Consider the following 114611-nt stretch of genomic DNA (forward strand, 5'->3'; position numbering starts at 1 on the left):
GAGATCCCCGCCGATGCGGCCGAGCACGGCATTGAGGACACCGCCCCCGAGGGCGACGGTGACACCCCGGGCGCGGGGCAGGTGAGCATCCCCGGACTCGCGACCCCCGCCCCGGCGCAGTTCAGCCCGGTCGGCAAGCTGCACGTGATCATCCCGCTGGCCGCGTTGCCGAAGGAGATGGGCGGGAGCGAGTCGCGGAGCCTGGGGGAGATCCCGGGGCACGGGCCGATCCTGGCAGAAGCCGCCCGGGACCTGGCCAAGGGCGCCACCTCGAAGGCCACCCGCTGGTGCTACACGGTGGTCGATGAGGACGGAAACCCGGTGGCCGATGGCACCACCGCCTACCGGCCGCCACCACTACTGCGCTCGCACATCGATTCCCGGGACCGGACCTGCCGGTTCCCCCACTGCAACCGCCCCGCGGTCGAGTGCGATGCCGACCACACCATGCCCCACCACCTGGGCGGGTCTACCAGCGCGGGCAACTTGGCCGCGTTGTGCAGGCGGCACCACCGGTTGAAGCAAACCCCTGGGTGGAACCTGTCCCAGCCCTCCCCGGGCACCCTGGTCTGGCGCACCCCCCACAACCGCACCCACACCACCACCCGCGACCCCTACCCCAGCCAATAGCCACCGGAAGCCGGAGAGGGACCGGGGAGCCAGGGGGGAAGGGAAGAGCCCGACCCCCCGGAGATCCCGAGGAAGCCGGGACACCAGGAACCGAGCCGAAGGCGAATCCATCGCCCGGGGCGGCCCCACTCCGGGAACGGAGAGAGGCCGCCCTGGACCGGGGCCCCACCACAGGAAACCCGGGACCCGACCGCAAACCCTCCCCCCACCGCCGACCGTCGCTGCCCGCCGTAACCCCAGCCCCGCGACCACACGAACCCTCCCCGCCACCCCGGCCCCCACCCGCCGTCGCTGCCCGCTCGGACCGAAGCCACCGCACAAGCCGGATCGTCACCGCGGCCCCCAGGCCCCACACGCCGTCGCTGCCCGCCGTAACCGCAACCACCGACCGCCCTAACGCCGAGACCCCGCCATTCAGCTTCATGGCGGGGCCTCGATGTGATGGTGGATCAAAGTGCGTCGGATCTGACCACCCGCACGAACGCCACGAATTCCACCGGCGCCACACCGAGCACGACCTCCGCAGGGAACTTCGTGTCCCGCACGAAAACTGAAGCCGGAGTCGCGGCGACCTCCACGCACTCCCCGCCCACCTTGCTGAAGCTCGACTTATGCCACACCGGTTCCATCATCCACCCTCTCTGATATCCCAGGAACGGAATCTCCGCGCTCCCACAATTCTTCCGCGTGTTCGGTGAATCGGTCGAATGCGCCAGCATCCTGATTGCGACGCAAGTGCATCATCGGAGAATCGTGCCCGACTGCACTCGCCAGGTGAGGGGTGACGAATGCGTCGCTGTCGAAGCGGAATACCGACAGGGAGACGTGGTTAACGGCGTCCACGGGATGGCTGAAGCGCGATTCGATACCCGGCACATCATCGAGTCTCGCCAGCTCTTCCAGGGTGAGCGGATACGGGTGGAGACGGCGAGGGCCACGTCTTCGAGTTCTTCTCGCTGCCGGGCGACCTCGGAATCGGGATTACCCAGCAGAAAACGAACCCGGCAGCCGCTCGCCGCCTTCTCGCGCAGAGTCGCGTGAAAAGCGGACTGCTGGAGCCAGAGGAAGTAGTTCGTGAATCCGGCGAAGAACAGATCCCGCCGCGTTCCGGCGATCAGCTGTGCCCATGTCGAGGTCGGGCAGGCGGAACGGTAGGGGTAGACCGCGACGACCTCACGATCCGGCCCTGTCTTGACCACCGAACGTACGGACTCGGGCCACAGCATGGCCTCACTCACCCCTAGCGCATCGCTTACGTCCACCCGATTCCGCGCATGGGGAACAAGTGCGGAATCGGGCAACCATCGTTCCACCGTTTTGGGGGTCACCCCCACTCGGGTCGCCAGCTGACGCACGGAAATATTCGCGTCCGCCATAGCGCGACGCAGCGCCGTATGCAAGAGAACCACCTCGGACGTTCGGGCCTTCTTGAACGCTACCGCCGTAACGGCCCTCCTGTCCTGCACTTGGGCGCTGCAATGTCCTATCCGGCCGCGAAGGATAGCCGTGCAGATCCGCCCGGAACCGGATCCGCGTCTCTGCACCGCACACGCATTTCTACCCGGTCGATAACCCCACCTCACCGCGACCGGCGACACGAGGAAGCCGATGATCATGAATTCCCACGCCCATATTAATGTGAAATGTCGAAATTCAACACCCACGTCCAGGACGAGGTGATGGCGGTGGCGTACACACGGACCTTCCCGGGATGGGAGGACCAGATCCGGCAGGCGCGCCACTGGACCGAACGCGTGCTGGCCACGCACAGCGCGTTCGGTATCCCCGATGACACCGTCGCCGCCGCCGTGCTGCTCGTCTCCGAAGCCACCACCAACGCCGTCCGTCACACCGCGAGCGGGCGCGGCGGGGTGTTCACCCTGCGGCTGGAGGTCGGGCGCGGGCGCATCGCGGGGCCGCGTTTGACGGCGGGGGATGAAGAGGACCCTGGCTCTTTCGGAGGAAAGCACGAGGCCCGCCCTCGCTTCGCGCGCGGGCGGGCCTCGTTCGGACCGCGGGGACGTGGCGTCCCGTTGCTTCCTACGGGCGGATGGCCGAGTGGAAGTTGGTCCGGTAGTAGTCGTTGAGCGGAACCTCGGCAACCGGCTTGGACGGGTTGGAGGCGTGGACCATGTTCCCGTTGCCGACGTACATGCCCACGTGGTCGGGACCGTCGTAGAAGAAGATCAGGTCGCCGGGCTGCAAGTCGTCCCAGGCGACCGATGTGCCGGCGTTGACCTGGTCGTAGGTGACCCGCGGCAGGCTCACGCCGGCTTCGCGCCAGGCGGCCTGCACCAGGCTGGAGCAGTCCCACACGTCGGGGCCGTTGGCGCCGAGGCTGTAGGAGTCGCCGATCTGGGCGTAGATGAAGTCCAGCGCCACCTTGGCATCGCCCGAGGCGTCCCCCGTGTAGGAGGAACCCGACGAGCCGTTGCCGACGGGCGAGACACCTGAGGTGGCGTCGGCCTGCTCCTCGGCGGTCAGGTCGTCGAGGACCGTCTGCTGCTCGTCGATCTTGTCCTCGGCGTCGGCCTTGGCCTGCTCGGCTTCGTCGAGCTTGTCGGCCGCGTCCTGCTCGGTCGCCTCGGCCTCGCTGGTGAGTTCGTCGAGGGTGTCCTGCTGGTCGACGTAGTTCGCCAGCGTGTTCTGCTGATTCTGCGACAGGTAGCCGAGGTCGGCCGCCTGGAGCAGCACTTCCTCGGGACCCGACGAGCTGAACAGGTAGGCCGGCGAGCTGTAGTCGGAGCCGGTGTAGGCGGCGTGGGCCAGCTGGGCGATGTCGCCCTGCATCTCACCGAGGGCGTCCTCGATGTCCTGCTGGTCGGCCTCCAGGTCGTCGAGCTTCTCCTGGGCGGCGTCGTGGTCCTGCTTGGCCTGGTTGTAGGCCTCGGCGAGCTCGGCGTACTCCTGCTCGAGCTGCTCGATTTCGTCGCGGACCTCGTCGGCGGTGGGGTCCGCGCTGGCGACGCCGGTGGACATCACAAGTGCGCCGAGGGCAACGAAGCCAACGGTCGCGATATGCCGGCGGTACGAGCCACGTTCATGGCGTTCATCCACGATGGTGGCACACCTTTCTGCCATGGTCCGCCTACCGGATGCGGGTGCGGGCGGGGCAGGGCCCCGTGGCCAGGCGCCGAGATGCGCGTGGCGGCTGCTCACCCGGAAACCTTCCGAACAGGCGGACCGGGGGGCCGCCCGGGGGTTTTCCGGTCTCCGCGCTGCCGGACAGGGGATGTGCGGCGCGGAGTTCGGCGGGAGCGGGACGCCGCCATCTGGTGATGGCGAGTTCGACGACCGCGCTCGGCGACGAACACTAGTGCATCCCGGGTCCCACACTCAACCGTTTCGTTACCATATTCCGGGGTTTACGGATTTGTCCCGATCCAGGTTTCGGTCCGTCCCCACGTGACCGCGCACGAAAAAGCCCGCGCCGCCCGGCCTCCGGCGTTGGCCGGAGGGGGCGGCGCGGGCACGCCGTGACCGGCGCGTGTGACGTTGGACTCCGCGGCACGACGCCGCGGGCGGGTCGGCGGACCGCTACGGACGGACGCCGTACATGAACTGTCCGTCCCAGTACCCCGCCAGCGGAACGACCTCGACGTTCTTGCCGGTGCGCGGCGCGTGGATCATCTGGCCGTTGCCGACGTAGAGGCCGTCGTGGCCCAGGTCGCTGAAGAAGAGGATGTCGCCGGGCTGGAGGGCGTCGCGGCTGATCTGCGGCCCGGCCTCGGCCTGGCCGTAGGTGGTGCGGGGCAGGCTCACGCCCGCGGCTTCCCAGGCGCGCATGACCAGGCCCGAGCAGTCGTAGCCGTCGGGGCCGGCCGCGCCGTAGACGTAGGGGGTGCCGAGCTTGGAGTAGGCGAAGTCGAGCGCCGCCGCGGCGCTGCCGGACGCGGAGCCGGTGTAGGAGCCGCCGACGTCGCTGCCCGCGGTCGCGGGGTCGGCGTCGGGGAACTGGGCGAGCAGCTCTTCCTGCTCGGCGATGGCCTCCTCGACCTCGTCCTTCTTCTCCTCGGCCTCGTCGAACACGTCTTGCGCGTCGGCGAGCGCCTGGTCGGCCTCGTCCTTGAGCTGGAAGAGCCGCTCGGAGGAGTCGCCGAACTCGTCGAGCCTGGCCTTCTGGCTGTCGGAGAGGTAGGAGATGTCGGCCGACTGGTCGAGCAGGTCCTCGGGGTTCTCGACGGTCAGCACGGTGCTGGGGGCGTTGAGGTCGTTGCCCTTGTAGGCGGCGCTGGCGAACCCGGCGACCTCCTCGCGGAGCCCGTCGTACCTGTCCTGCTCGTCGCCGACCTCGGCCTCGAGCTCGTCGGCCTTCTCTTCGGCGGCCTCGTACTGCTCCTTGGCGTCGTTGTACTCGTCGACGATCTGGCCGGCCTCTTGGTTGAGCTCGTCGAGACGGTCCTCGACCTCATCCTGAGTCGGCTCGGCGTAGGCGACCCCGGAGGGCAGGATCAAGCCGCCGGCCGCGACGACCCCGAGACCGGTCGCAATCCGGTGGGCCGTGCGCCGACCACCTCTACTCGCCATGGCGGTCCACGCTCCTTTTACGTCAGTGCACATACGGGGATGGGGGGATCGGGGGTCGGCACCCACGGCGCAGCAGCACACACGGACCGGGGAGCGGGGACCGCGGTCGCGGTGCGTCACCGGGAACCGTGTGACGCGGCAGCACGACCGCGTCGCCCCTGAGGTCAGGGGACTTCCCGCGTACCGGCCGAGGGCCGGCGGCCGGGGGGTGCGCCGTGGTTCGGACGCAATTCGGCCTTATAGCGGGAAGCCGATCAAGCTCCGGATAGAACCTAGCGGACCGGTCCCGGCTCCTCAACCGGGGCAGCGGATCCCCTTCGCCACTCGGCGAGATCACACGGGCATCGCCGCTGCCCCGGGACAGGCCGCACATCTCATCACGAATCGGTCACATCGGCCCCGTGGGGCTCAGGCGCGGTCGCTGGACCGTTCCCGGAGTGCTATCCGGGAGCCTCCGGTCGGCGCGGTGCCAACGTGAAGAGGTGCCGATGTGAGGACCGGACGCCGGCCCGGTGCCGCTACCCCGGCGCCTCCAACCGGCGCAGCAGCAGCGCCGACGCGACCGTGCGGGCGCCCTCGCGGCGCACCGCCGCGATGATCTCCTTGTCGGAGGTGACCACGGCCAGCGGGCGCCCCCGCGGCTCCGCCCGCACCAGGCGGACGATCAGCTCGTCGGCGGTCTCGCCGGGGTCGCTGAACAGCAGCCGGACGCGCCGCGTCGCCGCGAGGACCGGCGGGGTGTCGACATCGGCGCCGTCGAACACGCAAGTGATCTCGGCTTTGGTGCGGCTGGCCAGCCCTTCAAGGGAGGCCAGCAGCCTGCTGCGCTGGTCGGCCAGCGGCAGCGTGCCGTACCCGGTCTTGGTGACGTTGTAGCCGTCGACGAGGATGTGGATCCGCGGCAGCATGAGCAGCTGGTCGACCAGTCCGGGGTCGTCGTCGGGCAGCCCGCCGCCGGGCGTTCCGGCGCGCACCCGGCGGCCGTCGGTGACCAGGTCGGCCGGGTTCTCGATCGACGTGGGCAGGGCCAGCTCGCGGCGCAGGCCGTGCGAGGCGTCCAGCAGCACGTCGAGCAGGACCCGCACGCGCGCCTCCTCCACGCTGCGCCCGGCGCGGGCCGCCCGGCGCGCGTTCTCGACCTGCGCCTCGGCCGCGGCAAGGCGGTTGCGCAACCGGCGGTTCTCCGCCTCCACGGAACTGACCTGGTTGGTCGTCGTGGCACTGCGGTCCGCCGCCTCCGCGATCGCCTGCTCGGCCCCCTCGACGGCCTCCTTGGCGCGCTGACGCTCACTGTGGATCCTGCGGCGCAGGTCGGCGATGGTGCCGCGCTGCTCGCGCAGCTGCCCGCGCAGCCGCAGGACCTCCTCGCGGTGGCCGGCCACCGCCTCGTCGAGCCGCCGCCGCAGGTCGGCGATCGCCTCGGCCGCCTCGTCGGCCTCCTTCACCTCCTCGCGGCGGTCGAGCTCGTCGTGGACGCGCTCGACGATCTCCTGCCAGCCCGGCGGGCGGATCAGGTAGCCCGCGGCGGCGACGGCGATCGGGTCGGCCGCCGGCGGCACCACCCCGTTGCGCAGCCCTTCGGCGAGCTCAGGCCACACCTGCTCGACCCGCTCGGCCACGCGGGCGCGGAACGCCGGGTCGGTCTCGAGCTGGGCGGCGATCTGCGGCCCGGCGAGCCGGGCACGCCGACGCGGCTCGAACCTGGCCACTCTGCGCAGCGCCGGCGGGAGGTCGGTGACGCGCAGGCCGCCGAGCACATCGGACCCGTAGTCGATGACCCGGGCGCGGACGGCCTCGGGCAGCGGGCGGCGCAGCGGCTCCTCGTCCGGAGGGGGTGTCGTATCGGAGCCGGAACTCATGCCCGCTCCGCGCCGCTTCCGGCCGCGCCGTCCTGCTCGGCCGCGGGCCGGTCGATGACCTCGACGGCGTCCACGGCATTGCACCAGCGGCAGCGCACCTGCTCGACCGTTTCGGAGAGGACTTCGCTCTCCTCCACCCGGCTCGCGCCGGAGAGGTCGACGTGCAGGTAATCCCGCGACCGCACGCTGCGCGTGACGTCGAACCGGGTGAGGTTCCCGCACTGGGTGCACCGCCACCGCTGGGTATCGGACGGCACCGAAATACTCACTGTCCGGTCCTCCTTCGTCTTTCCATCAAAACTAGTGCTGAGCACGGCGAACGGCCCGGGTAACACGGCTGCGGCCCGCGCCGCCCCCGGGCCCGGTCCAGCCCCGTGAGGTGGGAGCCATCTTTCCATGCGGAGGGGCGGCCGGACCGGTCGTGGGGTATCGGAGCTGGTGAGCACGGGGATAGGCCCGCGACCTGGACCGTCGGCACCCCCGTTTACCCTTGCGGGGTGGTAGAGCAGCAGATTCCGGTGCAGGGGACCCTCGATGATCTGGGGACCCCGTTGTCGCAGGCCACGTTCGTGGTCGTCGACCTCGAGACCACCGGGGCGCGCGGCGACGGCGCGGGTATCACCGAGGTCGGCGCCGTGAAGGTCCGCGGCGGGGAGGTCGTCGGCGAATTCGCCACCCTGGTCAACCCGGGGGTGGCCATCCCGCCCTTCATCACCCTGCTGACCGGCATCACCCAGGCGATGGTGGCCCCCGCTCCCCGGATCGAGTCCGTCCTCCCGGCGTTCCTGGAATTCGCGCAGCTGGAGGCCGGAACGGTTCTGGTCGCCCACAACGCCCCCTTCGACATCGGGTTCCTCAAGAACGCCTGCGCACAGCACGGCTTCGACTGGCCCGCGGTTCACGTGGTCGACACCGTTCCGCTGGCCCGCCGGCTGGTCACCCGCGACGAGGTCCCCAACCACAAGCTCGGGACCCTCGCCGGCTACTTCGGCGTCCCCGACCAGCCCACCCACCGGGCCCTCGACGACGCCCGCGCCACCGTGGGCGTGCTGCACCACTTATTCGAGCGCCTCGGCTCATTCGGCATCGACACGGTCGAGGAGCTCCGCGGCTTCCGCTCGGCCCCCACCGCCGCCCAGCGCGGCAAGCGCCGCCTGGCCGACGGCGTACCCGAGGCGCCCGGGGTCTACGTCTTCACCGACGCCAAGGGCGACACCCTCTACGTCGGCAAGAGCCGCAACCTGCGCCGCCGGGTCCGCTCCTACTTCACCGCCGGCGAGACCCGGGGGCGCATCCGCGAGATGATCGCCCTGGTCGAAGGGGTCACCCCGATCGTCTGCGCGACCGAGCTGGAGGCGGAGGTCCGCGAGCTGCGCATGATCGGCGAGCGCAAGCCCCCCTACAACCGCCGCTCCCGCAACCCCGAGCGCGTCACCTGGCTCAAACTCACCCGCGAGGCCTACCCCCGGCTGTCGGTCGTACGCGTCGTGCGCGACGACGACGCCCCCTACATCGGTCCCTTCCGCTCCGCCCGCGACGCCGAGCTGGCGCGCGAAGCCCTGCACCAGGCCTTCCCCCTGCGCCAGTGCACGCACCGCTTCTCCCCCGCCCGCCCGATCTCCGCCTGCGTGCTGGCCCAGCTCGGCCGGTGCGGCGCCCCGTGCGATGGCCGCGAGACACCCGAGGAGTACGCGGCGCACGCCGACGCCGCCCACACCGCCATGACTCTCGACGCCTCGCCCGTGGTGGCGGCCGTCGGCGCGCACATCGCCGGGCTCTCCGCGGAGCTGCGCTATGAGGAGGCCGCCGCCCACCGCGACCGGCTCGCGGCGTTCCTCACCGCCGCCGCCCGCTCCCAGCGCCTCACCGCACTGGCGCGGCTGCCCCAGCTGGTGGCCGCCCGGCGCGCGGGCGCCGGGTGGGAGGTGCACGTGGTCCGCTACGGGCGGCTGGCCGGCAGCGCGGTCATGGCGCAGTCGGCCGACCCGGTGGCCTTCGTCGACGCGCTGACCCGCACCGCCGAGTCGGTGGAGCCCGGCCCCGGGCCCGCGCCGCGCGCGGGAGCGGGGGAGATGGAATGCGTGCTGCGCTGGCTGGAATCCCCTGGTGTCCGGCTGGTGGAAGCCGGATCACCGTGGACATGTCCCGTCAATGGTGCAGAAAAGCACCGCGACCTGACAGACTGGGGCCGCGCATCCAGGTAGAAGGAGAGACATGGCGGGCATGCCGCTCAGCGACGACTACCCGGTCCGTCGTGTCCCGGTGGTCACCTACCTGCTGATCACGGCCAACGTCATCGTCTACCTGATGTCCCCCATGTCGGCACTGGCCGTGTGGTACGGCGGCGACATCATGTCGCGCATGTGCCCGGTCGAGCTGTACCTGCTGCACTGGGCGGCGATCCCCGCGGAACTGCTCACCGGCGACCAGATCTCGGGCACGTCGGCCTGCGGCGGGGGCGACTTCACCAAGCTGCCGTGGCTGTCGTCGGTCACCTCGATGTTCCTGCACGGCGACGGCTTCCACCTGCTGAGCAACATGGTGTACCTGTTCGTGTTCGGCCCGGTGGTCGAGGACCGGCTGGGGCGCTACCGCTACCTCGGGCTCTACGCCGTATCGGGCATCGCCGCGACCTACGCCTTCGCGCTGAGCGTCGGGGTCGACGACGTCCCGCTGGTGGGGGCGTCGGGGGCGATCTCCGGCGTCCTGGGCGCCTACCTGGCCGTCCAGTCGCGCAGCAAGGTCACCACCCTGGTGTTCTTCGTCCTGCCCGTGCGGCTGCCGGGGTGGGCGCTCGTGGGAACCTACTTCGTGCTTCAGTATTACCTCTACATCAGCATCTCGCTGTTCCCCGGCGGCACCGACGCCGGCGTCGCCTATGCCGCCCACGTCTACGGGTTCATCGCCGGCGTGATCGGCGGGCTGCTCATGTACCGCATCCGCTGGCGCGCCGGAACGCGCCTCTCGGACGTCTACTAGGCAAGTACCAGGCAAGAAGGACGGGCACCCGTGATCACCGCGATCGTCATGATCAAGGCCGACATCGACCGCATCCCGGAGGTCGCCGCGGCCACCGCCGAGATCGACGAGGTCAGCGAGGTCTACTCGGTCACCGGCGGGGTCGACCTGATCGCGATGGTGCGGGTCCGCCGGCACGAGGAGCTGGCCGACGTCATCCCCGGCCGCATCAACAAGATCGCGGGCGTGCGCTCCTCCGACACCCACATCGCGTTCAGCGCCCACTCCCGGCACGACCTGGAATCGGCGTTCTCACTCGGGATGGAGTGAGCCGGGGCGTGCCCGGGTCCGCGGACCCGGGCACGGCAGCGCTGTGCGCCGCCCTGCTACGCGCGCTTGGCGTAGGACTGGCTGGTCTCGATCCAGGTGTCGAGCAGGGTCGCCGCCGCGCCGCTGTCGACCGCGGCCGCCGCGCGTGCGTAGGCGGCGCGCAGCGCGTCGACGAGCCCGGCTCCCCCGCCCTCCTCGGCCGCGACGATGGCGGCGGCGGCGTTCAGCAGGACGGCGTCGCGCACCGGGCCCGTGCGCCCGCCCACCAGCTCGCGCACCACCCGGGCGTTGAACTCCACGTCGCCGCCGCGCAGCGCCTCGGGGGCGGAGCGCTCGATCCCGAGGTCGGCGGGGTCGATCCGGGTGTGGGTGACGACGCCGTCGCGCGCCTCCCAGACCTGGGAGGTGGTGGTCGTGGTCAGCTCGTCGAGGCCGTCGTCGCCGCGGAAGACCAGCGCCGTGGTGCCGCGGCCGGCGAACACGCCGGCGATGACCTCGCACATGTCGGCGTCGAAGACGCCGAGGGCGCCGGCGCCGGGCCGCGCCGGGTTGGTCAACGGGCCCAGGAAGTTGAAGACGGTCGGCACCGCCAGCTCGCGCCGCGGCTTGGCCAGGTACCGGAACGCCGGGTGGAACAGCGACGCGAAGCAGAAGGTGATGCCCGCCTCCTCGGCGACGCGGGCCGTGTGCTCGGGCGGCAGGTCGATGACGACCCCCAGCCGCTCCAGCACATCGGCGGTCCCGCACGAGGAGGACGCGGCGCGGTTGCCGTGCTTGACGACCTTCAGCCCCGCTGCGGCGGCCACGATGGCGGCCATGGTCGAGACGTTGACGGTGTGGGCGCGGTCGCCGCCGGTGCCGACGATGTCGACGGTGCGGCCGGGCACCGTGATCTCCACGGCGTTGTCGAGCATCCCCGCCGCCAGGCCGGTGACCTCCTCGACGGTGACGCCCTTGGCGCGCAGCGCGATGGCGAACCCGGCGACCTGGACGTCGGTGGCCGAGCCCGACATGATCTCGTTCATCGCCCAGCCGGTCTCAGCGGCCGACAGGGAATGGCCCTCCAGCAGGGCGGTGATCAGCTCGGGCCAGGTGCGTTCACGGGTACTCACGGGCGGGTCCTCCAGTACTGCGGGCGTGCGGACGGGGCATCGGGCGGTGGCGGGTCAGCGCCGCCATCGCGCGATGTCGGCCCCGTGGTGGGCCGCGCCGTTGAAGGACCGGGGGAACCCGCGGAAGAAGCCGCGAGAGGACCCGGGATGGTGCGCCATGCTCGTGATTTCCGTTCGTGGCGGGCGGGATGCCGTGCCGGGGGTCTGAACGGAGCCTACCCGAGCGCGGCGGCCTTGGCCTGCTGCTCGCGCATCAGCTCGGCCAGCGACTCCGCCAGGGCGACGGGGTCGATGGGGTGGCTGACGACACGGTCGGCGCGCGACCACGCGGCCAGCCAGCCGTCGTCGCGGCGCCCGATGATCAGCAGCACCGGCGGCGCCTGGTAGATCTCGTCCTTGATCTGGCGGCACACGCCCATGCCGCCCGCAGGCGCGGACTCGCCGTCGAAGACGGCGACGTCGATGTGCTCGTTCTCCAGCCGCTTGATCACGCCCGGGGCGGTCGCGCACTCGACGAACTCGACCTTGGGCACGTCGGCGGCGGGCCGGCGGCCGATGGCCAGCCGCACCCGCTCGCGCGTCCCGCCGTTGTCGCTGTAGATGAGGATGCGCATTCGGGCACCGCTGTCCGCGGCCCCGGAGCCGTTGTCCGCCATGGTCGACCGTCACCGTCCCTTGCCATCTGGCGGCGCGGGCGCACATGTGCGCGCCACCGCTTCCGCGCCTGTCCGAAGCCTATTGCCTTGAGACCTTCGCCACGACAGCATGCCACCTGCGCCACACCCGGGGCCACGCCGCCCCTCCGCGGCCGCGCCGGCGCCCCTCCCGCCTTCCGGCGTCCGGGACGCCCCGTTCATCACGGGCCGATACCGTTGCCACCGCAGATCGGGTGGCTTTCGGGGGGTCGTGCACCAACCCCCGCGAGATGCCGCAATAATGCAACCGTGGCGACAGCAACCGCGAACCAAGAAACAGCACCGACACCGGTACATGGTGCGGCTAAGCGACCTGACCTGGTGAGCGTTGGCACCATCGTGTGGTTGGCCAACGAGCTCATGTTCTTCGCAGCGCTGTTCGCGATGTACTTCACCATCCGATCGGTGACCGTGGGCAACCCCGACCTCGGTGAGTGGCCGGCCGCTCACCTGAACGTCCCGTGGGCCCTCGGCATCACCGTCATCCTGGTGGCCTCCAGCTTCACCGCACAGGCCGGCGTCTGGGCCGCCGAACGCGGTGATGTGCGGAAGCTCCGTATGTGGTTCTTCATCTCGTTCTTCATGGGCCTGGTCTTCGTGCTCGGCCAGGCGTACGAGTACTACGAACTCATCGTTCACGAAGGGCTGACCCTCCAGTCCAGCGCCTACGGCTCGATGTTCTACCTCACCACGGGGTTCCACGGTCTCCACGTCATCGGTGGTCTGATCGCGTTCCTGATCATGCTGGGACGCACGTACGCCGCGAAGCGCTTCACCCACCAGCAGGCGACCAGCGCCATCGTCGTGTCCTACTACTGGCACTTCGTTGACGTCGTCTGGATCGCTTTGTTCGCAACCATCTACTTCATTCAGTAACCCGAAACGGGGAAACCGTGAAATGGATTACCGCGCGGCGACGGCATCCCCTTGCGGGGTATGTCGTCGTCATACTCGCGCTCGCGCTCGTCGGCGTGGGCTATGCCTATGTGGCGCCCAGCGCCGACCGGGCCGAGGCGCAAACCGTCGCAGCCGATGCGGCGGCCGATGACCAGACCGATGTGGCGCAGGGCAAGGACATCTTCGTCAGGAGCTGCGCGAGCTGTCACGGGCTGACCGGCACCGGCTCCGACAACGCCCCTGACATCACCACTGCCGGTGGCGCCGCCATCGACTTCCAGGTGAGCACGGGCCGCATGCCGTCCATGAACCCCGACGCGCAGATGCCCCGCAAGCCGCCGGCGTTCACCCAGGACGAGATCGACGACCTGGTCGCCTACTACGAGCAGGAGATCGGCGAGGGCCCCGGGGTCCCCGAGGGCATCCCCGCCGACGCCCCGGTGCGCGCCGACTTCGAGGACGAGGACTCCTACCTCGCCGCCGAGGCCGAGTACGAGGAGGCCTACGAGGCCTACATCTCCGGCGCCCAGGACACCGAGGCCGGCATGAAGCTGTACCTCACCAACTGTGCGCACTGCCACAGCTGGTCGGGTGCGGGCGGCGCGCTGACCGACGGCAAGTGGGCCCCCGAGATCCACGACGCCACGCCGCGCCAGATCTACGAGGCCATGCTCTCCGGTCCGGGCCAGATGCCGGTGTTCAACGACATGACCGTCACCCCGGACGAGAAGCAGGACCTGATCGCCTACGTGAAGGACCTCCAGGCCGAGCCCGATGCCGGCGGCATCTTCGCCCTGAACCGCATCGGCCAGGTCGCCGAGGGCTTCATCGGCTGGGTGGTCGGCCTCAGCCTGATCGTGGCGTGCGCGATCTGGATCACCGCGAAGCAGCGAGCCCATGACTGATACCCCTGACACCAACACCAACGCCGGTGGCGAAGGCCCCGACCGGGTCATCGGCACCCCCTCCGCCGCCGAGGGCGTCATCGCCGCCCCCGCGGACCCGCACAGCGAGCACGAGGGCCCCTACCCGGGCGAGGAGACCCACTCCCAGCCCGAAGAGGTCCAGCGCAAGGGCGAGCGCACCGCCGCCGCCTGGTTCACGATCGCGTTCGTCGCGGGCATCCTCTTCTTCGTGGCCTACTTCTGGTGGGGCCCGAACGCCGAGGGTGAGCAGGCCATCTCCGACCCGCGGATCGCGCAGTACTCCAACATGGCGCTGGGCGGCTCGCTCGCCCTGGCCCTGTTCGCGATCGGCGCGGGCATGACCGTGTGGGCACGCAAGGTGATGCCCCACTACGAGGTGTCCTCGCCCTACGACGAGCTGCCCTCCTCCCCCGAGGAGAAGGGCTCCTTCGGCGAGTTCTTCATGAAGAGCGCCGACGAGAGCGGCTTCACCAAGCGACCGTTGCTGCGCCGCACGCTGCTGCTGGCCATGGCCCCGCTGGGGCTGGCCCCGATCGTGCTGCTGCGCGACACCGGGCCGCTGCCGGGCGACGTGCTGCACCACACGCCGTGGCACCCCGGGCGGCGCATGGTGGTCGAGGGGTCGGACCGCGAGGGCCCCGGCACCTGGATCCGCGCCGAGGACCTGGAGAACGAGCCCGGCGGCATGATCAGCGCGCTGCCCTACCAGGAGCACGACGAGGACCACCCGCACGGCCTCAGCCTGAACGACCAGGCGAAGGCCGTCATCCTGCTGATCAAGGTCCCGGACGGCGACTTCAAGCCGACCATGACCGAAGAGCAGATGAGCTGGACGCACAACGGGATCATCGCGTACTCCAAGATCTGCACCCACGTGGGCTGCCCGGCGGCGCTCTACGAGCAGGGGACGCACCGCATCCTGTGCCCCTGCCACCAGTCGACGTTCGACGCCACCGACGGCGCCAAGGTCGTCTTCGGCCCGGCACACCGCCCGCTGCCGCAGCTGCCGATCACAGTGGATGACGAGGGCTATCTCGTGGCCGATGGGGACTTCTCCAGCGCCGTGGGCCCGACCTTCTGGGACGCGGAGAGGGGTGCGTAGCCGATGACCAGGGCAACTCAGGCGCCCAAGGCGCTCAGGGGCGCGGGCAACTGGATCGACGACCGGTTCCACCTGGCCAAGACCGGTGAGAAGAACCTGCGCAAGGTCTTCCCGAACCACTGGTCGTTCATGCTGGGCGAGATCGCGCTGTACTCGTTCATCATCCTGCTGCTCACCGGTGTCTTCCTGACACTGTGGTTCAAGCCGAGCATGGCCGAGATCGTGTACGACGGCTCCTACGAGCGCCTGCACGGTGTCACCATGAGCGAGGCCTACGCCTCCACGCTCTACATCGACTTCGATGTCCGCGGCGGCTTCCTGGTGCGCCAGATCCACCACTGGGCGGCGCTGATCTTCGCGGCGTCGATGCTGGTGCACATGCTCCGGGTGTTCTTCACCGGCGCGTTCCGCAAGCCGCGCGAGATCAACTGGCTCATCGGTGTCGCGATCGTCACCCTGACCATGCTGGAGGGGCTGTTCGGCTACTCGCTGCCCGACGACCTTCCGTCGGGCATGGGCGTGCGCATCCTCCAGGGCGTGATGCTGTCGCTGCCGGTCGTGGGAACCTACATCTCGATGTTCCTGTTCGGCGGGGAGTTCCCCGGCGAGGACATCATCCCGCGCCTGTACATGCTGCACATCCTGCTGATCCCGGGTCTGCTGCTCGCGCTCATCGCGGCGCACTTCATGATCCTGTGGCACCAGAAGCACACGCAGTACCCGGGCACGGGTCACACGAACAAGAAGGTCGTCGGCACGCCGATGTTCCCCGGGTTCGCCGTGAAGGCGGGCGGGTTCTTCTTCTTCGTGTTCGCCGTGACCGTGGGCCTCAGCGCGTTCGTGCAGATCAACCCGGTGCACCTGTTCGGGCCGTTCACCCCGACGTCCATCACCTCCGGGCTCCAGCCCGACTGGTACATGGGCTTCATGGAGGGGGCGCTGCGGCTCTTCCCGAACTACTTCGACATCAACATCGCCGGGTATGCCATCCCGACCGGTGTGCTGGTGCCGGGGCTGGTCATCCCGGGGTTGATCTTCGGAGCCATGGCCGTCTGGCCGTTCTTCGAAGCGTGGGTCACCAACGACAAGCGCCACCACAACATGGCCGACCGGCCGCGCAACGCCCCGGTCCGCACTGGCATGGGCGTCGCGGGGATCACGTTCTACGGCCTGCTGTGGCTCGCCGGATCCAACGACATCCTCTCGGAGACGTTCTCGATCAGCCTGTACTCGCTGAGCTGGTTCTTCCGTGTCGCGGTGATCGCGGGGCCGATCCTGGGCTTCATCATCACCAAGCGGATCTGCCTGGGCCTCCAGCGCCGCGACCGCGAGACGCTGGAGCACGGCTACGAGAGCGGCCACGTCAAGCAGCTGCCCAGCGGTGAGTTCATCGAGGTCCACAAGGAGTCCTCGGACGACACCGTGCACATCCTCCAGAGCAAGGAGGAGGTGCCCCGCATCGACGTCGACGAGGCCGTCGACGCCAACGGTGTGGAGTCGCCCCAGGCCCGCGGCCTCATGGGCCGGCTCCGTGTGCGGCTGGCCGACTGGTACACGCGCGACAACGTGTCCTTCGAAGGTGTCGAGCCGCACACCGGCCACCACCTGCACCACGGAGGCGACTCCGCCGACCGCGCCCACCACGAGGCCGCGGTCGACACCACGGAGCCCGCCAACACGCACTGAGTACCTGAGCACCGGCTCAGTGCCATGGAAAGGCCCGGCCGCCCCTGTTCGTTCTCAGGGGGCGGCCGGGCCTTCGGCTTTGGTGCTCTCCGGGCTCCAGCCGCGCCTACGCCGCCCCGTGGACGCTGCCGGGGGTCCCGGCCTCGGTGGTGGCGTCGGGCTCCCCCGTAGGGCTGTTTGCGAGCCAGTCGTCCCAGGAGCGCTGCCAGAAGCCCCACCCGTTGTCGACCTCGAGCTCGCGCTCGGTGCCCTCGACGATGTAGGGGTCGCCCATCAGCGTCTCGTCGTGGAACCACTTGGCGTCCTCGGTGGACATGTTCGTGCAGCCGTGGCTGGTGTTGGCCGAGCCCACGTTGCCGTTCCAGGGCGCCGCGTGGGCGAACTCGCCGCTGTTGGAGAACCGGACCGCCCAGCTGACGTCGAGCCGGTAGGCCTCCGCGCTGCCCGCGGGGACGCCCACCGTGGACGAGTCCATGACCATGTCCTCGTACTTCTCCATGGTCAGGTGGATGCCGTTGGTGGTGGTGTAGCGCTCGGTGTCGCCTCGACCGTTGCTGATCGGGAACGTCTTGACGGTCTCGCCGTCGCGCCGGACGGTCATCTCGTGTGCGTCGTCGTCGACCGTGGTGATCTGCTCGCGGCCCACCTGGAAGTCGAGCCTGCGGTTCTGGGTGCCGACCACGCCCGGGGACGCCTCGACGCCGGCGAGGCGCATGTCCACCGACACCTTCTGGTCGGGCTCCCAGTACTTCTCCGGCCGGAACACCGCCATCGTGTCGCCGAACCAGTTCCAGGCGCCCTGTGCGGGCTTCTCCGAGGTGACCTCGATGGAGTTCTCGACCTGCTCCTTGTTCTCCACCGGCAGGTCGAAGTTGACGATGACCGGCATCCCCACCCCGACGGTCTGCCCGCCGGCGGGGAAGTTGGACTCCAGGTCCAGGCCCTTGCCCTTGGCGGTCGGCTCCGTGGAGAACCTGCTGACGACCTCGGTCTCGGCGCCGTCATCGTTCACCCCCGTGGCGGTGACCGTGACATCGGCGCCGGGGACGAGGTTCCAGTCGCTGACCCATTCGGTCCTGGCCTTGTTGAGGACGCCGGTCATGGCGTACCGGTCGCCGTCGGCCCCTTCGGGCTCGACGCCGAGCCGCGCGGGGATGTCCCCGTCGGGGCCGCCGCCCGCCTGCTCGACCCGGACATCGGTGATGGTGCCGTTGGCGGCACCGACTGTGATCGGGACGTTGGACCGGGCATCGCCCGTGCCGTCGGCCGGCGTGATCTCGATCGCCACCGGGTCGCCCCCGTCACCGGTCCCGGTGGCGCCGGCCCACAGGCTCGTGCAGGCCGCCGTGAGGATGATCGCGGACCCCGCCGCTCCGGCACCGACGCTGCGGTACCCCGCTGTAGATGTGCTGCCCTTCACCGTGCAACCTCCACGTCGATTGGAACCCCTGAGGCCCATCACTCCGTGGGACACGTGGCATCGCGGGAAAGGTGCGTCTCCCCCTCGATCCCCGGAAAACCGGCCACGGTCGGCTTTCTACGGCCGCTTACCGACAGTGGGTATCTGCCCCCTGAAAAACGATACCCCGGCCGGTCCCGATTTCAGCGGAAATCAGGGACCGACCGGGGACGGACCAGGGCATAAGGCATTTCGCGCACACTGCCCGGCGTGTCGCGGCGGCGCGGAGGGGCCGCCGCGACGGTCACTCCTAGTGCTGGAACTCCTTGCGGTAGTACTCGAAGACCCAGCCGATCGCGGTGAGGAGGACGGCGAACGCGCCGACCGCCACCATCCACCAGCCGATCGCCACGCCGACCGCCATGAACGCGACCGACAGGGCGACGAACAGCGGCCACCAGCTGTGCGGGCTGAAGAACCCGTACTCGCCGGCGTTCTCGGCGATCTCGCCGTCGAGGCGCTCCTCGGGGGCGAGCCCGTGGAAGCGCTCACTGCGGCGGGCGGACTGCCAGAGCCAGAACCCGATCATCCAGCCGAACCCGACCGAGACCACCAGCGCGACCGTTCCGGTCCACTCGATGTAGCCCTCGGCGGCGTAGGACCAGTAGGCGTACAACCCCGCGACCAGGCCGAAGAAGGTCGAGACGCCCATAAACAGATAGGCCTGCATCTTCATGGTGAACTCGCCCTACCCCTCGCTGCTGACCGGTCGGGCGGCCGCACCCGGGGCGGCCGCGTGCGGGTGGTGCAGGTCGAACGCGGGGCGCTCGGACCTGATGCGCGGCAGCGACGTGAAGTTGTGCCGCGGCGGCGGGCAGGAGGTGGCCCATTCGAGGGAGCAGCCGTAGCCCCAGGGGTCGTCGACCTCGACCTTGGGTGCGTTCTTGTGGGTGACCCACATGTTCCAGAAGAACACCAGCGTGGACGCGCCCAGGACGAACGAGCTGATCGACGAGAACTGGTTGAGGGCGGTGAAGCCGTCGGTGGGCAGGTAGTCGGCGTAGCGGCGCGGGAAGCCCTCGGCACCCAGCCAGTGCTGGACGAGGAACGTGCCGTGGAAGCCGAAGAACAGCAGCCAGAAGTGGATCTTGCCCAGGCGCTCGTTGAGCATCTTCCCGGTGAACTTGGGCCACCAGAAGTAGAAGCCCGCGAACATCGCGAAGACCACGGTGCCGAACACCACGTAGTGGAAGTGCGCCACGACGAAGTAGGAGTCGGTGACGTGGAAGTCGATCGGCGGCGACGCCAGCAGCACGCCGGTCAGGCCGCCGAACAGGAAGGTCACCAGGAAGCCCACGGTGAACAGCATCGGGGTGGCGAAGACCAGCTGGCCGCGCCACATGGTGCCGATCCAGTTGAAGAACTTCACACCGGTGGGCACCGCGATGACGAACGACATGAACGAGAAGAACGGCAGCAGCACCGCGCCGGTCGGGAACATGTGGTGCGCCCACACGGTGACCGACAGGCCGGCGATGGCGATGGTCGCGCCCACGAGGCTCTTGTAGCCGAAGATCGGCTTGCGGCTGAACACCGGCAGGATCTCGGTCGCGATGCCGAAGAACGGCAGCGCGATGATGTACACCTCGGGGTGGCCGAAGAACCAGAACAGGTGCTGCCAGAGGATCGCCCCGCCGTGCGCGGGGTCGAAGACGTGCGTCCCGACCATGCGGTCGGCGCCAAGGGCGATCAGGGCGGCGGTCAGCACCGGGAAGGCGATCAGCACCAGCACGCTGGTGAGCACGGTGTTCCAGGAGAAGATCGACATCCGGAACATCGTCATGCCCGGCGCGCGCATGCACAGGGCGGTGGTGATGAAGTTGACCGCACCGAGGATGGTGCCCAGACCGCTGACGGCCAGGCCCAGGATCCACAGGTCGCCGCCCAGGCCCGGCGAGCGGACCGCGTCGGACAGCGGGGTGTAGGCGAACCAGCCGAAGCTGGCCGCGCCGCCCGGGGTGAGGAACCCGCCGACGGCGATGAGGCTGCCGAACAGGTACAGGTAGTACCCGAAGAGGTTGATCCTCGGGAACGCCACATCGGGTGCGCCGATGTGCAGCGGCAGGATGATGTTGGAGAACCCGACGAACAGCGGGGTCGCGAACATCAGCAGCATGATCGTGCCGTGCATGGTGAACAGCTGGTTGAACTGTTCGGCGGTCACGACCTGCATGCCCGGCAGGAACAGCTCGGCGCGGATGATCAGCGCCAGGATGCCGCCGAAGATGAAGAACGCGAACGAGGTGATGAGGTACATGTACCCGATCACCTTGTGGTCGGTCGACGTCAGCCAGCCGACGATGATCGAGCCTTTGGGGGTGGCCGGGGCGGGGCCCGCGGAGCCCGTGGGGGCCGCCACTGTGGTCGCCATCAGTTGCCACCCTCCTCTTCCGTGGCCGTCTCGGCCGTCTGCGGCTCGGGAGCGCCCTCGGTGGCGGGGGTGTCCTCGGTCGCGGTGCCGCCCTCGGCGTCGCCGGTGGCGGGCTGGTTCTCGGGACGCGGGTCCTCGACGATCTGCTGCTCCTCGTCGCGCGCCGCCTGCTGCTCGGCCTCGGTCGCGGCGTTCTGGAGCTGCTCGGCGTACCAGGCGTCGTAGGCCTCGGGGGTCATGACCTCAAGGTTGAAGAGCATCCGGGCGTGGTCGACACCGCACAGCTCGGCGCAGCGGCCGGCGAAGGTGGCGGAGTCCTGGCCCTCGGGGATGACGTCGTCCTTGATCTGGACCTGGAACTCGTTGGGGTGTCCGGGGATGACGTCCATCTTGAACGCGAACGACGGGATCCAGAACGAGTGGATGACGTCGGGCGAGACGAGGTCGAAGTGGACGACGTCGCCCTCGCGCACCACCAGGGTGGGGACGTCATCGGGGGTGCCCTCGACGGAGAACTCCCGCTGCGACTCGGGGTTGGCCTCGCCGTCGGGGTTGGGCTCCGTCAGGTAGTTGAACTGCCAGCTCCACTGGAAGCCGACGACCTCGATGTTGGTGTCGGCCGGTTCGTCGGTCTCCAGCAGGTAGGTCTGGTCGCGCGCGGTGAAGTAGAAGAGGACCGCGATGACCACGATCGGCAGAACGGTGTAGAGGGCCTCGATGGGCAGGTTGTAGCGCACCTGCGGCGGAAGCTGCTCGGACCGCTTGCGGTGGAAGATGACCGACCAGATGATCAGCCCCCACACGAGGATGCCGACCGCGAAGGCCGCCACCCACGAACCCTGCCAGAGCATGAGGACGCGCTCGGCCTGTTCGGTGATCGGCTCCGGGATGCCCAGTCGAGTGAACTCGTTCTGCTCCCACGCGCAGCCGGTCGCGGCTATGCCCAACGCGGCGAGCGCGGCGCCACGTGGTGCCCATCGGCGCAGCGCGGGGCGCCGATTCCTATGGCGGGTCGGACTCACGGAATGCCTTCCCAGCGGTGATGCCCGCGACGCACGCGCGGGCGGTCGTATGTCCAAAGCTTGTCAAGGGGCAACATTAGCGCGATCCACCTGCTGCGCCGATCAGGGGCCGAAAGGGACGCGTGTTGGGGTGCGCGCGCCCCGCGGAGCGTGTTCGGACACCCATCAGCGTTCCCCTTCCGGACTCGTCGCGCGGTGCGGGTGGGCCGCCGGCCACGGCGGTTCGCGCCGGATCGCCCTCGAGAACGGTCAGGCCGAGCGTATCGCTGGTTTTATCGGACGCTTAACCGGGTGCCGGTTAGCCGTCAACGTGGGTAAAGAATGGGATACGGGCGCAGCAGGACACGCAAAGGAGAGCGTCAGTGTCGGACCAGCCGTTGGTGACCGTGGAGGCGATCGGCCGCAAGTGCCCGATCCCGATCATCATGCTCGCCGGGCGCATCCGGGAGGTGCCGATCGGTTCGGTCATCGCGGTCACCGCCGACGACCCCGCCGCCCGGACCGACATCCCCTCGTGGTGCCGGCTGAAGATGCAGCAGTTCGTGGGCGAGGTCCCGCTCACGCAGGGCCACGCCTTCCACATCCGGCGGATGTACTGACGGGCTCTGTGGAAACCGCGGAGGCAGCGCGCAGACGGCCGCGGGCCGTGTGCCCGTTGGACACACGGCCCGCGGCGGCGCGGTGGAGCCTGCGGCTCTAGCGCGCGTAGTACTCGACGACGAGCTGCTCGTCGAAGGGCACCGGGACCTGCTCGCGCTTGGGGCGGTCGACGACCGCGACGCGCAGGTCCTTGTGGCTGACCGCGAGGTAGCCGGCGATCTTGTCGTCGGCGTGGACGCCCTCGGAGGCCTCGACGAACGGGACGGTCTGCTTGGACTTGTCCCGCACGCTGATGATCTGGCCCGGCTTCACCTGGTACGACTGGATGTCGACCTTGCGCCCGTCCACGGTGATGTGACCGTGGGTGATGTACTGGCGGGCGGCGTAGATCGAGGGGGCGAGCCCGGAGCGCAGGACCACCGTCACGAGCCGGAGCTCCAGTTCGGCGATCATCTCCTCACCGGTACGGCCCGGGCGCTTCTTGGCGTTCTCGTAGATGCGCGCGAGCTGCTTCTCCGAGAGGTCGTAGTACCAGCGAAGCTTCTGCTTCTCGGCCTGCCGGACGGCGTAGTCGCTGGTGGAGCGACGCACGCGGCGGCCGTGCTCACCCGGGGGGTACGGACGCTTCTCGAAGTAGCTGACCGCCTTACGGGTCAGCGGGGTACCGGCGCGCCGGGACAACCGCACCTTCGGTCCGGTGTAGCGCATTCGTGTTCCTCCGTCTATGTGGATCTTGCAAAAACGGGAATCCTAGGTAAGGCTTGCCTAAGTCTAGGAGGTGTCAATGCGACCACCCTGCCCGTCCGTCGTCGAACGGGTCCGTTCCCTCGCCGCCACGGCGACCCCCACCATGGCGACGTCGGCTGACTATCCCGGCACGCATTTCAGCGTGCGCGGAGCGGTCGATCACGCCGGTCGCACGATCCTGTGGATCGACGCCCGACACCCGCTGCACGAAGCGCTGCGGGCACGGCGGCACGGACGCGCCGACCTTGCGGTCGGCGTCGATCTCTGCGCGATGCGGCATGTGGGTCGGACACCTACTGTACGCGCCCGCCTGTGGTGCGAGGGCTGGGTGTCGGTCATCCCCGCAGGCGAGCGCCGCGAGGCCGCCCTCGCCGTGGCCGAAAGCCACCCGGACGAAGAGCTGCTCGCCGCAGTAGACGATGATCCCACGCCGGACACCCCCCTGCTCGCCCGGGTAGAGCCCGCGACCGTGATTTACCACACATACGACGCAGCGGGGGTCATCGACGGCGAAGCATTCCGCGATGCCCGGCCCGACCCCCTGACCGGCGCGGCCGAGCACATCCTGCGCCACGTCAACGACCGGCACCGCGACGAGCTGAGCGCCGCGCTGCGCCATCTGCCCGAGGCTCCCGAAGGCGCGGCGTGGCTGTGGGAGCTGGACTCTGCCGGCGCCACGCTGTGGGTGAACCCCACCGGGGCCCAGCACCCCGTGCTCATCCGCATCCCGTGGAGCGCCCCGGTGACCGCGCCCTGCCAGCTCGAACGGGCCCTCTACGACCTGCTGGCCCGCAACCAGGCCCCCGCCGGTCCGGGCGGCGGGGTCCGGGAATAGCCGGGAACAGCCGGGACCAGCCGAGATCAAAAGGGTCCCCGCGGCGCGCACCGCGGGGACCGGGAGCGTCGGTCCGGTCCGCGGACCGACGCGGGGTGTCAGGCCACGTGCTCGGCGACGTCGCGCGCGGCGTCCTCGCCGTAGGACCGGGTCACCTTCTCCAGCAGGGTCGCGCCGGTCAGGTGGTACTCCTGCGGCCCGTTGACCTCCAGCGAGTGCACGGCCACGGCGTTGCCCACCTGCGCGCAGCGCTCCAGGGACAGGCCCCAGGCCAGCCCGGCGAGGAACCCCGCGCGGAACGCGTCGCCGACACCCGTGGGGTCGACCTTCGCGCCGACCGCGGCCGCGGGGACGTCCAGCGGCGGCTGGTCGCGGCGGTCGATGCGCACGCCCTTGGCGCCCAGGGTGGTGATCCGGGTGCCGACCCGCTCCAGGATCTCGTCCTCGCTCCACCCGGTCTTCTGCTCGGCGAGCGCCTTCTCGTACTCGTTGGTGAACAGGTAGGTCGCGCCCTCGATGAGGCGGCGGACCTCGGGGCCCTCCATGCGCGCGAGCTGCTGCGAGGGGTCGGCGGCGAAGGGCAGCCCGCGGTCGCGGCACTCGTCGCTGTGGCGCAGCATGCCCTCGGGGTCGTCGGCGCCCACCAGCACGAGGTCGAGCCCGCCCACACGCTCCGACAGCGGGGCGAGCTCGATGTTGCGCGCCTCGGCCATGGCACCGGCGTAGAACGAGGCGATCTGGTTGTGGTCGCGGTCGGTGGTGCACACGAAGCGGGCGGTGTGGCGCAGCTCCGAGACGTGCACCGCGGAGGTGTCGACGCCGTGGCGCTCCAGCCAGGCCCGGTACTCGTCGAAGTCGGCGCCCACCGCGCCGACGAGATGGGGGCTCAGGCCGAGGCGGCCCATGCCGAAACAGATGTTGGCGGCGACGCCTCCGCGGCGCACCTCCAACTCGTCGACCAGGAAGGACAGGGAAACCTGCTCGAGCTGGTCGGCGATGAGCTGCTCGGCGAACCGGCCCTCGAAGGTCATCAGGTGGTCGGTGGCGATCGATCCGGTAACCGCGATGCGCACTGCTGAGGGCTCCTTGGGTCGGGAGACGGAACAAAGCCCAAGACTACCCAGGGGCCCCGGGCCGGAGTCGAGACCCCGAGAACCCATGAGCGCGAGCGATGCCGCCGCCGGAGACGGCGAAGGCCCGCGCGCACATTGCGTGCGCGCGGGCCCGAGAGCCGCGGTGCGGCCTGACAGCGGCCTGACAGGGGCGGGGACAACGGTGCCGACGCGGCGCGCTGGCGCGCCGGCCGGGCCGGTGCCGCTCCCCTCCCGCTCCTTCGTTAGTTGAAGGAGTCGCCGCAGGCGCAGGAGCCGGTGGCGTTGGGGTTGTCGATGGTGAAGCCCTGCTTCTCGATGGTGTCGACGAAGTCGATCGTGGCGCCCATGAGGTAGGGGGCGCTCATGCGGTCGGTCACGACCCCGACGCCGCCGAAGTCGGCGACGACGTCGCCGTCGAGTTCACGCTCGTCGAAGAACAACTGGTACCGCAGCCCCGAGCAGCCACCCGGCTGCACGGCGACGCGAAGCCGGAGGTCGTCGCGGCCCTCCTGCTCCAGCAGGGCCCTCACCTTGCCCGACGCTTCGTCGGTCAGGATGATGCCCGCCGTCGTGGCCTCGCTCTGAACCGTCATCTGCCAACTCCTCCGAAAATGCGGTGTGGCCGCCACTGCGACCCGGTTGCCCCTCGGACGTGGTCAACGCCGGGGCCGCGTGGTGCATTCCTGCCAGTGGCGGGGAAGCGTCCCACTTGCTTGAGCCAGGTTAGGTCTCCCCCCAGGTTAGGTCGTATAGGGCGATGCCGCCATCACGGGTTGGGAGGCTGGGGATGGATGGGGCCTTGGATGGCGCCCTACGACGTCCAGCGGCGGGCCACCTGGGCGGCGAGGCCGCGCAGCTCCTCGGCCGAGCGGGTCAGCGCCGCCTCGGTCGATCCCGCCGACTCCACCAGGGAATACGTCTCGGTGATCCCGGCCGCAGCGGCCTCGGCCCGGCCCACCGACACCACCCCGGCGGTGACCACGCACGGCACCCCGTGGGCGGCCGCCGCGCGCGCGACCCCGTGCGGCAGCTTGCCGCGCAGCGACTGGAAATCGAAGGAGCCCTCACCGGTGATGACCAGGTCGGCGCCTGCCGCGAGCCGGTCCAGGTCCACCGCCTCAAGGACCCGCGCCACACCGGACTCCACGGTGCCGCCCAGCAGGAGCAGCGCGTAGCCGAGCCCGCCCGCCGCGCCCGCTCCGGGGGCGTCGCGCAGAGCCCCGTCGGGGTCGGTGGCGTCGGCGAACACGGTCAGCGCGGCGTCGAGGCGCTGCACCTCGTTGTCGTCGGCGCCCTTTTGCGGACCGAACACCGCGCTGGCGCCGTGCAGCCCGAGCAGCGGGTTGTCGACGTCGGTGGCGGCGATGAGCGTGACGCCCTCGGTCGCGGCGCGCGCCGGGGCGAGGTCGACGGTCGCCGTGAGTCCGGCGAGCGCGCCGCCGCCGCGGGTCAGCGCGTCGCGCGGCCCCGCGCCGAGGGCGGCGAGCATGCCGGCGCCCCCGTCGTTGGTGGAGCTGCCGCCCAGGCCGACGACGAGCGTGCGGGCCCCGGCGGCGATCGCGTGGGCGATGAGTTCCCCGACGCCCAGGGTGGTGGTGTTCCCGGCGTCGCGGGCGTCGGGCGCCACCAGGTGCAGGCCGCAGGCCTGCGCGCTCTCGATGTAGGCGGTGTCGCCGGCGAGGAGGTAGACGGCCTGGACGGGCTCGCCCAAGGGGCCGGTGACGGTGGCCTGGGCGAGGGTGCCGCCCAGGGCGGTGTGCAGGACTTCGACGAACCCGGGGCCGCCGTCGGACAGCGGGACCAGCTCGGCGTCGACGGTCGGATCAGCGCTGCGCCAGCCGTCGGCCACGGCCTGCGCGGCTTCGAGGGCGGTGAGCGTCCCGGCGAACTTGTCTGGAGCGATGATGATGCGCACCAGGTCAGTGTGCCGTCCCGGGGTGGTCCAGACCACACTCGGGGTGGTCCGTCACCGCGGGTCACCGCGCATATGCGTCAGAGGCCGGGGCGCCGGATGTGCGTCAGAGCCCGGGCGCCCCGTAAACCGGGAACCAGCGGGCCTTGTCCTTCTCCACGGCGAGGTCGTTGCCGATGGCCGCCTCGGTCTGAAGTTCGAGGGCGTTGTCGCGGCGCTGCCCGCCCAGTGGGGCGAACGGGTAGAAGGTGCCGCGCTTGTAGAGGTAGACCAGGGCGACCCGGCGTCCCTTGGGGTCGGCGAAGGTGACCAGGGAGCACAGCAGCGAGGGGCCGTAGCCTGCGCTCTCCAGTGAGGAGTTCACCGCGTGGATGTCGGTGACCAGGGAGGAGACGTCGGACTCCTGGCCTTCGGGCGAGCGCAGGACCAGCCAGGTGTAGCCGTAGTCGTCGGCGACGGGCTCGACCGCGGGGCCGTTGTCGGCGTTGAGCAGGTCGGTGATGTCGCGCTCCAGGGTGGCGAACGCCTGCCCCTCGCTGGCGCGGAAGGCCACCGACCCGGTCCCGGTGGGCTGGAAGCCCGCCGTGGCCTGGAGGGTGACGGCCGCCGACGGCAGCCCGAAGAGGGCGTCGAGGTCGGGCTTCGCGGGCTTGGAGCGGCCCAGCAGGGCCCGGAGGAAACTCATGGCGCTGGTCGTGCCTTTCGGGGTCGGGCGAACAGGGACCGCGCGCTCCTCAGGCCCCGGTGCCGAGCTGCCGGGAGATGTCGGCGAGCTGGGAGAGGCGCTGCTCGATCGGCGGGTGGGTGGCGAAGAGGGTGCTGAGGCTGAACCCCTTCGGGGCGGCCGCCGGGGTGAAGAAGAACGCGTTGAACGGCTCGGCCTTGCGCAGGTCGTCCGTTGGGATGCGGGCCATGTCGCCGGTGATCCTGGTGAGCGCGCTGCCCAGGGCGGAGGGGCGGCCGGTGAGGTAGGCGGCGGCGCGGTCGGCGGAAAGCTCGCGGTAGCGCGAGAGGACGCGGGTGAGCAGGAAGCTGAGCGCCCACACGATCGCGCTCACCGCCACCACGGCCAGCGCCACGATCGCCGGGTTGTTCTGGCCCCGACCCCGCCCGCCGCCGGAGAACAGCGCGAACCGCAGGCCCATCTGGGTGAGGAAGCCGGCGACGATGCCGAGGAACCCGGCGATGGTCATGACCATGACGTCGCGGTGGGCGACGTGCGACAGCTCGTGGGCGAGCACCGCCTCCAGTTCGGCGGTTTCCAGGCGGCGCATGATGCCGGTGGTCACGCACACGACCGCGGTCTTGCTGTTGTGGCCGGTGGCGAAGGCGTTGGGCACATCGGTCCGGGCGATGGCGACCTTGGGCTTGGGCATGTCGGCCATGGCGCACAGCCGGTCGACGACGGCGTGCAGCTCGGGGGCCTGTTCGGGCGAGACCTCGCGGGCGCCCATGGAAAACATCGCGATCTTGTCGGAGGAGAAGTACTGGAAGAGCCCGAAGCCGACGACGATCGCCACGACGAGCCAGATGTTCAGGCCGACCAGCACCAGAGCGATGATGAACGCCACGTACAGGATGCCCAGCAGAGACATCGTCAGGACCATGCGGGTGGTCAGCCCGCGGTCGGGAATGAACTTGGATCCTGCCACAGCGGCGGCCTTTCACCGGGTGCATCCGTGCCGGCCCGGCGGCTCCCGCCGCCCCGGCCTTGATCGCAGTCTAGCCACGCGGGGCGTGAATTCCGTTAGGCCCGGTTGTGAGTCGGCCGACCCGGCGGCGGCCGGAGCGAACGGGGAACGAACAGGGAACAGGCAACAAGGAGCAAGGGGCAAGGTGCGGATACGCGTGCGGCCGCCGCGGCACGTCGTGTGCCGGGCGGCCGCAGGCGCAGCAGCCGAATACCGGGAGGCCGTGGGACGCTCAGGTGGGGTCGGGGATGAGCCCTTCGTCGCCGAGCATGGCCCGGACCTCGTCCATGGACGCATCAGCGGGCGGCAGGATGAACTGCGACGGCGCCAGCGAGTCGGCGGGCACCGGCTTGCCGTCCTCGCGGACCTTGGCCAGCAGGTCGGTCAGCGCCTGCCGGAACTCGTCCTCGTTGCCGAGGGCGATCGCCTGCTCCAGGGTGTGGTCGAACCCGTTGAGCAGGTCAAGGTCGGCGTCGGAGAGGTCGAGTTGCCCCTCGCCCATGATGCGGACGATCATGCGCCCTCCCCCTGGCGGTAGGGCTGCACCTGGTTGCCGTTGCCCGACGCCTGGCCGTTTCCGCCTTCGATCTGGGGGGCGGAGCCGCCACCGTTGCCGCCGGTGCCGAGCTCCTGCTTCATCCGCTCCAGTTCGAGTTCGACGCCGCTGGTGCTGGCCATGCGGTCGAGCTCGGCCTGGATGTCGTCCTTGGAGGTGCCGGTGACGTCGTCGAGCGCACCCGAGGCGAGGAGTTCGTCGACGGCGCCGGCGCGGGCCTGCATCTCGGCGGTCTTGTCCTCGGCGCGCTGCACGGCCATGCCGACGTCGCCCATCTCCTCGGAGATGCCGGAGAACGCCTCGCTGATCTGGGTCTGGGCCTGCGCCGCGGTGTAGGTGGCCTTGATGGTCTCCTTGCGCGTGCGGAACGCGTCGACCTTGGCCTGGAGGCGCTGCGCGGCCAGGGTGAGCTTCTGCTCCTCGCCCTGCAACTGCTCGTGCTGCTGCTTGAGGGACTCGATCTGCTGCTGGAGCCCCGAGCGGCGGGTGAGCGCCTCGCGCGCGAGGTCTTCACGGCCCTGGCCGAGCGCCGCGCGGCTCTGGTTCTCGAGCTTGCCGGACTGCTGTTCGAGCTGCTGGACCTGCAACTCGACCCGCTTGCGCGACGTGGCGACGTCGGCCACCCCGCGCCGGACCTTCTGCAAGAGTTCCAGCTGCCTCTGATAAGAGTAGTCGAGGGTCTCGCGGGGGTCCTCGACGGAGTCCAGGGCCTTGTTGGCCTTGGACTTGAAGATCATGGAAAGTCGCTGAAACACGCTCATCGGCGTGGCCGTCCCCTTCTCGGTCCGTACATCGGCTGTTCCCGGCGGGCGCTGCATCCAACCCTACGCGCTCTGGCGAGCGGTCGCCATGAAGCTCGGACCGGCTACCCTGGGGGCTGTGTTCCGACGTCGCTCCGCTTCCGCATCCGAAGAGCCGGCCGTGACCGGCTCTGCCAGTACTGAGGCTACTGAGGCCACCCAACCTAAGGGATATACCCCGAAAAAAGGTGCGCCGACCCCAAAGCGCAGCGAGGCAGAAAAGACCCTGCGTCGCCCCCTCAATGCGCCCCAAACCCGTAAAGAGGCGTACAAGCAGTACCGCGAGCGCCAGGCGCGCGAAGCCACGCGGTCGGCCCAGCGCGGCGGCGCCGCCCGCGGTGAGGAGCGCTACTTCCGGCCCCAGGACCACGGCCCGCTGCGCGCCTATGCGCGCGACGTCGTCGACTCCCGGCGCAGCGTCAGCGAGTTCTTCCTCTACTTCTCGCTGGCCATCATCGTGCTGCTGTTCCTGCCGTTCCCCGAGTTCCAGCTCGGCGTCACCTATGTGATCTGGCCGCTGATGATGGTCACGATCGTCGCCGAGGGCCTCTACATCGGCAACCGCATCAAGAAGGAAGCCCGCAAGCTGTTCCCCGGCGACGACACCCTCCGCGGCGTGGGCATGTACGCGGCGATGCGCCAGTTGCAGATCCGCCGGCTGCGGCTGCCCAAGCCGCGCGTCAAGGTGGGCGACCCCGTCCCCACGCCCGGCGCCTGACCCAGGCGGGCCGTCACCCGGCCCGCCGCCGCGGGGCCGCAACGGACACGGAGTTAAGGTGCGGACCATGGAATTCCGTCATCTTGGCAGCAGCGGCCTCGTCGTCAGCGAAATCTCCTACGGCAACTGGATCACCCACGGCTCGCAGGTCGAGGAGGACGCGGCCGTCGCGTGCGTGCGCGCCGCGCTCGACGAGGGCATCACCACCTTCGACACCGCCGACGCCTACGCCCAAGGCGCGGCCGAAGAGGTCCTGGGCCGCGCGCTCAAGGGCGAGCGCCGCGACGGACTGGAGATCTTCTCCAAGGTGTTCTGGCCGGTCGGCCCCGGCAAGAACGACCGCGGCCTGTCCCGCAAGCACATCGTCCGCGGGGTGGAGAACTCGCTCCGCCGCCTGGGCACCGACTACCTCGACCTGTACCAGGCCCACCGCTACGACTATGCGACCCCGCTGGAGGAGACCATGCGGGCGTTCGACGACCTCGTCCGCCAGGGCAAGGTCCTCTACATCGGCGTATCGGAGTGGCGCGCCGAGGAGATCGAGAACGCGCAGCGGATCGCCACGGAGCTCGGGCTGACCCGGCTCATCTCCAACCAGCCGCGGTACAACATGATGTGGCGGGTCATCGAGTCGGAGGTCGTGCCCGTCTCCGAGCGCGAAGGGCTGGGCCAGATCGTGTGGTCGCCCGTCGAGCAGGGCGTCCTCACCGGCAAGTACCTGCCGGGCCAGGCCCCGCCCGAGGGGTCGCGGGCCACCGACGAGAAGAGCGGCGCCCGGTTCATCCAGCGCTGGGCCGAGGACGAGGTCCTCTTGCAGCGCGTGCAGGAACTGCGCCCGATCGCCGAGGAGGCCGGGCTCGACCTCGCCCAGCTGGCGATCGCGTGGGTCCTCCAGAACCCCAACGTCTCCACGGCCATCATCGGCGCCTCGCGCCCGGAGCAGGTGCGCGGCAACGTCCGCGCCGCGGGCGTGAAGCTCGACGCGGAGCTGCTGAGCCGGATCGACGGCGTCCTGGGCGACAAGATCATCACCGACCCGGCCCTCACGGTGAGCCCGGAAACCCGGCCGTAGGGGCGCGGGGAGTAGGGCCGTAGGCCGCTGGGAAACGGGAACGGGGAACCAGGGAGTACGGAGCGCAGTGGCGGGGCCGCCCGGATGGGCGGCCCCGCCACTTGCTTCTCGGCCGGACGCTCCGCCGGGGCCCTCGCGCACCGGGGCCCATGAGGCGGTGCGACTCGGTCGCCGAGCGGTACCGCAGGTTTCGATTCGATTTCCGAACCGGCGGCGATATCCCCGCAGGCGCCCGAGACCCGACCCCTGTGCCCGCCACCTCCGCCGCACGGCCCGGAATCGGTGCGCGCACGGGTCCGGCGGCGCGGAAACGGGTGCGGAAGGGCCGCCGGGCGGCCCGTTCTCAGGCGGGCTCGGTGGGCTCGGCGAGGCTCATCGAGTAGACCGGCCGCTCGTCCTCGAGCAGCGTGACCTGCGACGCACCCGCATCGGTGAGGCTGCGCCAGCTCTCGCCGAGCCAGCTCTCCGCGTCGCCCCGGGAAGAGAACAGCTCACCGGGCAGCGCACTGTCTTCGAGCACCCGTCCATCGGCCGCCTCGTACCGCCAGCTCCACGCCATGGGTCACCTTTCTCCTGGGCCCGCCGTCCCGCACGGCCGGTCATCCCAGCAGAGCCTAGCCGCGCCGCCCTTCGACATGCTGTTAACTGGCCAACGTGCGAATCCGACTCTCGGGCACCTCCGGCCCCGCTGGATGGCCCGCGCCCCGCTGTCGATGCGCGTCGTGCAACCGGGCGGTCGAGAACCGGCGGTTACCGGTGCGCCTCACGGTGGACCAGGCGTTCACCCTCCGAGAACCGGGCGCGCGCGACACGGCGCCCCCGGCACCCGACGGCTACACCGTCACCGCCACGCCGTACGGCACCCGGGTGGACGGTCCGGATGGCGGACGCCTCCTCTACGCATGCTCCGAAGCCCCCGCCGACCCTCCGGCCGGCGGCTCCCCGGAGGGGGAGCCGTTCCCGTCGCAGCAGGTGGACGTCGTGATCGTGGATGTGGTCGAGGCCCCAGAGGCCATCGGGGCGCTGCGCCGGGCGGGCGTGGTCGGCAGGACGACGGTGGTCGTGGCGGTCGGCGGCGACCACCGGGTGCGCTCCCCCGCCGAGTTCGACCGCCGGGCCCGCCTGTGGGGGGCGTCCGCGCCCTCCGACGGCCACGAGCTGTCGTGCCCGCCGGCGGCCTGGCCGCCCGACCGCGTGGGCGGGCCGCACCGGGTGCTGATCACCGGCGGCGCCCGCTCCGGCAAGTCGGCGGAGGCGGAGCTGCGGCTCCTCGCCGAGCCCGAGGTCACCTACCTGGCCACGGGGCCGCAGCCGGGCGACGACCACGCCTGGGCCGAGCGCGTCGCGGCCCACCGCTCGCGCCGCCCCACGTGGTGGAAGACCCAGGAGACCCTGGACGCCGCGGCGGTCCTGCGGGACGCGACGGGCGCGGTGCTCTTCGACTGCGTCGGCACCTGGCTGGCCGGGGTGATGGACGCCTGCGGCCTGTGGTCGGACGACCCGCCCGCCGACTCCCTGGAGACCCTGGCGGCGCGCGAGGCCGAGCTGATCGACGCCTGGCGTCAGTGCCCGGCCCTCCTCGTCGCCGTCACAAATGAGGTGGGCTCGGGGGTCGTCCCGGCAACGGCGAGCGGGAACCTCTTCCGCGACCGTCTGGGCCGGCTGAACCAGCTCCTCGCCGCGGAATCGGAACAGGTCCTGCTGGCAGCGGCGGGGCGCATCGTGGACCTCCCGTGACCGAGCCCGGCACGGGGTCGGGGGGGCGGTGGGGGCGATGGGGGTCGCTGGGACGGATCCGCTGGGCCTGGTCAGCGCGCGATGCTGCCGATGGCGGGCGGCTGGCGCTGGGGACGCTCACCGTGTTCCCCGTTCGGGTGCAACGCGTCAACCGCACGGCGGCGGGCTGGGCGATGACGCTGTCCCCGGCAGCGGGGCTGCTCCTGGGCGCGGTGGCGGGCGCGGTGCTGTTCCTCGCAGGGCTGACGTCGATGTCCCCCCTCCTGGGGGCGGCGCTGGCGATCGGCGCGCTGGCGCTGCTCACCCGCGGCCTCCACCTGGACGGTCTGGCCGATCTCGCCGACGGCTTGGGCAGCGCCCGCCCGGCGGGCGAGGCACTGGACATCATGAAGAGGTCCGACATCGGCCCCTTCGGCGTTGTCACCCTGGTGATGGTGCTGCTGGTGCAGGTGCTGGCCTTGGGCGACATCGCGGCGACCTCGTCGGTGGCCGCGGTGGGTGCGGTCGTAGTGGCGACGATGTCGGGCCGCTTGGCGATCACCTGGTCCTGCACTCCCAGGACCCGACCGGCCAGGGAGGAGGGCCTGGGGGCATTGGTGGTGGGGAGCGTGCCGGTTGGGGCGGCGATCACGACAACGGGCGCGGTCGCTCTGCTCGCCGGGCTGACGGGGCTGCCCCATAGCGCTGCCTTTGCCCTGTCGTGCGTGGCGGCGGTGGCCGGGGGACAACTCGCGGCGACGGCCCTGCGCTGGCACGCAAAACGCCGACTGGGAGGTATTACGGGCGACGTCTTGGGAGCCCTTTGCGAGACCGCCACTACGACGCCGCTGGTGATCCTCGCGGCCTTGACGGCCTGAGTATCACGCCCATCCCCGCACGTGCGGGGAGCAATGTTCGTTGCGTAGTGGTGCGATGCGGCATCCGGGTCCATCCCCGCGTCCGCGGGGCGCAGGCTTGTTGGGCTGGGATGTTACCGGGCCGGAGGGTGGGTTGTTGCAACTTCTTGTTGGCCCGCCGCTGAGGTAGCTTCGCTGCCAGGGCGTAAGGCGGGTTGTTCGTACTGTTGGGCGGCGCTCACAGAGCGGACGCCATGGCTCCGAATCGGACGATCGTGTCAGGATCATCACATTTCTTCACACGGCCCATCAGCTCACCACCGCGCGGCCCGCATCCGCCCGGACCGCGCGGGAACTCGCGGCCGTTCCCGGCCAGCGGGGCGTTCGCGGCCCACAGCGAATCGGCTAACCGCGGCCCCACACCCCCGCCTGTACCGGCGAACGGGCAGGTGAGGGCGCCCCGGTGATCACACACCCCTCCCCGCCTCCCCTACCGCCCATCCCGCAAATAAGCGACGTTCTTCGCGGTCAGGACATTTCACCCAGCCCCGGTGTGACCCCGGGGTACGGCGCATGCCACGTGCCCGGCGGCACGTCATAAGGACTAGCATCGGGTTCGTGAGCACGTCGTTGTCAGTCATTACGGAATCCCCCTCTTCGCTCGACGTCGACGCGGTAGTCGTCGGCTACCACTCCGGGGCCGATGGCCCGGAGCCCGCGTCGGGCGCTCACGAAGTCGATGCCGCTTTCAGCGGCGGCCTCGGCAAGACACTGTCGCTCTTGGGAGCGAGCGGCGCCGCCGAGGAGGTGTACAGCGTTCCCTCACTCGGTGCCGTCACCGCACCCGTCGTGATCGCGGTCGGCCTCGGGCCGGCCCCCGCCGACGGCGACGCGCTCGATTCCGAGACCCTCTCCCGCGCGGCCGGTTCCGCGCTGCGTGCGCGCAGCGGCCAGGCCGCCGTCGCACTGGCGCTGCCCGCCTCGGGCCCCGGCGAGGCCGGGGCCGTGGCCCTGGGCGCCCTGCTGGGCGACTACTCCTTCACCCGCTACCGCACCGACACCGGGCCCGACGAGCCCCTGGAGCGGCTGCTCGTCGTGAGCGCGGCCGGCTCCGCCGCCGCCGAGGTCGAGCGCGCCGAGGTCCTGGCCGGGTCGGTCGGCCTGGCCCGCGACCTCGTCAACACCTCCCCCGCCGACCTGGTCCCCGAAGACCTCGCCGGCATCGCCGAGGAGGTCGCCCGCGAGAACGGCCTGAGCATCGAGACCCTCGACGAGCACGCGCTCGCCGAAGGCGGCTACGGCGGCATCCTCGGTGTCGGCCAGGGCTCGTCCAACGCCCCGCGCCTGGTGCGCCTGGGCTACACCCACCCCGACGCCACCTCCACCGTGGTGTTCGTGGGCAAGGGCATCACGTTCGACTCCGGCGGCCTGTCCCTGAAGCCCGCCGCCGGCATGGACGCCATGAAGTCCGACATGGGCGGTGCCGCCGCGGTCCTCGCGGCGTTGCAGGCCATCGCCGTGCTGAAGCCCGCGGTGAACGTGATCGGCTACCTGGCGATCGCCGAGAACATGCCCAGCGGCACCGCGCAGCGGCCCTCTGATGTCCTGACCGTCTACGGCGGCCGGACCGTCGAGGTCCTCAACACCGACGCCGAGGGCCGGCTCGTCATGGCCGACGCCCTGGTGCGCGCCCACGAGGACGAGCCCGACCTCATCGTCGACATCGCCACCCTCACGGGCGCGCAGAAGGTCGCCCTGGGCAACCGGGTCTTCGCCGTCATGGCCAACGGCGACTCCGTCCGCGAGAGCGTCACCGACGCCGCCGCTGCCGCAGGCGAGTCCGCCTGGCCCATGCCGCTCCCCGCTGAGCTGCGCAAGGGCCTGGACTCCGCGGTCGCCGACATCGCCAACGTCGCCGGGGAGCGCTGGGGCGGCATGCTCAGCGCGGGCGTGTTCCTCAAGGAGTTCATCGCCGACGGCGTCGACTGGGCCCACCTTGACATCGCAGGCCCCGCGTTCAATGAGGGCGGCCCCTACGGCTACACCCCCAAGGGCGGGACCGGGGCGGGCGCCCGCACGCTGGTGCGGATCGCCGAAGCCCACTCCAATGACCGGGGCTGACCGGCGCCGGGCCCGCGCGGGACACGCGCTCGGGCCCGGCGCGGTCGGAACCCTCGAGACAACCAGACGCACACCAACATCCACAGCAAGGAGTGTCCTTCCGTGAGCGAGAGCGGCGGCACCTTCGACCTCATCGTCCTGGGCGGCGGCAGCGGCGGCTACGCGGCGGCGCTGCGCGCGGCCGAGCTGGACATGAGCGTCGCCCTGATCGAGAAAGACAAGCTGGGCGGCACCTGCCTGCACTACGGCTGCATCCCCACCAAGGCGCTGCTGCACTCCGCCGAGGTCGCCGACGCCGCCAAGGACAGCGAGACCTTCGGTGTCAAGGCGTCCTTCGAGGGCATCGACATCGACGGCGTCCACAAGTACAAGGACAAGGTGATCACCGGCCTGCACCGCGGGCTGACGGGCCTGATCAAGTCCCGCAAGATCACCGTCATCGAGGGCGAGGGCAAGCTCACGGGGGCCGACGAGGTCACCGTCGACGGCACCGCCTACAAGGGCACCAACATCCTGCTGGCCACCGGCTCCAAGCCCAAGACACTGGGCCTGGAGATCGACGGCGACAAGGTCATCACCAGCAACGAGGCCCTGCGGATGAACCGCGTGCCGGAGTCCGTGGTGGTCCTGGGCGGCGGCGTCATCGGCGTGGAGTTCGCCAGCGTGTGGCGGTCCTACGGCGCCGAGGTCACCATCGTCGAGGCGCTGCCGCACCTGGTACCGGTCGAGGAGGAGTCCAGCTCCAAGCTGCTGGAGCGCGCGTTCCGCAAGCGGGGCATCAAGTACGAGCTGGGCACCCCGTTCGAGAGCGTCAAGACCACCGACTCCGGCGTCAACGTCACCCTCAAGGGCGGCAAGACGCTGGAGGCCGAGGTCCTGCTCGTGGCCATCGGCCGCGGCCCGGTCTCGGAGGGGCTGGGCTACGAGGAGGCGGGGATCCGCCTGGACCGCGGGTTCGTCCAGGTCGACGAGAACCTGCACACCGGCGTCGGCAACATCTACGCCGTGGGCGACCTCATCCCCACCCTCCAGCTCGCGCACGTGGGCTTCGCCGAGGGCATCTTCGTGGCCGAGCGCATCGCGGGCCTCAACCCGCCGGCGATCGACTACGACGGTGTGCCGCGCGTGACCTACTCCGAGCCCGAGGTCGCCTCGGTGGGCATCACCTCGGCCGTCGCCAAGGAGCGGGGCTACGACACCGTCGAGATGAACTACAACCTCGGCGGCAACGGCAAGAGCCAGATCCTGCAGACCCAGGGCGCCGTGAAGGTCATCGCGCAGAAGGACGGCCCGGTCCTGGGCGTGCACATGGTGGGCAGCCGCGTCGGCGAACTCGTCGCCGAGGGGCAGCTCATCTACAACTGGGAGGCGCTGCCCTCGGAGGTCGCGCAGCTCATCCACCCGCACCCGACCCAGTCCGAAGCGCTGGGCGAGGCGCACCTCGCCCTCGCGGGCAAGCCGCTGCACGTCCACGACTGACGCACCGACGGGGCGGGCTGGTGCCCGCCCCGTTCTCGTCGCGTTCTCGCACGTCCATCTAAGAGGAACCCATGCCGACTTCCGTTTCCATGCCCGCCCTGGGTGAGAGCGTCACCGAGGGCACCGTCACGCAGTGGCTCAAGAAGCAGGGCGACACCGTCGAGGTCGACGAGCCGCTGCTCGAAGTCTCGACCGACAAGGTCGACACCGAGATCCCGTCGCCGGTCGCGGGGGTGCTGACCCGGATCCTCGTCGACGAGGACGAGACGGTCGAGGTCGGCGCCGAGATCGCGGTGATCGGTGAGGCCGGCGAGGCCCCCGCCGAGGAGGGCGCGCCCAGCGCCGAGGAGGCCGCCCCGGAGCCCGAACCCGAGGCCGCCGCCCCCGAGCCGGAGCCGGAGCCCGCCCCGGAGCCCGAGCCCGCGAAGGCCGAGGCCCCCGCTCCCGCCCCGGCCCCTGAGCCCGCGGCGCGCCCCAGCCGCGAGGAGTCCACGCCGCGCGTCGACGTCGAGACCCTGAGCGGCACCGGCCGCTCCAGCGGGACCGACGCCGTCACCGAGGCCTACGTCACCCCGCTGGTGCGCAAGCTCGCCGCCGAGGAGGGCGTCGACCTGAGCACGGTGCGCGGCACCGGTGTGGGCGGGCGCATCCGCAAGCAGGACGTGCAGGAGGCCGCCCGCGCCCGCCGCGAGGCGCCCGCCGCCGCTCCGGCCGCCGCTGCCGCCCCCGCCCGGGCGGCGCGCACGGTGGTCGCCGACACCAAGCTGCGCGGCCGCACCGAGCAGATGTCGCGCCTGCGGCAGTCGATCGCCGACCAGATGGCGGAGTCGCAGCGGATCTCGGCCGACCTCACTCAGGTCATCGAGGTCGACGTCACCGACATCGCGCGCCTGCGCGGCAAGGCCGCCGCCGACTTCGAGGCCCGCGAGGGCGTGGAGCTGGGGTTCTTCCCGTTCTTCGCGCTGGCGGCCACCGAGGCGCTGAAGGTCCACCCCAAGCTGAACGCCGTCATCGACAGCTCCAGCTACGAGGTGACCTACCACAGCATCGAGAACGTCGGGGTCTCGGTCGACACCGAGCGCGGCCTGCTCGTGCCGGTCGTCAAGGACGCCGGGGACCTCAACCTCGGCGGGCTCGCGCGCAAGATCGCCGACCTGACCGAGCGCGCCCACACCGGCGGGCTCACCCCCGACGAGCTGAGCGGGGGCACGTTCACGCTGACCGACACCGGGCAGGTCGGCGCGCTGTTCGAGACCCCGATCATCAACCAGCCGCAGGTGGCGATCCTGAGCACCGGCGCGGTCGTGAAGCGGCCCGTGGTGGTCGACGACCCCGAGCTGGGCGAGGTCATCGCGGTCCGCTCGATGGCCTACCTGGCGCTCACCCACGACCACCGGCTGATCGACAGCGCCGACGCCGCGCGGTTCCTCCAGAGCGTGCGGGAGCGCCTGGAAGAGGGCGCGTTCGAGGCAGAGCTCGGCCTGGCCTGATCCGGATCCGCCCTGGCCTGGCCATCGGGCGGCGGCAACGGCAGCGGGGCGGCATCCGGTCGGATGCCGCCCCGCCTCTTACCCCACCATTCACCATCCCCTGGTGATCCCCATCACCAAAGGTCTGTGGCCGGGGACGGCGCGTGCGCCGCCCCCGAGGACCCCTGTTCGTCACAGGGAGTCCCGTGTCCCATACAGAAAGGTAGGCCCCCGAGGTGCTTTCGCGCAGCCTTTTGGCGCAATCGGGCCGACTTTTCGCGAGCCGGACCGGCACCGGTCGCCTGGCGGTCACGGCGCGGTCGGCGCGTGACCCGGGGGCCCGGGGGTAGGCACAGGGGCATGCGCATCGCGATCACGGGGGCATCGGGCCTGGTCGGAACCGCTCTGTCCCGCTCACTGACCGAGGACGGCCACGAGGTGCTGCGGCTGGTCCGCCGCGCGCCGCGGGACCTGGCCGAGGTCCGCTGGGACCCCGCCGGCGGGGGCGTGGACACCGATCGGCTGGCGGGCACCGACGCGGTCGTGCACCTGGCGGGTGCCCCGCTGGGCCCGGCGCGCTGGACCCCGCGCTACAAGCACCGGATCCGCGAGAGCCGGGTCATGGGGACCCGTGTCCTCGCCGTCGCGCTGGCGGGGATGGCGCGGCCGCCGCGGCGGCTGGTGTCGGCCTCGGCCGTGGGCTACTACGGCGACACCGGGCACACCGTGACCGATGAGGACTCGCCGCGCGGCATGGGGTTCCTCGCCGATCTGGTGGTCGACTGGGAGGGCGCCACGGCGCCCGCCTCCGACGCCGGGATCTCGGTGGCGCACGTGCGCTCCGGTGTGGTCCTGGCGCGCCGGGGCGGCCTGCTCGGCGCGGTCCTGCCGCTGTTCCGGCTGGGGCTGGGCGCGCGCCTGGGCTCGGGCCGCCAGTACATGAGCTGGATCTCGCTGGCCGACGAGGTGGGCGCCATCCGCTTCCTGCTGGAGCGCCCGGAGCTGACGGGCCCCTTCGACCTCACCGCCCCCGAGCCGGTGACCAACGCCGACTACACCGCGGCGCTGGCCCGGGCGGTGCACCGGCCGGCCCCGCTGGCGGTGCCCGGTGTGCTGATGCGGGCGGCGCTGGGGGGGTTCGCCGACGAGGCCGCTCTGGTCGACCAGCGGGTGGTCCCCAAACGGCTGCTGGAGGCGGGGTATTCCTTCCGCCACCCGGATATCCCCAGTGCCCTATCCGACATCGCCTGACCGGCGCCGCACGGCATAAGGTGGGATGTATGAGTGAGCTCGTCTTCGCCTGGCTCGGCGCCGCGCCCGTCCCCTATCACGAGGGATGGGACCTGCAAAGGCGGCTGCACGAGCACCGGGTGGCCGACCGTGTTCCCGACACCGTCCTGCTCCTTGAGCACGAGCCCGTGTACACGGCGGGCAAGCGCACCGGCAAGGGCGACCGCCCGCTGGCCGATCCCGGCGCCCCGGTCGTCGACATCGACCGCGGCGGCAAGATCACCTGGCACGGGCCCGGGCAGCTGACCGCCTACCCGATCGTCCGGCTCACCGACCCCATCGACGTCATCGCCTACGTCCGCATGCTCGAGGAGGCCATCATCCGCACCATTGCGGAGTTCGGGCTCACCGGCCTGCGGGTCGAGGGGCGCACCGGCGTCTGGCTGGCGGCCGATCCCGAGCGCGGCCTGATCGAGCGCAAGGTCGCGGCCATCGGCTGCCGGATCGCCCGTGGGGTCGGCATGCACGGGCTGGCGATCAACTGCAACCCCGACCTGTCGTGGTTCGACCGCATCGTCCCGTGCGGGATCAGCGACGCCGGCGTCACCTCGCTCACCCGTGAACTCGGCCGCGACATCACGGTGGCCGATGTGCTGCCGCTGGTCGAACGGCACCTGGCCGCGGTGCTCGATGCCCCCCGCTACAGCCACCGCGATACCGTCCCCGAGCCCGCCGGGCTCGTCGGCGCCTGAGAGCATCGAGCCACCAGCCGCACATGACGTCCCCACAAGGGATGAGGAAAGGAAGGGCCCGCGTTGTCCATCGCTCCTGAAGGGCGCAAGCTGCTGCGGATCGAGGCGCGCAACAGCCAGACCCCCATCGAGAAGAAGCCGCCGTGGATCAAGATCAAGGCGAAGATGGGGCCGGAGTACACCGAGCTGCACTCCCTGGTCAAGCGCGAGGGCCTGCACACCGTGTGCCAAGAGGCCGGGTGCCCCAACATCTACGAGTGCTGGGAGGACCGCGAGGCCACGTTCCTCATCGGCGGCGACCAGTGCACGCGGCGCTGCGACTTCTGCCAGATCGCCACGGGCAAGCCCTCCGCTCTGGACCGCCGTGAGCCGCTCAAGGTCGCCGAATCCGTCAAGACCATGGAGCTGCGCTACGCCACGGTCACCGGGGTGGCGCGCGACGACCTCGACGACGGCGGCGCCTGGCTCTACGCCGAGACCGTCCGCAAGATCCACGAGCTCAACCCCGGCACCGGCGTCGAGCTGCTCATCCCCGACTTCAACGCCGACCCCGGCCAGCTCGCCGAGGTCTTCGGCTCGCGCCCCGAGGTGCTGGCGCACAACATCGAGACCGTGCCGCGGATCTTCAAGCGCATCCGCCCCGGGTTCCGCTACGAGCGCTCCCTCGATGTCATCACCCGGGCCCGCGAGGACGGCCTCGTCACCAAGTCCAACCTGATCCTGGGCATGGGCGAGGAGCGCCACGAGATCAGCCAGGCCATGCGCGACCTCCACGAGGCCGGCTGCGACCTGCTGACCATCACCCAGTACCTGCGCCCGTCCAAGCTGCACCACCCCATCGACCGCTGGGTCAAGCCCCAGGAGTTCGTCGAGCTCGCCGCCGAGGCCGAGGAGATCGGCTTCTCCGGGGTCATGTCGGGGCCGCTGGTGCGCTCCTCCTACCGCGCCGGTCGCCTGTACCAGCAGGCGCTCGACAAGCGCGCGCAGGTGGTCGGCGCCTGATCAGGACCTCTCCGGCCCTCCGGTCGAACCGGACAAAGTAATCAAGCTGAAACGGCGGCCACCGGCCGCCGTTTCACGTCTCGTCCCCCGCGCCCCATATCCTTGGGTTATGGCGAAGAAGCCCAAGGACACCCAGGCACCCCAGGCCGCCGACGCCAAGGGGAAGAGCGGCGCCGAGAAGCCGCCCGGCCGGTTCAAGCAGGTCGGCATGGTCGCCAAGGTCGTCCACAAGCAGAGCCCGCGCAGTATCCCCATCGCCGTGGCGATCTTCGTCGCCCTGGTCGCGCTGTCCGTGGTGGGGGCGCTGCTCACCGGCGGCTGGCTGTACTGGATGACCTTGGGCATCCCGGTGGCGTTCCTGGCGGGGTTCATCTTCTTCACGCGCTCCGCGCAGCAGATCCAGTACAAGATGCTCGACGGCCAGCTGGGCGCGGGCATGGCGGTGCTGGAGAACATGCGCGGCGACTGGAGCGTGGAGCCCGGCGTGGCCGCCAACCGGCAGATGGACATCGTGCACCGCGCGGTGGGCCGCCCCGGTGTGGTCCTCGTCGGCGAGGGCGAGCCCGGGCGCCTCAAGGGCCTGATCGCCGCCGAGAAGAAGCGCGTGTCGCGCGTCGCCTACAACACGCCCATCTACGACCTCCGGGTGGGCAACGGCGACGACCAGGTGCCCATCGCCAACCTCCAGCGGCAGCTGCTGAAGCTGCCCCGCAACCTCGACAAGGCCGAGGTCGCCGAGCTCCGGTACCGCCTCAAGGCGCTGCCGCCGGCCATGCAGATGCCCAAGGGCCCGATCCCGCGCGGCGTGAAGATGCCGAAGGGGCCGAAGGCCCAGGGCTGACCCGGCCGCGGTTCCACGACGCCATCACGGGCCCCGCCGCACAGCGGCGGGGTCCGTTCGCGTCGCAGGGGCCGCGCGTCAGTAGCGGCGGCTGATGGTGCCGGCGAAGCGGTCGTGCAGGCCCCGCTGGTCGCGGTCGTAGACCACCGCGGGGACCACCAGGCACAGCAGGACGGTGCGCACCACCATGGCCACCGGCCAGGGCAGCGCGCGCTCCCCTGTGGCCGCGACGCCCACGCCCACCAACCGCTTGCCCACCGTGGTGCCGATGAGCGACAGCAGCACGATGGTGTAGACGGCGAAGACGGCGAGGGCGGGGCCGGAGACCGCGTTCGCGGCGGCAGGGTCGCCCGGCGTGGAGCCGGTGATCAGGTAGGCGAGGGCCAGGCAGAGCAGCCAGTCCAGTACGATCGCGGCGAGCCGCCGGCCGACCCCGGGGACCGACCCCGGGCCCTCCTCGGGCATCCCCAGCCGGTTGCCCCGGTACTGGAACGCGGTGTCGTCCGCTCCTGCTGTGTTCGCCATGGCCCCCACGGTATCGGCCGTCCCGGGGCGCCCCGATCCGGTGCCCGCGCGACACGGGTTTCATCCCCTTCAGGCAGGGGAAACGCGGGGCTCCGTAACATGCAAGAAACATTGGAGACATGGGTCCGAAACCGCCCCCTCCTAGCGTCGAGGGCGTAGCCGGGAGGCGGCGGGGTATCCGAGCGACATCAGCGACGATGTGGAGACCGGGCCACGTGGTCTCCGTCACCTGCACGGAGGTTGAGTCTTGTTCAGCAGCGCCGAAGAGCTTTTGGCCTTCACCCGCAACGAGGACGTGAAGTTCCTCGATGTCCGCTTTACGGACCTTTTCGGGGCGACGCACCACTTCACGCTCCCCATCGAGCACGTCGACGCGGGCACCTTCGACGAAGGCCTGATGTTCGACGGCTCCTCGATCCGCGGCTTCCAGGCCATCCACGAGTCCGACATGCTGCTGCTGCCGGACGTCTCCTCGGCCGTGCTGGACCGCTTCCGCGAGCACAAGACGCTGAACGTGACGTTCTTCGTCCACGACCCGTTCACCCGCGAGTCCTACAGCCGCGACCCCCGCAACATCGCGCGCAAGGCCGAGGCGTTCCTCAAGAGCACCGGCATCGCCGACACCGCGTTCTTCGGCCCCGAGGCCGAGTTCTACATCTTCGACGACGTCCGCTTCCAGACGCAGGAAAACGCGAGCTTCTACTACATCGACTCCGTCGAGGGCGCCTGGAACACGGGCACCGAGAAGGACGGCGCCAACCTCGGCTACCGCCCGCGCTACAAGGGCGGCTACTTCCCGGTCGAGCCGGTCGACCACTACAGCGACCTGCGCTCGACCATGGTGCGCAACCTCATCGACGCCGGCATCGACGTCGAGATCCAGCACCACGAGGTCGGCACGGCCGGCCAGGCGGAGATCGACTTCAAGTTCGGCACGCTGCTGAAGACCGCCGACAACGTCCAGCTCTACAAGTACATCGTGAAGAACACGGCGTACTCCGCGGGCAAGTCGGTCACGTTCATGCCCAAGCCGGTCTTCGGTGACAACGGCTCCGGCATGCACGTCCACCAGAGCCTCTGGAAGGACGGCTCGCCGCTGTTCTTCGACGAGTCCGGCTACGCCCAGCTGTCGGACCTCGCCCGCTACTACATCGGCGGTCTGCTCAAGCACGCCCCGGCGCTGCTCGCCCTGACCAACCCGACGGTGAACTCCTACCACCGCCTGGTCCCCGGCTACGAGGCCCCGATCAACCTCGTGTACTCGCAGCGCAACCGCTCCGCGTGCATCCGCATCCCGCTGACCGGCTCCAACCCCAAGGCCAAGCGCCTGGAGTTCCGGGTCCCCGACCCGTCGGCCAACCCCTACCTGGCGTTCTCGGCGCTGCTGCTCGCCGGCATCGACGGCATCAAGAACAAGATCGAGCCGCCGGAGCCGGTCGACAAGGACCTCTACGAGCTCCCGCCGGCCGAGGCCAACGCCATCCAGAAGGTCCCGGCCTCGCTCGACGCGTCGCTGGAGGCCCTGGAGGCCGACCACGAGTTCCTCCTCGAGGGCGGCGTCTTCACCCCCGACCTCATCGAGACCTACGTGGACTACAAGCGCACGGAGGAGATCGACTCCGTCCGCCTGCGCCCGCACCCGCGCGAGTTCGAGCTGTACTACGACGTCTGATCCCGCAAGGCCGGGTTCGGACACCCGGTCCTCGTGCGTATTCGGGCCGCCGGTCGCCACAATGGCACCGGCGGCCCGCCGCTGTTTTCCCCCGCGCACGAGACGGAGACCGGTGACCTCAGCTCCCCCCGACCACGGACCGCCGCGGCGGCGGTTCGCGCTCCCGGCCGTCCTCACCGCCGCCGCGGTGGCGGCTGGCGCCACCGGTGTCCTCGCGGCGACGGGGCACCTCCCTTGGAGCGGCCCGCAGTCCGCCGACTGCGATGACGCGGGCCCGCTCCCTGTGACCCGCACCGCCGACGGCGGGCTCAACGTGGTCACCGCCGCCGACGCCGACCACGTCTGGGCCTTCGGCCGGTTCGAGGAGCCCGCCGGCGCAGGCCCCTCCTCCGACCACCGCGCCGAGCCCGTCCCCCGCGCCTACCAGTGGGACGAAGGCGCGTGGGCGGAGATGGAGCTGCCCGCCGTCTGGCAGGGGACGCCGGTGTTCGCGGAAGCCGCCGGGCCGGCGGACCTCTGGGTCCTCATCAGCGAGAGCCGCGACCCGACCGGTACGCCACCGGAGTCGACGGCCACCATCGGCCTGTACCAGTACGCGGCCATGCACTTCGACGGGCGGCGGTGGCACCGCTACGACCTCGCGGACCTCCCCGTCCCGGTCGCCGACCACGCCGACGAGCCCCGCCTGCGCACCGCGACCGACCTCGAAGTCGCCGGTCCGAGCGATGTGTGGGTGATGGCCGTCGGCTCCGGCGACCCCGCCCGCGACCGCCGAGCGCTGCGCTTCGACGGCGAACAGTGGGGCGAGGCGCCAGAACCGGAGACAGGGCGGGAGCTGGCCGCCATCGGGCCCGACGACATCATCGCCGTCGGCGCCGACGGCCCCCGGCTCACCGCCGAGCGCTGGGACGGTGAGCGCTGGGCCGCCATGGACGTGCCGCAGCCTCCCGGTCCCGAGCCCGGTCCCGAGCCCGGTCCGGGGCCCGCCCACGGCTTCGAAGAGACCGCGTTCACCGACGTCCATGCCGTCGCGGCGGACGACGTGTGGGCGGTGGGACGGCAGGCGGACACCGCCGGGACCACGGCCGGCCCCGCCGGGCCCAGCGCCGTCCTGGCGCACTGGGACGGCGCGGAGTGGTCGGTCACCCGTGATGACGACTACAGCGGCTTCGACTACGTCCACGGAGACGGTGACGGCGGTCTGTGGCTGCGGACCGAGCAAGGGGCGATCCTGCACCGCGACGCAACGGGCGACTTCACCGCCCACGACCCCGCCCCGGACCTCCCGCACGACGGCGACACGCACGGCCGGCACCAGACGAGGGCGGACGTTCCCGCCACCGCCCTTGCTCCCATCCCCGGTACCCGCACCCTCGCCGCGGGCGGCTCGCTCGTCGAGACCACCGACGGCGACATCACCCGCCAGGAGCCCGCGGCCCGCATCTGCCGGAACTGACCGCCACTGCGCCCGCCACGGGACCGCTACGCCGCGGTGGTGGCCTCGTGGCGTGTGCGTGTGGGCTCAGTGGGCCGCACCGAGTTCGAGGGCCATGACCCCCGCGATGACCAGGCCGATCCCGCCGACCTGGATCCAGGTGAGGCCGTCGCCGAGGAAGAGCGCGCCGATCAGCGCCACCAGGCTCACCCCCACCGCCGCCCACACACCGTAGGCGACGCCGATGTTCATGCCGGTCTTGAGGGTCTGGGCGAGGAGCCAGAACGCGGTTCCATAGCCGACCACGGTGATGGCCGACGGGACGAGCCTGGTGAAGCCCTCGGAGTAGCGGAGCGAGATCGTGCCCGTGACCTCCGCGATGATCGCTCCGACGAGCAGCAGCCACGGCATGACGGTGAACCTCCGATGAGTGGGGACGAACCGCCATGACAAGGGCGGCCCTTGGCAACCTACCCGCGCGCCTCCGCCCGCCGTCACTGTGACGCTCCCCACCGCCAGTCCCGCCCACCGGCCCGCCCCCGGCGCGCCCACCGTCGTCCACAGGTCCGGGTACGGGCTCCCCGTCCGAGGCCGGACGGGCTACGGTGATCTGCGTGGGGACTCAGGACGGATTCACGGTGACACCCGGCGCGCTCGCGCGGCGCGGGTTCGGCGACGGCGCCCGCGCGGTGCGCCTGGTCGAGGACGCGGGCCTGGACCCGCACTCGCACGGCGCCATCATCCAGGACCTCAGCGGGGCGGCCGACCCCGATCAGGCGCTCCTGGGCCTGGTCCGGCTCCTGGAGTGCTGCGACGACCCCAAGGAACTCCTCGACGCCCTGTGCGACGACCCCGACCTCCGGGTCCGGCTCACCCGGGTGCTCGGCGCCAGCGCCGCCCTCACCGACCACCTGGTGCGCCACCCCGGCGACTGGCGCGAGCTGCGCGGCGCCGACGCCGCTCGCGTCCCCGGCCCCGACGAAGTGCGCGCCGGCCTGCTGCACACCGTGGGTGCCGACCCCAACGCCGGCGCCCCCATCGCCGACACCGACGGCGGCGACCCCGAAGGCCCCGCCCACGCCCTCCGGGTCGCCTACCACCGCCGCGTGCTGCGCCTGGCCGGGCGCGACCTCACCGGCGCCTCGGACCTCGAGACCACGTCGGCCGAACTCGCCGACCTGGCCGCGGCCACCCTCGACGCCGCACTGGCCATCGCGCGTGCCGAGTCCCCCGATGAGGCGGCCCTATGCCGGATCGCGGTGATCGGCATGGGCAAGTGCGGCGGCCGGGAGCTGAACTACGTCAGCGACGTCGACGTCGTCTTCATCGCCGAGCCCGCCGACGGCGTCGAGGACGAACCGGCCGCGATGCGCGCCGCCACCCGCCTGGCGGCGGCCATGATGCGCATCCCCAGCGAGACCGACCGCGAGGGCACACTGTGGCAGGTCGACGCCGCGCTGCGCCCCGAGGGCAAGAACGGCCCGCTGGTGCGCAACCTGGCCGGGCACATCGCCTACTACCGGCGCTGGGCCAAGACGTGGGAGTTCCAGGCGCTGCTGAAGGCCCGGCCCATCGCGGGCGACACCGCCCTGGGCGCGGCCTACGTCGAGTCGATCACCCCGCTGGTGTGGGAGGCGGCCGGCCGCAAGAACTTCGTGGACGACGTGCAGGCCATGCGCCGCCGCGTCATCGCCCACATCCCGCCCGCGGAGAAGGACAGGGAGATCAAGCTCGGCCGCGGCGGGCTGCGCGACATCGAGTTCTCGGTGCAGCTCCTCCAGCTCGTCCACGGGCGCACCGACCCGGCGCTGCGGTCGGGCAACACGCTCATCGCCCTCGACGCCCTGTCCAAGGGCGGGTACGTGGGCCGCGAGGACGCGTCGGGCCTGGCCGACGCCTACCGGTTCCTGCGGCGGGTGGAGCACCTGCTCCAGCTGCACCGGCTCCGCCGCACCCACCTGCTGCCCGACCCCGCCTCGCCCGACGGCCCCGATCAGCTGCGCCGGCTGGGCCGGGCGCTCGGCTACGCCGCCAACCCCGTCACCGAGCTGACGGCGTCGTGGCGGCAGGTCGCCGGCGAGGTGCGGCGGCTGCACGAGAAGCTGTTCTACCGCCCGCTGCTGCACGCGGTGGCCCGGCTGCCCGGCAGCGAAGCGCGCCTCACCCTGGAGCAGGCGGGCGACCGCCTTGAGGCCCTGGGGTTCGTCGACCCCACCGGGGCACTGCGCCACCTGGAGACGCTGACATCAGGGGTCACCCGGCGCGCGGCCATCCAGCGCACGCTGCTGCCGGTCATGCTGGAGTGGTTCTCCGACGCCCCCGATCCCGACGCCGGCCTGCTGGGCTTCCGCAACGTCAGCGACCAGCTGGGCGCCACCCCGTGGTACCTGCGGCTGCTGCGCGACGACGTCCGGGTGGCCGAGCGCATGGCGTGGCTGCTGGGCACCAGCCGCTACGTCACCGAGCTGCTGCTGCGCGCCCCCGAGGCGGTGGCGATCCTCGCCGACGACGCCGACCTGGTGCGGCGGCCCGCCTCGGCCCTGACAGCGGAGGCGGCCTCGGCCCTGCGCAGGCACGACACCGCCGAGAACGGGGTGGGGGCGGTGCGGGCGCTGCGCCGCCGCGAGCTGCTGCGCACGGCGGCGGCCGACCTGCTGGAGGTAGCAGGGGTCGACGAGGTGGGCGGCGCGCTCACCACGATCTCCGCGGTGACCATCGAGGCGGCGCTCCAGGCGGCGCGCACCATCGTGTCCGGGCAGGGCGGCGAGCAGCGGACCCGGCTAGCGGTCATCGCCATGGGCCGCTTCGGCGGCGGTGAGCTGACCTACGCCAGCGACGCCGACGTGATGTTCGTGCACGACCCGCTGCCCGGAGCCGACGTCGAGCAGGCCACGCGGGAAGCGAACGCGCTCGTGCGCGAGCTGCGGCGGCTACTGGAGATCCCCGCGGCCGAGCCCCCGCTGCACGTGGACGCCGACCTGCGGCCCGAGGGCAAGAGCGGCCCCCTGGTGCGCACCTTGGACTCCTATGCGGCCTACTACCGGCGCTGGTCGTCGACGTGGGAGAGCCAGGCGCTCCTGCGCGCCGAGCCGATCGCGGGCGACCGGGAGCTGGGCGAGCGCTTCGTGGAGCTCATCGACCCGCTGCGCTACCCGGCGGGTGGTGTCGGTGAGGACGCGGTGCGCGAGATCCGGCGGCTGAAGGCACGCATGGAGGCCGAACGCCTGCCGCGCGGCGCCGACCCCACGCTCCACACCAAGCTGGGGCGGGGCGGCCTGTCGGACGTGGAGTGGGTCGCACAGCTCCTCCAGCTGCGCCACGCACACCGCATCGAGGGGCTACGGACGCGGAGCACCCTGAGGGCCTTGGACGTGGCAGTGGCCCACGACCTCCTCGACAGCGAGGACGGCGGCACCTTGGAAGTAGCGTGGCGCCTCGCAGCCCGGGTCCGCGGAGCGATCATGCTCGTCAGGGGGCGGGCGGGTGACTCCATCCCAACGGGGTTGCGCGACCTGTCGGCCATCGCGGGTGCGCTGGGGTACCGCAGCGAGGACGACGGGGAGGGGGCGTCGGGGCAGCTTCTTCAGGACTACCGGCAGGCGACGCGGCGGGCCCGGGCGGTGATGGAAAGGGTGTTTTATGATGACTGATCGGGGCTGGCGACACGTGGTTGCAGGGCCCGATACACCGGTACGTTCGTGTGCGAAGAACTGAATCAACTCGCCGCGAGGCCCACGCAAGACCCCAGGTCGCGAAGCCTGCGCCCCGCGCATGCGGGGATGGACCTGGTTCCGGGACCTCATCCAGCAGGGACAGCGGCTGCGCCCCGCGCATGCGGGGATGGACCGGCCGCGTGGTGCTCCGCGATGATCGCCCGGCCCTGCGCCCCGCGCATGCGGGGATGGACCCTCCACGAGCCCGACCCCGGCCACCGAGGCCACCTGCGCCCCGCGCACGCGGGGAAGTGGTCCCCCGCGGAAAGCCCTTCAGGCCGCCTACCGGCCCTTGGGCGTTCGCCGCCCCCGCGGGGCGCGACCCGCCATCGTTACAACCAACGCACCCACGGCAAGCGCTCCCCCCAGCCACATCACCGATGGTGGGCCCGCGGCGTCCACGACCCGGCCGCCGATTAAGGCCCCGATGGCGATAGAACCGTTGAAGACCCCCACGAACAGTGCCGACGCAGCCTCTCTGGCCTCGGGGGCCGATGACATGAGCCAGGTTTGGGCGCCCACCGACACCCCTCCGTAGGCGGCGCCCCACACCACTAGGAGGCCCGCTGCGGCCGCCGCCGTGCCGCCGATGACCGGGATCAGCAGGACTGATGCGGCGATCAGCGCGCTGGTGACCGCAAGGGTGGCCCGCGGGGCGGCGGGGGCCGTGGTCCCGGCTGCGAAGTTTCCGGCGATGCCCGCTATCCCGTAGCAGAGGAGCAGGGTGCCGACCTGCGTCGCGTCCGCGCCGGCAGTGTCCTCCAGGACGGGGCGGATGTAGGTGTAGGCCGCGAAGTGCCCGGCCACCAGGAGTGCCACGAGCGTCAGCCCCGTGGTGATCCGCGGGTTGCGGAACAGGCCGGCCACTCCCCCGGCGCGGGTTCCCCGCTCCGCGGGCAGCCGGGGCAGCAGCACGGCCATCGCGACCGCGACCAGCAGCGCCACCGCCCCCGTTACGGCGAACGCGGACCGCCAGCCGCCCAAGTCGCCGATGTAGGTGCCGGCGGGCACCCCCAGCACCGATGCGATCGCGATGCCGCTGAAGATCAGCGACGTGGCGGTGCCGACGGACCGTTCCGGCACCAACCGGACGGCGAGCCCCGCCGCCAAGGACCACACGCCGCCCATTGCGAGGCCGACGAGGACCCGCGCCACGACCATGACGGCGAAGTGCGGCGCCCACGCCGACACCAGGTTCGCGATCGCGAGCACGGCCATGAGCAGGCACAGCAGCAGGCGGCGGTCGAAATGCCCGGCAACAAGGGGCACCAGCGGGGCGGACAGCGCGGCGACCAGGCCGGTGATCGTGAGCGTCAGCCCGGCGGCCCCCTCGCTGACGCGCAGGGAGCCCGCCATGGGGGTGAGCAGGCCCACGGGGAGCATCTCGGCGGTCACGACCGTGAAGGTCGCGGCCGCCACGACCGCGACGGCGGCCCACTGCCGCGCCGGCCGCTGACGCGGCGCCGACGGCGGCGCCTCGGTGTCCGCGGTGGGCGTGAGGGGCGGCGACCCGGTGTCCGCGGTGGGAGTGGACGTGGGAGAAGGGGTGGGATCGGATGTGTTCTGCACGACCTCCAGCCAACCGGCGCCGCTGACCGGGAACAACGGCGAAGTTCTCATCCTTCGATGAGGTGGGCTCATCGATCGCCGCGGGGAACACGGCGAACGCGGCGGACACGAATGGGGAGGGACATGGGTGGCCTGGAGGTCAGGGAGCTGGAGTGCTTCCTCGTTCTCGCCGACGAACTGCACTTCGGGCGGGCGGCCGACCGCCTGTACGTGTCGCAGAGCCGCGTCAGCCAGCTCCTGCGCGCGCTCGAACGGCGCGTCGGCGCCCGTCTCGTGGAGCGTACGAGCCGCCGTGTCCGGCTGACCCCGCTCGGGGAGGCGTTCCTCCGCGACCTGCGCCCCGCCTATGACGGCCTGGCGGCGACGGTGGAGCGGGCGCGCATGGCCGCCTTGGGCGTGCACGGCCGGCTCCGGGTCGGCTTCCAGGGGGCCGTGCACGAGGGCGTCCTGAGCGCGATCACCGATCTTCAGGAAGGCTCCGGGGAGGGTATCCGGATCGACATCGTCGAGATCCCGCTCTGCGACCCGTTCGGCGCGCTGCGCAGGGGCGAGGTCGACGCGGCCGGGGTGCTGCTTCCCGTGGAGGAGCCCGGACTCGTGCTGGGCCCGGTGTTCTCGCGGCGCCCGCAGACCCTGGCGGTGGCGGCCTGCCACCCCTTCGCGGAGCGGGCCTCCGTGACGGCCGAGGAGCTGGCCGGTACGCCTCTGGTGTCCGTCGGCGAGCCCGCACCCGCCTACTGGAGCCGCGCCCACGCACCCGGGCGGACTCCGGGCGGGCGCCCGATCCCGCCCGGCGTGGCCGTGCGCACCCTTCAGGAGGGCTTGACGGCGATCGCATCGGGGCGGGGCGCCATGCTGCTGTGCTTGCCGACGGCGGAGTACAACCGCCGCGGCGACATCGCGTTCGTGCCTGTGACCGGTATGCCCGATTCCTCGCTGGGCCTGGTGTGGCGGCAGGGGCACGAGACGCCCGCCATCCGCTCGCTGGCGGAGGCGCTCGCCCTGACCGCGTGATCCGCCGGGGGCTCGGGCGTCAGGGCGTCGGATCCCGTTCACCCCGGATGGCAGTGGGACGGCGGGTGTCCGGGGAGGGGGTGGACACCCGCCGTCGTAGAGGCTGGCTCAGGAGCCGGGGGCGTTCACGTGCAGGGCGACGGCTCCCTCGGGCGGGACCTGCACGGTGAGCGATCCGCCCGACACCGTGTAGCGGTTCGGGGAGTCGCAGGCGCCGCCGGTGAAGGTGCCGTTGGCGACGTCGCAGTACTCGCCGTCGGGCAGGGCGGTGTCCACGGTGGCGCTCCACTCGCTGTCGGTGGCGTTGAACGCCGCGAACCCGGCGGTGCCGCGGTCGAAGGCGATGCGGGCGTTTCCGTCGCCGTCCTTCCAGTCGACGCCGGTCCCGTCGGTGGCGTTGGCGAAAGTCGCCATGCCGTTGAGGGCGCGGTGCTCGCAGACCCAGCCGTCCTGGCCGCACACGGTCGCCCGGGTGGTGCCGTCGGACTCGCTGGGCGGCCCGGTGTCGTTGCTGCCGGTCCAGTCGTAGCTGGACATGACCTGGGCGGTGCCGTAGTCGTAGGCCAGCATGAACGCCTGGGCGAGGTCGTAGCGGTCGCGGTCGGTGCGGTGGGTGAGGGTGGGGTCGCTGCGCTGGGTGTCGTGGTTGACGACGAAGGCGATGGCGTCGTCGCCGTTGATCAGCCCGTCGCCGATGGTGCGCAGCCCCTGGAGGTTCGCTTCGGCGAACCGGGCGCTGACCCTGCGGTGGTACTCGAACTCGGTGACGTCGCCGGCGCCGGTGTACTCCCCCGCGCCGATGGTGCCGTCGCCGATGACCTCCTGGAAGATGTAGGGCGGCTGGTCCCAACCGGGCACGGTGGTGCGCAGCCGGGAGTTGACCGCCTCGACGTCGGCGAGCGGCATGTGCTTCGCGGCGTCGTAGCGGAACCCGGCCACACCCATGTCGATCAGCCCGTTGAGGTACTGGGCGAGGCGGTCGCGGACGTAGTCGTTGCCGGTCGCCAGGTCGGACAGGCCGACCAGCTCGCAGTTCTGCACCTCCCACCGGTCGTTCCAGTTGGAGATGTCGCGGCCGCAGGCGTTGAAGTCCTGCCTGCTGTAGCCGTGGGTGCCGTCGCCGTAGAGGTCGGGGTACTCGTACTTGCCGTACTCGGTGCCGTCGCTGCCGGGGCCGGCGCCGACGGACCCGGAGCCGGACATGTGGTTGAGGATGGCGTCGACGTAGATCTTGACGCCGGAGTCGCGGCAGCGGTCGACCATGTCCTGGAAGTCGGCCGCGGTGCCTCGGCGGGTGTTGTCGATCTTGTAGGAGACCGGCTGGTAATCCTGCCACCAGGGGAAGCCCTGGGCGGAGAGGACCACGTGCTCTTGGGGCGGGGAGACCTGGACGGCGCCGAAGCCGTTGGGGCCGAGGAAGTCCTCGCACTCCTGGGCGACGGACTCCCACCGCCACTGGAACAGGTGGACGATCGCGTTGCCGTTCGCCTCGGCCGCGGCGGGGGCGTCGTCGGCGGGCACGGGTGCAGCCGGGGCGCTCTGCGCCGGTGCGGGGGCTGTGAGGGCGAACAGGGCGCCGGCCGCCATGGCGAGTGCGGCGGTTGCGGGGGCGAGCCTTCGTATCTTCATCACGCCTCCTGGGCGGATGTGTCTGACGGGGGTTGGGGGGTCGGGGACAGGGGATGTGTTGTGCTTTCAAATCCTGCAAGAAATTTCGCGCCGTGATGAAGATAACAAGCGAGCGCCGAGTTGTGAATACACGATTTCCCTGGAACGACGGCGGTGTTGCACATCCGGACACCGACCATTCGACCTGCACGAACGAGCGGTCGACCACCATGAGCGATCGGCTTGCCACGTTTCGTGGGGACGGGATCCGTGCCCGACCAGCGCCGATGACGGACCGGACTACGCCTGGACAACGGAACAGGTGTGCAAATTACCGCAAGTGCTTGCGGACCTTACGGGGGCCTCCCTCAGCGCCCCGCCTCCGCAGACGCCGAGTGCCGGCCCACCTGTCGGGTGGGCCGGCACTCGGCGGCACGGATGTGGTGGCGCCGCGATCACCAGAAGACGGCGACGGCGATGTTGATGATGGTGAGCACGCCGGCGGCGACCGCGAGGCGGGTCGCGGGCTTGCGCAGGTTCAGGAAGGCGAGCACGGTGACGGCCAGGGCGACGACGAGCTTGACGCCGATCTTGACGTGGTCGACATCGCCGTCCCCCATTTCGGCCACCCCGACCAGCAGGAGGCCGGTGACCAGCTGTAGCAGCGAGCTGTGCAGCAGCACCTTGGGAGCCTTGGCGTTGCCGGTCATGACCTGCATCAGGAACCCGCTCAGGATTCCGGCCATACCCAGGAAGTGCAGGAAGACGAGGGCCGAGTTGAGGATCTCCATGGCCCAAATCTACTACGCCGTGTAGTTTGTGCGCGCCGCCCCTCACGACGCGGAGCCGTAACGATCGGACGTCCGGTCTCCGGGCCTCTCCGATGCCCCCTCTCCGGTGCCCCCGGTTCAGCGCGGGCCGGGCTTGAGCACCACGAACTCCGCGCCCGAAGGGTCGGTGCCGACCGCCAGCCGCCCCACGCCCTCCACGTCCTCGGGGCCCATCTGCACGTTGCCGCCCGACGACGTGATCCGGGCGACCGTGGCATCGGTGTCGGCGACGTCGAACACGGGGTGCCAGTAGGGCCCCTCCGGCAGGTACTCATCGGGCAGCTGCACGAACCCGCCCTGCATGAGGTCCTCGCCCTGCCCCGACGGCGTGATCAGCGTGTAGGTCCCCTCTTGGCCGCCCGGCATGGGGACGTCGCTGGTCTGCCAGCCGAAGAGGGCCCCGTAGAACGCTTTGGCCCCCGCCACGTCGCTGGTGCACAGCTCGGTCCAGCTCAGGGCCCCCGGCTGCGAGACCGCGTCCAGCCCGCGGATCCGGCCGGGCTGCCAGATGGCGAAGTCGGCCCCCTGCGGGTCGCTGAGCTGGGCGAGCCGCCCCTCCTCGCCGACCTCCATGGGCTCGGCGCGCACCTTTCCGCCCGACCGCTCCGCCGAGCGGACCGTGGAATCGGCGTCGGAGGTGCTGAAGTAGAGCGTCCACGCCGACCGCGCCCCCTCCTCGGTGAGGGGGCCGACCGCGGCGACGGTGCGCCCGCCCACCTGGAAGAAGCCGTAGCCGCCCATGTCGGGTCCGGCGGACTTGTGTTCCCAGTCGAACACCGCCCCGTAGAAGGCCGCGGCGGCGTCGACATCGGGCGCTCCGAGGTCGAGCCAGCATGGGGAACCGAAGACGAAGTCGGTCGTAAGCATACGCATTCTCCCTTGTCCGTCCCACACACCCTGTGACCAGCATCTGACACACCGCCGCGGCATTCGACAGATGGCCGCCCACCTGCGCCTCAAATCCCCGCAAAAGGCTGTGGCACCGGTGGACGGGCCCGCCCGCGGTGCCTTAGCCCCGCGCACTCCGCCCCGGCCGTCCGGGGGCGGGACTACGGCATTCGCCCGATGTGGGGGCGGGGGTCTTAGGCGGAGTCTCGGATCAGCGGCCGGGCCTCCGGCCGCCGGGAACGTGGGAGGACGACATGATGCACCCCGACATCCTGAGCGCGGTGGCGCGCGACCGGATCGCCGAGCAGGAGCGGCGGGCGGCCGCGGCACAGCGACGGGCGGAACGGGATCGCGCACCGGAGCGCTCCGGCCGCGAGGGCGCCGACGGCGACGCCGCTCCCGCCGTTCCGGCGGATCGGCGCGCGGCGGGCTGACGGCTCAGGGGGTCCAGCGGTTGGTGATGGGCAGCCGGCGGTCGCGGCTGAGGTTGCGCGAGGAGATCTTGGGCCCCGGCGGGTACTGCCGGCGCTTGTACTCGGCGCGGTCGACCAGGCCGATCACCCGCTCGACCAGATCCGGCGCGTAGCCGTCGCTGGTCAGCTCCGCCAGGCCCTTGTCGGTGCCGATGTAGGCGTCCAGGAGCGAGTCGAGCACGGCGTAGTCGGGCAGGGAGTCGGTGTCGAGCTGGCCGGGGCGCAGCTCGGCGCTGGGCGGCTTGCTGATCGAGTTCTCCGGGATCGGCGGGGTCTCGCCCGCCCGCTCGGCCTGGGCGTTGCGCCAGCGCGCGAGGTCCCACACCACGGTCTTCCAGCAGTCCTTGATGGGCGCGTAGGCGCCCACGGCGTCGCCGTAGAGGGTGGAGTAGCCGGTGGCGAGCTCGCTCTTGTTGCCGGTGGCCAACACGAGGTGGCCCTCCTGGTTGGACAGCGCCATGACCGTGGTGCCGCGCACGCGCGCCTGGAGGTTCTCGGCGGCGACGCCGTCGACCGGGTTGGCGGCCTGGAACGCGTCGACGACCGGGGCGATGGGGATGGTGCGCCCGGTGATGCCCTGGCGCTTGACCAGCTCCTCGGCGTCGGCGATGGAGTGCTCGCTGGAGTAGGAGCTCGGCAGCAGGATGCCGTGCACGTTGTCGGCGCCGATGGCGTCGACCGCGATGGTGGCGGTCAGGGCGGAGTCGATGCCGCCGGACAGCGCCACCAGGACCGACCCGAACCGGTTCTTGAGGACGTAGTCGCGCAGCCCGACGACGAGCGCCCGGTAGACCTCGCCGATGTCGGAGACGGGGTCGGGGCGCGGGGTGACCTCGGGCGGGCGCGGCTCGTAGCGGTCGACGGGCTCGGTGGAGACCGTGTAGCGGACGACGCGGATGCCGTCGACGGGGCCGCCGGGCGGGTCTCCGGGGTCGGCGCGGGGCAGGTCGAGGTCGGTGATGAGCAGGTGGTCCTCGAACTGGGGGGCGCGGGAGACCAGTTCGCCGTCGGAGTCGACGATGAGCGAGTCGCCCTCGAAGATCAGCTCGTCCTGGGCCCCGCTCATGTTGACGTAGCCCACGGCGGCGTTGATCTCGCGGGCGCGGCGCTGGCACAGCTCCAGGCGGACGTTGTCCTTGTCGCGCTCGTAGGGCGAGCCGTTGAGGGTGATGAGCAGGCCGGCGCGGGCCGCGCGCACGGCGGTGACGGGACCGCCCTCCTGCCACAGGTCCTCGCAGACGGCGAAGGCGATGTCGGCGCCGTGCAGCCGGACCACGGCGAGGGAGTCGCCGGGGACGAAGTTGCGGAACTCGTCGAACACGCCGTAGTTGGGCAGGTGGTGCTTTGCCGAGGTCAGCCGGACGCGGCCGCGGTGCAGGAGGGCGGTGGAGTTCTGCGGCGCCCCGGCGGGCTGGCCGAACTTGGCGCCGACGCCGTCGCGCCGGTCGAGGAAGCCCACGACGACGGGCAGCCCGCCCAGCCCCGCGGCGTCGAGGCGCTCGGCGAGGGCGTGCGTGGCCTTGACCGACGCGGAGACGAAGGAGTTGCGCACGGCCAGGTCTTCGACCGGGTAGCCGGTGACCACCATCTCGGGGAACACCACGAGATGGGCGTTCTGGGCGGCGGCGCGGCGGACGTAGTCGACGACGATCCGGGAGTTGCCCTCGAGGTCGCCGACGGTCGGGTTCACCTGCGCCATCGCGATTCTGATCTGCACCACGCCCCCGACATTAGGGCCTCGCAGGGTGGGGCCGGTCACGCGGGTCCGGGTGTTGTGTTGTGATAATGCGTACATCCGATTCACCATTGTGGCCTCAACCTGCGTTAATGCGTCGGAAACCTCGAGAGGGCACACTGTTGGGTAGGGCTCCGTACGACACGATGGATGCGCCCGCGCCCGCGCGCGACCACGACGAGGAAGGTGAACCCGTTGAATCGACAGCAGGAATTCGTGCTCCGGACGCTGGAGGAGCGCGATATCCGGTTCGTCCGGCTGTGGTTCACCGATGTGCTCGGTTACCTCAAGTCGGTGGCGGTGGCCCCGGCCGAGCTGGAGGCCGCGTTCTCCGAGGGCATCGGGTTCGACGGCTCGGCGATCGAGGGGTTCGCCCGGGTGCACGAGGCCGACATGCTGGCCCAGCCCGACCCGTCGACCTTCCAGGTGCTGCCGTGGCGCAACGAGCCGCACGGCACCGCGCGCATGTACTGCGACATCCTGCTGCCCGACGGCACGCCGAGCTACGCCGACCCGCGCCACGTGCTCAAGCGGCAGCTGAGCAAGGCCTCGGACCTGGGGTTCACGTTCTACACCCACCCCGAGATCGAGTTCTACCTGCTGAAGAAGATGCCGGGCTACGGCGAGTTCCCCGAGCCCAACGACTCCGGCGGCTACTTCGACCACACCCCGCACAACAGCGCGCACGACTTCCGGCGCAACGCGATCAACATGCTCGAGGCCATGGGGATCTCGGTGGAGTTCAGCCACCACGAGGGCGGCCCGGGCCAGCAGGAGATCGACCTCCGCTACGCCGACGCGCTCACCACGGCCGACAACATCATGACGTTCCGCCTGGTGATGAAGGAGGTGGCGATGGAGCAGGACGTCTACGCCACCTTCATGCCCAAGCCGTTCACGGAGTACCCGGGCTCGGGCATGCACACGCACATGTCGCTGTTCGAGGGCGACCGCAACGCGTTCCACGAGCCGGGCGCGGAGTTCCAGCTGTCGAAGGTGGGGCGCGGGTTCATCGCGGGCCTGCTGCGCCACGCCGGAGAGATCACGGCGGTGTGCAACCAGTACGTGAACTCCTACAAGCGGCTGTGGGACAACGCGTCGGCGGCGGCCGGCATGGGCGGCGAGGCGCCGGCGTATGTGTGCTGGGGGCACAACAACCGCTCCGCGCTGGTGCGGGTGCCGATGTACAAGCCCACCAAGAGCAACTCCAGCCGGATCGAGTTCCGTGCGCTGGACGCCGCCTGCAACCCCTACCTGGCCTACGCGGTGATCCTGGCGGCGGGCCTCAAGGGGATCGAGGAGGGCTACGACCTCCCGCCGGGCGCCGACGACGACGTGTGGCAGCTGACCGATTCAGAGCGCCGCGCGCTGGGGATCGCCCCGCTGCCGCAGAGCCTCGACGAGGCGATCCGGGTGATGGAGGCCAGCGAGCTGGTGGCCGAGACCCTGGGCGAGCACGTGTTCGACTACTTCCTGCGCAACAAGAAGTCGGAGTGGGAGTCCTACCGCCGCCAGGTGACGCCCTACGAGCTCCAGCGGTACCTGCCGACGCTCTGAGCCCGGCGCTCTGAGCCTGGCGCATCGCCGCCCGGCGGCTCCGGCCGCCGGTCGGCCTTCGCCGATCAGCCGTCGACCAGCTTCTCCCGGACCGCGAACACGGCCGCCTCGGTCCGGGAGTGCAGCTGGAGCTTCTCCAGGATGTTGCGCACGTGGTTCTTCACGGTGTGCTCGGAGATGAACAGCTCGTCGGCGATCTCCTTGTTGTTCAGGCAGCGGGCGACCAGCCGCAGCACCTCGGTCTCGCGTTCGGTGAGGCTGGGGACGGGGACCTTGCGCGTGGCGGTGCCGCCGCCGCGCCGGGCCAGCCCGGTGAACTCGCCGATGAGCTTGGTGGCCATGGACGGGTTGATGAAGGACTGGCCCTCGGCGATGGCCCGGACCGCATCGGGCAGTTCGTCGACCGCGATCTCCTTGAGCAGGTAGCCGGTCGCCCCGGCCTTCAGCGCCTCGAAGAGGTCATCTTCCTCATCGCTCATGGTGAGCATGACGATCTTGGTCTCGGGGACGGTGTTCTTGATCCCCGCGCAGGCGTCGATGCCGGTGATGCGGGGCATCCACACGTCCATCAGGACGACATCGGGGCGCAGGCGGGTGGCTTGGTTCAGGGCGTCCTCGCCGTCGCCGCATTCGCCGACGACGTCGATATCGGCCTCGTCGGCGAGGAAGGACACGAGCCCGCGGCGGAAGAAGGCGTGGTCGTCGACCGCGAGGACCGTGATGGGACGCGCGGAGACCGCGGTGGGGGCGGCGACGGTCGAGGTGGTGACGGGGGCGGGGGCATGCCCACTCACAACGGAATTCCTTCCTGGCGCGAGGCGGCCGGATATCGAGTTATTCGTGTGCGGGTCCGACGAATCCCGGGGGGCCGACGGGGAAGAGGCCATGACCTGCCGCAATGCGCATCGGAGGCCGTTGTTCGGCACAGTTTATGCCATTGATCCGGCCATGGACAGCCACGGATCCCCCGCCTGTGCACAAGATTCCCGGCCCGCGCGCATCCTATCGGGACCTTCCACACGGACAAAAACATACGGTTTCAAACGGCAGATTCGAACATTACCCCCAATTCGCCGTGTTTTCGCTGCCTTCACGCAAATTCATTCGAGCCCTTCAGCCCGCGCCATCGCAGCAGCGGCATTGCGATTGGACACGCCGAGCTTGCCCAGCACGTTGGACACGTGCACACTCACCGTCTTCACCGAGATCACCAGCTCGGCCCCGATCTCCCGGTTGCTGCACCCGCGCGCGACCAGGCGGAGCACCTCGGTCTCGCGGGGTGTGAGGGAGTCGAGCGGGCCGGGACCCGACGGCGCGGCGGGCGCGGCCGGGACGTCGTCGGCGGGCTCCGAGGCGGTGGGGTGGGCGACCCCGTGGGCGTCACAGATGCGCGCGATATCGCCCAGCAGCAGGCCGGCTCCGCAGTCGCGGGCGATCCCGGCGGCCTCGTCCAGGCGCGGCCGGGCGCCATCGGTGTCTCCGGCATCGAGCAGCGACTCCGCGGCGCCGATGAGGGCCTGCGCGAGCTGGATCCGGAAGCCGCTGCGCCGGGCCGCCCCGGCCGCCGCCTCCCAGTGCCCCAGCGCCTCAACGGGGTCGGCGGCGGAGAGAGCGCGCACCGCGCCCGCGGCCAGCTCCTCCCACGCCACTCTCGGCGGTGCTGTGTGCACGGCCAGCAGGCCGTTGATCAGGGTGTCCAGTTCGGCCGAGAGCCCGGCGAGCCCGGCGTCGGAGCGTGCATCGCGGCGCAGCCGCGCGGCGGCCTCGGCCGCCGGCAGAAGGACCACCGACCACCGGACGCCGCCGGACCACAACGGGCGCGGCGACAGGTACTCCAGTGCCACCGCACCCGCATCACGCGACCGGCCCTCGGCCAGCGCCAGCCGGATCCGCACCGCGCGCACGCCGTAGAGCTCGATCGAGGCCGAGGAGCGCTCCGGCACGATGCGGGGGACCTCATCGGCCGCCGACCGTGCGGCCGACAGCCCGCCTTGGAGCAGTGTGGCCTCGGCCACCCCGACCAGGAGCTGTGCCCGGTTGAGCGGGTTCTCCGGCACCGGGGCGCTGCGCAGCAGCACGACCGCCTCACGCAGGCGGCCCGCAACGCAGAGCGCGTCGGCAATGCCGAGGAGGAAGACGGTGCCCTTGCTGCGCTGGAGGCCCAGTTCGGCGGCGCGCTCCAGCCCTGCGCGCCACAGCCGCAGCGCCGCATCGACGTCTCCGCGCCACAGGTGCTGGCTGCCGAGGTCGGCCTGGCCGCGGAACTCCACCAGAGGGCGGCCGACTTCGCGGGCCAGCCGGATGCCCTCCTCCAGCGCTTCCTGGGCCTGGCCGGAGCCGGTTCCCCGCCATGTCGCCGTGCCCAGGGTGATGAGCGCGTCGGCCTCCGTGCGTCGGTCGCCCTCCGACCGGGCGCGGTCCAGGGCGCGCCGGGCGATGCGCGCGGCATCGGCGTCGTTGCCGCGCATCAGGAAGGTGCCGGCCACGGTGGCGATCGTCTTTGCGCGCCCGCCGCCCCTGGCGGGCATGGCGCGCACCGCCTCGCCCAAGTCCTCCAGTGCGCCGTCGCGCCCCATCTCCTTGCGCGCCTCGCCGCGGGCGTGCCAGAGGTCGGCGATGATCAGCCGCTCCTCGTCGCCGAACCCGCCGTACTCGTGCTCGGCGCGCGGGTCGAGGGCATCGGGGCCGAGCATGCGGGACAGCCCCTCGGTCGCGTACTCCACGCTGCGCCGCGGTCGGCCCGAGGCCAGCGCGCCGGTGGCGCAGAACCACAGCACGTCGGCGTAGCCGGTGCCGATGCGGGTGGTGGCGTCGGGGACCTGGTCCCACAGTTCCAGGACGCGTTCGAGGTGCGCGAGGTGTTCGGGGTAGGCGAGCGCGTCGCGGGCGGCGCCGGCCGCCCGCCAGGACGCGGCGAGCGCTCTCGGCAGGTCGTGGGCGGCATAGGCGTGCCGGGCGAGCTGGGTGACGGTTTCGCGGGCCGCCATGCCGGGGACGCCGGCCTCCAGGGCATCGGCGTAGCGGCGGTGCAGCCGGACGCGCTCGCCGGGCAGCAGGTCGGCGGCGACCGCCTCGGCGAGCAGGGAGTGCCGGAAAGCGTAGCCGTCGTCCGCGGCGCGCAGCGCGTTGCGGTCGACCGCGGCCCGCAGCGCGGCGGTGAGGGCGTCGCCGGGCAGCCCGGCCACGGCTGCCAGCAGCGCGTGGTGGACCCGGTCGCCGGCCACGGAGGCCGCCTCCAGCACCCGGCGGGCGGTGTCGTCGAGCCCGATGAGGCCGCCCAGGAGCAGTTCACGGGGGCCGTCGGGGACCGGCGCCCCCGCGGGGTCGGGATGGCCGAGGAAGGACTCGACGAACAGCGGGTTGCCGCCGCTGCGCTCGTAGACCAGGTCGAGGTCCCGAGCGGGGAGAGCGGTGCCGCGGATGCCTTCGGCCTGCTGGGCGACCTCGCCGCGGGAGAGCGGGGCGAGGTCGATCCGGTCGACGGTGGGCAGCCGCTCCAGTTCGGGCAGCAGGCGGCGCAACGGGTGGGAGCGGTGCAGGTCGTCGGTGCGCAGGCTGGCGAGCAGCTGGACGCGCGCGGGGCCGAGGTTGCGGAGTAGGAAGACGAGCAGGTCGCGGGTCGATGCGTCGGCCCAGTGCAGATCCTCGATGATCACCGCGAGCCCGCCGGAGCCGGCGGTGCGTTCCAGGAGGGTCAGCACCTCCTCGAAGAGGCGCGCCCTGCCCTCGTCTCGTGAGTCGGGATGCGGGCCCAGCTCCGGGAGGAGGCGGGCGAGCTCGCGCGGGCGGGCGTCGGCACCGGTGTCCGCCGCGCGGACCAGCTGCCGCAGGGCACCGACGAACGGGGCGAACGGAAGGCCGTCCACGCCCAGTTCCGGGCAGCCTCCGGTGACGACGCGCCGCAGGGGCGAGGCGTGGGCGTATTCGCGCAGCAGGCGGGTCTTTCCCACCCCGGCCTCTCCGGCGACGAGCACGGCACGGGCCCCGTCGGAGCGGACGCGCTCGCCTACGTCGCGCAGTCGCTCCAACTCCGCTCTGCGCCCGGCGAACACGGGGCTGCCGTCCTGCCATCCCATATCCGCCAGTATGTCGGCCCTCGGCGGCCCTGTGGCGGCGGTCCGGTTCACGCGGCGGGGCCGTACCTCTCGGGGTCGCGCACGCCCGTTCGGGTGCGGCGCTGCTCGCGTTCGCGTTCCCGGCGCACGCGCAGTGCCTGCCGCTCGGCCTCGGCGGCGGCCCGGATGCGCTCCCGATGCTGGCGGGCCAGTTCGGCGGCGTGATCGTGGTGCATGGTCTCTCCCCGGTGCCGTGGTTGGGCCGGGGAGGGGGATCGCCCCGGCCCCACCACTCTCCGGCCGAGACGCGCCGGGCGGCATCGGGAGAACACCCTAAAACGAGCGGACCGGCCGCCCTAAGGCGGGGCGGCCCCGTCCCGGGCATCCCTAGGGAATCGCGGCACGCGGCCGGGGCCTTCAGGTGTCCGTGGTGTCTTCGCCTCGGCGGTGGCGTTGGCGTTCGTGGCGGTCGATGCGGCCGGAGTTGGGCATCCAGACCAGGACGATGACCAGGGTCAGCAGGCCGATCGCGGTGGAGCAGAGGGAGGCGAGGTGCATGCCGTGCAGGAACGCCTGTTTGGCCGGGGCGATGAGGGCCGTGCCCTGAGGGCCCAGGCTGTGGGCGAAGACGAGGGTGGCCTCGATGGAGGCCGTTGCGCTCTCGGGGGCCTTCTCGGGCAATCTGGCCAGGTGGGGGGCCATGTCGCTGCGGTAGACGGTGGACACCAGGGCGCCGAGCACGGCGACGCCCATCGCGACGCCCACCTGGCGGGCGATGTTCTGCACCGACGAGGCCGAGCCCGCCTTGGCGGGCGACACCGAGGCCATGATCGCCCCGGTGGAGGGGGTCATGACCATGGCCATGCCGCCGCCCTGGACGAAGAACGCCACCGCGACGAGCCACACGGGCGTGTTCTCCGCGAGCGTCGCGTAGAAGCCCAGCGCGCCCGACGTCAGCAGCACCCCGGCGGCGCACACGAGCTTGCGGCCGAAGCGCTCCACCAGCAGCGGGCTGGCCGGCGACACCATCACCTGGGCGGCGGCGATCGGCAGCACGAGCAGGCCCGCGTGCAGTGGGGTGAACCCGCGCACGCTCTGCCAGTAGAACGTGATGAAGAAGAGCACCCCGGCCATGGCGAAGAACATCAGCATGATCGCCACGACCGCGACCGACATGCGGGCGTCGCGGAACAGCCGCACGTCCAGGGCCGGGTGGTCCGACCGCGCCTCGTGGCGGACGAAGAACGCGATCACCACGACCCCGGCGATGAGCGAGACGAAGACATCGGGGTCGGCCAGCGAGCTGCGCTCGCCCGCGCTGATGATGCCGTAGACGATCAGGACCAGCCCGACGATGGAGAGCACCACCCCCACGGGGTCGACCTTCCCCGGGTGCTCGTTGCGCGACTCGGGCACCAGGAAGAGCATCAGCAGGATGCCGACGATGACCACCGGCACGTTGACCAGGAAGACCGAGCCCCACCAGAAGTGCTCCAGCAGCAGCCCGCCCAGCGGCGGTCCGATGCCCATGGCCAGGCCGACCGCGCCCGCCCAGATGCCGATCGCCCGGCTGCGCTCCTCGGAGGGGAAGACGTTGCTGATGATCGACAGGGTCTGGGGCATGACGGCCGCACCGCCCACCCCCATGAGCGCCCGCGCCGCGATGAGCTGCTCCGGGGCCTGGGAGTAGGCCGACAGCAGTGAGCCGACGCCGAACACGGCCAGGCCGATGAGCAGGATCCGCTTGCGGCCCACCCGGTCGCCGATCACCCCCCAGGTGAACAGCAGCCCCGCGAACACCAGCGTGTAGGAGTTGATCGCCCAGGCCAGCTCCGCCTGGCTGGCGCCGATACCGCGCCGGGGGTCGGAGATGACGCGCAGGGCGACGTTGAGGATCGTGTTGTCGAGCACGACGACGAGCAGGCTGATGACCAGCACGCCGAGGATGGCCCACCTGCGCCGGTAGATCGTCTCCGGGTCCACTCCTGCTCCTCACGTCGCGGCGTGGCGTACCTGCCCGCCGAACGAGCCCACTACCCCTGAACGGCGGAACCCTGCGGGCACGATCGACCGTCCCCCACCAGGGATGATCCGGCGCCTCCGGGGAGTTGAACCTCAGAGGAATCAGCGATTCCGGGTCATGCGATGATGACGTGACCGGCGGCGGCCGCACCGTCGCCACCACCGTTACCTACACCGTCCGGGGACGCCACGAAGGTGCTTCGAGACATCGGAGGAACGCACATGAGCACCACCACCCCTCCCCCCGCCCTCTACGGGGGGACCGCCAACCGGCGCGTCAGCGTCCGCGATATCGCCCTCGCCAAAGAGCGCGGCGAACGCTGGCCCATGCTCACCGCCTACGACGCCCTCACGGCGCGGGTCTTCGACGAGGCGGGCATCCCCGTCCTGCTCGTCGGCGACTCCGCGGCGATGGTCGTCTACGGCTACGACTCCACCATCCCCGTCACCATCGACGACCTGCTCCCCCTGACCGCCGCCGTCGCCCGCTCCACGAAGCGCGCGATGGTCGTCGCCGACCTGCCGTTCGGCTCCTACCAGGGCTCCCCGGAGCAGGCCCTTGCCGCGGCGGCCCGGTTCATGAAAGAGGGCAACGCCCAAGCCGTGAAGCTGGAGGGCGGCCACCGGGTGGCCCACCAGGTCGAGACGCTCGTGGCGGCCGGCATCCCGGTCATGGGCCACGTCGGGCTGACCCCGCAGTCGGTCAACACCCTGGGCGGCTACCGCGTCCAGGGGCGGGGCGAGGCCGGCGCCGCGCTGCTGGCCGACGCCAAGGAGCTGGAGCGCGCCGGGGCGTTCTCCGTGGTCCTGGAGTGCGTGCCGGCCGACCTGGCGGCCGACATCACCGAGCAGCTGACCATCCCCACCATCGGGATCGGTGCCGGGGCGGGCACCGACGCCCAGGTGCTCGTCTGGCAGGACATGGCCGGGCTGAGCCCGCGCGTCGCGAAGTTCGTCAAGACCTACACCAACCTCACGGAGTCGCTGTCGCAGGCGGCCAAGAGCTACGCCGAGGACGTGGTCGGCGGCGTCTTCCCGGACAAAGAGCACTCCTACTCCTGATCCGTCACCGGGTGGTCCCGGCCCGGGCGGGCCGGGGCGCCCACCTCAGCGGTACCGCGTCCGCGCCGCCTCGTGCGACGCGGACGCGCGGCGTGGCCCCTCCGGGGGGACTCGAAACCGAACGCTACTCGGCGGTAGAGTTTCGCGAACCCTGTCGCGAACCCCGGTGCGAGGACCAACGGAGGCACGATGCGCATCTCCATGCCGCTGCAATACGCCGGCGATCCGAAGGACGCCGCCGACCGGCTCGCCGGCCTGGAGAAGGCCGGCCTGGACACGGTGTGGGTGGCCGAGGCGTACGGCTACGACAGCCCCACGCTGATGGGCTACATCGCGGCGCGCACCGAGCGGGTGCGCATCGGGTCGGCCATCCTCCCGCTGTACAGCCGCACGCCGGCGCTGATCGCGCAGACCGCCGCCGGGCTCGACCACCTCTCCGACGGCCGCGCCGTCCTGGGCCTGGGCGCGAGCGGCCCGCAGGTCATCGAGGGGTGGCACGGGGTCCCCTACACCAAGCCGCTGGCGCGCACCCGCGAGGTCGTGGAGATCTGCCGCAAGGTGTGGGCCCGGCAGGAGCCGGTGACCCACGACGGCGCCGTCTTCACCCTCCCCCTGCCCCCTGACCAGGGCACCGGGCTTGGCAAGCCGCTCAAGCTCATCAACCACCCCGTGCGCGCATCGATCCCGGTGTACGTGGCCTCCCTGGGTGAGAAGAACGTGGAGCTGACGGCGGAGATCGCCGACGGCTGGCTGCCGCACCTGTTCATCCCCGAGAAGGCACAGGAGATCTGGGGCGGCGCCCTCGAACGGGGAGCCGCCAAGCGCACCCCCGGGCTGGGCCCCCTGGAGATCTCGGCGGGCGGGATGCTCGCCATCGGCGAGGACGAGGACACCCGGAAGCTGGCCGACTTCTCCCGCCCGATGATCGCCCTGTACGTGGGCGGAATGGGGGCGAAGGGCAAGAACTTCTACAACACCCTCATGCGCCGCTACGGCTACGAGGAGGCGGCCGACAAGATCCAGGACCTCTACCTTGCGGGCCGCAAGGACGAGGCCGCCGCCGCGGTACCCGCGGAGGTCGTGGAACTGACCAACCTCGTGGGCCCCGAATCCCACGTCCGGGAGAGAGTGGCGGCGTTCCGCGCCGCGGGCGTCACCCACCTCAACGTGATCCCGGTCGGGGACGATCCGGTGAAGCTCATCGAGAAGCTGCGCGGGTGGCTCTGAGTGCGTGTTCGAGAAAGGTCTTGTCAGGTGTATTCGAGGCGGCGTCGGTGCTGACGGACGGAGAACGTCCGCCACGGGCGAGGCGGCGGGTCATGAGGCCGATGGCGGCCCAGCGGATCATGGCTTCGGATTCTGTCGTATGACTTCGCCTCCGCGCTCATACGGTTTCACCGGAAGGCGACCGGCCGCGGTCGAGATCGCGTTCTGGATCGCGGTCGTGGTGCCGCCGCTGGCGACCGTGCTCAGCGTGGCCGCCTTCGTGGTCGTGAAGAGGGCTGTGGACGACGTGTTCGGCACGACGGGCGGGGACGCTCAGGCGTCGATGTACGAACTCCATGACAAGGTGAACGGCCCCCTGCTCGGCTTGTTCATCTTCTTCACGATCGTCCACCTGCTCCTGAGCGGCCTCTGGATACTGCTCGGCCTCGAGATGCGCAGCGGCCGGAACCGGGCGCGGGTCACGCTGACCGTGTTCGCCTCCCTGTGGGCGCTGTCCAGCCTCGTCGCGCTGATCCGGGGCGACACCCAGGGCTTCACGACCGCGGACATACCCCCATTCTTCGAGTTCCCGAGCTCGTACCTCGTACTGGACTACGCGCGAAGCGCCCTGGATCTGCTCGCGATGGCCGCATTCATCCTGCTGGTCTCCCTGAGGCGGTCCAACCGGTATTTCACGGCCCGGCTCACCGGCCCTCCTCCAGGTGGCCCCTGATCCGGTCGCGCATCCGGGTGGCGATCGGATCGTCGAACTCGGCGAGGGCCGTTGCGGCTTCGGCCCAGTGCCGCAGCGCCTCTTCGGATTCCTCAGCGTCGAGAAGCGCGGAGGCGAGACCGTCGAGGGCGACCGCCAGGTTCCACCGGTCGCCCGCCTCGCGATGGGCCTTCGCGGCGACCCGATGAAACTTTGCGGCCTCATCGGCCCGCCCGAGCTCCCGATACACCTCCCCGGTGCCGTTCAGCGCCACGGCCTCCTGGTTCCGATCGCCCAGTTGCCGCAGGATCACCGCGGAACGCTGATAGGGCTCCAACACGTCAGCAGGCTTGCCCATGGCCCGCTGTACCCGGCCCAGCTCCGGCAGCCAGGCGGCTTCCATCGCGACGAGGCCGTTGTCGCGCGCCAGTCCGAGGGCGCGCTCGACCGATGCCAGGGCGCCTTCCGTCCTCCCGAGTCCTCGCTGCGCCGCAGCGAGGTTGAACAGGGCATTGCCCTCGTACATGGGATCCTCCAGCTCCCGGCAGACCCTGGCGGCCTCACTCAGCACCGCCAAGCCCTCCTCGTGGCGCCCGAGGTCGTTATAGACCGTGCCGAGATTGCTGAGGGATACCCGAATATCCCTGGACCGAAAACCAGGTAGGCCCCCACTCCGAGGGGAGAGCGAGGGCCCGGGCCGTGGTCGCACGGGAGGCTACAGGGAGTCGATGTCGGCGAGGAAGGCGACCCATTCCGAGGAGGGGACGGCGAGGTGGCCGAGGTGGCGGTTCTTGGTGTCCCGGACCTTGATGTTCTCGGGCGTCTCGCAGACCTCGACGCAGTTGCCACCGTTGCCCTGGCTGTAGCTGCTCTTAATCCACGTTTCCATAGCGCTCTCCGTTGATTCTGCGTATCAGGTCGATGGACGAGAGAACCGGGCGGGCTTCCGCCTGCAACATACCGAACAGGGTGGTCAGGGCGTTCACGGGCTCAGGCTTGTCGATGACCTCACCCCCCAACGCGTGTTCCACGTAAACGGCGGGTGGCGCGGACCCGAGCGCCATGACCCGAAACGAGCTACCCGGCTCGGCGCTCGCCGGAGAATCGGGCAGGACCTGGATGCGAATCACGCCGTCCGTCACCAACTTGGCGATATGTTCGAGTTGCTCCCTCATGATGCTCTCATCCCCCACCGTGCGCGAGAACACCCCCTCCTTGACGATGAACCACAGCAGCGGGCGTCCCCCCTTCAAGATCGTGGGAAGGCGGGCGGTCCGCGTCCGCACCATCTCCTCGACCTCTTCAGGGGTCGCCGTGGGACACCGGGCCTTGATCAGGGTGCGCGAGTACGCGGGCGTTTGCAGCAACCCGGGTATGACGCCGGGTTCGTACTCGCGGATCTCGGACGCATGCAGCTCTAGCACGAGCACGTCCCTGAACCATTCAGGCACGTGGCGCTGCTCGGCCAGTTGCTGCCAGAGCCGCCGCGGGACGCCCCCTGTTTCCAGAACGGTGTCGAACGCGTCCGATTGATCCGCCTGCGGCCGTCTTGTGGACCTTTCGATCGCCCCGATCATTCCGTGCGATAAGCCCACTTTCCCGGCCAGCTGCCGCTGTGTCATCCCAGCGAGCTCGCGCAGTCGCCGAAGTTCACGTCCGAATTGACGCCATTTGTTCCTGTCGACCTTTTGCATGGAGGCACGATCCCATTAACCGGACACCGATGGAAACGGATACGCCAATAGAGAAACAGAAGAGTATCCCCCATGGAAGGTTGCAGCCCTCCGTGGCAGGGTCGATCTCGAGCACCCCATTTCGGCCGCGGGGAAATCCCGAAATACGCCCTGGAGTGCGATACGAAAACGGCCCTGTCCAACGGCGACAGCGCTGGACAGGGCCTCAGCCCTCGACCTGACAAAACCAGGGAGGACTCAATGAAGAAGTCTATGGTGATGCAATCCCGATATGGGAATTTCCGTCGACAGCGGGGGCGCCGTGTTCGCCCCTATCTGTTCCGGGTCGGGGGGCGGTGATGGCCGTCGTGTATTACGCGCGATTCCCGGGGTGGGCCGAGCAGGTGAAGCGGGCGCGGGACTGGTGTGAGGACCTGCTGACCGTCCACTCCGCCTTCGACATCCCCGGCGAGACGGTCGCCTCCGCGGTCCTCCTGCTCTCGGAGGCGGTGACCAACGCGGTCCGCTATACCGCCTCGGGCCGGGGCGGGACGTTCGACGCGACCCTGATGGTGGAGCAGCGGAAGATCACTATCGAGGTCGAGGACGAAGGGTGTCCCGCCGGCGGGACACTTCCCTTCATCCGGCCCCTCACGCCGATGGCGCAGCACGGGCGCGGCATGACCCTGGTCGACTACCTGGCCGACACCTGGGACCCCCTGCCCAAACCCCGCCACGGCGTCGGCTTCACCCTCACCTGGGCCGACCGCCCCCGGCCCCGCTCCGCGGCCGCCTCGGCCTGAATGTCGGTGTTCTGTGGGCGGCCCCGCTCGTGCGGGGCCGCCCGCGTGCTTCTGCACCTATACGTCGGTGATGCGGATACCGGCGTGGGACTTGTAGCGCCGGTTTATGGCGATGATGTTGGCCGTGAACGCCTCGATCTGGTGGGCGTTGCGCAGGCGGCCGCCGAAGATGCCGCGGACTCCCGGGATCACGGCGGCGAGGGCGCGGATCTGGTCGGTGGCGTCGCGGTCGTCGCCCAGCACCAGGACGTCGAGGTCGACCGCGTCCACCTCGGGGTCGAGCAGGAGCACCGCGGAAACGTGGTGGAACGCCGCCACGACGCGGCTGCGCGGCAGGACCGACGCGGCCTGCTGCGCGGCGCTCCCCTCCTCCACGGGCAGCGCGAAGGGGCCCTGCTTGTCGAACCCGAGCGGGTTGACGCAGTCGACGACGATCTTGCCCGCCAGCTCCTCTTCGAGGGAGACGAGCAGTTCGCGGTGGCCCTCCCACGGGACGGCGACGATCACGATGTCGGCCTCGGCGGCCGCCGCCGCGTTCTCGAGCCCGCGGATGGGCAGGTCCCCGGCGCCCAGTTCCTCGGCGGCGGTCTGCGCGCGCTGGGCGCTGCGCGAGCCGATGACGACGTCGAGCCCGGCCACGGCGAACCTGCGGGCCAGGCCGCGCCCCTGGTCGCCGGTGCCGCCCAGGACCGCGACGGTGCGCCCGGACACATCGGGGATGTCGTGTGGAGTCTGCTGCTGATCTGACATGGGTCCGATCATCGCAGCCGCCGCCCGGGATCGACCGGCTCCGGCGGTGTGTGACTCGGAACACCGGTGACGGGAACAGATGCCCGGTGCGCGGGTGCGGGGCCGTTCCAGGGCACCGCACCCGGGCCGGGCCGCCGGGGCCCGTTACCGCCGGGCCCGGCTCGTGCCGGGGTCTGCTAGGCGAGCCCCAGCTCGCGGAGTTCGTTCTCCTCCCTCACCGCGGCGGCCAGGGCGGACACGGTCCGCCCGTCGGCCGTGCCCGTGGCGGGGAGGCCGTTGTCGTGCTGGAAGGCGGCCAGTGCCGGGCCCCTGAGGGCCGGGCCGGCCGTTGCGTCGAGCCTGCCGAGTTCGATCAGCAGGGCCCGCACCTGGTCGGGATCGGCTTCGGGCAACACCAGTTCGGCGTCGAACATCGCGCCCAGGAGGCCCCGGGCGACGTAGAGAACGCGTTTCCATCCGGTGCGCCGCTGGTCGTCGGCGGCGCCGCGGTCGGTCGGTACCGTCCTCGCGAATGTACGAGGCCCTGCGGGAATCGTCACCATATTGATCACCTCCCTGATACCTGGCGTTCCCCATCGGTCGCCCAAGTATGCGCGGGGAGAAGGTAAAGGACGGCGTCCCCCGGGGGCGGGGATCCGATGCGCCCCTCGCGTGCGGCGGGGACCGGGCCGCCGGTCGTCCCGGCCGCCCGGCCCCCGCCGCACGTCATGCCACCGCCCGCCTCACAGCAGCGCGGGCGCGTCCAGGGTGAGCGTGCACGCGTCGGCGTCGAGGGTGGCCGCCGCCCCCAGCGGGACGGTGACCTGGGCGGGAAGGTGGCCGAACCCGAACTCCCACACGACCGGGATCCCCAGGGGTTCGAGCCGCTCCAGCATCAGCTCGCGGATCAGCTCGGGCCCGGGCGTGCAGTCGGTCCACGACCCCAGCAGCACCCCGGCGACCCCGTGCATCCACCCGCTGCGCAGCAGCTGGGTCAGCATGCGGTCGATGCGTGAGATGTCCTCGTTGACGTCCTCCAGCAGCAGGAGCCCGCCCGCCGCCGATCCCCTGCTGTGCGGGGTGGCGACGCCGTCGTTGAGCAGGCTGAGGTTGCCGCCGATGGTGACCCCGCGGACCGTGCCGCCGACGAGCGTGCTCGCGCTCTCGGGCGCCAGCACGGTCTGCGACTCCGGCTCGAACAGGGCGGAGCGCAGGCCCTTGACGGCGGTGTCGTCGCCCACGAAGTAGCCCGATGCCAGCACCGGCCCGTGCAGGGTGGACACGCCCAGTTCCACGGCGAACGCCTCGTGCAGCGCCGTGACGTCGCTGAACCCCACCAGCGCCTTGGCGGGGCGGCGGCGCAGCACGTCGAAGTCGAGCAGGTCCACGGTGCGGTGTGCCCCGTTGCCGCCGCGGGCGCACAGCACGGCCGCGGTGTCGGGGTCCAGCCACGCCTGCTGGAGGTCGGCGGCGCGGTCGGCGTCCATCCCGGCGAGGAACGGGAACAGCGGGTGCCGGTCGCGCAGGTGCGCCCCCTCCTTGACCTCCAGCCCCCAGTCGCGCAGGATCTCGATCGCGCCGTCGAGCAGGTCCGGGTCGACCGGGCTGCACGGCGCGACGACCGAGACCGTGTCGCCGGGCACCAGCCGCGGAGGCCGGGTCAGCCCGCCCCGCCCGCCTACGGCCTCGTTCATGATCGCAGCTCCAGGGCCGGGGCGTCGGTCTCGAAACCGAAGACGCGCGCGTACAGGGACAGCTCCGCCTGGAGGGCGGTGCGGATCGTGGACTCGCGGCGGAACCCGTGCTGCTCGCCCTCGAAGGTGAGGTAGGCGTGCGGCACGCCTCTGCCGCGGATGCGCTCCAGGAACCGCTCGCTCTGGATCGGCGGGCAGATCTCGTCCTCCAGCCCCTGCATCAGCAGGAACGGGACGTTCACGGAGTCGCCGTGGTTGACCGGCGACCGCTCCTCGTAGCGCTCCTTGACCTGCGGCCACGGGCCCACCAGGCTCTCGAGGTAGCGGGATTCGAAGTCGTGGGTCTCGCCGGTGCGCCATCCGGCCAGGTCCACGATGGGGTACTGGATGGTGCCGCAGTGGAAGGCGTCGGTGAAGACGAGTGCGGCGGCGCTGGTCCAGCCGCCCGCGCTGCCGCCGCGGATGGCCAGGCGGGCGGGGTCGGCCAGCCCTTCGGCGACCAGGCCCTGGGCCGCGGCCACGCTGTCCTCGACGTCGACCACGCCCCAGTTCTCGCGCAGCCGCTCGCGGTAGGCGCGGCCGAACCCGGTGGATCCGCCGTAGTTGACGTCGACCACGCCGATTCCCCGGCTGGTGAAGTAGGCGATCTCCAGGTCGTGCAGCATCGGGGCGCGGCTGGTGGGCCCGCCGTGCACCCACACCACGTAAGGCGGCAGTTCGCCGGGGGTGCCGGTGTAGTCGGGGTTGTGCGGCGGGTAGAGGTTGGCGTGCACCTCGCGCCCGCCCGTTCCGGTGAACACCCGCGCCTCGGGCCGGGGCAGGTACCCGGCGACCGGGCCGTCGGCGGCGGTGGCGGAGGCCGTGGAGGTGTCGGCGGACCGCGGCCTGCTCAGCGAGCGCCACGTCCCCTCGTAGATGTCGACCGCGACCACCTCGGCGGGCAGGGTGGGCGAGGCGGCGACCCCGACGACGGTGCGTTCGTTGGGGTCGGCGAGGGTGAGCTTGCCGAACCATTCGGTGTGGGGCGTGTCGAAGTCGAAGATCTCCCCGGTGTCGGGCGAGAGCACGCCCAGCGACGTGGTGGCCCGGCCGTGGATGAGGACGAGGTGGTCGTCCTGCAACGGCACCATCCAGCGCTGGCCGAGCTGCCACAGCGGGCCGCCGAACTCCTCTTCCCTGCGGGCCAGCGCCACCGCGGGACGGTCGGGGCCGTCGACCCCGGTGATGGTGATCTGGTGGGGGTTCCACCAGCCGTCGGGGTCGGAGATGCAGAACAGGGTGGCGCCGCTGCCCCATTCCGCCTGGACGACGGACTCGTCCGGGCCGCCGGCCACCGCGCGGGGCTCCCCCACGGGGATGGCGCGGGCGTCGTCGTTCTCGAACAGGTCCACGACGTTGAGGACGGTGGAGTCCCAGGGCATGGCGGGGTGGTCCCAGCCGATCCAGGACAGCCGGCGGCCGTCCTCGGAGAGCCGCGGGCAGGCGAGGAAGTGGTGGCCGGTGGCGACCACGCGCACGGCGCCGGGGTCGTCGGCGGCCGATCCGTCGAGCGGCACGGCCACGATGGCCCGCTGGAGGGCCGGGGCGGGTTCGGCGTCGTCCGCGCCGCCGCCATCCTCGGCGGCACCGGGGGCCGCGGCCGCGTCGGGGAGGTGCTCCTCGCGGATGCACCACACCTCGCGGTTGGGCCCCAGGATCGGTTCGACGTAGCGCAGGCCGGAGGCGATCGCGGGTGCGGGGGTGATCGGCAGCGGGTCGGGGGTGACGCCGGGCTCGTAGAAGTAGAGCCGCTGGTCGGAGTACTCGCTGAACACCACGGCGGTGCCGCCCGTCTCGCCGTGCACCGGCAGGAAGGGGCGGCCGCCGTACTCGTGCACCCGGCTGCGGGCGTTCCACGGGGCGGGCAGCACGGTCTCGGGGCGGCGGTCGGGCGCGCCGAGGCGGGTGCGGCACAGGGTCACGCGCCCGCCCTCGGCGGGGCGCGGTTCGGTCCACCACACCTCGTCGTCGATGGCGGACGGCCAGTTGGGCATGCCGTCGTGGCGTGCGACGTCGTCGGCGTCGATCGGTGAGGGCCAGGAGCCGTAAGGGAGGGTTCGCATGGTGCCCTTCTGTCCGGGGGAACTCGGGTCTGTCCGGGTACTCACTTCGCCCGGGTACTCACTGTCCGAGAGGTACGGCCGTCATGGAAGTACTCCTATCCCGGCGGCACACGCCGCCCGGTGCTCTTTGTATTCGGTCCGACGATTCCGGGTGTTTCGGTCCAAGAATGCGCGCCGTTTCGCGTCGGCGGGCGGTGTGCGGTGTGCTGTGTTTGGCGGTTCGGCTCATTCGACGGTGGTCAGGAAGCGGTCCAGGACGCGCAGCCCGAAGCGCAGGGCGTCGACGGGTACCCGCTCGTCGACGCCGTGGAAGAGCGCCCCGTAGTCCAGCGATGTCGGCAGCCGCAGCGGGGAGAAGCCGTAGCCGACGATGCCGAGCTCGGAGAACTGCTTGGCGTCGGTGCCGCCGGACATGCACACGGGGACGACGTGGGCCTCGGGGTCGTGGGCGAGCAGCGCGGAGCGCATGGCGGCGAAGGTGGGCGAGTGCACCGGCGACATCAGCGCCGGTGAGGAGTGCCGGTACCCCCACGAGACGCGGTCGCCGGTGAGGGCGTCCAGGGTGGTGCGGAACTCGTCCTCGGCGCCGGGCAGGACGCGGCCGTCGATCCCGGCGGAGGCGCTGCCGGGGATGACGTTGACCTTGTACCCGGCGTCGAGCATCGTGGGGTTGGCGCTGTTGCGGACGGTGGAGGCGAGCAGGGACGACGCCGTTCCCAGGCGCTCCAGCAGGGCGTCGAGGTCGCGCTGCGGGTCGAAGTCGGGGGCGTCCAGGTCGACCTTGACCCCCACGGCGGCGGCCACCTCGGTGATCGCGGCGCGGGTGAGCGGGGTGAGCCGGACCGGCCATCTGTGCTCGTGGATCCGGGCGACCGCGGCGGCCAGGGCGCCCACCGCGTTGTCGGGGTTGACCTTGGAGCCGTGCCCGGCGGTACCGCGGGCGGTGAGCTTGAGCCACGCCGAGCCGCGCTCGCCGGCGCCCACCGGGTAGAGCCGCACGCGCTCGCCACCGGGGGTGGTGGCGTGGAAGGTGTAGGCCCCGGATTCGCTGATGCCCTCGGTGCAGCCCTCGAACAGGTCGGCGTGGCGGCGCACGAGGAAGTCGGCGCCGTGGGCGGCGCTGTCCTCCTCGTCGGCGGTGAAGGCCAGCACGATGTCGCGCCGGGGCGCCCGGCCGGTGCGGGCCCAGTCGCGCGCCAGCGCCACGACCATGGCGTCGGCGTTCTTCATGTCGATCGCGCCGCGGCCCCACACCATGCCGTCGCGGACCTCGCCGGAGAACGGGTGCACCGACCAGTCGGCGGGGTCGGCGGGGACGACGTCGAGGTGGCCGTGGACGAGCAGCGCCGGGGCGGCGGGGTCGGTGCCGCTGATGCGCGCCACGACGTTGGCGCGCCCGGGCGCCGACTCCAGGATCAGCGGTTCGAGCCCGGCGTCGGCGAGGCGCTCGGCGACGTACTCGGCCGCCGGCCGCTCGCGGCAGTCGCCGCCGCCGCGGTTGCTGGTGTCGATGCGGATCAGGTCGGAGGTGAAGCGGACGACTTCGTCGTCGGCGGTCTCCAGCGGCGCGTGCCGCCGCCCCTCGTCTGCCTCGTTGCCCGGTCGCAAGGTTCTGAGTTCCTGCCGTTTCGGTGTCGTGGCCGCCCCCGCCGCGCACGCCCGCCCCCGTTTCGGGTCCGGGGCCGCTTCGCCATTGCCGGCGGCCCCGCACGCGGTGCGCGGGCCGCCCGCCCGGGTCATCCGTACCGCGTCTCCACGGCCGAGGAGATGAGCGTGGCGACGGTCTTGAAGCAGCGGATCATCTCATAGGCGTTCGGCGATGTGGACCGGACGCGCCGCTCCCCCACCTGTTCGACGCCGGGCGCCGTGGCCGCGGCGCCCGCGAGGTGGGCGGCGTCGACCTCCACTTCGACGGTGAGGGGGTCGTGCCGGACCGGCGCCGTGCGCCCCGCGAGCGCCATGGCCGACCGCGCGGCCGCGGCGATGTCGGCGCGGGTGCGCGCCGGCGTGCGGCAGACGGCGGCGTAGCGCGACACGTAGTCCTTGACCGCGACGGTGCGGGCCTCGGGAGCGTAGGCCGCGGCGTCGTCGCAGGCGCGGTCGTCGCCGGTGACCAGCACGACGGGCACGCCGTATTCGGCGACCACGAAGGAGTTGAGCCGGCCTTCGCTGGCGGGCTCGCCGTTCAGCCACACCCCGGTGATGGAGTTGGGCAGGTAGGTGTGGGCGAGCACCCCTTCGTCGCCGGCACCGCAGTGGTAGCCCACGAAGGCGATGGCGTCGATGTCGCCGTGCTGGACGCCCTCGACCATGGAGAGGTCCTTGTGGCGGCCGGTGAGCATGACGGCGCGGTCGTCGAGGCGTTCCAGGAGCAGGTTGCGCATGGTCGCGTGGGCCTCGTTGACCATGACTTCGTCGGCGCCGCCGGCGAAGAAGCCCTCGATGGCGCCGTTGACGTCGGAGGTGAACATCGACCGGCAGCGCTGCCACTGCTCGGTCCCCGGCTCGACGTCGGCCGGCCAGGTGACCCCCGTCGCCCCCTCCATGTCGGCGGAGATAAGGATCTTCACGGGATGGACCCTACCGGTTGGACCCGGGGCGGCGGTATCCCACCGGCGTGGCGCGGTGGCCGGGTCAGGCCAGGAATGCCCCGGTCAGATGGGGTTCGATCGGGGTCGTCCGGGGGACCCGCCCCGGCGCCGCGCCGGGCCGCCGAGGTCAGGGCAGGGTGAGGATCTCGGCGCCGGTGTCGGTGATGACCAGGGTGTGCTCGAACTGGGCGGTGCGGCTGCGGTCGGCCGTGACGGCGGTCCAGCCGTCGTCCCAGATGTCGTAGGCGATGCCGCCCAGGGTGATCATGGGCTCGATGGTGAAGGTCATGCCGGGCTGCATGACGGTGGTGGCGCGGGGGTCGTCGTAGTGCGGGATGACCAGGCCGGAGTGGAACTCCGGGCCCACGCCGTGGCCGGTGAAGTCGCGGACGACGCCGTAGCCGAAGCGCTTGGCGTAGGACTCGATGACGCGGCCGATGACGTTGACCTGGCGGCCCGGCCGGCAGGCCTTGATGGCCCGCATGGTGGCCTCGTGGGTGCGTTCGACCAGCAGCCGCGACGCGTCGTCGACGTCGCCGGCGAGGAAGGTGGCGTTGGTGTCGCCGTGGACGCCGTGGATGTAGGCGGTGATGTCGATGTTGACGATGTCGCCGTCGGCGACCACGGTGTCGTCGGGGATGCCGTGGCAGATGACCTCGTTGAGCGACGAGCACAGCGACTTGGGGTAGCCCTTGTAGCCCAGCGTGCTGGGGTAGGCGCCGTGGTCGACCAGGAACTCGTGGCCGATGCGGTCGAGCTCGTCGGTGGTGACACCGGGCACCACGTGCTTGCCGACCTCGGCCAGGGCCTGGGCCGCGATCCGGCCGGCCACCCGCATGTTCTCGATGGTCTCGGGGCTCTGGAGGTCGCCCAGCACACCCTCGACCGGGTGCTTGCGGCCGACGTACTCGGGGCGTGCGATGGAGGAGGGGACCGAACGAGGCGGCGAGATACGCCCGGGAACCAGCGGTGTGCTCATGTCGTCGCAGTGTAGTTCGTACGGCTTGCGGCCGGATCCGCGTCGGGAGGACGCAGCGCGGGTAGGAGCCGGGTGCAGGCAGTCGAAACCGGAACGAATCAGCGGGAGTCGACCATGAGCGACCGGGACGACATCACGCCCGGCGGCGACCGGCGGTGGTGGTATTGCCTCAGGCACAGCAGGCCCGAGCAGGGGCCGGGCTGCCCCGACAAGTACCGGCTGGGCCCCTACCCCGACCGGGAGACCGCCGCCGAGGCGCTGCACACCGTGGCCGAGCGCAACGAGGCGTGGGACGAGCAGGACCGCGACTGAGCGCCCCCGGTACCGCCACCGGCGGGACCGGCGCCGGAGCGCGGAGGCGCCGGCCGGGCGGGTGTCACCGGTAGCTGTCCTGGCGGTCGAGCACGCGAGGGCCGCTGACGAGGTCGAGGAAGCGCGACAGGCGGTCGCGGACCCCGGCCTTGCGGCGGCCTTCGGGCTGCCCGGCCGACGTGCTGACCAGGTGTTGCAACCCCTCGAACGACAGCGGTGAGCGATCCGGGACCAGGCTGATGGAGTCGTGGGCGAGCGCGCCGAGCTCGGGGTCGCCGTGGTCGAGCGCGAGGACGGTGGCGCCGGTGCGGCGGGCGTCGTCGACCCGCTCCAGCAGCGGCACCGGGGCCTCGGCCTCGGAGTTCACAACGAACAACGTCTCGCCCCGCCGGGCGTCCTCGAGGCGGTCGAGGCCGATGCGCAGATGGGCCGGGGCATCGGGCGGCGGGTCCCAGCGGACCAGGCTCGGCGCCAGCTGCGGCAGGCCGGCGTAGCGGCTTTCGTCGTCGAGGTGCGCGGCCAGGTGCCAGGGCTCGTCGTCGGGTGTGCCGACGAGGAGCAGCCCCCCGGGGTCGCGGGTGCGCCGCAGGGCGCGGCCGAGGTCGTCGGCGCGTTCGATCCACGAGGTCGAGGCCAGGAGGTCGCGGAGAAGGGATACATCTTGAGCGTCCACCCCTCCATGGTGCACGATCACCGCCCCTCGCGCAGAGCTTGTCCACAACCCGCGTCGTGCGCCCCACCTGCAACGGACCGGCGACCGCCCCGTGCCCCTATTGACGCAATGGGAAGGTGTCGTTACCGTCCGGGACCAGCGACCCGGAAGGCGTTTTCGGCGCCCCGGGCGCCACCTCCCCACACCCCCCTGCCCGCGCCCCACCCCCCATGGAGACACGATGGCGCGCCTCCCCCGCCCCCTCCCCCACGCACGCCTCCTGCCCACCGCGGTGGCCGCCCTCCTGGGCCTGGCCCTGGTGTCCGCGGCCCTCATCGCACCACCGCCGATGCCCGGCTCCGGCGCTTCGGCCGTCGCCGCCGAGTCCGGCCGGGCCACCTCTGCCGTGGCACCCGCCGGCAGCCCGGTCGCCGAGAACGGGCAGCTCGCCGTCTGCGGCACCCGCCTGTGCGGCGAGGACGGCCGACCCGTCCAGCTCCAGGGCATGAGCAGCCACGGGCTCCAGTGGTACGGCCACTGCCTCACCGACGGCTCACTCGACGCCCTGGCCGGCGACTGGAACGCCGACGTCCTGCGGATCTCGATGTACATCCAGGAGGACGGCTACGAAACCGATCCAGAAGGGTTCACCCAGCGGGTCCACGAGCTGATCGGCGAGGCCACCGAACGCGGCCTGTACGCCATCGTCGACTGGCACATGCTCACCCCGGGCGACCCCAACCACAACCTCGACGCCGCGCGCACCTTCTTCACCGAGATCGCGCGCGAGCACGCCGGCAACCCCAATGTCCTCTACGAGATCGCCAACGAGCCAAACGGCGTGGGCTGGAGCTCGATCAAGGGCTACGCCGAGCAGGTCATCCCGGTGATCCGCGCCGAGGACCCCGACTCCGTGGTGCTCGTGGGCACCCGGGGCTGGTCGTCGCTGGGGGTCTCCGACGGCTCCGACGAGGGCGAGATCATCGCCGACCCGGTCGACGCCGGCAACCTGATGTACACGTTCCACTTCTACGCGGCGTCCCACGGCCAGAACTACCTGGACACCCTCGACCGCGCCAGTGACGAGCTGCCGATCTTCGTCACCGAGTTCGGCACCGAGTCGGCCACCGGCGACGGCGCGCACGACTTCGCCATGGCCCAGCGCTACATCGACCTCATGGCCGAGAAGCAGATCGGCTGGGTCAACTGGAACTTCTCCGATGATTTCCGCAGCGGGGCCGTCTTCAACGAGGGCGTCTGCGACGCCGGCGGCCCCTGGACCGGCGAGGAGCCCCTCAAGGAGTCCGGCCAGTGGATCCGCGACCGGATCCGCGAGGCGGCCTGACCCGCGCCCGCCCGCTCCACGCGGCCCCGTGCCCGCCGGGCACGGGCCCGCCCCGGTCAGCCGCCGACGATGCGGCGGACCAGGTCGGGCATCCACTCGACGTACTCGACCTCGGGCCCGCCCCGGTGGCGGGCGTACAGGAAGCGTCCGGTCGCGCTGCGCGCCTCCGGCACGGTGATCTCCCCGCCGCCGGCCGCGACGGCGCCCGCCACCTCATCGAGGTCGGAGACGACGACCGTGGCCGACGCGTTCGCATAGCGGGCACGGACCCCCGGCGTTCCCGCGATGACCAGGAAGTCCCCGATGGCGGCGAGCTCGACCCCCTCGAACGCGAAGCGCAGATCGGGTTCCTGCCCGGTCAGGGCCCGCAGCAGCGGCAGGGCGGTGTCGAGGTCGTCCGCCCACAGGCGGGCATAGGTCTTCAGAATCGTCATGGCCGTTCCCGTCTCCCGACGTCACCGGGCCGGCGCCCGGACATGGAAGAACGCTAGGAGCGCGCCGGTTGACCGGGAAGACGGCACTTTCCGGTGAGAGGGGAACCCTGAGGTGACCGAACAGCTCAGCGGCGCATCCGGCCGGCCCGATGTGACGCGGGTCAACACCGTGGCGACCGAGGTCTTCGCGACCGTCGCCGGCCGGTGGGCGGTGCCGGTGGTCTACGCCCTCGGCGACGAGACCCGGCGCTTCACACATCTGCGGGCGCACCTCGACGGGGTCAGCCACAAGGTGCTCACCCAGACGCTGCGCGCCCTCGAACGCGACGGCCTGGTGGAGCGGACCGTCCACCCCACGGTGCCGCCCCGCGTGGACTACGCCCTCACCCCGGCCGGACGGCGGATGCGGTCGGCCATCGACGGCGTGTGCGCCTGGACCCGGGCGCACCTCGACCACATCGACGCCGCCCGGGACCGGTTCGACGGTGCGCGGTCGGGCACCCCCTGAGCCGGTCCCCGGAGCGGACGGGACGCGTGCGCTACTCGGCCGGCGTGGTCTCGCGGGCCCAGTGGCAGGCGGCGCGGTGGGTGTCGTCGGCGGGCAGGATCCCGGGGTCCTCCGTGCGGCAGCGCCCGGCCACCCCGGCCCGCTCCGCCTCGCCCGAGGCGAGGATCTGGCAGCGGGCGTGGAACCGGCAGCCGCCCGGGATGCGGGTGGGGTCCGGGGGCTCGCCGGCGAGGACCACCGGCTCGCCGGCGCCGGCGTCGGGCAGCACCGACAGCAGCGCCCGCGTGTAGGGGTGCCGGGGCGACCCCAGCACCTCCTCGACCGTCCCGGTCTCGACCACGCGGCCCAGGTACATCACCGCGACCCGGTCGGCGATGTTCCACGCCAGGCCGAGGTCGTGCGTGACCACCAGGGCCGACAGCCCCAGGTCGTCGCGCAGCCGCAGCAGCAGTTGCAGGATCTCGCCGCGCACCGACGCGTCCAGCGAGGCCACCGGCTCGTCGGCGATGATCACCTCGGGGTCCAGCACCAGCGCCCCGGCGATGACGACGCGCTGGCGCTGCCCGCCCGACAGCTCGTGCGGGTAGCGCAGGAAGTAGCGCTCGGGCGGACGCAGCCCCGCGCGCGCGAGGGCTTCGGCGACGCGCTGCTCCTCATCGGCCGCGGCGCCCTCGTGGATGCGCAGCCCCTCGGCCACGGCGTCGTAGACGGTGTGGCGCGGGTTGAGCGAGCCGCTGGGGTCCTGGAGGACGAGCTGCACCCGCTTGCGGAACGCCTTGAGCTGCCGCGACCCGTACTTCAGCGGCTCGCCCTCGAACGCGACCCGCCCCGAGGACGCCTTCTCCAGCCCCAGGAGGGTGCGGGCCAGGGTGGTCTTGCCGCACCCGGACTCCCCCACCAGGGCGACGATCTCGCCGGGCCGCACATCGAGGTCGACCCCGTCGACCGCGCGGGCGGTGCCGCGCCCGCCGCGGCCCTTGAACCGGACGTAGAGGTCGGCCGCGCTGAGCACGGGCGTGCCGGCGGCGGGCGGGCCCTGCTCGGCGGTCTCCATGGCGGTCACGCGGAGGTCTCCTTCTCGGGTGTCGCGGTCGCGGCGGCCCCAGGGACCCCCGCCTCGGCGGCCTGCTCGTCGGTCAGCACCCGCACGCACGCGGCGGCGCGGTCGGGGCCCGCGGGCCACAGCACCGGGTCGACTTCGGCGCAGCGGTCCTCGGCCACCGCGCAGCGGGGGCGGAAGGAGCACCCGCCCGGCAGGGCCGCGGGGTCGGGCGGGTCACCGGCGAGCCCGCTGGGGGCGCGGCGCGACGCGGGGTCGCCAATGCGCGGGAAGGCCGCGCTCAGCGCCCCGCCGTAGGGGTGCCGGGCCCCGGCGAACACGGTGCCGGCGGGGCCCTCCTCGACGATGCGCCCGGCGTACATGACGGCCAGCCGGTCGCAGGTGTCGGCGAGGACCGACAGGTCGTGGCTGATCATCATCATGCTGATGCCCTGCTCGCCGACCAGCCGGTCGATGAGGCGCAGGATCTGCGCCTGGATCATGACGTCAAGGGCGGTGGTGGGCTCGTCGGCGATGATCAGGCGCGGCTCGCAGGCCAGCGCCATGGCGATCATGACGCGCTGGCGCTGGCCCCCGGACAGCTCGTGGGGGAAGCTGCGCGCCCGCCAGCGGGGCAGGCCCACGTGCTCCAGCAGCTCGCCCACGCGCCGGGTGGCCTCGGCCGGGGTCGCGGTGTTGTGCAGCAGGATGGGCTCGGCGATCTGGTCGCCGATGCGGCGCACGGCGTTGAGGGAGTGCATGGCGCCCTGGAAGACGATGGAGGCGCCGACCCAGCGCACCGCGCGCAGCCGCCCCCACCGCATGGTCAGCACGTCCTCGCCGTCGAGCAGGATCTCCCCGCTGAGCGTCGCCGAGGAGGGCAGCAGCCGCAGCAGCGCGAGGGCCACGGTCGACTTGCCGCACCCGGACTCCCCCGCGACGCCGAGCTTGCGCCCGGGCTCGACGGAGAACCCCACCCCGCGCACAGCGGGGACCTCGCCGCCCGCGGTGCGGTAGGTGACGTGCAGGTCCTTGACTTCGAGGTAGTTCACCGGCGCTCCCGCAGCCTGGGGTTGAACACGCCCTCCAGCGCCCGCCCGCACAGGGTGAACGCGAGGGCCACGACCGCGATGGCCACACCGGGGGGCAGCATGTACCACCAGATGCCCGAGCTGACCGCGCCCGCGGTGCGGGCGTCCTGGAGGATGCCGCCCCAGGAGATCGTGCTCGGGTCGCCCAGGCCGAGGAAGGCGAGGGTCGACTCCATGATGATCGACTCGCCCACGATCAGCGTGGTCTGGGCCAGGATGACCGGGGTGACGTTGGGCAGCACGTGCCGGAGCATCACGTGGGTGTGCCCGCCGCCCAGGGCCCGCGCGCGCTCGATGTAGGGGCGCGCCTCGACCGCGATGGTCTGGGCGCGCACCAGGCGGGCGGTGGTCGGCCAGCAGGTGACCCCGATGGCGATGATGATGGTCAGCGTGCTGCGGCTCATGACCGCGGCCAGGGCGACCGCCATGACGAGGGTGGGCAGCACCACGAACCAGTCGGTGATGCGCATCAGGACGTTGGACCACACGCCGCCGAAGTGCCCGGCGACGATGCCGACGAGGGTGCCCAGCGCCACGCAGACGAACGTGGCGAGGAACCCGACGGTGAGCGAGATCCGCGCGCCCCAGACGACCAGGTCCAGCACGGACCGGCCGAAGGCGTCGGTGCCCAGCGGGTACTGCGCGCTGGGCGGCTCGAAGCGTCCGCCGGGGGCGCCGGTGACGGTGAGGCCGGCGGGGTCGATGAACAGCGGTGCGGCGACGGCGACCACCACGAACAGCAGCAGGGCGCCGAACCCGAACATGCCCGCGCGGTTGCGGGCGTACTCGCGGCGGAACCCGGTCAGGGCGCGGCGGCGCCGTTCCCACAGCAGGGCCCGGCGCGAGGCGGGCGGCGGTGGCGGCGGGGTGGGGGCGGCGGGTTCGTGGACCGGCGCGGCGCCCTGCGCGGGCACGGTCCCGGCCGGCGCGGCTCCCTCGCCGTCGTCCTCGCGCGGCAGCTCCGGGGCGCTCATGGTGTGCCCCGCTCACTCGAGAGCCGTACTCTCCGTTCGCGTCCGGGGCTTCCCGGGGCACCGCCCGGCCCGGACGGGTCCGTCGTGGTCACCGGCCACTCCATCCCATTCATACGCGCACCCTCGGGTCCAGCATGGGGTACACCAGGTCGGCCAGCAGGTTCATCAGGATCACCGCGCCCGCGAAGACCACGAACAGGGCCTGCACGGTCGGCAGGTCGGGGACCCCCAGCCCGGAGTAGAACAGCGAGCCGAGCCCGGGCCAGGCGAACACGGTCTCGACCAGGATGACCCCGGCGACCACGCGGCCCAGGTTCAAAAAGATCAGGGTGACGGTGGGCAGCAGCGCGTTGGGCGCCGCGTGGCGGCGCAGGACGAGGGCGTCGCGCAGCCCCTTGGCGCGGGCGGTGGTCAGGTAGTCCGAGCCCATCTCGTCGAGCAGCGACGACCGCATGATCATCATGTACTGCGCGTAGGTGACGGCGACCATGGTGGCGACCGGCAGCACCATGTGGTGGGCGACGTCGACGGCCACGTTGAAGGTGCCGCTGACACCGGGGGTCATCATGCCGCTGGTGGGGAAGAGCCCGGTGCCCGATGCGAACACGACGATGAGGATGAGGCCCAGCCAGAAGGACGGCACCGACCACATCGTCAGCGCCACCCCGGTGTTGACCCGGTCCATGGCCGACCCGCGCCGCCAGGCCGAGCCCGTGCCCAGCAGCAGCCCGAGGATCGCGGCGACGATGGTCCCGGTGCCGGCCAGCAGCACGGTGGGGCCGATGCGCTCGGCGATGAGTTCGGCGACGGGCACGCGGTACTGGTAGCTCATGCCGAAGTCGAACCGCAGCAGGCCCAGGCAGTAGTCGAGGAACTGCTGCGGCAGCGGCTGGTCGAGGCCGAAGTCGCGGCGCATGTTCTCGAGCTGCTCGGGGCTGACCGCGCGGCCCTGGGTGAGGGCGGTGACGGGATCGCCGGGCAGGATGCGGAACAGGAAGAAGCTGGTCACCATCACCGCGACCAGGGAAACGGCCGCCGTCAGCAGCCGCCCGCCCAGGTAGCGGAGGGTCCTGTGTGCCGCGCCGCGGCGGCCGCCCCGGGGCTCGGTGCCCGGGGTGGCCGCCGCAGGGGCCTCGTCGTGCGGAGCGGTCAATGCATCACTCTCGATCTTCGGAGGTCTTCGACCTCCGCCAGAAGTAGAAGGCGCCGCCCGCGACGGCCACCACGACCACGGCCCCGACGCCCGCGAGCACCCCGGCCGACGGCCCCGCCCCGGCTCCGGAGCCGGCCCCGGCCGGTGTGGCCGAGGTGAAGCTCCAGTGGCCGTCCTGGCCCCAGATGTTGCCGCCGGGGTCGGGCTGGACCTGGATCGAGGAGATCTGGTCGGAGCGGTAGGCCTCGAGCGTGTTGGCGTAGGTCAGGACGTTGACCACGGCCTCTTCGTAGAGGATGGCCTGCATGTCCTTGACGATGTCGGCGCGCGCCTGCGGGTCGTCGTAGGTGGCCAGCTGCTCGGCGTAGAGCTCGTCGTACTCCTCGTTGCAGAAGTAGGCGTCGCTGCGCATGGTGCCGGGCTCCTCCGGCAGGGCGTCGCAGGTGTGGATGCCGAGGACGTAGTCGGGGTCGGGGTTGACGCTCCAGCCGGTCATGATGAGGTCGTAGTCGCCGCTGTTCAGCGCGTCGCTGAGCACGCCGGGGTCGACCGTCTGGTTGTCGATCTCGATGCCGATGCCGGCCAGGCGCTCGGTGAGGACCTGCCCGATGCTGACGTAGTCGGGCCGGTCGTTGTGGACGTGCAGGCGCAGTTCGAGCCGGTCGCCGTCGGGCGAGGTGCGCACGCCGTCGTCGCCCATCTCGTAGCCGGCGTCGTCGAGCATCCGGTTGGCGGCGTCGACGTCGAAGTCGAGGCGCTGGTCGTCCGCGGGGGTCCAGGCGTAGTCGGGGTATCGGGAGGGGATGTAGCCCTCGGCGGGCTCGGCGTAGCCGCCGTAGACGTTCTCGACGATCTCGTCCTTATCGATCGCCCGCATGATGGCCTGGCGCAGGACCCGGTCCTGGAGGGCGGGGTGGCCGTCGCCGAACGCCTCGCCGTCCTGGGTCTCGGCGCCGGGGTTGATGGTGAACGCCTGGAACCGCTTGCCGGTGGCGTTGTTGACGGTGATCCCGTCCTCGCCTTCGAGGGCGTCGGCCTGGGCGGGGGTGAGGCCGCTGATGAGGGAGACCTCGCCGCTGCGCAGGGCCTCGACCTGGGCGTCCTGCTCGGGCATGGTCGTGAAGACGATGCGGTCGAACCTCGGGGGGTCGCGCCAGTAGTTGTCGTTGGCCTCCAGGGTCACCGACTGGTTGGGCTCGTAGCCGGTGATGACGAAGGGCCCGCTGCCGACGATCGGGAAGTCCTCGTCGTTGTTGAACTCGCCGAAGTTCTCGACGTCCTCCCAGATGTGGCGGGGGACGATGGGGATGTCGAGCGCGAGCATGGTCGCCTGCGGCTCGGAGAGCACGATCTCGAGGGTGGTGGCGTCGGGGGCGGTGGCGCTCTCGAAGTTGGCGACGAAGTTGCCGTTGGCGGTGGCGGCGGCGTCGTCCTCGATCATCTTGGTGTAGGTCCAGGCGATGTCGTCGGCGGTGAGGGGCTCGCCGTCGCTCCATTCGACATCGTCGCGGATCTGGAAGGTCCAGGTCAGGCCGTCGTCGGAGGTGTCCCACGACTCCGCGAGCGCGGGGATCGGCTCGTTGGTGGCGGGGTCGTAGTTGGTGAGGTAGTCGTAGCTCAGCCGGTGCAGGTTGGTGCTGATGAGGCGCTGGGCGAGGAATGGGCTGAGGGAGTCGGCGGGCTGGGACACCGCGACGGTCAGGGTGGTCCCGGAGTCCTCGTCGGTGCCGGCGGCCGCAGCGGGCAGTGCGGCAAGGGCGAAGGCCGCGGTCGCGGCGGTGGCCGAGAGCAATCGGCGGGAGAGCCGCGATCTGCGCGATCGCCGTCTCGGGGGGTCCGGCAAATTGGTGGCCATGCGTGAGTCCAACCCCTTTGTTTCGTGGGGGACGGGGATTCCGACCGTCGGTGTGTTGGTTGTTTACCAGCGTGGACGGAAGAGCGTCAACGAGCTACACGGTCCCTGTCACGCATTGTTTACGATGTTCCGGGCGGATGGTCGGCGCCACCCCGAGATGCGCCCGACCGGGTATTAACGTCGCGCCGAAACTCGGGACGATTCGCCAGGAATCGCCGTGACCGCTACGGTTCCCGCCATGATGGGGCACTCACACGCACTGAGCGGCGTGGTCGGCTGGATGGCGGTCGTTCCGCTCCTCCAGGGAACAGAGATCTTCGGGATCGGCTTCGAACTGGGGTCCGGCGAGATCATCGCGGGCGGCCTGGTCTGTGCGGGGGCCGCGCTGCTCCCCGACATCGACCACAAGAGCGCCACCGTCACCAACACCTACGGCGTGGTCACCCGGACCCTGGGGGCGCTGTTCAACTGGATGTTCGGCGGGCACCGCAACGGCACGCACTCGCTGCTGTTCGCGCTGCTCATGGGGGCGCTGACCCAGGCGCTCGCGCTGTGGTCCGACCTCGCGGTGCAGATCTTCGTGTTCCTGCTGATCGGCATCGCCTTCAACGGGCTCGGCTTCGGCATGGACAAGAACAAGACCGCCGCCGAGATCATCAACGCCTTGGTCACAGCGGGCATCACGCTGGCGCTGTTCACCAACGACGTGAACTACACGTGGATGGGCCTGGCGGTCGCCTTCGGCTGCCTGCTGCACTTCATCGGCGACATGATCACCGAGATGGGCGTGCCCCTGCTGTGGCCGTTCTGGAAGTACCGGTTCGGGCAGAACATGGGGTTCAAGACCGACAGCAAGATCGAACGCAAGATCGTCACCCCGCTGCTGACGATCGCGATCATCCTCTACAGCGTCTACCTGTTCCCCTGGCCCGACCTCATGCCGGAGTCCTGACCCGGGCCCCCGCCACCGGGCCGGGCCGTTGCCCGGTCCCGGCGGCACCCCCGGGCTAGGGTGATCACCGTGACGCGCACATCGGAGTCCCTGAGCCCGGAACTGCACGACTACATCGTGGCGCACAGCGCCCCGGTCGACGACGTCCTCGCCGACCTCGCCGCCGAGACCGAGCGGCGCTACCCGCGCAGCGCGGGCATGCAGATCGGCCCTGAGCAGGGCACCTTCATGACCCTTCTGGCCCGGCTGATCGGGGCCCGCGACGCCGTGGAGATCGGCACCTTCACCGGCTACTCCGCCATCTGCACCGCACGCGGCCTGCCCGCCGACGGCACGCTGCTGGCCTGCGACATCAGCGAGGAGTGGACCTCGGTCGCCCGCCGCTACTGGGAGCGCGCAGGGGTCGCCGGCAAGATCACGCTCAAGCTGGCCCCGGCGCTGGAGACCCTGCGGGCGCTGCCCGAGGGGCCGCGGTTCGACCTGGCGTTCATCGACGCCGACAAAGAGGGCTACGTCGGCTACTGGGACGAGCTGGTCCCGCGCATCCGCCCGGGCGGCGCGCTGCTGATCGACAACACCCTGTCGCACGGGCGGGTGATCGACCCCGGCGAGACCTCGGTGCAGGTCCAGGGCATCCGCGACTTCAACGACCACGCCCTGGCCGACCGGCGCGTGGACGTCGTCATGCTGCCGATCGGCGACGGCCTGACACTCGCCCGCCGCAGGGACTGACCTCCCCGGCGCGACGGCGCGGCCCGGCGCGGGCCCCGCCGTCGAACGGGGCCGGGGATGAGAGCGGTACCGCCTGAGGGTGGTGCACGGGGCGCATGGTAAATAACCTTCCCGTGTGAGCGGATCACGGGAGAAAACCAACCCGGCGGCCCGCCACCACCGCATCCCAGGCCCCGACGACGAGGACGCGCCACCTGATGACCACCACCGAGGGCCCCTCCGCCGAGCTGCGCCGGCAGTTGGAGACGCTGTCGACCGAGGCACGCCGGCCCGATCACGCCGAGATCGACCGGCTGCCCACCCTGGACCTCGCGCGGACCATGAACGATGGCGACGCCGAGGTCCCCGCCGCCATCGCCGCCGCGCTGCCCGCCATCGCCGCCGCCATCGACGCCGTCGCCGAGCGCATGCGCGGCGGCGGCCGGCTCATCTACGCCGGCGCCGGGACCGCGGGGCGCATGGGCGTGCTCGACGCCAGCGAGTGCCCGCCCACCTTCAACACCGCTCCCGGGCAGGTCATCGGGTTGATCGCGGGCGGCGAGGAGGCCATCCGCACGGCGGTCGAGGGGGCCGAGGACGACGAGGAGCGGGCGGCCGCCGATCTGGACGCGCTCGGCCTGGGCCCCGATGACGTGGTGGTGGGGATCTCCGCGTCGGGCCGCACCCCCTACGCCGTGGCCGCGGTCGCCCACGCCCGCGCGGCGGGGGCGCTCACCGTCGGGCTGGCCGGCAACGCCGGCTCCCCCCTGGGTGCCGCCGCCGAGCACCCGCTGGAGATCGAGACCGGGCCCGAGCTGGTCTCCGGCTCGACCCGGCTCAAGGCGGGGACGGCGCAGAAGCTGGTCCTCAACATGATCTCCACCATCACGATGATCCGGCTCGGCAAGACCTACGGGAACCTCATGGTCGACCTGCGATCGACCAACGAGAAGCTGCGGGTGCGCTCGCGGCGCATCGTCTCCCTAGCCACGGGGGCGCCCGAACCGGAGATCGAGAAGGCGCTCGCGGCCACCGGCGGCGAGGTCAAGGACGCCATCCTGATGATCCTCGCCGGGGTCGGCGCCGCCGACGCCGCCGAGCTGCTCGCCGAGGCGCAGGGGCACCTGCGCGCGGCCCTCGAAGCGGCCCCCAATGGAGCCGCCCCCGCCACCGACGGCGACTGAGCGCCGCCGACCCCACCCATCGCCGAGGGAGTCCCCATGGACAACGCGGGCAACACCGACAAGGACAAGCACCAGAGAACGGCCGCCGACCTGCTCCCCCTGGTCGGCGGCGCGGCCAACATCACCTCGGTCGCCAACTGCATCAGCCGGCTGCGGCTGGGGATCGCCGACCGCTCGCTGGTCCGCGACGCCGACATCCGGGCGCACGGCGCGGTGCTGGGCGTGGTCGAGGACGACACCTACCAGATCGTGCTGGGCCCCGGGGCGGTGACCAAGGTCGCCGCGGCGTTCGGGCGGCTGGTGGAGGAGGGCCGGGCCGCATCGGCGGGCGCGGCCAGGACGGGCGCGCTCACAGGGGAGGCGGCGCGGCTCAAGGCCGAGCAGAAGCGGCGCAACTCCACCCCCGGCAAGCTGCTGCTGCGCAGGATCGCCAACATCTTCGTGCCGCTGATCCCCGCGCTGATCGCGTGCGGCATCATCGCGGGCATCACCGGGGTGCTCACCAACGTGGCCGCCGGGTACGGGCTGACCGGGCTCGCGGGCTTCCTGCCCCTGCTGTCGGCCATCAGCGCCGGGTTCATGAGCCTCATCGCGGTGTTCGTGGGGGTCAACGCGGCCAAGGAGTTCGGCGGGACCCCGATCGTGGGCGGCGCGGTCGCGGCGATCATCGTCTACCCCGGTGTCACCGAGGTCCCCTTCACGCTGTTCGGCCAGGAGCTCGCGCCCAACCAGGGCGGGGTGCTCGGGGCGATGGGCGCCGCGATCCTCGCCGCCTACCTGGAGCGGTGGGCGACCCGGTGGGCGCCCGAGTCCATCGCCATGCTGATCGTCCCGACCTTCGCGGTGCTCGTGGCCGGGCTGGTGACGCTGCTGGTGCTGATGTCGGTTGCGGGCTTCGTCGCGCAGGGCGTCGGGGTGGCGGCCGACTGGCTGCTGGGCAGCGCGGGGGTGTTCGCGGGGTTCGTGCTGGCCGGGCTGTTCCTCCCGCTGGTGATGCTCGGGCTGCACCAGGCGCTGATCCCCATCCACACCACGCTCATCGAGCAGTCCGGCTACACCATGCTGCTGCCCATCCTCGCCATGGCCGGCGCCGGCCAGGTGGGGGCGGCGCTCGCCGTGTACCTGCGGCTCAAGCACAATGCGGCGATGCGCAAGACGATCCGCTCCGCTCTGCCCGCCGGGCTGCTGGGGGTGGGCGAGCCGCTGATCTACGGGGTCTCGCTGCCGCTGGGGCGGCCGTTCATCACCGCGTGCGTGGGCGGGGCGTTCGGCGGCGCCGTGGTGGGGCTGCTCACCCAGCTCGGCTACACCACCGGGTCCACCGCAATCGGCCCCTCGGGGTGGGCGCTGTTCCCGCTGACAAACGGCGAGCAGGGCATCGGCTTCGCGGTGGCGGTCTACGCCGCCGGGCTGCTGTCGGGCTACATCGCCGGCTTCGTGGCGACGTACTACTTCGGCTTCAGCGCCGCCATGCTCGCCGAGCACAACGCCCCGCCCGCCGACGCGGAGAACGAACCGGAGGCGGCCGCGGCGGGCGCGGCGCCCGGCACCCCGCCGGCGACCGCCGCACCCTGATCCGGCCGCGGCGGGGCTGCGGACCGACCGCCGCCCCGCCGACCGGGCGGAAAGAGGGCGGACCAGGCGCGACCAGGCATGTGTGGACAACATCTGCGGGCACCGGTCCAACTCCAGTAACCTCCCGGACCATGCGGCTCTTGCACACCTCCGACTGGCACCTGGGACGCTCGTTCCACCGGGAGAACCTGCTCGGCGCCCAGGCGGCGTTCGTCGACCACCTCATCGAAACCATCAGGTCGGAGCGCATCGACGTCGTGCTGGTCGCCGGCGACCTCTACGACCGCGCACTGCCCCCGGTCGAGGCCGTGCGGCTCTTCGACGACGCCCTGGGCCGCATCCGCGACACCGGCGCGCGGGCCGTCCTCATCAGCGGCAACCACGATTCCATGGTGCGGCTGGGCTACGCCACCGACCTCATCGACGCCGCCGGCATCCACCTGCGCAGCTCGCTCGACCGCGTGGGCACGCCGGTCGTGATCGAGGACGACCACGGGCCGGTGGCGTTCTACGGCATCCCCTACCTCGAACCCGAGATCGCCCGCCACTACTGGGGCCTCACCGGGCGCGGGCACCCGGCGGTGCTCGGACACGCCATGGACCTCGTCCGCGCCGACCTCGCACGGCGCCCGGCGGGCACGCGGTCGGTGGTCCTGGCGCACGCCTTCGTCAGCGGGGCCGAGCCCTCCGACAGCGAGCGCGACATCTCCGTGGGCGGGGCGTCGCACGTCCCGCTGTCCGTCTTCGACGGCGTCGGCCACGTCGCGCTGGGGCACCTCCACGGCCGGCAGGCCATGTCGCCGACCGCCCACTACTCCGGGTCGCCGCTTGCCTATTCCTTCTCCGAGGAGCACCACGTCAAGGGGTACTGGATCCTCGACCTCGGCGCATCGGGCCCGGTCTCGGCGGAGTTCGCCGAGGCACCCGTCCCCCGGCCCATCGCACGGATCCGCGGACGCATCGACGACCTCCTCGGCGGGGCCGCCTGGGAGCGCTATACCGGGCACTGGCTCCAGATCACGCTCACCGACCCGCTGCGCCCGCAGCTGCCCATGGACCGCCTGCGCGAGCGCTTCCCCCACGCCCTCACCCTGGACTTCGACCCCGACCACCGGCCCGACGACCACCGCCCCACCTGGTCGCAGCGGGTCGCGGGCCGTTCCGAACCCGACCTCGCGCTCGACTTCGTCGGCTGGGCGCGCGGCGCGCCCGCCACCGACGCCGAACGCGGGCTGGTGCGCTCGGCCTTCGAAGACGTCCGCACCCGGGAGGCCACGCGCTGATGCGGCTGCACACACTGACCATGCAGGCCTTCGGGCCGTTCGCCGGGACCGAGACCGTCGACTTCGACCGGCTGGGAGAGGGCGGGCTGTTCCTCATCCACGGCCCCACGGGCGCGGGCAAGACCTCCGTGCTCGACGCCGTGTGCTTCGCCCTCTACGGCAAGGTGCCCGGCGTCCGCGATGCCGCGCGCTCGCCGCGCAGCAACCACGCCCCGCCCGACCGGCGCCCCGAGGTCGTCCTGGAGGCCACCATCCGGGGGCGGCGGCTGTCGATCACCCGGTCCCCGGCGTGGACCCGCCCCAAGAAGCGCGGCAGCGGCACCACGGAGGAGAAGGCGAAGGTCGTCGTCACCGAGCTGGTCGACGGCGAATGGCGCGGGCTGACCAACCGGCCCGATGAAGCCGGGCAGATCGTCGCCGACCTGCTGGGGCTGTCGCTGCCGCAGTTCTGCCAGATCGTGCTGTTGCCGCAGGGCGAGTTCGCCCGCTTCCTGCGCGCCGATGCACGCGAGCGGCGCGAGTGCCTCGAACGCATCTTCAACACCGGGGTGTTCGCGCGCGTCGAGGACTGGCTGAGCGAGCACGCCCGCACGCTGGGCACGGCGGCAGCCGCGGCCGAGGCCGCGGTGTCCTCGACCGCCGACCTGGTGGCCGAGGTCGCGGGCGCGTCCCGCCCCGGCGACCCACTGGGCGACCGGCCGGGCGACCGGCCCGGCGGCGACCGCCTCGACGACCTCGTCCCATGGTCGGCCGAGCTGGCGTCGGTGGCCGCGGCGACCGNNNNGACCGCGACCGCGCGCGCTCCGCCGTCGACTCCGCCCGCGCCCTGGAGGAGCGCCGTCGGCGCCACGCCGGTGCAGCGGAGCGGTACGCGGCCCTCACCGAACGCGCGGCGGAGCGGGCGGCACTCGACTCCGAACTCGACGCCGCCGAACGGGCCGCGACGGTCGTCCCGTTCCTACGCACCGAGGACCAGCGCCGCACCCAGCTCGCCAAGGCCGAACTCGCGGTCGCCGAACACCTGGACCTCGTGGCCGGCCTGCCCACCGCCCCCACCTCCCCACCGTCCCACCGGAAGGCCGCTGCCGAGCCCACCGGCATCGAGGATCCCGGCGCTGCTTCCGCCGCGGCCGGGGACGTCGGTACCCCCGGCACCGCCCCCGCAGCAGCCGCGGCCACGGACCACCGCGGTCCCGCGACCGGCCACCTTCCGCCGACCGGCGGCGCCGGCCTGTGGAGCCCCGACCCGGCTGACCCGGCCGCACCCGGTGCCGTGGCGGATACGCCGCCGGCGGCCGAGCGTGCACGCGGACGGGGTCCCGCCCCGGACGAAGACGCCGGCGCCGCGGGGCGCGATACCGCGGCCGAGGCCCCGGAGGCCGAGCGTGCACGCGGATGGGAACCCGGCACCACCGGAACCGTGGACCCCGCCACCCCTGGCACTGCCGAGCGCGGACGGCTGCGGACGGCCGAGCGGCTGCGGCGTGATGAAGTCGCGCGGCTGGAGCACCTGCGGGGCGATTCCGAACGCCTCCGGGCCGTGCGGCGCGAGGTCGTCGCGCTCGACGACGCCATCGCCGCGGCGCGCGACGACCTCGACCGCGGGCGGAACCGCATCGCCGAACTTCCCGACCAGCGGGCCGCGCTCGCCGCGGAGCTGGAGGACGCGCAGGCCCGCGCGGGGTCCCGCGAGCACGCCGCCGCCGAGCTCGACCTCGCCCGGCAGCGCCTGAAGGCGGCGCGCGACGCCGGTTCGCTGAGCGGTGAGCTCGCGGCGGCCGAGCGGAACCGCACCGCGGCGGTCGATGCCGCTCAGGCGGCGGTCGACACCCTCCAGGACATCCGCCGGGCCCGGATCGAGGGCATGGCCGCCGAGCTGGCGGCCGCGTTGGCGGACGGCGAGGCATGCCCGGTGTGCGGGTCGGCCGAGCATCCCCGCCCGGCGCCCGGCGAACGCGACCGCCCCTCCCCCGACGACGAAGACCGGGCACGGCTGCACGCCGAATCGGCGGGCGAGCGGCGGACCCGGGCCGAGACCGCCGTCACGTCCCTGACCGAGCGGCTCGCCGCCGCCCGGGCCGCGGCCGGAGGGCTGGACGACACCGAGGCGGCCGACCTCGCCGCGCAGCGGCAGCGGGCCCTGGCCGACATCGACGCCGCCGCGGCCCGGGCGGCCGGTATCGCCGAACGGCTGAACGCGCTCGACACCGCCCTGGACCAGGCGCGCGAACGCGAGGCCCGGCTCACCGCTGACCTCGCCGAGATCACCGAGCGGCGCGCAGCCCGGGCCGACGAAGCCGCCCGGCTCACCGCGCTGCTGGACGCCGCCCGCGGCCCCGACCCCGACCTCGCCGCGCGCATCGCCCGGCTGTCGGGCGAGGCCGACCTCATGGCCGCGGCGGGCGATTCCCTGGACCGGCTCGCCACCGCCACCGAGGAGCTGCGGGGCGCCGAGCGCGAGGCGCGGCGGGCCCGCATCGAGGCCGGGTTCCCCGATACCGCGTCGGTGTGGGCCGCGGAGCGGGGCGACGGCCTCCGGCGTTCCCTCCGCGAGCGCGCCCGCGTCTACGACGACGAGCTGGCCGCCGTGCAATCGGTGCTCGCCGATCCGGAGCTGACGGCCGCCGCCGCCCGGCCGGCCCCCGACCTCGCCGCGCTGCACGATGCCTCCGCCTCCGCCGAGACCGCCGCGGAACACGCGCTGACCTGGCGCGACCGGCTCGCCCGCCGCGCCGCGCGCCTGGCCGACCTCCGTGCCGAACTCGGCTCCCGGCTGGCGGGGTCGCGTCCGGCCCGCGAGCGGCACGCGGTCGCCGAGGGGCTGGCCCGGCTCGCGTCGGGCACATCGGCCGCCAACCGCGAGAGCGTGCGCCTGTCGGCGTATGTGCTTGCGGCGCGGCTGGAGCGCGTGGTGGCCGCGGCCAACGACCGGCTGGCGAAGATGTGGAGCGGGCGCTACGAGCTGCGGCACACGGTCGACAAGGCGGCGGGCGACCGCTCACGCTCGGGCGGCGGGCTGGGGCTGCGCGTGCTCGACGCCTGGACCGGCCAGGAGCGCGACCCCGCCACCCTGTCGGGCGGCGAGACCTTCGCCGGATCTCTGGCGCTGGCCTTGGGCCTGGGCGACGTCGCGGGCGCAGAGGCCGGCGGCGCCGACATCCACACGCTCTTCGTCGACGAGGGGTTCGGCAGCCTGGACGAAGAGGCGCTGGAGGAGGTGCTCGGGCTGCTCGACGACCTCCGCGACGGCGGCCGCGCGGTCGGCGTGGTCAGCCACGTCGCCGACCTCCGCTCCCGCATCACCACCCGCCTCAAGGTCACCAAGACCCCGACCGGCTCCACCGTGACCCAGGTCGGGTGACCGGGTCGCCACGCCCGGCCCGCCGGTTCGCCCCCCGCCACGGCGCCGCTTCCCCCGCGGCCCCGATGGTGACGGACGGGAGGTTTGATCCTGCGTGCCCGGATAGCGGAATACGAAGCGTCCGCCGCTCAGGGCGGACACCGCGTCCACCGCGAGGAGGTGCGCAGCGTATTGACGGCACCTGTGGTCTGGAACGACGGCAAGGCCGACATGTTCCAGGGGGGATGCACCGACGCAACGCCATCGCGGCCGGCACCGTCGCCCCGGGCCGCCCCGTCCTCATCGAGGGCGAGTGGCCGGGCCTGTCGAAGGCGCCGGGGCCGCCGGGGCTTGTTCTCCTGTCGGCCACGGGTCTGGTGCAGTGGTGCCGGATCGCGGGTTCCGGGTGTCCGTGGGGTGACCAGGGGAAACGGCGGCGCACACGGTCAGAGTGCGTTCGCGAAGGCGACGGATGGCGGGACCTGCCGCGGTTCCGGAACTTCTCACCGCCGATCCGGGTTCTCCTTAGACCTTGCTTATCCGGAAAGCGCAGAACACGGACATGACCCTTTCCCTCGTCCCCGCCGCCGCCCCGCGAGCGCGGACGCCGCGAAGAGCCGGTGCATTGGAGTGCCCCACGTGTTCCGACATCCGAACCGACGCCGTGGCTGACACCGGCGTCCGGCCCGTTCCCGGGCCCGGCGCCCGATCCGCCGCCTCCGATCGCCAGGACCGCCCCCGTGGCGAACGGCCCTCCATCGGACCTGCCCCGCCTCCCCCGGCGCCGCGGACGGTTCCGGGTCTCACGATGACGCCCCTGTCGCGTCGCGCGACCCTGCGGCGGCCGGTGCTGCGCTACCCCGCCCACTCGCTCGTCCTGGTCGGCGGGGTGCCGGGGGCGGGCAAGAGCACGCTGCTGAACCGCCTCTACGGGCTCGACGGCACCGAGACCACGACCGTGCGCACCCGCGACGGCGTGCGGGTGATCGACTCGCAGCAGTCCCGCAACCGGCTCACCCCGGCGCTGCGTCTGCTGCCCTACCCGTGGTGGCGGTGGGTGGTGCACGTCCTGCACTACGCGCGCGTCGTGGCCGCCCTGCGTACGGGCGACCCCGTGATCGTGCACGAGACCGGGACCCGGCGCGCGGTCCGCAGGCTGCTGGGGTGGCACTGCCGCCGCAAGGGCGTGGAGGTGCACCTGGTGCTGATCGATGTCACGCCCGATGAGGCCCTGCGCAGCCAGATCGAGCGCGGCCGCCGGGTCACGGCGCACAGCCACCGCGTGCACAGCCGCAGGTGGACGCGGGTCCTGTCGGCGTGCGGCGGCGGCCCCGGCGCGGTGCTGCGCGGAGCGCGCTCCCTGGAGCTGCTGGACCGCGCACGGGCACGCGCCCTGGGTGCGATCCGCTTCACCCCTGCGCCGAGACAGGCGGCCTTGGCGCGGTGACGCACCGCGGTCGCGGCAGGTCACCGCCTCTCCTGCCGCGCCGCCGGGCGGCCGGCGGCGGCGCCGCGACACCGGCGCCCGGCCGGGGCGCCGCCCGCACGGTGCCAGAATGTCAGGGTGAATTCGCTGGTCAACATCGTCATGTTCGGAATCGTCGGCGCGGTCATGATGGCGGCCCTGATCGGGCTCCTGCTCGTCGCCTCGGGCCGCAACGCGGGCCGCACGGTGCGGGTGCTGTTCGGCGGGGTGTCGGTGGTCCTGCTGCTGATGGTCCCCTCGATCGCGGCGCTGAACCTGCTGGCGGCCGAGCCCTCGGCCGGGTTCGGCCGGGCGTTCTTGGTGGCGTTCTGCGTGGTGGCGATCGTCTACGCCGCCAACGTCGCCCTCATCCCCCTGGCGCTGCGGCGGGCGGCCGCAATGCGGGGCCTCGGCCGCCCCGCGCCCCGGCGGCTCTCCCCCGCGACCCTGCTCGGCGGCCTGATCATGTGCGCCGTCCTCGGCGCGGTCGACGCCGGTCTCGCCCTGCTCGTGAGCTGACCCGGGTCCCCCCGGCCGGGCGGGCGCCGCACCGGCTCGGGCCGCTCAGGCGCCCTCTGGGCCGGGCGGTTCGGCCGCGTCGCCGGGGCCGCCGCCCGGCTCCGGTTCGCGGTGCTCCTCCCCGGCCTTGCGGCGGACCAGCGGGATGACCTCGGCCAGGGCGTCGCGGTAGGGGCCGTGGGTGGACACGTAGCTGAAGCCGTAGCGGTCGCGGGCGGCGACGACCTCGGCCGCGATCTCCTCCGCCGTCCCCACCAGCAGGTAGGGGCTGTCCAGGACGGCCTGCGCACTGTCGAGCCCGTTGACGGCGAACTCCTCGGCCAGCTCCGCCGCCTTCTTCTCGGCGTCGCCGGTGAGGAAGACGCCTTGGACGAGGACGTTGAACTCCAGGTGCGCGGCGCGCGACCCGGCGCACTCGCGGACGAAGTCGACCCGTTCCCGTGTCTCGGCGGGTCCGGCGATGCCGAACTCGCCCATGCGGCGCCCCTTGAGCTGGGTGAGGCCGCCGAAGCCGATGATGTCGGCGTGGCGGGCGGCGAGGGCGAGCGTGCGCTCGCCGTGCGCGCCGATCAGCAGCGGGGGCCGTGGCACCTGGCGCGGCAGCGGCTGCTGGCCGTCCTCGGCGAAGAGGGTGTCGAGTTCGCGGATGGCCCCTTCGAGCCGGTCGACGCGCTGGGCGTGGGGGCGCCACGGGATGCCGGCCCGGTCGAACTCCGCCTTCATGTGCCCGGCTCCCAGGCCCAGTTCCAGCCGCCCGCCGGAGAGCCGGTCGACGGTGGCGGCTTCGCGGGCGAGCATCGCCGGGTTCCAGAACTCGTTGTTGACGACCAGCGTGCCCAGCCGCACGCGGGTGGTGGCCACGGCGGCGGCCGCCAGCATCGCGAACGGCGAGGGCGCGCCGAGGTGGTCGGGTGCCAGGATGACGTCGAACCCCAGCCGCTCACTGCTCCGGCAGAAGTCCGTCCACCGGCCGATCTCCGTCTTGCCGAAATTGACACCGAACCGAAATGTGGTCATGGCCCGACCCAACCCGAACACGCCCGCGGGCACCAGGGGGTTACGCCCGCAGCGGGAGAATTCCGCTCTCGGCTCAGCCCTCTGGACCCCGCGGGCACAGGGGTCTAGCCTTGCTGTTTCGCTTTGCGGTCGAGCTCGGCGAGGTAGGCGTTGTAGTCGTCCATGTCGGCGTCGTCGGACCCGCCGCGGCGGCTGTGGCGCTCACGCCGGCGCTCGGAGCGCTCGTCGTCGCGCGACCACTGCACGACCAGGGCGACCATGACCAGCAGGGTGGGGATCTCGGCGATCGCCCAGGCGACCCCGCCGCCCATGTACTGATCCTCGGCCACGCCCTCGCTCCACGGGACCACGAACTGCCCGTAGTAGTCCATGGCCAGCGGCTCCGACTGCATCATGATCGTGATGCCGAAGAACGCGTGCACGCCCATCGTGACCAGCAGCAGGACGATGCGCAGCAGGTGGGGGACCTTGCGCTGGGCGGGGTCGACGCCCACGATCACCCAGAAGAACAGGAACCCGCTCACCAGGAAGTGCACGCTCATGGCCAGGTGCCCCAGGTGGTCGTTCATCAGCGCCGCGTAGAGCGGGGTGAAGTAGAGCGCGTAGGGGCTGAGGACGAACAGCGGGGTGGCCACGGCCGGGTGGGTGACCCAGTGGGAGAAGCGGCTCTGGAGGAACGCGCTGAGCCATTCGCGCGGCCCTCGGTCCCCGCGCCGGGCGGCGGGCTTGAGAGCGCGCAGGGCCAGGGTCACCGGGGCGCCGAGGACGAGCAGGATCGGGGTCAGCATCGACAGCACCATGTGCTGCACCATGTGCACGCTGAACAGGATCATCGAGTAGGTGCTGACCCCGCTGAGCAGTGACACGACGATGGTCGCGAGGCCCGCGGCCCAGGCCACGGAGCGGCCCCACGGCCAGCGGTCGCCGCGCCGGACGAGGCGCACCACCCCGGCGGCGTAGAGGCCGCCGAGGACCACGACGACCATGATGAAGAACAGGTCGGGCCGCCACAGGGTGGCGAGGGTCGTGGCGGTCATGGGCGGGGGCATGGGGAAGCCGAGGAGTTCGGCGACGGGGTCGACGGTGCCGTCGAGCGGCGGGGGCGGCGCCGTGCGGCTTAGGGCGGTGGCCAGCCCCATGGCGGCGCCCATGACCGCGATCTCCACCCCGGCGAGGCGGGCGAAGAGGCGACGGCCCTCGTTTTCGCGGATGCGCGGGATGGTGGAGCGGCGGTGCAGCCACCCGATGACACCGAGGGCGGCGAAGAGCACGGCCTTGGCCACCATGATGCGGCCGTACTCGGTGGTGAACAGCTCCGTGGCGTTGTAGAGGCGGCTCAGCGCGCTGGCCGTGCCGCCGATGGCGACGCCGATGTAGGCCCACAGGGCGATCCGGCTGAACCTCTCGGCCGCAATGGCGGTGTGCTCGCCTTTGGCGCGCAGGCCGTGGAAAGTGACGGCGGCCAGCCCGCCCACCCACACGGAGATGGCCAGGACGTGCAGGGCCAGGCCGGTGATGGCGAGCTCGTGGGCGCCCGAGGACGCGGAGTGCCCGGTGAGCGCGGGCGGCACCACACCGGCGAGGCCGGTCACCACCAGGCCGAACGCCCCGGCCGCGGTCTCGGTGGTGCGGCCGAACAGGGCGACCGCGGTGGCGAACAGGATGACGAACATCAGGCCGATGCCCTGCGAGACCGATCCGGCGTAGCTGGTGAGCTGGTCGCCGATGACTTCGCCGGGAGGCAGTCCGAGCAGGTCGGAAAGCTGGAAGACGAGGGTGACCCCGGCGGCGACGGCCCACACGAGCGCCGCCCACGAGGAGGCCCGCACGTACCCCTGGGCCTGGCCGCTGAGCAGCCCCTTGTCGTTGGGCAGCAGGAACGCGGCGAGCAGGAGCAGGCCGACGGTGAGCGCTCCGGCGACGTCCATGACGGTCCGGGCGACCGGCAGGCCCCACCGGGTGAGGGGCCCCGCATCGGGGAGGCCGGGGATGACCTGGGCGGTCACGGCGCCGCCGGTGACCAGCGCGATGATCAGCGCGATCAGGGTGACGGCGGTGGCCGCCACCCCGATGATGATCGTGGTGTCGGTCCCGCCGCGCGCTGCGGTCGAGGTCTCGCGGTTCACAGGGGGAGCCACGGGGTGCCACTCCGTCGTCGTCGAGGTCGCCAGGGCGCGGCCGACGGCGGCTTTTCGGTCGGTCACGGACGAGGGGGCCGTGAGGCCGAATCGGCGCCGGGGCAACGCCCTCCGGTCAGTGGCGGCGACGGATCACCACCACGGCGGTGGCCGCGCCCACCAGCAGCCCGAAACCGCCCCACAGCCAGGGGCCGAGCGCGGCGACGGAGCCGCCGGCGAACAGGTCTGTCGGATTTACGCGGACACCACCTCGAACCAGGGTAAGCCTACTACTACAGCGCGTCGGACCTACGGTGCACAAAGCACGCGCGGGACGGCGCCGATGGCGCCGCCCCGCAGGTCAGAGGCGCAGTGACGAGTTCGCGCGCCCCTTGGGGGCGCATCCGCGGCGGCCGCGGAGCCGTCTCCCGCCCCGGTTCAGTCCGTTGCCTCCCCCGGGGCCGACAGCGTGAAGACGTCGGCGCCCTTCTCCAGCGCCACGCGGCGCACGCGGCGCAGGTCGGGGTTCTCGGCGAGCCACCGGTCGCCGATCTCGCGCTCGTCGGCGCGGATGGTGTCGTCGATGACGACGACCGCGTCGGTGGAGCAGCGGGGCAGCAGGACGGGCCCGGCGGGGTAGCGCGCCTGCGGGCCGGTGCGGGCGGGCGGTCCGTCGACGAACAGCAGGTCGATGTCCTTCAGGTCGGTCAGCGCGTCGGTGTCGTACCAGCGCTGAGCGGGGGCGTCGTCGCCCGGGTGGGACCAGTCGCGCAGCGGGGCCACCCGGACCTCCACGATGTCGGACAGGCCGTGGGAGGCGACCAGGTCGCGGCTGAGGGCGGCGTAGCGCTCGTCGTGCTCGATGGCCACGAGCCGCCCGGCGCCCGCGCGGCGCAGCGCGTAGCCCAGCCACACGCTGGACGCGCCGCTGCCGCACTCCACGACCAGCTTGGGGGCGCGGTCGCGGATCTGCTCGACGAGCAGCCGCAGCACGTCGGGCGATGCCGCCCAGTCGCGCAGGGCGGGCATGAACGGGCCCGGCTTCAGGTAGTCGCGCAGCTCCTGCCAGGCGACCTGCTGCTCGTAGTCGGCGCGGCCCCGGGCGGTGACGTGGTCGGTCAGCCGGTCGAAGCCGGCCTTCTGGTCGGCGCGGGCGCCGCGCAGGGACTTGGGCAGCTCGCTGAGGCCGCCGAGGATGCCGAGCCCGGTCTCGACGCGTTCGAGGAGCGCCGCCTGCCCGGACGCCAGGTCCGCGAGGTCGCCCCGCAGGCGGCGGAGCTGGATCCCCTGCCTGCGCAGGGACATCGCGGCCGCCGCCACGGCCGACGCGGTGATGACCGAGACGGCGAGTTGCAGCGCGACCGCCGCACCCACCGCGCCGGAAGCCCACAGCAGCCCGGTCAGGCCCAGGGCGGCCGCTGTGGCCGCCACCAAGGGCACCAGGTAACGGGCAGGGGGCAGTCGCATGGCGGTCCTCCGAATATCCGGGTTTCGATGATCCGGCGGCACATCATGGCGATAATCGGTGCCCACTCGGGAAAGTTTGCCGCAATTCATCGGAAACTCTGGGAGGGACCTTGATCTCCGCAGCTCATCCGGGCTATGCGGTGACGACGATAGCGGTTCGCCCCCCGGATCGCGATACCGTCGAGCGGTCGACACGCGGACCCGGAGGGGTGGCGACGCGCAGGCCGCCACATTGTTCGCCATTCACGCCATACATGCGCGAAAAAGGTCATTCGACTACGAAGGGGATCGCGATGCCCCAGTACGACAGCGTCATCCGGTCGCAGCGTGTGGTCACCCCCGGCGGGGTGCGGCCCGCGGCCGTCGGGATCCGCGGCGGGCGCATCACCGCCGTGGGCGACTACGACGCCCTGCCGGCCGGTGGCGGCGACACCGACCTGGGCCGGGTGGCGCTGCTGCCCGGCTGCGTCGACACCGACGTCGCCGCCCAGGCGCCGGGCCAGCAGCTGCGCGAGGGCTACGCCCGCACGGCCGCCGCGGCCCTGCGGGGCGGCGTGACCACCCTGGTCGTCACGCCCGCACCGGCGCGCCCGGCGGTCACCGGCGTCCACGCGCTCGACGGGCACCTCGCCGCGGCGGCGGACAACGGCGTGCACGTCGCCTTCCTCGGCGGGATCGGGCCGCACAGCTCGCCCGCCGACCTCGCCGACCTGCGCGCGGCCGGGGTGGTGGGGTTCCACTGCTCGCTGTCCGACGGCGGCGCGCCCGATGTGGGGCCCGTCGGCGATACCCGGCTGCGCAAGGCGATGGCCGAGTTCGGGGCGATGCAGGTCCCGCTGTTCGTCCACGCCGAGGACGCCGGCGAGCTAAGCGTGCCCGCGCGCGGGGGCAACGAGGCGCTGCTGATGTCGCGCCCGCCGCGGGCCGAGCGCCGGGGCCTGGAGCGCATCATCGCCGCGGCGCGGGTGACCGGGGCGCGCACCCACATCTCCCCGTTCACCGCCGCCGAGTGCGCCGCGGTGCTGGCGGCGGCGCGGGCCATGGGCATCCCCGTCAGCGCCCAGACCTGCCCCCACTACCTGTGCCTGCCGGCCGAGCAGGTCCCCGACTCCTCCCCCGCCTTCGGCTGCCGCCCCCCGCTGCGGTCCAGCGCCAACCGCAACGCCCTGTGGAGCGTGCTGACGGCCGACGGCGACTCCCCCATCACCACGATCGGATCGGGGCACCGCCCAGGGACCGGGGTCGAGGCCATCTCCTGGCTGCTGCCCGCGCTGTGGACGGCCGCGGCCCGTCGCGGATGCGGCCTGGACGACATCGCGCGCTGGACCTCCGCGGGCCCCGCCGAGCTGGTCGGGCTGCGGCGCAAGGGCCGGATCGCCCCCGGCCACGACGCCGACCTCGTGGCGTTCGACCCAGATGCTTTCCAGACGGTGCCCGAGAACGACAGCGGGCCCTATGCGGGGCGCCACCTCACCGGCCGGGTGAACGCGACGTGGGTTGCGGGGCGCAGCGCGTTCACCGCCTCCGGCGGCGCCGGGACGAAGGGGACCCGCAAACCGGGACGGCCCACCGCGAACGGTGACCCTTTGCTTCCCATCAGCGGCTGATCCTTCGTCATGCATTACACGGTGTCAACATGGACCGCGATGGACAACCATGTTGGAGATGGCCGGGCTCGCCCCTGCGCGTCACAGTGAGGGTGTAGCCACAACGATGCCGAGGAGGGAACCGCCGTGCGCGTCGGTGTGCCCCGTGAAGTCAAGAACCACGAATACCGGGTGGCGATCACCCCGGCAGGCGTCCATGAACTGGTGACCCGCGGGCATGAGGTCGTCGTCGAGCGCGGCGCCGGCCTCGGCTCGTCGATCACCGACGAGGAGTACACCGCCGCGGGCGCCAGCATCCTCGCGACGGCCGACGACGTCTGGGCCGAGGGCGAGCTGATCCTCAAGGTCAAAGAGCCGGTGGCCGAGGAGTACCACCGGATGCGCGAGGGCCAGACCCTGTTCACCTACCTGCACCTGGCGGCCTCGCGGGAGTGCACGGACGCGCTGCTGGAGCGCAAGGTCACCGCCGTCGCCTACGAGACCGTGCAGCTGCCCGACGGCTCCCTGCCACTGCTGGCCCCGATGTCGGAGGTCGCCGGGCGGCTCGCATCGCAGGTCGGCGCCGCCACGTTGCAGCGCCCCAACGGGGGGCGCGGCGTGCTCATGGGCGGGGTACCCGGTGTGCGGCCGGCGCGCGTCACCGTGATCGGCGCCGGTGTCTCGGGGCTCAGCGCCACCCGCATCGCGGTGGGCATGGGCGCCGATGTGACCCTGCTCGACCTCAACGTGGGCAAGCTGCGCCACGCCGACGACCTCTACGCGGGCCGGGTCGCCACGGTCGCCTCCAACGCCTTCGAGCTGGAGCGCGCGGTCCTGGAGTCCGACCTCGTGATCGGGGCGGTGCTCATCCCCGGCGCCAAGGCGCCCAAGCTGGTGTCCAACGAGCTCGTGTCGCGGATGCGCCCGGGCGCGGTGCTCGTGGACATCGCCATCGACCAGGGCGGCTGCTTCGCTGACTCCCGGCCCACCACCCACACCGACCCCACCTTCGACGTGCACGACACCGTTTTCTACTGCGTGGCGAACATGCCCGGCGCGGTCCCCAACACCTCCACCCACGCCCTGACCAAGGACACGCTGCGCTACGCGGTGGCGCTGGCCGGAAAGGGCTGGCGCACGGCGCTGGCGGAGGACCCGGCGCTGGCGCAGGGCCTCAACACCTACGACGGCGACCTCACCAACGAGGCCGTCGCCGAGGCCCACGGCCTGAAGGCGCGCACGGTGGCCGAGGTGATCGCCGGCTAGCCGGACCCGGTGCGGGGCGCGCGGAGCGCCTCGCGGGTCGGCCATTCCGCCGCTGTCGGGATCGGAGGCGTCAGCGCGGCTCCCTCGGGCAGTAGGCCCGTATGAGCAGGGACGACATCGCGTTCTGCGGCGGAACGGCCCTGGCGGCGCGGCCTGTGGGGGTGGCCGGTGGGACGGCGGCGGCTGTGGACGGGGGCGCCCCCGGGGCGCAACCCGTTCGCCCTTCCGCGCGGCTTGCGAGGGCGGCTGGCCGGCCGGATCATGGCGCGCGCCAATCGGGCTTGCAACGCCGAGCTGCTGGCGTGGCTGGACGTTCGCGCGGGCACCCACGTGCTGGAGGTCGGGTGCGGCCCGGGGGTGCTGGTCGAACTGCTGACGCGCCGCCCCGATGTGCGGGTGACCGCGGTCGACCCCTCAGCGGAGATGGTCGCCATGGCGCAACGGCGCAACGCCCGGGCCGTGCGCCGTGGGCGCGTGCACATCCACCCGGGCGACGCCGCGGCGACCGGGGTGGACGACGGCCGCGTGGACCTCGCGATATCGGTCAACACCGTGGCCATGTGGCCGCGGCTGGACGACGGGATGGCCGAGCTGCACCGGGTCCTGCGCAGCGGGGGCCGCGCGGTGATCGCCTGGCACCGGCGCCCCGCCCGCTTCGCCCTCGCCGGCGAGGAGCTGTCCGCCGTGGAAGCGGCGCTGGCGAATCGCTTCGGCAACGCCGAACGCACCATTCTGAGGGGCTCGGTGGTGTTCTCCGCCGTCAAGTGCGGATGAGACGGTTCACCGGTCCCACCCGCCTCCCGGACGGTCACGCGGCCCCGCGATCGGGCCTGCGGCCAGAGGCGGCTCCGGCTCCGCTCGTCCACCGGCCCGCCATTGGGTGTGGATGTCCACAGCCTGCCGTCCCGCGGTGGTGGGGGACGGGCCGAGCGGATACCTTCGAATCCAGGGGGATCACCCTCTGAACACCCCATACCCGAGCGAGTTGGAGCGCGCGTGCCACCCACCGAACCGGTGACGGCAACTAGGGTCGCGAGCATCGACGCGACCCTGGTGCGGCTGCCGTCGGCCTATCCCCGGCCGCGCGGCGGCGGCGCCACGGGCCGGCCGCGCCACGAGCTGCACGCCCTCGTCCGCGTCACCGACGACCAGGGCATCAGCGGCTGGGGCGAGGTCACCATGGCCGACCCCGAACGCTGGCGCCTGCTCGTCGACCACTACGCGCCCGCCCTGCTGGCGCACACGTGGCACCGGCCCACCGAGGCCGAACTCGCGTGGGCCGGCCTGCCCTGGTGCGCGCCGGTCGCGGCCGGGCTCGACTCCGCCTGCTGGGACCTGTGGGCCAAGCAGCGCGGCACCCCGCTCGCCCACGCCCTGGGCGGCGACCGCACCGCGGTCACCGCCGGGGTCACGGTGCACCGGCAGGACACGCTCGATGCGCTGGTGCTGGAGGTCAATCGGCAGGTCGGCAGCGGGTTCCGGCGCATCCGGCTGGAGATCGCCCCCGGCCACGACATCGAGGCCGTCCGGGCCGTCCAGGAGAGCTACCCGTTCCTCGTCCTCCAGGTCGACGCCCGGGGACGCTACACCGAGGACCCCGACGACCTCGACCGCCTCCGGGCGCTCGACGGCCGCGGCCTGCTCGCCATCGAGCAGCCCTTCGCCGCCCCCGACCTCGCCGCCCACGCCCGCCTCCACCGCGAACTGCGCACCCCGGTCGCGCTGAGCGCGTCGGTCGACTCCCTGGCGGCACTCGACGACGCCATCCGCCTCGAAGCCGCCGGGGCGCTGAACCTGCGGGTGGCCCACCTCGGCGGGCTCACCCCGGCGCGCCGCGCCCACGACCGCGCGGCCGACGCCGGATGGGACCTCTGGTGCGGGTCCGATTCCGAATCCGGGGTCGGCCGGGCCGCGATCGTCGCCTTGGCGTCGCTGCCGGGGATCACCCTGCCCAGCGAGATGCCGGGGGCGGGCGGGCACACCGCCCGCGACGTCGCCGACCCGGCGGTGCGCGCCCACGACGGCATCACCCCCATCCCGCTCACCCGGCCGGGGCTGGGGCACGACATCGACTTCCGCGCACTCGGCAACGCGGCGATCGAGTCGGTCTCGCTCGACCGCCAGGGCCGCCGCCCCGCGCAGGCGCGCCCGGCACGCTGAACAGCCCGTGCGCGAGGGGCGGCCGGCCCGTCCTAGGTGTCGAGGGGGGCGATCACGCGGCGCGGGCCGACGATGCGCTCCCAGCGCGAGCCCCCGACCTTGGCCGCGATGTGGCCCGCGATGGTGACCGGCTCGTAGTAGTCGGGCCGGTCGGCCCCGACACAGGTGGGCAGGGTGGTGACCAGTGCGTCGAAGTCACCGCTGTGGGTCAGCGCGGCCGATCGCCAGTGCGCGGCCGGCGCGCCGGGCCCGCCCGGGGGGACCACGCGGTGGGGCACCGACAGCCAGCGGTCGTTGGTCCAGCGCGCCAGCAGGTCGCCGACATTGACCAGCAGCGTGCCGGGCCAGGGCTCGATGTCGTGCCAGCGGCCCTGTTCGTCGCCGAATTGCAGGCCGGAGGCGGCGTCGGACCACAGGATGCGCAGCAGGCCGATGTCGGTGCGGCCGCCGCTCACCACGGGGTCGGCCCCGGCCGGACCGGGGCCGAAGGCGCCCGGCGCGGGCGCGAGGTGGTCGAGGCGCAGGGTGTCGATGGAGTGCCCGGTGTAGGGCTCGAAGAAGCCCTCGGGCAGGTCCAGGGCGACCGCGCACACCTGCATGAGCCGGCGGGCGAGCCGCTGGGCGGCGTCGAACCAGGCCATGACCTGCGGCTGGAACCGGGGCAGGCCCACGGGCCAGATGTTGTCGGGGTAGATCTCGAAGGGCAGCGCCCGGTCGGGGAAGTCGTCGGCGCGGGTGCCGATGTGGAACGATTCGGGGTGGGCGGGGCCCGGCCGGGTGTATCCGCGGTCAAGGTCGGGTTCGGCCGCGAGGTAGCGGAGCTTGGCGGCCGGGGGCCGGTCGAAGAAGAGCTCGATCGCGTCGGCGATTCCGGCGTGGATGTTCTCGGGGATACCGTGGCCCGCGATGCGCATGAGCCCGGTGTCGGCGGCGGCCGCGTCCATCCGCGCGGCGATGGCGGACTGCGCCCGTGGCCCGTTCTCCCATGCGGAGATGTCGATGAAGGGTACGTCGAGCGTCGATCCGGTCGCCTTGGCCGCGGGGCCCATGCGTCCTCCCGTGGGGTCGCCAGGAAGTGTGTGAGCCGCCGTCCCGCGTGGGATGGCGGCGGGGGGCGAACAGCCGAACTCTAAGAAGAGCGTGTTGCCGCCGGGTCAACGCGCGCAACGCGGGGGTTAATCGACTGCGACCCGCTTGTCACCCTGTGTAGCAGATGCAGCTCACCTGAGGGGGCTCGGTGCATGCACATTGCGTTACCCTCTGTTGCGATCCTGTTTCGGTCCGCACATGCACCTCGGTCGTCCCGGCCGACCCGCGCGGCCGCAGCCGGCCGCCGCACGCCCGGGCGCCTTGCCGGGGCGACCGGGTTTCGGAGAGGATCGTTGGTCCTGGACGTCGGGGAAGGATGGGCACGGTGGCACGCTATGAGGTGCGGGCCCGCAAGTGGGCGAACGGGTGGGAGCTGAGCGTCGGCGACATCGGCGTCACCTGGTCCCCCACCCTGGGCGACGCCGCGGCGCGCGCCCGCGAGTACATCTGCGGGCAGTTACCGGCCGAGGAGGCCGATGTCGAGGTCGACGTGGTCCCGAGCGTCGGCGACGATCTCGACCGGGTCGCCCTGGAGGCGAAGGCCGCGCTCGGCGACGCCGACGAAGCCCTGCGCGTGGCCTCGGCCAAGACCCGCCAGGCGGTGTACGGCCTGACCAACGCCGGGCTGAGCAGCGACGACGTCGCACATCTGCTGGGCCTGTCGCGGCAGCGGATGAGCAAGCTGGTCACCGACTGAGCGGCCGCGGCCCATGGCGGCACCGGAACACGTGACCCCGGACACATATCGTGCGGTCGGGCGCCGCTAGAGTCGATCCACACCACAGTCCCCGTCCCGATGCGAGGAGCCCAGGTTGAGGACCTTCGCCGACATCGACGCACTCATCGCGGCCAAGGGCGAGCATCTGGGCCATAGCGACTGGCTGACCGTGACCCAGGACCGCATCGACGGCTTCGCCGAAGCGACCGGCGACCACCAGTGGATCCACGTCGACCGGGAGAAGGCCACCGGCGGCCCGTTCGGCGGCACGATCGCCCACGGGTTCCTCACCCTGTCGCTGCTGTCCTATTTCGGTCCGCGCGTGTTCCGGCTGGAGCGTCCGCCGCGCATGGGCATCAACTACGGGCTGAACAAGGTCCGGTTCCTCCAGCCGGTGCGCGAGGGCGCGCGCGTGCGCGACGGCATCGAGCTGGCCGACACCAGGCAGACCCCCAAGGGCGTGCTGCTGACCCTGGCGCACCGGGTCGAGATCGAGGGCGGCGAGCGCGATGCCCTGGTCGCCGAGGCCCTCACCCTCTACGTGCCCTGAGCGAGCCCCGCCCTGGCGGGGGTGGTGAGCCGCTAAGTTGGGGCGGGTCATGCTCAACGATACCGACCGGCCACCCCACCCCGATGGCGACGCGGACGCCCGCCTGCGCCTCTACGCTTACCTGACCGCCCCCGAGCGCCGCACCTACCTGGTGATCATGCGGCTGTTCACCTCGACGCTCCTGGCCGACCTGGGCGCGGGCGAGGTCGCGGCGGTCCTCGCCGCCGCCGAGCGCCGCGGCGAGGTCGACGACGGCGAATCCCGGCTCGACACCGTGATCGACCGCCTGGAGCAGCTCGCGCGCTGGGGCAACCTGGTGCCGGGCCGCCGCGAGCCGGCCGCGACCATCGCGGAGTTCACCCGCAGCCGGGTCCGCTACCAGGTGGCCAAGCTCGCCATGCGGGTCCAGCGCGACGTCGACGACGTGCTCACCGTGGCCGAGGGCGCCCGCGAAGTATCGCGCGAGCTGCTGCCCGCCATCGAGCAGGGACTCGCCGACATCGAGCACACCCTGACCGCCCTCCTCGACGCCGAGCAGGGGCGCCGCCCCGCCACCACCGCATCGGTGCGCACGCTGCGGGAGCAGCTGACCCAGCAGGTCACGACCCTCTTCCTCCAGCACGACGAGTTCGCCGCCGCGGTCCGCGACTTCTACGCCTACCTGGGGTCGGTGATCGCGCGCTACGACCTCGCCCCCGCCGAGATGGCCGGGTTCAAGCACATGCTGCTGGAGTACGTCGAGCTGATCGCCGAGGACGTGCTGCGCCACTCCGAGCCCATCGTGGGGCGGCTGGGCTCCCTGAACCGCCGGAGCGGGCCCCTGCTGGAGCGGCTGGGCGGCGACGCCGCCGATGCCGGGGCCGGCGGCGGCCTCCCCGGCACCGCAATCACCGGGGGCTTCGGCCCGGTACCGCACGGCCCGCGCGGCGGCCAGATCGAGCTGATCGAACGGGCGCCCGGACGGCGCGCCGCCGACTGGGACGGCCTGGCCGGGTGGTTCATCGGCGGCCCCGGACGGCCCTCGGAGGTCGACGCGCTGCGCGAGGCGACCAGCCGGGCCATCACCGCGCTGCTCACCAACGTCAAGCGCGCCACCGGAGCGGGCGGGGTCGACCCCGGGCGCCGGCGCGACCTGCTCGCGCTGGCCGCCCGCTTCGACACCGCGGCCCCCGAGGAGGCCCACGACCTCTATGCGGCGGTGTTCGGCCTGTCCTCGGCGCGCCACCTGGGCCTGGTCGGCGACGACGACGCGCTCCGCCCCGATCTCGCGTGGGGGGCCGGGGAGCGGGTGGAGGTGGAGGTCAACGTGCGCACCCGCGGGGAACGGGCGCCCGGCGGCCAGGTGCCGCGCGTCACCGACGACCCGCTGGGCCGGGCGGCCCTGCTGGACGAGGAGGAGCGGCGCCGCGGCCGCCGGACCGCGGCCGTCGCGGAGCTGACCGCGTCGGCACGCGACCTGGCCGGTGCCCGGCTCTCCAGCGATGCGCTGGAGGTGTTCTGCGAGCTGCTCACCCTGGCCGGAGCCGACCGCGACGGCCCTGAGGAGCGCGGCAGCGCCGCCGACGCCGTCACCGGGCTCACGCTGCGCCTGGAGCCGCGGCCGGCCGGCGAGGTGGCGCGGATCGGCTCGGTGTTCGGCGACCTGGAGCTGCACGGGGTGGCGGTCCGCGTGGACGTGGGCGAGGGCATGGGCGCCGGCCCGGCCGGGGGCGACCGGTGAGCGGGCTGCGCCGCGAGGCGCTGGGCACCGTCCCCGATGGCGGGGCCCTGGAGGGGCTGGACGCGATCGAGGCGGCGCAGGTGCGCCGCTGCGCGCGGGTTCTGCTGCGGCGCCCGCTGCTGCGCGCCGACGGGCCGGAGGGCGAGGTCCTGCCGGTGGTGCGGCGCTATGCCGACCGCCTCCAGGCGCTGTTCGCGGGCTATCTGGGCTACCGGCTCGTGGTGGAGCCGGGCTTCGCCCGGCTGTACAAGACCGGGGGCACGCCCGGCGGGGTCCGCGGGGCGCACAAGCCCAACGGGGCCCCGTTCACCCCGCGCGCCTACGCCTATCTCGCGCTGGTGTTGGCCGTGCTCTCGGGGGGCGGCGGGCAGCTGCTGCTGTCGTCGCTGGTGGCCGATGTCAGGGCGGCCGGCGCCGAAGCGGGGCTGGACCTGGGCGGGGGCATCGTGGACCGGCGCGCGCTCGCGGCCGCCCTGCGCCACCTCATCGACGTGGGCGTGCTCAGCGAGACCGACGGCAGCGTGTCGCCGTGGGCCGACGACGCCGAGCGCGAGGCGCTGCTGACGGTGGACGCGGAGCTGCTGGGCCACCTGGTGGCCGCGCCGCTGGCGCGCATCGTGCGCCCGGAGGCGGCCGGCGACGCGGGCACCGACGAGCGGCACGCGGTGCGCCGCAGGATCGTGGAGGACCCGGTGGTGCCGTACTCCGAGGTCGCCCCAGCGGGGCGGGAGTGGCTGCGCGCCAACCTGCGCCAGGAGGCGCACCTGCTGGAGGAGCTGACGGGCCTGCGGCTGGAGGCGCGCGCGGAGGGGGTGC

Annotated in this window: 103 protein-coding genes and 2 pseudogenes (1 of these 105 running past the window's edge); 52 read left to right on the top strand and 53 right to left on the bottom strand. The window is 72.0% G+C overall.

Going from position 1 to position 114611, the window contains the following annotated elements; translation table 11 throughout:
- Positions 1-630: HNH endonuclease (locus tag ACFOVU_RS22595; protein ID WP_378536797.1), on the top strand; the 630-nt coding region annotated here is incomplete at its 5' end.
- Between the two features lie 449 nt (positions 631-1079).
- On the opposite strand, the gene ACFOVU_RS22600 is transcribed toward ACFOVU_RS22595, so the two are convergent.
- Both ACFOVU_RS22600 and ACFOVU_RS22605 read right to left on the bottom strand, forming a co-directional pair.
- Positions 1080-1349, bottom strand: a complete 270-nt coding sequence (locus tag ACFOVU_RS22600) for a DUF397 domain-containing protein (RefSeq protein ID WP_378536799.1) — start codon at positions 1347-1349, stop codon at positions 1080-1082.
- A gap of 21 nt (positions 1350-1370) precedes the next feature.
- Positions 1371-1856, bottom strand: a complete 486-nt coding sequence (locus tag ACFOVU_RS22605) for a hypothetical protein (RefSeq protein WP_378536801.1) — start codon at positions 1854-1856, stop codon at positions 1371-1373.
- A gap of 417 nt (positions 1857-2273) precedes the next feature.
- On the opposite strand from ACFOVU_RS22605, the gene ACFOVU_RS22610 reads away from it, so the two are divergent.
- Positions 2274-2717, top strand: a complete 444-nt coding sequence (locus ACFOVU_RS22610) for an ATP-binding protein (protein WP_378536803.1) — start codon at positions 2274-2276, stop codon at positions 2715-2717.
- Here the strand turns inward: ACFOVU_RS22610 and ACFOVU_RS22615 are convergent.
- The 4 genes from ACFOVU_RS22615 to ACFOVU_RS22630 all read right to left on the bottom strand — a co-directional run bounded on the left by ACFOVU_RS22615 (position 2671) and on the right by ACFOVU_RS22630 (position 7285).
- Positions 2671-3609: a C40 family peptidase gene (locus ACFOVU_RS22615; protein ID WP_378536805.1), complete on the bottom strand. Its 939-nt coding sequence runs from the start codon at positions 3607-3609 to the stop codon at positions 2671-2673. The genes ACFOVU_RS22610 and ACFOVU_RS22615 overlap by 47 nt on opposite strands.
- A 558-nt stretch (positions 3610-4167) precedes the next feature.
- Positions 4168-5157: a C40 family peptidase gene (locus ACFOVU_RS22620; protein ID WP_378536807.1), complete on the bottom strand. Its 990-nt coding sequence runs from the start codon at positions 5155-5157 to the stop codon at positions 4168-4170.
- A gap of 518 nt (positions 5158-5675) precedes the next feature.
- Positions 5676-7016 (bottom strand): NYN domain-containing protein, encoded by a 1341-nt coding sequence (locus ACFOVU_RS22625; RefSeq protein WP_378536809.1) that lies wholly within the window; start codon positions 7014-7016, stop codon positions 5676-5678.
- Positions 7013-7285: a hypothetical protein gene (locus ACFOVU_RS22630; RefSeq protein WP_378536811.1), complete on the bottom strand. Its 273-nt coding sequence runs from the start codon at positions 7283-7285 to the stop codon at positions 7013-7015. Before ACFOVU_RS22630 ends, ACFOVU_RS22625 begins: the two co-directional genes overlap by 4 nt.
- Positions 7286-7513: 228 nt before the next feature.
- On the opposite strand from ACFOVU_RS22630, the gene ACFOVU_RS22635 reads away from it, so the two are divergent.
- The 3 genes from ACFOVU_RS22635 to ACFOVU_RS22645 are packed head-to-tail and all read left to right on the top strand — an operon-like array spanning position 7514 to position 10304.
- Positions 7514-9220 (top strand): DEDD exonuclease domain-containing protein, encoded by a 1707-nt coding sequence (locus ACFOVU_RS22635; protein WP_378536813.1) that lies wholly within the window; start codon positions 7514-7516, stop codon positions 9218-9220.
- Between the two features lie 10 nt (positions 9221-9230).
- A complete protein-coding gene (locus ACFOVU_RS22640; RefSeq protein ID WP_378536815.1) occupies positions 9231-9995 on the top strand; it encodes a rhomboid family intramembrane serine protease in 765 nt (254 codons plus the stop codon).
- Between the two features lie 30 nt (positions 9996-10025).
- The gene (locus ACFOVU_RS22645) at positions 10026-10304 is read left to right on the top strand and encodes an Lrp/AsnC family transcriptional regulator (protein ID WP_378536816.1); all 279 of its coding nucleotides are present in this window, start codon (positions 10026-10028) and stop codon (positions 10302-10304) included.
- Positions 10305-10360: 56 nt separating this feature from the next.
- On the opposite strand, the gene trpD is transcribed toward ACFOVU_RS22645, so the two are convergent.
- A complete protein-coding gene (gene trpD / locus ACFOVU_RS22650) occupies positions 10361-11416 on the bottom strand; it encodes an anthranilate phosphoribosyltransferase (RefSeq protein WP_378536818.1) in 1056 nt (351 codons plus the stop codon).
- Between the two features lie 215 nt (positions 11417-11631).
- A complete protein-coding gene (locus tag ACFOVU_RS22655; protein WP_378536819.1) occupies positions 11632-12072 on the bottom strand; it encodes a hypothetical protein in 441 nt (146 codons plus the stop codon).
- A 288-nt stretch (positions 12073-12360) separates the two neighbouring features.
- Between ACFOVU_RS22655 and ctaE the strand changes: the two genes are divergently transcribed.
- Genes ctaE through qcrB form a run of 4 tightly spaced genes read left to right on the top strand, consistent with a single transcriptional unit; the run spans position 12361 to position 16722 of the window.
- Positions 12361-12987 (top strand): aa3-type cytochrome oxidase subunit III, encoded by a 627-nt coding sequence (ctaE, locus tag ACFOVU_RS22660; RefSeq protein ID WP_449289740.1) that lies wholly within the window; start codon positions 12361-12363, stop codon positions 12985-12987.
- A 17-nt stretch (positions 12988-13004) separates the two neighbouring features.
- Complete coding sequence (qcrC, locus tag ACFOVU_RS22665) at positions 13005-13913, top strand: cytochrome bc1 complex diheme cytochrome c subunit (protein ID WP_378536822.1); 909 nt, start codon at positions 13005-13007, stop codon at positions 13911-13913.
- Complete coding sequence (gene qcrA / locus ACFOVU_RS22670; RefSeq protein ID WP_378536824.1) at positions 13906-15036, top strand: cytochrome bc1 complex Rieske iron-sulfur subunit; 1131 nt, start codon at positions 13906-13908, stop codon at positions 15034-15036. The genes qcrC and qcrA overlap by 8 nt, the downstream gene beginning before the upstream one ends.
- A gap of 3 nt (positions 15037-15039) precedes the next feature.
- On the top strand, positions 15040-16722 hold the full coding sequence (gene qcrB, locus ACFOVU_RS22675) for a cytochrome bc1 complex cytochrome b subunit (protein WP_378536826.1): 1683 nt from the start codon (positions 15040-15042) through the stop codon (positions 16720-16722).
- Between the two features lie 106 nt (positions 16723-16828).
- Here the strand turns inward: qcrB and ACFOVU_RS22680 are convergent, their stop codons facing one another.
- The 4 genes from ACFOVU_RS22680 to ctaC form a co-directional block, all read right to left on the bottom strand.
- Positions 16829-18142 (bottom strand): L,D-transpeptidase, encoded by a 1314-nt coding sequence (locus tag ACFOVU_RS22680; RefSeq protein WP_378536827.1) that lies wholly within the window; start codon positions 18140-18142, stop codon positions 16829-16831.
- Positions 18143-18431: 289 nt separating this feature from the next.
- A complete protein-coding gene (locus ACFOVU_RS22685) occupies positions 18432-18857 on the bottom strand; it encodes a cytochrome c oxidase subunit 4 (protein WP_378536829.1) in 426 nt (141 codons plus the stop codon).
- Positions 18858-18869: 12 nt separating this feature from the next.
- Positions 18870-20552 carry an aa3-type cytochrome oxidase subunit I gene (ctaD, locus tag ACFOVU_RS22690; protein WP_378536830.1) on the bottom strand — a complete coding sequence of 561 codons (1683 nt, stop codon included), beginning with the start codon at positions 20550-20552 and terminating at the stop codon, positions 18870-18872.
- Positions 20552-21499, bottom strand: coding sequence for an aa3-type cytochrome oxidase subunit II (gene ctaC, locus ACFOVU_RS22695; RefSeq protein ID WP_449289741.1), 948 nt, complete (start codon positions 21497-21499; stop codon positions 20552-20554). The genes ctaD and ctaC overlap by 1 nt, the downstream gene beginning before the upstream one ends.
- Before the next feature lie 437 nt (positions 21500-21936).
- On the opposite strand from ctaC, the gene ACFOVU_RS22700 reads away from it, so the two are divergent.
- Complete coding sequence (locus tag ACFOVU_RS22700) at positions 21937-22173, top strand: sulfurtransferase TusA family protein (protein WP_378536832.1); 237 nt, start codon at positions 21937-21939, stop codon at positions 22171-22173.
- Between the two features lie 97 nt (positions 22174-22270).
- Here ACFOVU_RS22700 and rpsD read toward each other — a convergent pair whose 3' ends face one another.
- On the bottom strand, positions 22271-22882 hold the full coding sequence (gene rpsD, locus ACFOVU_RS22705; protein ID WP_378536833.1) for a 30S ribosomal protein S4: 612 nt from the start codon (positions 22880-22882) through the stop codon (positions 22271-22273).
- A 76-nt stretch (positions 22883-22958) separates the two neighbouring features.
- Between rpsD and ACFOVU_RS22710 the strand changes: the two genes are divergently transcribed.
- Positions 22959-23756 carry a DUF2470 domain-containing protein gene (locus tag ACFOVU_RS22710; protein WP_378536835.1) on the top strand — a complete coding sequence of 266 codons (798 nt, stop codon included), beginning with the start codon at positions 22959-22961 and terminating at the stop codon, positions 23754-23756.
- Between the two features lie 98 nt (positions 23757-23854).
- Here the strand turns inward: ACFOVU_RS22710 and ACFOVU_RS22715 are convergent, their stop codons facing one another.
- The 7 genes from ACFOVU_RS22715 to ACFOVU_RS22745 form a co-directional block, all read right to left on the bottom strand.
- A complete protein-coding gene (locus ACFOVU_RS22715) occupies positions 23855-24829 on the bottom strand; it encodes a carbohydrate kinase family protein (RefSeq protein WP_378536836.1) in 975 nt (324 codons plus the stop codon).
- A gap of 263 nt (positions 24830-25092) precedes the next feature.
- Positions 25093-25443, bottom strand: a complete 351-nt coding sequence (locus tag ACFOVU_RS22720; RefSeq protein WP_378536838.1) for a HesB/IscA family protein — start codon at positions 25441-25443, stop codon at positions 25093-25095.
- Between the two features lie 218 nt (positions 25444-25661).
- On the bottom strand, positions 25662-26765 hold the full coding sequence (locus ACFOVU_RS22725) for a glycerate kinase family protein (RefSeq protein ID WP_378536839.1): 1104 nt from the start codon (positions 26763-26765) through the stop codon (positions 25662-25664).
- Between the two features lie 103 nt (positions 26766-26868).
- Complete coding sequence (pspAB, locus tag ACFOVU_RS22730) at positions 26869-27447, bottom strand: PspA-associated protein PspAB (protein ID WP_378536841.1); 579 nt, start codon at positions 27445-27447, stop codon at positions 26869-26871.
- Positions 27448-27496: 49 nt separating this feature from the next.
- The gene (htpX, locus tag ACFOVU_RS22735) at positions 27497-28414 is read right to left on the bottom strand and encodes a zinc metalloprotease HtpX (protein WP_378536842.1); all 918 of its coding nucleotides are present in this window, start codon (positions 28412-28414) and stop codon (positions 27497-27499) included.
- Between the two features lie 271 nt (positions 28415-28685).
- Positions 28686-28970 carry a PspA-associated protein PspAA gene (gene pspAA / locus ACFOVU_RS22740; protein ID WP_378536843.1) on the bottom strand — a complete coding sequence of 95 codons (285 nt, stop codon included), beginning with the start codon at positions 28968-28970 and terminating at the stop codon, positions 28686-28688.
- Positions 28967-29770 (bottom strand): PspA/IM30 family protein, encoded by an 804-nt coding sequence (locus tag ACFOVU_RS22745; protein WP_378536845.1) that lies wholly within the window; start codon positions 29768-29770, stop codon positions 28967-28969. The genes pspAA and ACFOVU_RS22745 overlap by 4 nt, the downstream gene beginning before the upstream one ends.
- A 160-nt stretch (positions 29771-29930) precedes the next feature.
- Between ACFOVU_RS22745 and ACFOVU_RS22750 the strand changes: the two genes are divergently transcribed.
- Together ACFOVU_RS22750 and ACFOVU_RS22755 are read left to right on the top strand one after the other, a co-directional pair.
- Positions 29931-30527 (top strand): DUF3043 domain-containing protein, encoded by a 597-nt coding sequence (locus ACFOVU_RS22750; protein ID WP_378536847.1) that lies wholly within the window; start codon positions 29931-29933, stop codon positions 30525-30527.
- Positions 30528-30594: 67 nt separating this feature from the next.
- Positions 30595-31599: an aldo/keto reductase family protein gene (locus tag ACFOVU_RS22755; RefSeq protein ID WP_378536849.1), complete on the top strand. Its 1005-nt coding sequence runs from the start codon at positions 30595-30597 to the stop codon at positions 31597-31599.
- Positions 31600-31942: 343 nt separating this feature from the next.
- Here ACFOVU_RS22755 and ACFOVU_RS22760 read toward each other — a convergent pair whose 3' ends face one another.
- On the bottom strand, positions 31943-32158 hold the full coding sequence (locus tag ACFOVU_RS22760; RefSeq protein WP_378536851.1) for a hypothetical protein: 216 nt from the start codon (positions 32156-32158) through the stop codon (positions 31943-31945).
- A gap of 197 nt (positions 32159-32355) precedes the next feature.
- Here ACFOVU_RS22760 and ACFOVU_RS22765 point away from each other — a divergent pair, with 197 nt between their 5' ends.
- The 9 genes from ACFOVU_RS22765 (at position 32356) to ACFOVU_RS22805 (ending at position 43066) form a co-directional block, all read left to right on the top strand.
- The gene (locus tag ACFOVU_RS22765; protein ID WP_378536852.1) at positions 32356-33336 is read left to right on the top strand and encodes a bifunctional adenosylcobinamide kinase/adenosylcobinamide-phosphate guanylyltransferase; all 981 of its coding nucleotides are present in this window, start codon (positions 32356-32358) and stop codon (positions 33334-33336) included.
- A complete protein-coding gene (locus ACFOVU_RS22770) occupies positions 33333-34193 on the top strand; it encodes an adenosylcobinamide-GDP ribazoletransferase (RefSeq protein ID WP_378536854.1) in 861 nt (286 codons plus the stop codon). Before ACFOVU_RS22765 ends, ACFOVU_RS22770 begins: the two co-directional genes overlap by 4 nt.
- A 597-nt stretch (positions 34194-34790) precedes the next feature.
- A complete protein-coding gene (locus ACFOVU_RS22775; protein WP_378536856.1) occupies positions 34791-36293 on the top strand; it encodes a leucyl aminopeptidase in 1503 nt (500 codons plus the stop codon).
- A 102-nt stretch (positions 36294-36395) separates the two neighbouring features.
- Complete coding sequence (gene lpdA / locus ACFOVU_RS22780) at positions 36396-37772, top strand: dihydrolipoyl dehydrogenase (RefSeq protein ID WP_378536858.1); 1377 nt, start codon at positions 36396-36398, stop codon at positions 37770-37772.
- 71 nt (positions 37773-37843) lie between these two features.
- Positions 37844-39262, top strand: a complete 1419-nt coding sequence (gene sucB / locus ACFOVU_RS22785; RefSeq protein WP_378536860.1) for a 2-oxoglutarate dehydrogenase, E2 component, dihydrolipoamide succinyltransferase — start codon at positions 37844-37846, stop codon at positions 39260-39262.
- 339 nt (positions 39263-39601) lie between these two features.
- Positions 39602-40492 (top strand): TIGR01777 family oxidoreductase, encoded by an 891-nt coding sequence (locus tag ACFOVU_RS22790; protein ID WP_378536861.1) that lies wholly within the window; start codon positions 39602-39604, stop codon positions 40490-40492.
- Positions 40493-40521: 29 nt separating this feature from the next.
- Positions 40522-41223: a lipoyl(octanoyl) transferase LipB gene (gene lipB / locus ACFOVU_RS22795; protein ID WP_378536863.1), complete on the top strand. Its 702-nt coding sequence runs from the start codon at positions 40522-40524 to the stop codon at positions 41221-41223.
- A gap of 63 nt (positions 41224-41286) precedes the next feature.
- Entirely contained in the window at positions 41287-42225 is a 939-nt protein-coding gene (gene lipA, locus ACFOVU_RS22800; RefSeq protein WP_378536865.1) for a lipoyl synthase, read from the top strand.
- A gap of 109 nt (positions 42226-42334) precedes the next feature.
- Complete coding sequence (locus tag ACFOVU_RS22805; RefSeq protein ID WP_378536866.1) at positions 42335-43066, top strand: DUF4191 domain-containing protein; 732 nt, start codon at positions 42335-42337, stop codon at positions 43064-43066.
- A 78-nt stretch (positions 43067-43144) separates the two neighbouring features.
- On the opposite strand, the gene ACFOVU_RS22810 is transcribed toward ACFOVU_RS22805, so the two are convergent.
- A complete protein-coding gene (locus ACFOVU_RS22810; RefSeq protein ID WP_378536868.1) occupies positions 43145-43591 on the bottom strand; it encodes an RDD family protein in 447 nt (148 codons plus the stop codon).
- Between the two features lie 247 nt (positions 43592-43838).
- Between ACFOVU_RS22810 and glnA the strand changes: the two genes are divergently transcribed.
- Positions 43839-45263 (top strand): type I glutamate--ammonia ligase, encoded by a 1425-nt coding sequence (glnA, locus tag ACFOVU_RS22815; RefSeq protein WP_378536869.1) that lies wholly within the window; start codon positions 43839-43841, stop codon positions 45261-45263.
- Between the two features lie 112 nt (positions 45264-45375).
- Positions 45376-46719 carry a hypothetical protein gene (locus tag ACFOVU_RS22820; protein ID WP_378536871.1) on the top strand — a complete coding sequence of 448 codons (1344 nt, stop codon included), beginning with the start codon at positions 45376-45378 and terminating at the stop codon, positions 46717-46719.
- A gap of 66 nt (positions 46720-46785) precedes the next feature.
- On the opposite strand, the gene ACFOVU_RS22825 is transcribed toward ACFOVU_RS22820, so the two are convergent.
- Positions 46786-47109: a DMT family transporter gene (locus ACFOVU_RS22825; RefSeq protein ID WP_378536872.1), complete on the bottom strand. Its 324-nt coding sequence runs from the start codon at positions 47107-47109 to the stop codon at positions 46786-46788.
- Between the two features lie 227 nt (positions 47110-47336).
- Here ACFOVU_RS22825 and ACFOVU_RS22830 point away from each other — a divergent pair, with 227 nt between their 5' ends.
- Complete coding sequence (locus ACFOVU_RS22830; protein ID WP_378538186.1) at positions 47337-50348, top strand: bifunctional [glutamine synthetase] adenylyltransferase/[glutamine synthetase]-adenylyl-L-tyrosine phosphorylase; 3012 nt, start codon at positions 47337-47339, stop codon at positions 50346-50348.
- Between the two features lie 345 nt (positions 50349-50693).
- Here the strand turns inward: ACFOVU_RS22830 and ACFOVU_RS22835 are convergent, their stop codons facing one another.
- A complete protein-coding gene (locus ACFOVU_RS22835; RefSeq protein WP_378536873.1) occupies positions 50694-51980 on the bottom strand; it encodes an MFS transporter in 1287 nt (428 codons plus the stop codon).
- 123 nt (positions 51981-52103) lie between these two features.
- Here ACFOVU_RS22835 and ACFOVU_RS22840 point away from each other — a divergent pair, with 123 nt between their 5' ends.
- Positions 52104-52994: a LysR family transcriptional regulator gene (locus ACFOVU_RS22840; RefSeq protein WP_378536875.1), complete on the top strand. Its 891-nt coding sequence runs from the start codon at positions 52104-52106 to the stop codon at positions 52992-52994.
- A gap of 108 nt (positions 52995-53102) precedes the next feature.
- Here the strand turns inward: ACFOVU_RS22840 and ACFOVU_RS22845 are convergent, their stop codons facing one another.
- The 3 genes from ACFOVU_RS22845 to ACFOVU_RS22855 form a co-directional block, all read right to left on the bottom strand.
- Positions 53103-54623, bottom strand: coding sequence for an alpha-amylase (locus tag ACFOVU_RS22845; RefSeq protein ID WP_378536876.1), 1521 nt, complete (start codon positions 54621-54623; stop codon positions 53103-53105).
- A 434-nt stretch (positions 54624-55057) separates the two neighbouring features.
- Positions 55058-55393 carry a hypothetical protein gene (locus ACFOVU_RS22850; RefSeq protein ID WP_378536877.1) on the bottom strand — a complete coding sequence of 112 codons (336 nt, stop codon included), beginning with the start codon at positions 55391-55393 and terminating at the stop codon, positions 55058-55060.
- A 117-nt stretch (positions 55394-55510) separates the two neighbouring features.
- Positions 55511-56299: a VOC family protein gene (locus ACFOVU_RS22855; protein WP_378536879.1), complete on the bottom strand. Its 789-nt coding sequence runs from the start codon at positions 56297-56299 to the stop codon at positions 55511-55513.
- 275 nt (positions 56300-56574) lie between these two features.
- On the opposite strand from ACFOVU_RS22855, the gene ACFOVU_RS22860 reads away from it, so the two are divergent.
- Positions 56575-56754 (top strand): hypothetical protein, encoded by a 180-nt coding sequence (locus ACFOVU_RS22860; protein WP_378536880.1) that lies wholly within the window; start codon positions 56575-56577, stop codon positions 56752-56754.
- A 4-nt stretch (positions 56755-56758) separates the two neighbouring features.
- On the opposite strand, the gene ACFOVU_RS22865 is transcribed toward ACFOVU_RS22860, so the two are convergent.
- Positions 56759-58513 (bottom strand): NAD+ synthase, encoded by a 1755-nt coding sequence (locus ACFOVU_RS22865; RefSeq protein ID WP_378536881.1) that lies wholly within the window; start codon positions 58511-58513, stop codon positions 56759-56761.
- Positions 58514-58723: 210 nt separating this feature from the next.
- Here ACFOVU_RS22865 and ACFOVU_RS22870 point away from each other — a divergent pair, with 210 nt between their 5' ends.
- Positions 58724-60085: a glutamine synthetase family protein gene (locus ACFOVU_RS22870; protein WP_378536883.1), complete on the top strand. Its 1362-nt coding sequence runs from the start codon at positions 58724-58726 to the stop codon at positions 60083-60085.
- A gap of 65 nt (positions 60086-60150) precedes the next feature.
- Here ACFOVU_RS22870 and ACFOVU_RS22875 read toward each other — a convergent pair whose 3' ends face one another.
- The 4 genes from ACFOVU_RS22875 to ACFOVU_RS22890 form a co-directional block, all read right to left on the bottom strand.
- Positions 60151-60879 carry a response regulator gene (locus ACFOVU_RS22875; protein WP_378536884.1) on the bottom strand — a complete coding sequence of 243 codons (729 nt, stop codon included), beginning with the start codon at positions 60877-60879 and terminating at the stop codon, positions 60151-60153.
- A 306-nt stretch (positions 60880-61185) separates the two neighbouring features.
- Positions 61186-64161: a helix-turn-helix transcriptional regulator gene (locus ACFOVU_RS22880; protein ID WP_378536886.1), complete on the bottom strand. Its 2976-nt coding sequence runs from the start codon at positions 64159-64161 to the stop codon at positions 61186-61188.
- A 47-nt stretch (positions 64162-64208) separates the two neighbouring features.
- Positions 64209-64376, bottom strand: coding sequence for a hypothetical protein (locus tag ACFOVU_RS22885; RefSeq protein WP_378536887.1), 168 nt, complete (start codon positions 64374-64376; stop codon positions 64209-64211).
- A 181-nt stretch (positions 64377-64557) separates the two neighbouring features.
- Complete coding sequence (locus ACFOVU_RS22890; protein ID WP_378536888.1) at positions 64558-66123, bottom strand: MFS transporter; 1566 nt, start codon at positions 66121-66123, stop codon at positions 64558-64560.
- A 261-nt stretch (positions 66124-66384) separates the two neighbouring features.
- On the opposite strand from ACFOVU_RS22890, the gene panB reads away from it, so the two are divergent.
- The 3 genes from panB to ACFOVU_RS22905 all read left to right on the top strand — a co-directional run bounded on the left by panB (position 66385) and on the right by ACFOVU_RS22905 (position 69163).
- Positions 66385-67224: a 3-methyl-2-oxobutanoate hydroxymethyltransferase gene (panB, locus tag ACFOVU_RS22895; protein ID WP_378536890.1), complete on the top strand. Its 840-nt coding sequence runs from the start codon at positions 66385-66387 to the stop codon at positions 67222-67224.
- Between the two features lie 189 nt (positions 67225-67413).
- Positions 67414-68451, top strand: a complete 1038-nt coding sequence (locus tag ACFOVU_RS22900; protein WP_378536891.1) for an LLM class F420-dependent oxidoreductase — start codon at positions 67414-67416, stop codon at positions 68449-68451.
- Between the two features lie 139 nt (positions 68452-68590).
- Positions 68591-69163, top strand: a complete 573-nt coding sequence (locus ACFOVU_RS22905) for a hypothetical protein (RefSeq protein WP_378536893.1) — start codon at positions 68591-68593, stop codon at positions 69161-69163.
- Here ACFOVU_RS22905 and ACFOVU_RS22910 read toward each other — a convergent pair.
- From ACFOVU_RS22910 to ACFOVU_RS22920, 3 genes are read right to left on the bottom strand one after another with little or no spacing between them, the layout of a single operon-like run.
- A complete protein-coding gene (locus tag ACFOVU_RS22910; RefSeq protein WP_378536894.1) occupies positions 69135-69851 on the bottom strand; it encodes a tetratricopeptide repeat protein in 717 nt (238 codons plus the stop codon). The genes ACFOVU_RS22905 and ACFOVU_RS22910 overlap by 29 nt on opposite strands.
- Before the next feature lie 6 nt (positions 69852-69857).
- The gene (locus tag ACFOVU_RS22915; RefSeq protein ID WP_378536896.1) at positions 69858-70031 is read right to left on the bottom strand and encodes a DUF397 domain-containing protein; all 174 of its coding nucleotides are present in this window, start codon (positions 70029-70031) and stop codon (positions 69858-69860) included.
- On the bottom strand, positions 70015-70836 hold the full coding sequence (locus ACFOVU_RS22920; RefSeq protein WP_378536897.1) for a helix-turn-helix domain-containing protein: 822 nt from the start codon (positions 70834-70836) through the stop codon (positions 70015-70017). The genes ACFOVU_RS22915 and ACFOVU_RS22920 overlap by 17 nt, the downstream gene beginning before the upstream one ends.
- A 338-nt stretch (positions 70837-71174) precedes the next feature.
- Here ACFOVU_RS22920 and ACFOVU_RS22925 point away from each other — a divergent pair, with 338 nt between their 5' ends.
- Positions 71175-71618, top strand: coding sequence for an ATP-binding protein (locus ACFOVU_RS22925; protein WP_378536899.1), 444 nt, complete (start codon positions 71175-71177; stop codon positions 71616-71618).
- A 57-nt stretch (positions 71619-71675) separates the two neighbouring features.
- Here ACFOVU_RS22925 and npdG read toward each other — a convergent pair whose 3' ends face one another.
- The 7 genes from npdG to map all read right to left on the bottom strand — a co-directional run bounded on the left by npdG (position 71676) and on the right by map (position 79713).
- Positions 71676-72368 carry an NADPH-dependent F420 reductase gene (npdG, locus tag ACFOVU_RS22930; protein ID WP_378536900.1) on the bottom strand — a complete coding sequence of 231 codons (693 nt, stop codon included), beginning with the start codon at positions 72366-72368 and terminating at the stop codon, positions 71676-71678.
- Positions 72369-72544: 176 nt separating this feature from the next.
- Complete coding sequence (locus ACFOVU_RS22935) at positions 72545-72910, bottom strand: peptidoglycan-binding domain-containing protein (protein ID WP_378536902.1); 366 nt, start codon at positions 72908-72910, stop codon at positions 72545-72547.
- A gap of 180 nt (positions 72911-73090) precedes the next feature.
- A complete protein-coding gene (locus ACFOVU_RS22940; RefSeq protein ID WP_378536903.1) occupies positions 73091-74041 on the bottom strand; it encodes a S66 peptidase family protein in 951 nt (316 codons plus the stop codon).
- Positions 74038-76143 carry a S9 family peptidase gene (locus ACFOVU_RS22945; RefSeq protein ID WP_378536905.1) on the bottom strand — a complete coding sequence of 702 codons (2106 nt, stop codon included), beginning with the start codon at positions 76141-76143 and terminating at the stop codon, positions 74038-74040. Before ACFOVU_RS22945 ends, ACFOVU_RS22940 begins: the two co-directional genes overlap by 4 nt.
- Before the next feature lie 225 nt (positions 76144-76368).
- A complete protein-coding gene (locus ACFOVU_RS22950; RefSeq protein ID WP_378536906.1) occupies positions 76369-77751 on the bottom strand; it encodes a M20/M25/M40 family metallo-hydrolase in 1383 nt (460 codons plus the stop codon).
- Between the two features lie 128 nt (positions 77752-77879).
- Positions 77880-78713 carry a M55 family metallopeptidase gene (locus ACFOVU_RS22955; protein ID WP_378536908.1) on the bottom strand — a complete coding sequence of 278 codons (834 nt, stop codon included), beginning with the start codon at positions 78711-78713 and terminating at the stop codon, positions 77880-77882.
- Positions 78714-78861: 148 nt separating this feature from the next.
- Entirely contained in the window at positions 78862-79713 is an 852-nt protein-coding gene (gene map, locus ACFOVU_RS22960; RefSeq protein WP_378536909.1) for a type I methionyl aminopeptidase, read from the bottom strand.
- A gap of 114 nt (positions 79714-79827) precedes the next feature.
- On the opposite strand from map, the gene ACFOVU_RS22965 reads away from it, so the two are divergent.
- Positions 79828-80025, top strand: coding sequence for a hypothetical protein (locus ACFOVU_RS22965; protein ID WP_378536910.1), 198 nt, complete (start codon positions 79828-79830; stop codon positions 80023-80025).
- A 64-nt stretch (positions 80026-80089) separates the two neighbouring features.
- Here the strand turns inward: ACFOVU_RS22965 and ACFOVU_RS22970 are convergent, their stop codons facing one another.
- Positions 80090-80698 (bottom strand): hypothetical protein, encoded by a 609-nt coding sequence (locus tag ACFOVU_RS22970; RefSeq protein WP_378536911.1) that lies wholly within the window; start codon positions 80696-80698, stop codon positions 80090-80092.
- Between the two features lie 220 nt (positions 80699-80918).
- Here ACFOVU_RS22970 and ACFOVU_RS22975 point away from each other — a divergent pair, with 220 nt between their 5' ends.
- Positions 80919-82022, top strand: coding sequence for a glycoside hydrolase family 5 protein (locus ACFOVU_RS22975; RefSeq protein ID WP_378536912.1), 1104 nt, complete (start codon positions 80919-80921; stop codon positions 82020-82022).
- 56 nt (positions 82023-82078) lie between these two features.
- Here ACFOVU_RS22975 and ACFOVU_RS22980 read toward each other — a convergent pair whose 3' ends face one another.
- Positions 82079-82456 carry a hypothetical protein gene (locus ACFOVU_RS22980; protein ID WP_378536914.1) on the bottom strand — a complete coding sequence of 126 codons (378 nt, stop codon included), beginning with the start codon at positions 82454-82456 and terminating at the stop codon, positions 82079-82081.
- 112 nt (positions 82457-82568) lie between these two features.
- Between ACFOVU_RS22980 and ACFOVU_RS22985 the strand changes: the two genes are divergently transcribed.
- Entirely contained in the window at positions 82569-82964 is a 396-nt protein-coding gene (locus ACFOVU_RS22985) for a winged helix-turn-helix transcriptional regulator (RefSeq protein WP_378536915.1), read from the top strand.
- A 31-nt stretch (positions 82965-82995) separates the two neighbouring features.
- Here ACFOVU_RS22985 and ACFOVU_RS22990 read toward each other — a convergent pair whose 3' ends face one another.
- The 5 genes from ACFOVU_RS22990 to ACFOVU_RS23010 form a co-directional block, all read right to left on the bottom strand.
- Positions 82996-84018 (bottom strand): ABC transporter ATP-binding protein, encoded by a 1023-nt coding sequence (locus ACFOVU_RS22990; protein WP_378538187.1) that lies wholly within the window; start codon positions 84016-84018, stop codon positions 82996-82998.
- A 5-nt stretch (positions 84019-84023) separates the two neighbouring features.
- The gene (locus tag ACFOVU_RS22995) at positions 84024-85055 is read right to left on the bottom strand and encodes an ABC transporter ATP-binding protein (RefSeq protein ID WP_378536916.1); all 1032 of its coding nucleotides are present in this window, start codon (positions 85053-85055) and stop codon (positions 84024-84026) included.
- Positions 85052-86068, bottom strand: coding sequence for an ABC transporter permease (locus tag ACFOVU_RS23000; RefSeq protein WP_378536918.1), 1017 nt, complete (start codon positions 86066-86068; stop codon positions 85052-85054). Before ACFOVU_RS23000 ends, ACFOVU_RS22995 begins: the two co-directional genes overlap by 4 nt.
- A 109-nt stretch (positions 86069-86177) precedes the next feature.
- The gene (locus tag ACFOVU_RS23005; RefSeq protein WP_378536919.1) at positions 86178-87221 is read right to left on the bottom strand and encodes an ABC transporter permease; all 1044 of its coding nucleotides are present in this window, start codon (positions 87219-87221) and stop codon (positions 86178-86180) included.
- Positions 87222-87225: 4 nt separating this feature from the next.
- Positions 87226-89076, bottom strand: coding sequence for an ABC transporter substrate-binding protein (locus ACFOVU_RS23010; RefSeq protein WP_378536921.1), 1851 nt, complete (start codon positions 89074-89076; stop codon positions 87226-87228).
- A gap of 238 nt (positions 89077-89314) precedes the next feature.
- Between ACFOVU_RS23010 and ACFOVU_RS23015 the strand changes: the two genes are divergently transcribed.
- From ACFOVU_RS23015 to ACFOVU_RS23055, 9 genes and pseudogenes are all read left to right on the top strand, one after another.
- Positions 89315-90028 carry a metal-dependent hydrolase gene (locus ACFOVU_RS23015; RefSeq protein ID WP_378536922.1) on the top strand — a complete coding sequence of 238 codons (714 nt, stop codon included), beginning with the start codon at positions 89315-89317 and terminating at the stop codon, positions 90026-90028.
- 69 nt (positions 90029-90097) lie between these two features.
- Entirely contained in the window at positions 90098-90760 is a 663-nt protein-coding gene (locus ACFOVU_RS23020) for an O-methyltransferase (RefSeq protein ID WP_378536924.1), read from the top strand.
- A 197-nt stretch (positions 90761-90957) separates the two neighbouring features.
- Positions 90958-91923: an N-acetylmuramic acid 6-phosphate etherase gene (gene murQ, locus ACFOVU_RS23025; RefSeq protein ID WP_378536925.1), complete on the top strand. Its 966-nt coding sequence runs from the start codon at positions 90958-90960 to the stop codon at positions 91921-91923.
- A gap of 36 nt (positions 91924-91959) precedes the next feature.
- On the top strand, positions 91960-93498 hold the full coding sequence (locus ACFOVU_RS23030; RefSeq protein ID WP_378536926.1) for a PTS transporter subunit EIIC: 1539 nt from the start codon (positions 91960-91962) through the stop codon (positions 93496-93498).
- Between the two features lie 131 nt (positions 93499-93629).
- Positions 93630-94781: an exonuclease SbcCD subunit D gene (locus ACFOVU_RS23035; protein ID WP_378536928.1), complete on the top strand. Its 1152-nt coding sequence runs from the start codon at positions 93630-93632 to the stop codon at positions 94779-94781.
- A pseudogene (locus tag ACFOVU_RS23040) lies at positions 94781-95826 on the top strand (AAA family ATPase); the annotation flags it as partial. The gene ACFOVU_RS23035 and the pseudogene ACFOVU_RS23040, both read left to right, overlap by 1 nt.
- Before the next feature lie 1167 nt (positions 95827-96993).
- Positions 96994-98142: pseudogene (locus tag ACFOVU_RS29395) on the top strand (SbcC/MukB-like Walker B domain-containing protein); the annotation flags it as partial.
- Positions 98143-98929: 787 nt separating this feature from the next.
- On the top strand, positions 98930-99568 hold the full coding sequence (locus ACFOVU_RS23050) for an AAA family ATPase (RefSeq protein ID WP_378536929.1): 639 nt from the start codon (positions 98930-98932) through the stop codon (positions 99566-99568).
- A 117-nt stretch (positions 99569-99685) separates the two neighbouring features.
- On the top strand, positions 99686-100105 hold the full coding sequence (locus ACFOVU_RS23055; protein WP_378536931.1) for a hypothetical protein: 420 nt from the start codon (positions 99686-99688) through the stop codon (positions 100103-100105).
- Between the two features lie 45 nt (positions 100106-100150).
- Here ACFOVU_RS23055 and ACFOVU_RS23060 read toward each other — a convergent pair whose 3' ends face one another.
- The 3 genes from ACFOVU_RS23060 to ACFOVU_RS23070 form a co-directional block, all read right to left on the bottom strand.
- A complete protein-coding gene (locus ACFOVU_RS23060; protein WP_378536932.1) occupies positions 100151-101122 on the bottom strand; it encodes a TIGR03621 family F420-dependent LLM class oxidoreductase in 972 nt (323 codons plus the stop codon).
- A gap of 104 nt (positions 101123-101226) precedes the next feature.
- Entirely contained in the window at positions 101227-103260 is a 2034-nt protein-coding gene (locus tag ACFOVU_RS23065) for a cytochrome c oxidase assembly protein (protein WP_378538189.1), read from the bottom strand.
- 417 nt (positions 103261-103677) lie between these two features.
- Positions 103678-104706 carry a class I SAM-dependent methyltransferase gene (locus ACFOVU_RS23070; RefSeq protein WP_378536933.1) on the bottom strand — a complete coding sequence of 343 codons (1029 nt, stop codon included), beginning with the start codon at positions 104704-104706 and terminating at the stop codon, positions 103678-103680.
- Between the two features lie 293 nt (positions 104707-104999).
- Here ACFOVU_RS23070 and ACFOVU_RS23075 point away from each other — a divergent pair, with 293 nt between their 5' ends.
- The 4 genes from ACFOVU_RS23075 to ACFOVU_RS23090 all read left to right on the top strand — a co-directional run bounded on the left by ACFOVU_RS23075 (position 105000) and on the right by ACFOVU_RS23090 (position 109718).
- Positions 105000-106313 carry an amidohydrolase family protein gene (locus ACFOVU_RS23075; RefSeq protein ID WP_378536935.1) on the top strand — a complete coding sequence of 438 codons (1314 nt, stop codon included), beginning with the start codon at positions 105000-105002 and terminating at the stop codon, positions 106311-106313.
- Positions 106314-106439: 126 nt separating this feature from the next.
- Positions 106440-107558: an alanine dehydrogenase gene (gene ald, locus ACFOVU_RS23080; RefSeq protein WP_378536936.1), complete on the top strand. Its 1119-nt coding sequence runs from the start codon at positions 106440-106442 to the stop codon at positions 107556-107558.
- A 168-nt stretch (positions 107559-107726) separates the two neighbouring features.
- A complete protein-coding gene (locus tag ACFOVU_RS23085; protein ID WP_378536938.1) occupies positions 107727-108332 on the top strand; it encodes a class I SAM-dependent methyltransferase in 606 nt (201 codons plus the stop codon).
- A gap of 222 nt (positions 108333-108554) precedes the next feature.
- Entirely contained in the window at positions 108555-109718 is a 1164-nt protein-coding gene (locus ACFOVU_RS23090; RefSeq protein ID WP_378536939.1) for an enolase C-terminal domain-like protein, read from the top strand.
- 32 nt (positions 109719-109750) lie between these two features.
- Here ACFOVU_RS23090 and ACFOVU_RS23095 read toward each other — a convergent pair whose 3' ends face one another.
- Entirely contained in the window at positions 109751-110767 is a 1017-nt protein-coding gene (locus tag ACFOVU_RS23095; RefSeq protein WP_378536941.1) for an isopenicillin N synthase family dioxygenase, read from the bottom strand.
- A gap of 365 nt (positions 110768-111132) precedes the next feature.
- Between ACFOVU_RS23095 and ACFOVU_RS23100 the strand changes: the two genes are divergently transcribed.
- The 4 genes from ACFOVU_RS23100 to ACFOVU_RS23115 form a co-directional block, all read left to right on the top strand.
- The gene (locus ACFOVU_RS23100) at positions 111133-111504 is read left to right on the top strand and encodes a hypothetical protein (protein WP_378536942.1); all 372 of its coding nucleotides are present in this window, start codon (positions 111133-111135) and stop codon (positions 111502-111504) included.
- 115 nt (positions 111505-111619) lie between these two features.
- Entirely contained in the window at positions 111620-112075 is a 456-nt protein-coding gene (locus tag ACFOVU_RS23105) for a MaoC family dehydratase (protein ID WP_378536943.1), read from the top strand.
- A gap of 49 nt (positions 112076-112124) precedes the next feature.
- On the top strand, positions 112125-113795 hold the full coding sequence (locus ACFOVU_RS23110) for a DUF2397 domain-containing protein (protein WP_378536945.1): 1671 nt from the start codon (positions 112125-112127) through the stop codon (positions 113793-113795).
- Positions 113792-114611, top strand: the 5' portion of a protein-coding gene (locus ACFOVU_RS23115) for a TIGR02678 family protein (RefSeq protein ID WP_378536946.1). It continues 500 nt past the right edge of the window; only the first 820 of its 1320 coding nucleotides appear in the window; its start codon is at positions 113792-113794; its stop codon lies beyond the right edge, outside the window. The genes ACFOVU_RS23110 and ACFOVU_RS23115 overlap by 4 nt, the downstream gene beginning before the upstream one ends.

The sequence above is a fragment of the Nocardiopsis sediminis genome, from assembly GCF_042650565.1.
GTDB lineage: Bacteria > Actinomycetota > Actinomycetes > Streptosporangiales > Streptosporangiaceae > Nocardiopsis_B > Nocardiopsis_B sediminis.

What these genes read in the sequence shown, in the direction of transcription:
- ACFOVU_RS22600 (WP_378536799.1), bottom strand. Translation starts at nt 1,349, where the DNA reads ATGCTGGCGCATTCGACCGATTCACCGAACACGCGGAAGAATTGTGGG.
- ACFOVU_RS22605 (WP_378536801.1), bottom strand. Translation starts at nt 1,856, where the DNA reads ATGCTGTGGCCCGAGTCCGTACGTTCGGTGGTCAAGACAGGGCCGGAT.
- ACFOVU_RS22610 (WP_378536803.1), top strand. Translation starts at nt 2,274, where the DNA reads ATGTCGAAATTCAACACCCACGTCCAGGACGAGGTGATGGCGGTGGCG.
- ACFOVU_RS22615 (WP_378536805.1), bottom strand. Translation starts at nt 3,609, where the DNA reads ATGTCCACCGGCGTCGCCAGCGCGGACCCCACCGCCGACGAGGTCCGC.
- ACFOVU_RS22620 (WP_378536807.1), bottom strand. Translation starts at nt 5,157, where the DNA reads ATGGCGAGTAGAGGTGGTCGGCGCACGGCCCACCGGATTGCGACCGGT.
- ACFOVU_RS22625 (WP_378536809.1), bottom strand. Translation starts at nt 7,016, where the DNA reads ATGAGTTCCGGCTCCGATACGACACCCCCTCCGGACGAGGAGCCGCTG.
- ACFOVU_RS22640 (WP_378536815.1), top strand. Translation starts at nt 9,231, where the DNA reads ATGGCGGGCATGCCGCTCAGCGACGACTACCCGGTCCGTCGTGTCCCG.
- ACFOVU_RS22655 (WP_378536819.1), bottom strand. Translation starts at nt 12,072, where the DNA reads ATGGCGGACAACGGCTCCGGGGCCGCGGACAGCGGTGCCCGAATGCGC.
- qcrA (WP_378536824.1), top strand. Translation starts at nt 13,906, where the DNA reads ATGACTGATACCCCTGACACCAACACCAACGCCGGTGGCGAAGGCCCC.
- qcrB (WP_378536826.1), top strand. Translation starts at nt 15,040, where the DNA reads ATGACCAGGGCAACTCAGGCGCCCAAGGCGCTCAGGGGCGCGGGCAAC.
- ACFOVU_RS22685 (WP_378536829.1), bottom strand. Translation starts at nt 18,857, where the DNA reads ATGAAGATGCAGGCCTATCTGTTTATGGGCGTCTCGACCTTCTTCGGC.
- ctaD (WP_378536830.1), bottom strand. Translation starts at nt 20,552, where the DNA reads ATGGCGACCACAGTGGCGGCCCCCACGGGCTCCGCGGGCCCCGCCCCG.
- rpsD (WP_378536833.1), bottom strand. Translation starts at nt 22,882, where the DNA reads ATGCGCTACACCGGACCGAAGGTGCGGTTGTCCCGGCGCGCCGGTACC.
- ACFOVU_RS22710 (WP_378536835.1), top strand. Translation starts at nt 22,959, where the DNA reads ATGCGACCACCCTGCCCGTCCGTCGTCGAACGGGTCCGTTCCCTCGCC.
- ACFOVU_RS22720 (WP_378536838.1), bottom strand. Translation starts at nt 25,443, where the DNA reads ATGACGGTTCAGAGCGAGGCCACGACGGCGGGCATCATCCTGACCGAC.
- pspAB (WP_378536841.1), bottom strand. Translation starts at nt 27,447, where the DNA reads ATGAGTTTCCTCCGGGCCCTGCTGGGCCGCTCCAAGCCCGCGAAGCCC.
- pspAA (WP_378536843.1), bottom strand. Translation starts at nt 28,970, where the DNA reads ATGATCGTCCGCATCATGGGCGAGGGGCAACTCGACCTCTCCGACGCC.
- ACFOVU_RS22745 (WP_378536845.1), bottom strand. Translation starts at nt 29,770, where the DNA reads ATGAGCGTGTTTCAGCGACTTTCCATGATCTTCAAGTCCAAGGCCAAC.
- ACFOVU_RS22755 (WP_378536849.1), top strand. Translation starts at nt 30,595, where the DNA reads ATGGAATTCCGTCATCTTGGCAGCAGCGGCCTCGTCGTCAGCGAAATC.
- ACFOVU_RS22760 (WP_378536851.1), bottom strand. Translation starts at nt 32,158, where the DNA reads ATGGCGTGGAGCTGGCGGTACGAGGCGGCCGATGGACGGGTGCTCGAA.
- sucB (WP_378536860.1), top strand. Translation starts at nt 37,844, where the DNA reads ATGCCGACTTCCGTTTCCATGCCCGCCCTGGGTGAGAGCGTCACCGAG.
- ACFOVU_RS22790 (WP_378536861.1), top strand. Translation starts at nt 39,602, where the DNA reads ATGCGCATCGCGATCACGGGGGCATCGGGCCTGGTCGGAACCGCTCTG.
- lipB (WP_378536863.1), top strand. Translation starts at nt 40,522, where the DNA reads ATGAGTGAGCTCGTCTTCGCCTGGCTCGGCGCCGCGCCCGTCCCCTAT.
- ACFOVU_RS22805 (WP_378536866.1), top strand. Translation starts at nt 42,335, where the DNA reads ATGGCGAAGAAGCCCAAGGACACCCAGGCACCCCAGGCCGCCGACGCC.
- ACFOVU_RS22810 (WP_378536868.1), bottom strand. Translation starts at nt 43,591, where the DNA reads ATGGCGAACACAGCAGGAGCGGACGACACCGCGTTCCAGTACCGGGGC.
- ACFOVU_RS22825 (WP_378536872.1), bottom strand. Translation starts at nt 47,109, where the DNA reads ATGCCGTGGCTGCTGCTCGTCGGAGCGATCATCGCGGAGGTCACGGGC.
- ACFOVU_RS22840 (WP_378536875.1), top strand. Translation starts at nt 52,104, where the DNA reads ATGGGTGGCCTGGAGGTCAGGGAGCTGGAGTGCTTCCTCGTTCTCGCC.
- ACFOVU_RS22845 (WP_378536876.1), bottom strand. Translation starts at nt 54,623, where the DNA reads ATGAAGATACGAAGGCTCGCCCCCGCAACCGCCGCACTCGCCATGGCG.
- ACFOVU_RS22850 (WP_378536877.1), bottom strand. Translation starts at nt 55,393, where the DNA reads ATGGAGATCCTCAACTCGGCCCTCGTCTTCCTGCACTTCCTGGGTATG.
- ACFOVU_RS22855 (WP_378536879.1), bottom strand. Translation starts at nt 56,299, where the DNA reads ATGCTTACGACCGACTTCGTCTTCGGTTCCCCATGCTGGCTCGACCTC.
- ACFOVU_RS22860 (WP_378536880.1), top strand. Translation starts at nt 56,575, where the DNA reads ATGATGCACCCCGACATCCTGAGCGCGGTGGCGCGCGACCGGATCGCC.
- ACFOVU_RS22880 (WP_378536886.1), bottom strand. Translation starts at nt 64,161, where the DNA reads ATGGGATGGCAGGACGGCAGCCCCGTGTTCGCCGGGCGCAGAGCGGAG.
- ACFOVU_RS22885 (WP_378536887.1), bottom strand. Translation starts at nt 64,376, where the DNA reads ATGCACCACGATCACGCCGCCGAACTGGCCCGCCAGCATCGGGAGCGC.
- panB (WP_378536890.1), top strand. Translation starts at nt 66,385, where the DNA reads ATGAGCACCACCACCCCTCCCCCCGCCCTCTACGGGGGGACCGCCAAC.
- ACFOVU_RS22900 (WP_378536891.1), top strand. Translation starts at nt 67,414, where the DNA reads ATGCGCATCTCCATGCCGCTGCAATACGCCGGCGATCCGAAGGACGCC.
- ACFOVU_RS22905 (WP_378536893.1), top strand. Translation starts at nt 68,591, where the DNA reads ATGACTTCGCCTCCGCGCTCATACGGTTTCACCGGAAGGCGACCGGCC.
- ACFOVU_RS22915 (WP_378536896.1), bottom strand. Translation starts at nt 70,031, where the DNA reads ATGGAAACGTGGATTAAGAGCAGCTACAGCCAGGGCAACGGTGGCAAC.
- ACFOVU_RS22920 (WP_378536897.1), bottom strand. Translation starts at nt 70,836, where the DNA reads ATGCAAAAGGTCGACAGGAACAAATGGCGTCAATTCGGACGTGAACTT.
- ACFOVU_RS22925 (WP_378536899.1), top strand. Translation starts at nt 71,175, where the DNA reads ATGGCCGTCGTGTATTACGCGCGATTCCCGGGGTGGGCCGAGCAGGTG.
- npdG (WP_378536900.1), bottom strand. Translation starts at nt 72,368, where the DNA reads ATGTCAGATCAGCAGCAGACTCCACACGACATCCCCGATGTGTCCGGG.
- ACFOVU_RS22935 (WP_378536902.1), bottom strand. Translation starts at nt 72,910, where the DNA reads ATGGTGACGATTCCCGCAGGGCCTCGTACATTCGCGAGGACGGTACCG.
- ACFOVU_RS22940 (WP_378536903.1), bottom strand. Translation starts at nt 74,041, where the DNA reads ATGAACGAGGCCGTAGGCGGGCGGGGCGGGCTGACCCGGCCTCCGCGG.
- ACFOVU_RS22945 (WP_378536905.1), bottom strand. Translation starts at nt 76,143, where the DNA reads ATGCGAACCCTCCCTTACGGCTCCTGGCCCTCACCGATCGACGCCGAC.
- map (WP_378536909.1), bottom strand. Translation starts at nt 79,713, where the DNA reads ATGAGCACACCGCTGGTTCCCGGGCGTATCTCGCCGCCTCGTTCGGTC.
- ACFOVU_RS22965 (WP_378536910.1), top strand. Translation starts at nt 79,828, where the DNA reads ATGAGCGACCGGGACGACATCACGCCCGGCGGCGACCGGCGGTGGTGG.
- ACFOVU_RS22975 (WP_378536912.1), top strand. Translation starts at nt 80,919, where the DNA reads ATGGCGCGCCTCCCCCGCCCCCTCCCCCACGCACGCCTCCTGCCCACC.
- ACFOVU_RS22980 (WP_378536914.1), bottom strand. Translation starts at nt 82,456, where the DNA reads ATGACGATTCTGAAGACCTATGCCCGCCTGTGGGCGGACGACCTCGAC.
- ACFOVU_RS22990 (WP_378538187.1), bottom strand. Translation starts at nt 84,018, where the DNA reads ATGGAGACCGCCGAGCAGGGCCCGCCCGCCGCCGGCACGCCCGTGCTC.
- ACFOVU_RS23000 (WP_378536918.1), bottom strand. Translation starts at nt 86,068, where the DNA reads ATGAGCGCCCCGGAGCTGCCGCGCGAGGACGACGGCGAGGGAGCCGCG.
- ACFOVU_RS23010 (WP_378536921.1), bottom strand. Translation starts at nt 89,076, where the DNA reads ATGGCCACCAATTTGCCGGACCCCCCGAGACGGCGATCGCGCAGATCG.
- ACFOVU_RS23015 (WP_378536922.1), top strand. Translation starts at nt 89,315, where the DNA reads ATGATGGGGCACTCACACGCACTGAGCGGCGTGGTCGGCTGGATGGCG.
- murQ (WP_378536925.1), top strand. Translation starts at nt 90,958, where the DNA reads ATGACCACCACCGAGGGCCCCTCCGCCGAGCTGCGCCGGCAGTTGGAG.
- ACFOVU_RS23030 (WP_378536926.1), top strand. Translation starts at nt 91,960, where the DNA reads ATGGACAACGCGGGCAACACCGACAAGGACAAGCACCAGAGAACGGCC.
- ACFOVU_RS23035 (WP_378536928.1), top strand. Translation starts at nt 93,630, where the DNA reads ATGCGGCTCTTGCACACCTCCGACTGGCACCTGGGACGCTCGTTCCAC.
- ACFOVU_RS23050 (WP_378536929.1), top strand. Translation starts at nt 98,930, where the DNA reads ATGACGCCCCTGTCGCGTCGCGCGACCCTGCGGCGGCCGGTGCTGCGC.
- ACFOVU_RS23060 (WP_378536932.1), bottom strand. Translation starts at nt 101,122, where the DNA reads ATGACCACATTTCGGTTCGGTGTCAATTTCGGCAAGACGGAGATCGGC.
- ACFOVU_RS23070 (WP_378536933.1), bottom strand. Translation starts at nt 104,706, where the DNA reads ATGCGACTGCCCCCTGCCCGTTACCTGGTGCCCTTGGTGGCGGCCACA.
- ACFOVU_RS23075 (WP_378536935.1), top strand. Translation starts at nt 105,000, where the DNA reads ATGCCCCAGTACGACAGCGTCATCCGGTCGCAGCGTGTGGTCACCCCC.
- ACFOVU_RS23095 (WP_378536941.1), bottom strand. Translation starts at nt 110,767, where the DNA reads ATGGGCCCCGCGGCCAAGGCGACCGGATCGACGCTCGACGTACCCTTC.
- ACFOVU_RS23110 (WP_378536945.1), top strand. Translation starts at nt 112,125, where the DNA reads ATGCTCAACGATACCGACCGGCCACCCCACCCCGATGGCGACGCGGAC.